At 68.0% G+C, this 114,355-nt stretch carries 107 protein-coding genes and 1 pseudogene; 61 read left to right on the top strand and 47 right to left on the bottom strand.

What is annotated here, in order from left to right; translation table 11 throughout:
• Window positions 1–120 precede the first annotated feature (120 nt).
• Complete coding sequence (locus tag ABGB08_RS20440; protein WP_347592542.1) at window positions 121–1,632, top strand: hypothetical protein; 1,512 nt, start codon at window positions 121–123, stop codon at window positions 1,630–1,632.
• Here the strand turns inward: ABGB08_RS20440 and ABGB08_RS20435 are convergent.
• From ABGB08_RS20435 to ABGB08_RS20415, 5 genes are read right to left on the bottom strand one after another with little or no spacing between them, the layout of a single operon-like run.
• On the bottom strand, window positions 1,629–2,789 hold the full coding sequence (locus tag ABGB08_RS20435; protein WP_347592540.1) for a lipid-transfer protein: 1,161 nt from the start codon (window positions 2,787–2,789) through the stop codon (window positions 1,629–1,631). The two genes, ABGB08_RS20440 and ABGB08_RS20435, sit on opposite strands and share 4 nt — an antisense overlap.
• A 14-nt stretch (window positions 2,790–2,803) precedes the next feature.
• Entirely contained in the window at window positions 2,804–3,196 is a 393-nt protein-coding gene (locus ABGB08_RS20430) for a MaoC family dehydratase (RefSeq protein WP_347592538.1), read from the bottom strand.
• Window position 3,197: 1 nt separating this feature from the next.
• Entirely contained in the window at window positions 3,198–4,100 is a 903-nt protein-coding gene (locus ABGB08_RS20425) for a bifunctional MaoC family dehydratase N-terminal/OB-fold nucleic acid binding domain-containing protein (protein WP_347592536.1), read from the bottom strand.
• On the bottom strand, window positions 4,097–5,251 hold the full coding sequence (locus tag ABGB08_RS20420; protein WP_347592534.1) for an acyl-CoA dehydrogenase family protein: 1,155 nt from the start codon (window positions 5,249–5,251) through the stop codon (window positions 4,097–4,099). The genes ABGB08_RS20425 and ABGB08_RS20420 overlap by 4 nt, the downstream gene beginning before the upstream one ends.
• Window positions 5,251–6,312: an acyl-CoA dehydrogenase family protein gene (locus ABGB08_RS20415; RefSeq protein WP_347592532.1), complete on the bottom strand. Its 1,062-nt coding sequence runs from the start codon at window positions 6,310–6,312 to the stop codon at window positions 5,251–5,253. The genes ABGB08_RS20420 and ABGB08_RS20415 overlap by 1 nt, the downstream gene beginning before the upstream one ends.
• Window positions 6,313–6,516: 204 nt before the next feature.
• Between ABGB08_RS20415 and ABGB08_RS20410 the strand changes: the two genes are divergently transcribed.
• Genes ABGB08_RS20410 through ABGB08_RS20400 form a run of 3 tightly spaced genes read left to right on the top strand, consistent with a single transcriptional unit; the run spans window position 6,517 to window position 8,521 of the window.
• The gene (locus ABGB08_RS20410) at window positions 6,517–7,179 is read left to right on the top strand and encodes a TetR family transcriptional regulator (protein WP_347592530.1); all 663 of its coding nucleotides are present in this window, start codon (window positions 6,517–6,519) and stop codon (window positions 7,177–7,179) included.
• Between the two features lie 60 nt (window positions 7,180–7,239).
• A complete protein-coding gene (locus ABGB08_RS20405; RefSeq protein WP_347592528.1) occupies window positions 7,240–8,367 on the top strand; it encodes a steroid 3-ketoacyl-CoA thiolase in 1,128 nt (375 codons plus the stop codon).
• A 22-nt stretch (window positions 8,368–8,389) separates the two neighbouring features.
• Window positions 8,390–8,521, top strand: coding sequence for a hypothetical protein (locus ABGB08_RS20400; RefSeq protein WP_347592526.1), 132 nt, complete (start codon window positions 8,390–8,392; stop codon window positions 8,519–8,521).
• Between the two features lie 36 nt (window positions 8,522–8,557).
• Here ABGB08_RS20400 and ABGB08_RS20395 read toward each other — a convergent pair whose 3' ends face one another.
• On the bottom strand, window positions 8,558–9,964 hold the full coding sequence (locus ABGB08_RS20395; RefSeq protein ID WP_347592524.1) for a DUF222 domain-containing protein: 1,407 nt from the start codon (window positions 9,962–9,964) through the stop codon (window positions 8,558–8,560).
• Between the two features lie 1,255 nt (window positions 9,965–11,219).
• Between ABGB08_RS20395 and ABGB08_RS20390 the strand changes: the two genes are divergently transcribed.
• From ABGB08_RS20390 to ABGB08_RS20380, 3 genes are read left to right on the top strand one after another with little or no spacing between them, the layout of a single operon-like run.
• Entirely contained in the window at window positions 11,220–11,627 is a 408-nt protein-coding gene (locus tag ABGB08_RS20390) for a hypothetical protein (RefSeq protein WP_347592522.1), read from the top strand.
• 9 nt (window positions 11,628–11,636) lie between these two features.
• Window positions 11,637–11,861 (top strand): helix-turn-helix transcriptional regulator, encoded by a 225-nt coding sequence (locus tag ABGB08_RS20385; RefSeq protein WP_347592520.1) that lies wholly within the window; start codon window positions 11,637–11,639, stop codon window positions 11,859–11,861.
• A gap of 37 nt (window positions 11,862–11,898) precedes the next feature.
• Window positions 11,899–12,078: a hypothetical protein gene (locus ABGB08_RS20380; protein ID WP_347592518.1), complete on the top strand. Its 180-nt coding sequence runs from the start codon at window positions 11,899–11,901 to the stop codon at window positions 12,076–12,078.
• A gap of 458 nt (window positions 12,079–12,536) precedes the next feature.
• On the opposite strand, the gene ABGB08_RS20375 is transcribed toward ABGB08_RS20380, so the two are convergent.
• Both ABGB08_RS20375 and ABGB08_RS20370 read right to left on the bottom strand, forming a co-directional pair.
• Window positions 12,537–12,749, bottom strand: a complete 213-nt coding sequence (locus tag ABGB08_RS20375; protein WP_347592516.1) for a DUF397 domain-containing protein — start codon at window positions 12,747–12,749, stop codon at window positions 12,537–12,539.
• Window positions 12,740–13,564 (bottom strand): helix-turn-helix transcriptional regulator, encoded by an 825-nt coding sequence (locus ABGB08_RS20370; RefSeq protein ID WP_347592514.1) that lies wholly within the window; start codon window positions 13,562–13,564, stop codon window positions 12,740–12,742. The genes ABGB08_RS20375 and ABGB08_RS20370 overlap by 10 nt, the downstream gene beginning before the upstream one ends.
• 316 nt (window positions 13,565–13,880) lie before the next feature.
• Between ABGB08_RS20370 and ABGB08_RS20365 the strand changes: the two genes are divergently transcribed.
• From ABGB08_RS20365 to ABGB08_RS20320, 10 genes are all read left to right on the top strand, one after another.
• Window positions 13,881–14,057: a hypothetical protein gene (locus ABGB08_RS20365; RefSeq protein ID WP_347592512.1), complete on the top strand. Its 177-nt coding sequence runs from the start codon at window positions 13,881–13,883 to the stop codon at window positions 14,055–14,057.
• Entirely contained in the window at window positions 14,054–14,389 is a 336-nt protein-coding gene (locus ABGB08_RS20360) for a hypothetical protein (protein WP_347592510.1), read from the top strand. Before ABGB08_RS20365 ends, ABGB08_RS20360 begins: the two co-directional genes overlap by 4 nt.
• Before the next feature lie 351 nt (window positions 14,390–14,740).
• Complete coding sequence (locus ABGB08_RS20355; RefSeq protein WP_347592508.1) at window positions 14,741–15,775, top strand: MBL fold metallo-hydrolase; 1,035 nt, start codon at window positions 14,741–14,743, stop codon at window positions 15,773–15,775.
• A gap of 7 nt (window positions 15,776–15,782) precedes the next feature.
• Window positions 15,783–16,478, top strand: coding sequence for a FadR/GntR family transcriptional regulator (locus ABGB08_RS20350; protein WP_344446957.1), 696 nt, complete (start codon window positions 15,783–15,785; stop codon window positions 16,476–16,478).
• 46 nt (window positions 16,479–16,524) lie between these two features.
• On the top strand, window positions 16,525–17,208 hold the full coding sequence (locus tag ABGB08_RS20345) for a response regulator transcription factor (protein WP_347592506.1): 684 nt from the start codon (window positions 16,525–16,527) through the stop codon (window positions 17,206–17,208).
• Window positions 17,205–18,596: an ATP-binding protein gene (locus ABGB08_RS20340; RefSeq protein ID WP_347592504.1), complete on the top strand. Its 1,392-nt coding sequence runs from the start codon at window positions 17,205–17,207 to the stop codon at window positions 18,594–18,596. Before ABGB08_RS20345 ends, ABGB08_RS20340 begins: the two co-directional genes overlap by 4 nt.
• A 45-nt stretch (window positions 18,597–18,641) precedes the next feature.
• Window positions 18,642–19,136, top strand: coding sequence for a hypothetical protein (locus ABGB08_RS20335; RefSeq protein WP_347592502.1), 495 nt, complete (start codon window positions 18,642–18,644; stop codon window positions 19,134–19,136).
• The gene (locus ABGB08_RS20330) at window positions 19,136–20,197 is read left to right on the top strand and encodes a peptidoglycan-binding domain-containing protein (RefSeq protein ID WP_347592500.1); all 1,062 of its coding nucleotides are present in this window, start codon (window positions 19,136–19,138) and stop codon (window positions 20,195–20,197) included. Before ABGB08_RS20335 ends, ABGB08_RS20330 begins: the two co-directional genes overlap by 1 nt.
• Entirely contained in the window at window positions 20,194–20,874 is a 681-nt protein-coding gene (locus tag ABGB08_RS20325) for an ABC transporter ATP-binding protein (RefSeq protein WP_347592498.1), read from the top strand. Before ABGB08_RS20330 ends, ABGB08_RS20325 begins: the two co-directional genes overlap by 4 nt.
• A gap of 17 nt (window positions 20,875–20,891) precedes the next feature.
• Window positions 20,892–22,064, top strand: coding sequence for an ABC transporter permease (locus ABGB08_RS20320; protein WP_347592617.1), 1,173 nt, complete (start codon window positions 20,892–20,894; stop codon window positions 22,062–22,064).
• A gap of 52 nt (window positions 22,065–22,116) precedes the next feature.
• On the opposite strand, the gene ABGB08_RS20315 is transcribed toward ABGB08_RS20320, so the two are convergent.
• Entirely contained in the window at window positions 22,117–22,860 is a 744-nt protein-coding gene (locus ABGB08_RS20315) for a class I SAM-dependent methyltransferase (protein ID WP_347592496.1), read from the bottom strand.
• A 285-nt stretch (window positions 22,861–23,145) separates the two neighbouring features.
• Window positions 23,146–23,607: a carboxymuconolactone decarboxylase family protein gene (locus ABGB08_RS20310; protein WP_347592494.1), complete on the bottom strand. Its 462-nt coding sequence runs from the start codon at window positions 23,605–23,607 to the stop codon at window positions 23,146–23,148.
• Window positions 23,608–23,681: 74 nt separating this feature from the next.
• Between ABGB08_RS20310 and ABGB08_RS20305 the strand changes: the two genes are divergently transcribed.
• The gene (locus ABGB08_RS20305; protein ID WP_347592492.1) at window positions 23,682–24,572 is read left to right on the top strand and encodes a sigma-70 family RNA polymerase sigma factor; all 891 of its coding nucleotides are present in this window, start codon (window positions 23,682–23,684) and stop codon (window positions 24,570–24,572) included.
• Between the two features lie 563 nt (window positions 24,573–25,135).
• Here ABGB08_RS20305 and ABGB08_RS20300 read toward each other — a convergent pair.
• The 7 genes from ABGB08_RS20300 to ABGB08_RS20270 all read right to left on the bottom strand — a co-directional run bounded on the left by ABGB08_RS20300 (window position 25,136) and on the right by ABGB08_RS20270 (window position 31,647).
• Window positions 25,136–26,317: an NlpC/P60 family protein gene (locus tag ABGB08_RS20300; RefSeq protein ID WP_347592490.1), complete on the bottom strand. Its 1,182-nt coding sequence runs from the start codon at window positions 26,315–26,317 to the stop codon at window positions 25,136–25,138.
• A gap of 305 nt (window positions 26,318–26,622) precedes the next feature.
• Window positions 26,623–27,405, bottom strand: coding sequence for an amidohydrolase family protein (locus ABGB08_RS20295; protein WP_347592488.1), 783 nt, complete (start codon window positions 27,403–27,405; stop codon window positions 26,623–26,625).
• A 46-nt stretch (window positions 27,406–27,451) separates the two neighbouring features.
• Entirely contained in the window at window positions 27,452–28,369 is a 918-nt protein-coding gene (locus ABGB08_RS20290) for an aldo/keto reductase (RefSeq protein ID WP_347592486.1), read from the bottom strand.
• 67 nt (window positions 28,370–28,436) lie between these two features.
• Entirely contained in the window at window positions 28,437–28,742 is a 306-nt protein-coding gene (locus ABGB08_RS20285) for an L-rhamnose mutarotase (protein WP_155345271.1), read from the bottom strand.
• A 3-nt stretch (window positions 28,743–28,745) separates the two neighbouring features.
• Window positions 28,746–29,492 (bottom strand): SDR family oxidoreductase, encoded by a 747-nt coding sequence (locus ABGB08_RS20280; RefSeq protein ID WP_347592483.1) that lies wholly within the window; start codon window positions 29,490–29,492, stop codon window positions 28,746–28,748.
• Window positions 29,489–30,799 carry an L-fuconate dehydratase gene (locus ABGB08_RS20275; protein WP_347592481.1) on the bottom strand — a complete coding sequence of 437 codons (1,311 nt, stop codon included), beginning with the start codon at window positions 30,797–30,799 and terminating at the stop codon, window positions 29,489–29,491. The genes ABGB08_RS20280 and ABGB08_RS20275 overlap by 4 nt, the downstream gene beginning before the upstream one ends.
• Window positions 30,796–31,647, bottom strand: coding sequence for a fumarylacetoacetate hydrolase family protein (locus tag ABGB08_RS20270; protein WP_347592479.1), 852 nt, complete (start codon window positions 31,645–31,647; stop codon window positions 30,796–30,798). Before ABGB08_RS20270 ends, ABGB08_RS20275 begins: the two co-directional genes overlap by 4 nt.
• Window positions 31,648–31,852: 205 nt before the next feature.
• On the opposite strand from ABGB08_RS20270, the gene ABGB08_RS20265 reads away from it, so the two are divergent.
• The gene (locus ABGB08_RS20265; RefSeq protein WP_347592477.1) at window positions 31,853–33,055 is read left to right on the top strand and encodes a cytochrome P450; all 1,203 of its coding nucleotides are present in this window, start codon (window positions 31,853–31,855) and stop codon (window positions 33,053–33,055) included.
• Between the two features lie 117 nt (window positions 33,056–33,172).
• On the opposite strand, the pseudogene ABGB08_RS20260 reads toward ABGB08_RS20265, so the two are convergent.
• Window positions 33,173–33,718: pseudogene (locus ABGB08_RS20260) on the bottom strand (RNA polymerase sigma factor); the annotation flags it as partial.
• Entirely contained in the window at window positions 33,681–34,682 is a 1,002-nt protein-coding gene (gmd, locus tag ABGB08_RS20255; RefSeq protein WP_347592615.1) for a GDP-mannose 4,6-dehydratase, read from the bottom strand. The pseudogene ABGB08_RS20260 and the gene gmd, both read right to left, overlap by 38 nt.
• Window positions 34,683–34,927: 245 nt before the next feature.
• On the opposite strand from gmd, the gene ABGB08_RS20250 reads away from it, so the two are divergent.
• The 3 genes from ABGB08_RS20250 to ABGB08_RS20240 are packed head-to-tail and all read left to right on the top strand — an operon-like array spanning window position 34,928 to window position 37,966.
• On the top strand, window positions 34,928–36,157 hold the full coding sequence (locus ABGB08_RS20250) for a glycosyltransferase family 4 protein (protein ID WP_347592475.1): 1,230 nt from the start codon (window positions 34,928–34,930) through the stop codon (window positions 36,155–36,157).
• A gap of 37 nt (window positions 36,158–36,194) precedes the next feature.
• The gene (locus ABGB08_RS20245) at window positions 36,195–36,908 is read left to right on the top strand and encodes a methyltransferase domain-containing protein (protein WP_347592473.1); all 714 of its coding nucleotides are present in this window, start codon (window positions 36,195–36,197) and stop codon (window positions 36,906–36,908) included.
• Window positions 36,905–37,966 (top strand): prenyltransferase, encoded by a 1,062-nt coding sequence (locus ABGB08_RS20240; RefSeq protein ID WP_347592471.1) that lies wholly within the window; start codon window positions 36,905–36,907, stop codon window positions 37,964–37,966. Before ABGB08_RS20245 ends, ABGB08_RS20240 begins: the two co-directional genes overlap by 4 nt.
• 2 nt (window positions 37,967–37,968) lie before the next feature.
• On the opposite strand, the gene ABGB08_RS20235 is transcribed toward ABGB08_RS20240, so the two are convergent.
• Window positions 37,969–38,346 (bottom strand): hypothetical protein, encoded by a 378-nt coding sequence (locus ABGB08_RS20235; RefSeq protein ID WP_347592469.1) that lies wholly within the window; start codon window positions 38,344–38,346, stop codon window positions 37,969–37,971.
• Window positions 38,347–38,511: 165 nt separating this feature from the next.
• On the opposite strand from ABGB08_RS20235, the gene ABGB08_RS20230 reads away from it, so the two are divergent.
• Window positions 38,512–39,648 (top strand): helix-turn-helix transcriptional regulator, encoded by a 1,137-nt coding sequence (locus ABGB08_RS20230; protein ID WP_347592467.1) that lies wholly within the window; start codon window positions 38,512–38,514, stop codon window positions 39,646–39,648.
• Window positions 39,649–39,657: 9 nt separating this feature from the next.
• Here the strand turns inward: ABGB08_RS20230 and ABGB08_RS20225 are convergent, their stop codons facing one another.
• Complete coding sequence (locus tag ABGB08_RS20225) at window positions 39,658–40,278, bottom strand: class I SAM-dependent methyltransferase (protein WP_347592613.1); 621 nt, start codon at window positions 40,276–40,278, stop codon at window positions 39,658–39,660.
• Between the two features lie 66 nt (window positions 40,279–40,344).
• Between ABGB08_RS20225 and ABGB08_RS20220 the strand changes: the two genes are divergently transcribed.
• The 5 genes from ABGB08_RS20220 to ABGB08_RS20200 all read left to right on the top strand — a co-directional run bounded on the left by ABGB08_RS20220 (window position 40,345) and on the right by ABGB08_RS20200 (window position 44,053).
• Window positions 40,345–40,797, top strand: coding sequence for a pyridoxamine 5'-phosphate oxidase family protein (locus ABGB08_RS20220; RefSeq protein ID WP_347592465.1), 453 nt, complete (start codon window positions 40,345–40,347; stop codon window positions 40,795–40,797).
• 10 nt (window positions 40,798–40,807) lie between these two features.
• The gene (locus tag ABGB08_RS20215) at window positions 40,808–41,002 is read left to right on the top strand and encodes a ferredoxin (protein WP_155345258.1); all 195 of its coding nucleotides are present in this window, start codon (window positions 40,808–40,810) and stop codon (window positions 41,000–41,002) included.
• A gap of 30 nt (window positions 41,003–41,032) precedes the next feature.
• Window positions 41,033–42,118 carry a Zn-dependent alcohol dehydrogenase gene (locus ABGB08_RS20210; RefSeq protein WP_347592462.1) on the top strand — a complete coding sequence of 362 codons (1,086 nt, stop codon included), beginning with the start codon at window positions 41,033–41,035 and terminating at the stop codon, window positions 42,116–42,118.
• 480 nt (window positions 42,119–42,598) lie between these two features.
• Window positions 42,599–43,243, top strand: a complete 645-nt coding sequence (locus ABGB08_RS20205) for a type IV toxin-antitoxin system AbiEi family antitoxin (RefSeq protein WP_347592460.1) — start codon at window positions 42,599–42,601, stop codon at window positions 43,241–43,243.
• A 9-nt stretch (window positions 43,244–43,252) separates the two neighbouring features.
• On the top strand, window positions 43,253–44,053 hold the full coding sequence (locus ABGB08_RS20200) for a nucleotidyl transferase AbiEii/AbiGii toxin family protein (protein WP_347592458.1): 801 nt from the start codon (window positions 43,253–43,255) through the stop codon (window positions 44,051–44,053).
• Window positions 44,054–44,167: 114 nt separating this feature from the next.
• On the opposite strand, the gene ABGB08_RS20195 is transcribed toward ABGB08_RS20200, so the two are convergent.
• The 6 genes from ABGB08_RS20195 to ABGB08_RS20170 all read right to left on the bottom strand — a co-directional run bounded on the left by ABGB08_RS20195 (window position 44,168) and on the right by ABGB08_RS20170 (window position 52,151).
• Window positions 44,168–45,865, bottom strand: a complete 1,698-nt coding sequence (locus tag ABGB08_RS20195) for a hypothetical protein (protein ID WP_347592456.1) — start codon at window positions 45,863–45,865, stop codon at window positions 44,168–44,170.
• Window positions 45,866–46,055: 190 nt separating this feature from the next.
• Window positions 46,056–47,060, bottom strand: coding sequence for a sugar phosphate isomerase/epimerase (locus ABGB08_RS20190; RefSeq protein ID WP_155345254.1), 1,005 nt, complete (start codon window positions 47,058–47,060; stop codon window positions 46,056–46,058).
• A 163-nt stretch (window positions 47,061–47,223) separates the two neighbouring features.
• A complete protein-coding gene (locus ABGB08_RS20185) occupies window positions 47,224–48,390 on the bottom strand; it encodes a Gfo/Idh/MocA family oxidoreductase (protein WP_347592454.1) in 1,167 nt (388 codons plus the stop codon).
• The gene (locus tag ABGB08_RS20180) at window positions 48,387–49,451 is read right to left on the bottom strand and encodes a substrate-binding domain-containing protein (RefSeq protein WP_347592452.1); all 1,065 of its coding nucleotides are present in this window, start codon (window positions 49,449–49,451) and stop codon (window positions 48,387–48,389) included. The genes ABGB08_RS20185 and ABGB08_RS20180 overlap by 4 nt, the downstream gene beginning before the upstream one ends.
• Window positions 49,452–49,532: 81 nt before the next feature.
• The gene (locus ABGB08_RS20175) at window positions 49,533–50,585 is read right to left on the bottom strand and encodes an ABC transporter permease (RefSeq protein WP_347592450.1); all 1,053 of its coding nucleotides are present in this window, start codon (window positions 50,583–50,585) and stop codon (window positions 49,533–49,535) included.
• Between the two features lie 33 nt (window positions 50,586–50,618).
• Window positions 50,619–52,151: a sugar ABC transporter ATP-binding protein gene (locus tag ABGB08_RS20170; protein ID WP_347592448.1), complete on the bottom strand. Its 1,533-nt coding sequence runs from the start codon at window positions 52,149–52,151 to the stop codon at window positions 50,619–50,621.
• Window positions 52,152–52,267: 116 nt separating this feature from the next.
• Between ABGB08_RS20170 and ABGB08_RS20165 the strand changes: the two genes are divergently transcribed.
• Together ABGB08_RS20165 and ABGB08_RS20160 are read left to right on the top strand one after the other, a co-directional pair.
• The gene (locus tag ABGB08_RS20165; RefSeq protein ID WP_347592611.1) at window positions 52,268–53,437 is read left to right on the top strand and encodes an ROK family protein; all 1,170 of its coding nucleotides are present in this window, start codon (window positions 52,268–52,270) and stop codon (window positions 53,435–53,437) included.
• Window positions 53,438–53,604: 167 nt separating this feature from the next.
• Entirely contained in the window at window positions 53,605–57,567 is a 3,963-nt protein-coding gene (locus ABGB08_RS20160) for a ThuA domain-containing protein (RefSeq protein WP_347592446.1), read from the top strand.
• A 219-nt stretch (window positions 57,568–57,786) separates the two neighbouring features.
• Here the strand turns inward: ABGB08_RS20160 and ABGB08_RS20155 are convergent, their stop codons facing one another.
• On the bottom strand, window positions 57,787–58,986 hold the full coding sequence (locus ABGB08_RS20155; protein WP_347592444.1) for a UDP-N-acetylglucosamine--N-acetylmuramyl-(pentapeptide) pyrophosphoryl-undecaprenol N-acetylglucosamine transferase: 1,200 nt from the start codon (window positions 58,984–58,986) through the stop codon (window positions 57,787–57,789).
• Between the two features lie 221 nt (window positions 58,987–59,207).
• Between ABGB08_RS20155 and ABGB08_RS20150 the strand changes: the two genes are divergently transcribed.
• From ABGB08_RS20150 to ABGB08_RS20120, 7 genes are all read left to right on the top strand, one after another.
• Window positions 59,208–60,392, top strand: coding sequence for a PP2C family protein-serine/threonine phosphatase (locus tag ABGB08_RS20150; protein ID WP_347592442.1), 1,185 nt, complete (start codon window positions 59,208–59,210; stop codon window positions 60,390–60,392).
• A 192-nt stretch (window positions 60,393–60,584) separates the two neighbouring features.
• Window positions 60,585–61,586, top strand: coding sequence for an ABC transporter substrate-binding protein (locus ABGB08_RS20145; protein ID WP_347592440.1), 1,002 nt, complete (start codon window positions 60,585–60,587; stop codon window positions 61,584–61,586).
• Entirely contained in the window at window positions 61,583–62,380 is a 798-nt protein-coding gene (locus ABGB08_RS20140) for an ABC transporter ATP-binding protein (RefSeq protein WP_347592438.1), read from the top strand. The genes ABGB08_RS20145 and ABGB08_RS20140 overlap by 4 nt, the downstream gene beginning before the upstream one ends.
• Complete coding sequence (locus ABGB08_RS20135) at window positions 62,373–63,305, top strand: ABC transporter permease (RefSeq protein ID WP_347592436.1); 933 nt, start codon at window positions 62,373–62,375, stop codon at window positions 63,303–63,305. The genes ABGB08_RS20140 and ABGB08_RS20135 overlap by 8 nt, the downstream gene beginning before the upstream one ends.
• On the top strand, window positions 63,302–64,624 hold the full coding sequence (locus ABGB08_RS20130; RefSeq protein ID WP_347592434.1) for an LLM class flavin-dependent oxidoreductase: 1,323 nt from the start codon (window positions 63,302–63,304) through the stop codon (window positions 64,622–64,624). Before ABGB08_RS20135 ends, ABGB08_RS20130 begins: the two co-directional genes overlap by 4 nt.
• A gap of 112 nt (window positions 64,625–64,736) precedes the next feature.
• Complete coding sequence (locus ABGB08_RS20125; RefSeq protein ID WP_347592432.1) at window positions 64,737–65,135, top strand: NAD(P)H-dependent oxidoreductase; 399 nt, start codon at window positions 64,737–64,739, stop codon at window positions 65,133–65,135.
• Window positions 65,132–65,770, top strand: coding sequence for a flavin reductase family protein (locus tag ABGB08_RS20120; protein WP_347592430.1), 639 nt, complete (start codon window positions 65,132–65,134; stop codon window positions 65,768–65,770). Before ABGB08_RS20125 ends, ABGB08_RS20120 begins: the two co-directional genes overlap by 4 nt.
• 172 nt (window positions 65,771–65,942) lie before the next feature.
• On the opposite strand, the gene ABGB08_RS20115 is transcribed toward ABGB08_RS20120, so the two are convergent.
• Complete coding sequence (locus ABGB08_RS20115; protein WP_347592428.1) at window positions 65,943–66,992, bottom strand: dihydrodipicolinate reductase; 1,050 nt, start codon at window positions 66,990–66,992, stop codon at window positions 65,943–65,945.
• Window positions 66,993–67,240: 248 nt separating this feature from the next.
• Here ABGB08_RS20115 and ABGB08_RS20110 point away from each other — a divergent pair, with 248 nt between their 5' ends.
• Window positions 67,241–68,137, top strand: a complete 897-nt coding sequence (locus tag ABGB08_RS20110) for an SDR family oxidoreductase (RefSeq protein ID WP_347592426.1) — start codon at window positions 67,241–67,243, stop codon at window positions 68,135–68,137.
• Window positions 68,138–68,347: 210 nt separating this feature from the next.
• Here ABGB08_RS20110 and ABGB08_RS20105 read toward each other — a convergent pair whose 3' ends face one another.
• The 6 genes from ABGB08_RS20105 to ABGB08_RS20080 form a co-directional block, all read right to left on the bottom strand.
• Entirely contained in the window at window positions 68,348–69,430 is a 1,083-nt protein-coding gene (locus ABGB08_RS20105) for a Fic family protein (protein WP_347592424.1), read from the bottom strand.
• Between the two features lie 124 nt (window positions 69,431–69,554).
• A complete protein-coding gene (locus tag ABGB08_RS20100; RefSeq protein WP_347592422.1) occupies window positions 69,555–69,725 on the bottom strand; it encodes a hypothetical protein in 171 nt (56 codons plus the stop codon).
• A 74-nt stretch (window positions 69,726–69,799) separates the two neighbouring features.
• Window positions 69,800–70,114, bottom strand: coding sequence for a type II toxin-antitoxin system Phd/YefM family antitoxin (locus ABGB08_RS20095; RefSeq protein WP_347592420.1), 315 nt, complete (start codon window positions 70,112–70,114; stop codon window positions 69,800–69,802).
• Window positions 70,115–70,173: 59 nt separating this feature from the next.
• A complete protein-coding gene (locus tag ABGB08_RS20090; RefSeq protein ID WP_347592418.1) occupies window positions 70,174–71,232 on the bottom strand; it encodes an MBL fold metallo-hydrolase in 1,059 nt (352 codons plus the stop codon).
• On the bottom strand, window positions 71,229–72,500 hold the full coding sequence (locus ABGB08_RS20085; protein WP_347592416.1) for an MFS transporter: 1,272 nt from the start codon (window positions 72,498–72,500) through the stop codon (window positions 71,229–71,231). Before ABGB08_RS20085 ends, ABGB08_RS20090 begins: the two co-directional genes overlap by 4 nt.
• A gap of 19 nt (window positions 72,501–72,519) precedes the next feature.
• Window positions 72,520–73,092, bottom strand: coding sequence for a helix-turn-helix domain-containing protein (locus ABGB08_RS20080; RefSeq protein ID WP_347592414.1), 573 nt, complete (start codon window positions 73,090–73,092; stop codon window positions 72,520–72,522).
• 205 nt (window positions 73,093–73,297) lie between these two features.
• Here ABGB08_RS20080 and ABGB08_RS20075 point away from each other — a divergent pair, with 205 nt between their 5' ends.
• The 4 genes from ABGB08_RS20075 (at window position 73,298) to ABGB08_RS20060 (ending at window position 80,682) form a co-directional block, all read left to right on the top strand.
• Window positions 73,298–75,865, top strand: a complete 2,568-nt coding sequence (locus ABGB08_RS20075) for a glycoside hydrolase family 9 protein (RefSeq protein WP_347592412.1) — start codon at window positions 73,298–73,300, stop codon at window positions 75,863–75,865.
• A gap of 46 nt (window positions 75,866–75,911) precedes the next feature.
• On the top strand, window positions 75,912–76,553 hold the full coding sequence (locus ABGB08_RS20070) for a phenylalanine--tRNA ligase beta subunit-related protein (RefSeq protein ID WP_347592410.1): 642 nt from the start codon (window positions 75,912–75,914) through the stop codon (window positions 76,551–76,553).
• A gap of 126 nt (window positions 76,554–76,679) precedes the next feature.
• The gene (locus ABGB08_RS20065) at window positions 76,680–80,351 is read left to right on the top strand and encodes a multifunctional oxoglutarate decarboxylase/oxoglutarate dehydrogenase thiamine pyrophosphate-binding subunit/dihydrolipoyllysine-residue succinyltransferase subunit (protein WP_347592408.1); all 3,672 of its coding nucleotides are present in this window, start codon (window positions 76,680–76,682) and stop codon (window positions 80,349–80,351) included.
• Window positions 80,352–80,505: 154 nt separating this feature from the next.
• Window positions 80,506–80,682: a DUF6104 family protein gene (locus ABGB08_RS20060; RefSeq protein WP_347592406.1), complete on the top strand. Its 177-nt coding sequence runs from the start codon at window positions 80,506–80,508 to the stop codon at window positions 80,680–80,682.
• Window positions 80,683–80,702: 20 nt separating this feature from the next.
• Here ABGB08_RS20060 and ABGB08_RS20055 read toward each other — a convergent pair whose 3' ends face one another.
• The 5 genes from ABGB08_RS20055 to ABGB08_RS20035 form a co-directional block, all read right to left on the bottom strand.
• The gene (locus ABGB08_RS20055) at window positions 80,703–81,464 is read right to left on the bottom strand and encodes an IclR family transcriptional regulator C-terminal domain-containing protein (RefSeq protein WP_347592404.1); all 762 of its coding nucleotides are present in this window, start codon (window positions 81,462–81,464) and stop codon (window positions 80,703–80,705) included.
• 11 nt (window positions 81,465–81,475) lie between these two features.
• Entirely contained in the window at window positions 81,476–82,567 is a 1,092-nt protein-coding gene (locus ABGB08_RS20050; RefSeq protein WP_347592402.1) for an ABC transporter ATP-binding protein, read from the bottom strand.
• Window positions 82,564–84,351, bottom strand: a complete 1,788-nt coding sequence (locus ABGB08_RS20045; RefSeq protein WP_347592400.1) for an ABC transporter permease subunit — start codon at window positions 84,349–84,351, stop codon at window positions 82,564–82,566. The genes ABGB08_RS20050 and ABGB08_RS20045 overlap by 4 nt, the downstream gene beginning before the upstream one ends.
• Entirely contained in the window at window positions 84,348–85,415 is a 1,068-nt protein-coding gene (locus ABGB08_RS20040) for an extracellular solute-binding protein (RefSeq protein WP_347592398.1), read from the bottom strand. The genes ABGB08_RS20045 and ABGB08_RS20040 overlap by 4 nt, the downstream gene beginning before the upstream one ends.
• A 118-nt stretch (window positions 85,416–85,533) precedes the next feature.
• The gene (locus ABGB08_RS20035; RefSeq protein ID WP_347592396.1) at window positions 85,534–86,646 is read right to left on the bottom strand and encodes a PLP-dependent cysteine synthase family protein; all 1,113 of its coding nucleotides are present in this window, start codon (window positions 86,644–86,646) and stop codon (window positions 85,534–85,536) included.
• A 132-nt stretch (window positions 86,647–86,778) separates the two neighbouring features.
• Between ABGB08_RS20035 and ABGB08_RS20030 the strand changes: the two genes are divergently transcribed.
• From ABGB08_RS20030 to ABGB08_RS20000, 7 genes are all read left to right on the top strand, one after another.
• Window positions 86,779–87,165 (top strand): nuclear transport factor 2 family protein, encoded by a 387-nt coding sequence (locus tag ABGB08_RS20030; RefSeq protein WP_347592394.1) that lies wholly within the window; start codon window positions 86,779–86,781, stop codon window positions 87,163–87,165.
• A 32-nt stretch (window positions 87,166–87,197) separates the two neighbouring features.
• Window positions 87,198–88,799, top strand: coding sequence for an NAD(P)/FAD-dependent oxidoreductase (locus ABGB08_RS20025; protein ID WP_347592392.1), 1,602 nt, complete (start codon window positions 87,198–87,200; stop codon window positions 88,797–88,799).
• A 27-nt stretch (window positions 88,800–88,826) separates the two neighbouring features.
• Window positions 88,827–89,225 (top strand): cupin domain-containing protein, encoded by a 399-nt coding sequence (locus tag ABGB08_RS20020; protein WP_347592390.1) that lies wholly within the window; start codon window positions 88,827–88,829, stop codon window positions 89,223–89,225.
• Window positions 89,222–90,700 (top strand): aldehyde dehydrogenase family protein, encoded by a 1,479-nt coding sequence (locus ABGB08_RS20015; protein WP_347592388.1) that lies wholly within the window; start codon window positions 89,222–89,224, stop codon window positions 90,698–90,700. The genes ABGB08_RS20020 and ABGB08_RS20015 overlap by 4 nt, the downstream gene beginning before the upstream one ends.
• Window positions 90,701–90,776: 76 nt before the next feature.
• Window positions 90,777–92,399 (top strand): amidohydrolase, encoded by a 1,623-nt coding sequence (locus ABGB08_RS20010; RefSeq protein WP_347592386.1) that lies wholly within the window; start codon window positions 90,777–90,779, stop codon window positions 92,397–92,399.
• A gap of 146 nt (window positions 92,400–92,545) precedes the next feature.
• Complete coding sequence (locus tag ABGB08_RS20005; protein WP_347592384.1) at window positions 92,546–93,346, top strand: DUF4097 family beta strand repeat-containing protein; 801 nt, start codon at window positions 92,546–92,548, stop codon at window positions 93,344–93,346.
• Window positions 93,343–94,146 (top strand): helix-turn-helix transcriptional regulator, encoded by an 804-nt coding sequence (locus tag ABGB08_RS20000; RefSeq protein ID WP_347592382.1) that lies wholly within the window; start codon window positions 93,343–93,345, stop codon window positions 94,144–94,146. Before ABGB08_RS20005 ends, ABGB08_RS20000 begins: the two co-directional genes overlap by 4 nt.
• A gap of 60 nt (window positions 94,147–94,206) precedes the next feature.
• On the opposite strand, the gene ABGB08_RS19995 is transcribed toward ABGB08_RS20000, so the two are convergent.
• Window positions 94,207–95,169, bottom strand: a complete 963-nt coding sequence (locus ABGB08_RS19995; protein WP_347592380.1) for a zinc-binding dehydrogenase — start codon at window positions 95,167–95,169, stop codon at window positions 94,207–94,209.
• A 9-nt stretch (window positions 95,170–95,178) separates the two neighbouring features.
• Entirely contained in the window at window positions 95,179–96,033 is an 855-nt protein-coding gene (locus ABGB08_RS19990) for a hypothetical protein (protein WP_347592378.1), read from the bottom strand.
• A 389-nt stretch (window positions 96,034–96,422) separates the two neighbouring features.
• On the opposite strand from ABGB08_RS19990, the gene ABGB08_RS19985 reads away from it, so the two are divergent.
• Window positions 96,423–97,520: a serine protease gene (locus ABGB08_RS19985; protein WP_347592376.1), complete on the top strand. Its 1,098-nt coding sequence runs from the start codon at window positions 96,423–96,425 to the stop codon at window positions 97,518–97,520.
• A gap of 55 nt (window positions 97,521–97,575) precedes the next feature.
• Here the strand turns inward: ABGB08_RS19985 and ABGB08_RS19980 are convergent, their stop codons facing one another.
• Entirely contained in the window at window positions 97,576–97,995 is a 420-nt protein-coding gene (locus tag ABGB08_RS19980) for an SSI family serine proteinase inhibitor (RefSeq protein WP_347592374.1), read from the bottom strand.
• Between the two features lie 190 nt (window positions 97,996–98,185).
• Between ABGB08_RS19980 and ABGB08_RS19975 the strand changes: the two genes are divergently transcribed.
• The 7 genes from ABGB08_RS19975 (at window position 98,186) to ABGB08_RS19945 (ending at window position 107,988) form a co-directional block, all read left to right on the top strand.
• Window positions 98,186–99,253, top strand: a complete 1,068-nt coding sequence (locus tag ABGB08_RS19975) for a trypsin-like serine protease (protein ID WP_347592372.1) — start codon at window positions 98,186–98,188, stop codon at window positions 99,251–99,253.
• A gap of 73 nt (window positions 99,254–99,326) precedes the next feature.
• Complete coding sequence (locus ABGB08_RS19970; RefSeq protein WP_347592370.1) at window positions 99,327–100,514, top strand: hypothetical protein; 1,188 nt, start codon at window positions 99,327–99,329, stop codon at window positions 100,512–100,514.
• A gap of 708 nt (window positions 100,515–101,222) precedes the next feature.
• Entirely contained in the window at window positions 101,223–102,467 is a 1,245-nt protein-coding gene (locus tag ABGB08_RS19965; protein ID WP_347592368.1) for a hypothetical protein, read from the top strand.
• A gap of 338 nt (window positions 102,468–102,805) precedes the next feature.
• Entirely contained in the window at window positions 102,806–103,510 is a 705-nt protein-coding gene (locus tag ABGB08_RS19960; RefSeq protein ID WP_347592366.1) for a hypothetical protein, read from the top strand.
• A gap of 419 nt (window positions 103,511–103,929) precedes the next feature.
• On the top strand, window positions 103,930–105,114 hold the full coding sequence (locus tag ABGB08_RS19955; protein ID WP_347592364.1) for a hypothetical protein: 1,185 nt from the start codon (window positions 103,930–103,932) through the stop codon (window positions 105,112–105,114).
• Window positions 105,115–105,514: 400 nt separating this feature from the next.
• A complete protein-coding gene (locus ABGB08_RS19950) occupies window positions 105,515–106,729 on the top strand; it encodes a hypothetical protein (protein WP_347592362.1) in 1,215 nt (404 codons plus the stop codon).
• A gap of 167 nt (window positions 106,730–106,896) precedes the next feature.
• Window positions 106,897–107,988, top strand: coding sequence for a trypsin-like peptidase domain-containing protein (locus ABGB08_RS19945; RefSeq protein ID WP_347592360.1), 1,092 nt, complete (start codon window positions 106,897–106,899; stop codon window positions 107,986–107,988).
• Here the strand turns inward: ABGB08_RS19945 and ABGB08_RS19940 are convergent.
• Together ABGB08_RS19940 and ABGB08_RS19935 are read right to left on the bottom strand one after the other, a co-directional pair.
• Complete coding sequence (locus ABGB08_RS19940; RefSeq protein ID WP_347592358.1) at window positions 107,981–109,348, bottom strand: hypothetical protein; 1,368 nt, start codon at window positions 109,346–109,348, stop codon at window positions 107,981–107,983. The two genes, ABGB08_RS19945 and ABGB08_RS19940, sit on opposite strands and share 8 nt — an antisense overlap.
• 61 nt (window positions 109,349–109,409) lie before the next feature.
• Window positions 109,410–110,585, bottom strand: a complete 1,176-nt coding sequence (locus tag ABGB08_RS19935; protein WP_347592356.1) for an NADP-dependent malic enzyme — start codon at window positions 110,583–110,585, stop codon at window positions 109,410–109,412.
• Between the two features lie 390 nt (window positions 110,586–110,975).
• Here ABGB08_RS19935 and ABGB08_RS19930 point away from each other — a divergent pair, with 390 nt between their 5' ends.
• Entirely contained in the window at window positions 110,976–111,503 is a 528-nt protein-coding gene (locus ABGB08_RS19930) for a CGNR zinc finger domain-containing protein (protein WP_347592354.1), read from the top strand.
• Here ABGB08_RS19930 and ABGB08_RS19925 read toward each other — a convergent pair.
• Entirely contained in the window at window positions 111,484–111,783 is a 300-nt protein-coding gene (locus ABGB08_RS19925; protein WP_347592352.1) for a S24 family peptidase, read from the bottom strand. The genes ABGB08_RS19930 and ABGB08_RS19925 overlap by 20 nt on opposite strands.
• Before the next feature lie 63 nt (window positions 111,784–111,846).
• On the opposite strand from ABGB08_RS19925, the gene sodN reads away from it, so the two are divergent.
• The 3 genes from sodN to ABGB08_RS19910 all read left to right on the top strand — a co-directional run bounded on the left by sodN (window position 111,847) and on the right by ABGB08_RS19910 (window position 113,731).
• Window positions 111,847–112,233 (top strand): superoxide dismutase, Ni, encoded by a 387-nt coding sequence (gene sodN, locus ABGB08_RS19920; protein WP_155361890.1) that lies wholly within the window; start codon window positions 111,847–111,849, stop codon window positions 112,231–112,233.
• A 278-nt stretch (window positions 112,234–112,511) separates the two neighbouring features.
• The gene (locus ABGB08_RS19915) at window positions 112,512–112,934 is read left to right on the top strand and encodes an anti-sigma factor (RefSeq protein WP_155340433.1); all 423 of its coding nucleotides are present in this window, start codon (window positions 112,512–112,514) and stop codon (window positions 112,932–112,934) included.
• A 17-nt stretch (window positions 112,935–112,951) separates the two neighbouring features.
• Window positions 112,952–113,731, top strand: a complete 780-nt coding sequence (locus tag ABGB08_RS19910; RefSeq protein ID WP_174889826.1) for an RNA polymerase sigma factor SigF — start codon at window positions 112,952–112,954, stop codon at window positions 113,729–113,731.
• Window positions 113,732–113,774: 43 nt separating this feature from the next.
• On the opposite strand, the gene ABGB08_RS19905 is transcribed toward ABGB08_RS19910, so the two are convergent.
• Window positions 113,775–114,143: a roadblock/LC7 domain-containing protein gene (locus ABGB08_RS19905; protein ID WP_347592349.1), complete on the bottom strand. Its 369-nt coding sequence runs from the start codon at window positions 114,141–114,143 to the stop codon at window positions 113,775–113,777.
• Window positions 114,144–114,355: the final 212 nt, after the last annotated feature.

Genomic DNA, 114,355 nt, shown 5'->3' with positions numbered 1-114,355 from the left:
TCTATCGATAAGCCGCACCAAATATCCAATCAAAAAGGCGGCTATATAGTGCGCCGGAGGGCGCGACCTTGGCATGATTGCTCTTACGATCCCTCCACAGGAACCCCAGAGGTACCGGCCGTGACACAACCGCTCACCGGTCATCGCTCCCGGAGCGATCTGATCGCCGAGCTCTACGAGCGTCACGCCGCCGGGCTGTTCGCGTACTGTCACGATCAGCTCGGTGAGACCGCCTCCGCCGCCGACGCCCTGGTGGCCGTGCTCACCAGCGTTCCCGGCAGCGAGCCGCAGCGTGCCGCCCTGTACGCGCTCGCCCGCCGCGAGATCTACCGTCGCGACGTCAGCTACGCCCTGCCCGCCGTCGATTCGGTGGCCGACCCGGCGACCGCGCTGATCGAGCGCGTGTTCCGGGACATCCGGCCGCACCAGCGCGAGGTGCTGCTGCTGTCCGCGGGCTGCGGGCTGAACGTCAACGAGCTCTCCTGGGTGCTCGACGTGGCCGTCGACACCGCCGCCGAGCTGACCACCAGCGCCAGGAACCGTTTCGGCCAGACCCTCGCGACCGCCGTGACCGCCGCCCGTGAGGCTCCGTTCGTTCCACCGGACGTGGCCGAGATCTACGACGCCATCGGCGTCGCCCCGATCGAGGACGTGCTGGCCCGGTTGCCGTGGCGGCAGCCCGCCCACGGTGTACGCCAGCGCGTGCTGTCGGCGCTCCCTTTTGAGGAGCCGTCGGCGGCGCAACCCCCTGGTCTGATCACCAAGAAGTTATGGCCGACCACGCCGGTGTGGCCGTTGCCGTTGAAGCCCCCGGACGAGGTCAGCAACGCCTGCCTGGTGCAGGCCGAGGGGCTCGCGGAGCCTGCCGAGCAGGCCAAGCCGCAGGGGCGGCGGCGGCACGAGGCGCTGACCGAGCCGATGCCGCGGATCCGCGGGTCGATTCTGCGGGTGCTGTCGGATACCTATCCCCGGCGGAAGCGGATCGCGCCGAAGGCTCCGCTGCGGCCGGTCGATCAGGTGGAGGCGCTGGTCGAGGAGGGTCTGGCGACCTTCGAGAAGATGGAGTCGTTCGACGCCTTCACGCCCGCGGAAGCGGAGGAAGCGGCGGCGGCTGGAAATCCGGCCGAGCCCGAAGCCGGAACCAGGGCCGAAGCTCAAGTCGATGCCGGGGCCGGTTCCAGACTCGATTCCAGACTCGATGCCCCGGCCGAATCCCGGGCCGAGGCGAGGGTCGACGTCAGGGCCGACGCCAAGGTCGAGACCGCGGTGGCGCCCACGGTGGAACCCGTGGCCAAGCCGGTGGTCGCCGAGGGTGCGGCTGCCGCCGAGGAAGCTCGGGTCGAAGATGCTCGGGAGGCTCGGGTCGAGGTTGCTGCCACGCTTCCGGTGCTGGATGACGATCTTCCTGGTGGCACGACCACGGTGGACGACACGCCCAGCGCGCTGGCGCGAGCCGCCATGGCCGGGCGCGAGAGTGAGCGGCCGAGGCAGCGCAAGCGGAAGCGGAAGGTCAAGCCGATCAAGGTGGGCGAGCACCACTATGACTGGCTGTGGGAGCTGATCGGGTTCGCCATCTGCCTGGCCATCGCGCTGCTGGTGTTCTTCTCGGTGCCGACGCTGGTGACGCCCTAACCTCGGGTCAGGATCAGGCCACTGGTGGGGACTCCGGTGCCGGCGGTGACCAGGACGTTCTCCAGGTCGGGGACCTGGTTGACCGAGGTGCCCCTGATTTGGCGTACGGCTTCGGCTATGCCGTTCATGCCGTGGATGTAGGCTTCGCCGAGCTGCCCGCCGTGGGGGTTGACGGGGAGGTGGCCGTCGATCTCGATGCCGCCGTCGCGGATGAAATCCTTGGCTTCGCCCCGGGCGCAGAACCCCAGTTCTTCCAGCTGAGTCAGGACAAACGGGGTGAAATGATCATAAAGAATGGCCGCCTGCATATCTGACGGCCTGAGTCCCGAAATTTCCCACAATTTGCGGCCGACTACGCCCATCTCGGCTAGGCCGGTCATGTCATCGCGGTAGTAGCTGGTCATCATCATCTGGCCGGCTCCCGCGCCCTGGGCCGCCGCCGCGATCAGCGCGGGGGTGCGCCGAAGATCGCGCGCCCGGTCGGCAGAGGTGACGACGAGGGCCACGGCGCCGTCGCTCTCCTGGCAGCAGTCGAGCAGGTGCAGCGGCTCCACGATCCACTTCGAAGCCTGATGGTCGGCCAGCGTGATCGGCCGCTCGTAGAACCAGGCCGCCGGATTGCCGGCCGCATGCCGCCGCATCGCCACCGCCACCCGCCCGAAATCTTCGGATTTAACGCCATATTCGTGCATATAACGCTGCGCGAACATGGCTACCCACGCGGCCGGAGTCATCAGCCCATAGGGCACATGCCAGCTCATCTCCAGCCCCAGCGACGACGGCTCGCCGCCGAGCCCCGCGTCGGGCTGCCCGAACCGGCGCCCGGACCGCTCGTTGAACGCCCGATAGCAGACGACCACCTCCGCAGCTCCGGTGGTCACGGCCATCGCGGCGTGCGCGATCGTGCCACAGGCCGCGCCGCCGCCGTAGTGCACCCTGGAGAAATAGGTCAGGTCGCCGATGCCGACCTCACGCGCGAGCGCGATCTCCTGGTTGCTGTCCTGCGTATAAGTAACGAGACCATCCACATCCGAGGGGGCGAGTCCGGCGTCGTCGAGGGCGGCGAAGACCGCTTCCGCGGCCAGCTGGAGTTCGGATCTGCCGGAGTTCTTGGAGAACTCGGTCGCGCCGATGCCCGCAAGCGCCGTACCAGCCATGGAGAACCTCTCGTTCAGAGGGAGAAGCGGACCGTGCCCGTGGCGTGGGCGCCCAGCGAGACCGTGCCGCGCACGTCGACGGTCCCGATGTCGCCGTCACGCTCCGCGACGGTGCCGGTGAAGGTGAGGGTATCCCCCGCGTACGCCGGGACACCGAGTTTGACGTTGATGCCGCGGATCAGAGCTTCCGGTCCGGCCCAGTCGGTGACAAAACGCTCCATCAGGCCCATCGTCGTCAGGATGTTGAGGAAGATGTCCTGGGAGCCTTGAGCGCGGGCGAGTTCGACGTCGTGGTGGACCGGGGTGAAGTCGCGGGTCGCGAGCGCGGTTGAGATGATCAGGGTCGGGGTGAGCGGGATCACCAGCTCGGGGAGCGTGGTGCCGACGGCCATCTCCAGCGTTCGCATGTCAGGACTCTCCCGGTGTCCACAAGGGCAGCGTCAGTTCGTCGTCCATCTCGCGGAAGGTGACCCGGACGGGCATGCCGATCTCCACCTCCGCTGGTGCGCAGTCCACGACGTTCCCCACGATCCGTACCCCTTCCGGCAGTTCCACAACAGCGACGACGAAAGGCGTCTCGCGTCCCGGAACCGGCGGGTTGTGGTGCACGACGTAGCTGTAGACCACACCGGTGCCCGCCGCCACCGCGTACGTGCGCTTGGCAGAGCGGCACGACGGGCAGACAGGGCCCGGGGGATGTCGCAGCTCACCGCAGTCGCCGCACTTCTGGATCCGGAGCTCTCCGCTCCTGGCACCTTCCCAGAAGAACTCCGTGTCCCGGTTCACCGCCGGTCGCAGGGGGTACGGCTTCCGCCCCTCGGAGGGGGATCTTTCCTCCCGGGGGCGGAACTTAAGCAACCTGAAGATCATTTCCGCGACCGGTTCGTCCTGCGCGTACCAGGTGACCTGCCAGGTCACGAAATATCCGTCACCGAGCGCAGTCTTCTTCAGGCCGGTCATATCGGTCGTCCGGGTGGCGGAGGTGAGTTCCTCGCCAGGGACGAGCGGGCGGTGGTAGGTGTGCTCGCAGTTGGTGGCCACGACGCCGGTGTATCCGGCCGCGTCGAGGGCGTCGAGCAGGTCGTCGAGAGGGGCGCGGGTCCGTGTCCTGCCGTTCAGGCCGTCCATGCTCCAGACCTGGATCATGGCGGGGGGCGCGATGGCGTCGGGGCCCTGGTAGCGCGGGTTGGTGTCGCCCATCGCCTCGGTCCAGTGCCGGATCATCGTGCGATCCACCGGGCTGGGTGTGGGCAGCCGCGGGCCCTCGCCTTCGGCGATGACCTTCGCGGCCAGGTCGTGGAGGTCGGTCATCGGGGCGGCCTCGGGAGCCCCAGGCCGAGCATGGCGATCAGCTCGCGCTGGACCTCGTTGACGCCGCCGCCGAAGGTGAGGACGAGGCCGCCCTTGACGCCGCGGTCCACCCGCTCGATCAGGTCGCGGGTCTGCTCGTCGGCGGGGTCGCCGAATCTGGCGAGGGTCTCGCCGACGATCCGGCCGACGTCCTGCATGCGCTCCGAGCCGTAGATCTTGGTGGCGGAGGCGTCGGGGGCGCCCAGCCAGCCGAGGTTCATGTTGGCGGCGACCTGCCAGTTGAGCAGCTCATTGGTCCGGAAATATGCGTATATCTGGGCTAGAGCTCGGCGGACGGCCGGGTGTTCGATCAGGCCGGTGTCGCGGGCCCAGCGCTCGAACCTGAGGTAGGTGTGGGCGATGTTGCCCGCCGGGCCCAGCGTCACCCGCTCGTGGTTGAGCTGGTTGACGATCAGATCCCAGCCCTTGTTCTCCTCGCCGACCACCATGCCCGCCGGTATCCGGACATCGGTGTAGTAGGTGGCGTTCGTGTGGTGGCGTCCGTCCATCGTGACGATCGGGGTCCAGGAGTAGCCGGGGTCGTCGGTGGCGGCGATCATCATCGTGATGCCCCGGTGTTTCTTCGCGTCCGGGTCGGTGCGGACGGCCAGCCAGATGTACTGCGCGTAGTGCGCGCCCGAGGTGAAGACCTTCTGGCCGTTGACGACGTAGTCGTCGCCGTCCCGGACCGCAGTGGTGCGCAGCGAGGCCAGGTCGGTGCCCGCGCCCGGTTCGCTGTAGCCGATGGCGAAATGGCACTCCCCGGCGAGGATGCGCGGCAGGAAGAACTCCTTCTGCTCCGCCGTGCCGTACTGCATCAGGGTCGGGCCGACCGTCTGCAGGGTGATGATCGGGTACGGCACCTCGGCGCGGGCGATCTCGTTGGCGAAGATCTGCTGCTCCAGGGGGCCGTAGCCGCGGCCGCCGTACTCGGTGGGCCAGCCCATGCCCAGCATGCCGGCGCTGCCGAGGCGGCGGCAGTGCGCCATGTACGCCTCGCCGAACGGGTCCTCGGCGATCTTCTTGCGCTCCTCGGCGGTGAGACAGGTGGTGAAATATTCGCGTAGTTCATCGCGGAGGGCCTGCTGCTGGGCGTTGAGTTCGATGAACATCAGACCAGAGCTCCGATCAGGTCCAGCTGGGCCTCCGCGCCGCCGAGCAGGTGGGCGGCGTGTTTGCCCCAGGCGAAGTAGCGGTGCAGCGGGTAGGAGACGTCCAGGCCGATGCCGCCGTGCAGGTGCTGGCAGGTGTAGAGGGCGCGGAGCGCGGAGTCGGCGGTGTGCAAGGCAGCGATCGCCAGGTCCTGCTCGGCGGGAAGTCCCTGGGCCAGCCGCCACGCGCCCGACCAGACGGCGACGTCGAGCGCTCGTCCGGCGATGTAGACGTCGGCGATCTGTACCGTTACGGCCTGGAATTCGGCGAGGGCGCGGTCGAACTGGCGGCGGGTCTTGATGTAGTCGGTGGTGAGGGTGAGGGCGCCGGAGAGCACGCCGGAGGCGGTGGCGGTGATCGCGGCGAGGGCGTTGAGCTTGAGCGCCTCGGCCGCGGTGGCGTCGCCGACGGGCTGGCCGGGGGTGTCCTGGAGGGTGATCACCGAGCCGGGTTCGCCGGTGGAGAGGGGGGCGTCGGTGATGGTGACGTCCGCCGGGTCGACGAGATAGAGCTGGGAGTGGGTGCCTGTGTCGGCGGTCAGCAGGATTCCGGCGGACTCAGTGGCGTACGAGACGAGGCTTTTGCGGCCGGTGAGGCGGTTGCCGGTGGCGGTGGTCTTGGGGGGATCCTGGAGGTCGGCGCCGGGTTCCCTGAGGGCGTAGGTCAGGGTGATCTCGCCTTCGGCCAGGGGGGCGAGGGCGTCTTTCTGGGCTTGTGTCCCGTGCTGGGCGATCGTCAGGCCGGCGACCAGGCTGGGAGCGAGCGGCACGGGGGCGACTCTCGCGCCCGCTTCGCGCAGGATCACTGCCAGTTCGACCGGGCCGTATCCGGCGCCGCCCGCTGATTCGGGGAGGCAAATGCCGATAAGTCCTGCTTTGGCGAGCGTTTGCCAGAGGTCCGCGTCGTAGGGCTTGCCGCTCTTGTCGTACGCCTCCAGCCGGGCCGGGGTGGCCTCCCGGGTGAGGAGGTCGGCCGCGAGGGTGCGGATCTCGGTCTGTGTTTCGTCCAGATTGAAGTCCACCGGCGCTCCAGGGTGTGCTCACAGGCGTACTGGATTCAGGCCAACCGAGAGGCAAAGTAGAACAGATTCTATTCTGTGTCCATAGCCGCGCCGGATTCCACGGGCGTTACATGTGGATAAATCGTGAAATACGTGCGTGTTGGTGGTGGCTTGTGACCGGTGAGTAACCAGTCGGGACGGAGGGAAATCAGATAACGTGTTCTTATGCGCTCTACACGGGTGATCACGGACGTGGCCGAGGTGGGCCCCGGCGTTGATCCTGTGCCCAGACAGGCCTCCGCCCCCGGCTCCGCTGCCCATGGTGTCCGTACCCGGAGCCAGCATCAGCGGCGCAGGCGGATCGTGCAGGCGGCCGCGGCGCTGGCGTCCCGTGGCGGGGTCGAGGCGATGCAGATGCGCACGGTGGCCGAACGCGCGGGCGTCGCACTTGGCACGCTCTATCGGTATTTCCCGTCCAAGATGGATCTGGTGGTCGCCGTCGTCGGCGAGGAGCTCGATCTGCTGGAGTCGAGCATCGAGCGGCGGCCTCCGCAGGCGGCGACCCCGGCGGGACGGGCGGTCGACGTGCTGATGCGCGCCACCCGGGGGCTGATGCGGGAGCCCGAACTGGCGGACGCACTGATCCGATCTCTGATCATGGCCGAGGTGGACACCCCGTTCGGCGATCGCATGACCGGGCTGCTGCTGCGGGTCGCGGCCGACGGGCTCACCCCCGAGCTCGCCACCGAGGAGCAGTTCGCGCTGGCCGGGTCGCTGTCCAGCGTCTGGGTGCACGAGCTGCTGGAGATGTTGCGCAGCCGCAGGACGTACGAGCAGATCCAGCGGCGCATCGAGATCGCGGCGGACCGGCTGCTGGCGGGCTTCTAGACTTTCGGTCCAAAGTAGAACGGGTTACATTCCCTCCAGAGTGATGTTCTGGAGGTCTGCATGGGCATGCCGGTGATCGTCGACGCGATCCGGACACCGATCGGCAAACGCAACGGCTGGCTGGCCGGGGTGAAACCGCAGGCCCTGCTCGCGGCGGCGCTCAACGGCCTGATCGAGAGGTCCGGGGTCGATCCGCTGTCGGTGGGGCAGGTGTTCGCCGGGTGCGTGACCCAGGCGGGTGAGCAGGGCGGGCATGTGGGGCGGCATGCGTGGCTTTATGCGGGGTTGCCGTACCAGACCGGGGTGACGACCGTCGACGCGCAGTGTGGCTCGTCGCAGCAGGCCGTGCACCTGGTGGCCGCGCTCATCCAGGCCGGGGTGATCGATGTGGGCATCGCCTGCGGCGTCGAGGTGATGAGCCGCCAGCCCCTCGGCAGCAACGTGCTCCCCGCCAACCCCCGCCCCGACGACTGGCGCGTCGACCTCCCCGACCAGTTCACCGCCGCCGAACGCATCGCCAGACGCCGCGGCATCACCCGCGACCGACTCGACGCCTTCGGCGTCCGCTCCCAGCAGTTGGCCGCCAAGGCCTGGGCCGACGGCCGCTTCGACCGCGAGATCCTCCCGATCACCACCGAGCACGGAACCATCACCAGAGACCAGGGCCTGCGCGAAACCACCGTCGACGGCCTCGCCCGCCTCAAGCCCATCCTCGGCGAGGAGGCCCTGCACACCGCCGGCACCTCCTCCCAGATCTCCGATGGCGCCTCCGCCGTCCTCCTCATGAGCGAGGAAGCCGCCGCCCGCCAGTCGCTGCGCCCCCGGGCCCGCATCCTCGCCCAGGCCCTCGTCGGCTCCGAGCCGTACTACCACCTCGACGGCCCCGTGGACGCCACCGCCAAGGTCCTCGCCCAGACCGGCATGGCCATCCCCGACCTGGACCTCATCGAGATCAACGAGGCCTTCGCCTCGGTCGTCCTCTCCTGGGCCACCGTGCACCGCCCCGACCTCGACCGCGTCAACCCCAACGGCGGCGCCATCGCCCTGGGCCACCCCGTCGGCGCCACCGGCACCCGCCTCATCACCACCGCCCTCCACTCCCTGGAACATTCCGACACCACCACCGCCCTCGTCACCATGTGCGCCGGCGGCGCCCTCTCAACCGCCACCATCCTCGAACGCCTCTGACGCACGAGAATCCATCCGGGCCATGATCGAACGCCACGGCGGCGGGCCGTATCCGGCCGAGGACCTGGCGGCCATCGCCGACGTGAACGTAGTGGAGGTTCGCCGGATACTGGAGCAGATGCCGCCACCCACGCCTACGGCCCGGTCTGTGTGAGCAGGACGATGAGTTGCAGCATGCGGTAGGCGTCCGTCATGGTGTCGTCCTCCAGGCGGGGGTGAGTCCGGGGTATGCGGCCGGAGTCGGGTGCGACGCCCGGGGCGACGCTGGGGTTGGGTGCGACGCCCGGGGCGGGGCAGGGGTTGGGTGCGACGCCCGGGGCGGGGCAGGGGTTGGGTGCGACGCCCGGGGCGGGGCAGGGGTTGGGTGCGACGCCCGGGGCGGGGCAGGGGTTGTGGTGGAGTTTGCGGTTGTTTGCTGCCGGGGCTGCCCGGGTTGTTGCCAGGGGCGGCGGCGGGGGTGGAGTTTGGGGTGGCGGTGGAAGCGCATCACCACGGTGCCGTTGCCCTGGTCGATGATCTCGACGCGGTCGGGGTGGCGGGATTTCCATTTGTTGTCGGGGGTGCAGAGGGGGGCGAGGTTGGCCAGGTCGGTGCGGCCGACCGGGTGCCACGGTTGGATGTGGTCGATTTCGCAGAGGTAGGCGGGGATGTCGCATCCTTGGCGGCTGCAGGTGGTGTATTGGGCGAGGATGGCTTCGCGTTGGTCGGTGGAGGCCAGCCGGCGGGCCCGGCCCAGATCCAGGACGGCGCCGTCGGCGTCGCGCAGGACGCGGCGTAGGTCGGCGGTGTAGGCCATGCGGCGGGCGTCGGCGGCCGGGATCGCGGTGCCGTCCTGCAAGTGGGCGGGGTCCTCGGATTGGCCGGTGAGGGTCTGCTCGGTGACCGCCACGTGCATCACCGTCCGCCGCCCACCCTCGGAGAGGCGGACGGCCAGGGCGTCGGCCATCCGCCGCCCGTGATCACGCGCGTCCTCGGCGCCGTTCTTGACCGCCAGCGGTTCGAGCCAGGTCTGGAACTGCAGCGTCAGTTCCGGGTCCAGCAGGCCGGTGACGCGGCCCATCCCGTCCAGGGTGGCGGCGATGTTGAGATGCTGGCGTTCGGTCTGAGCGGCGGCGCGGGCCAGCCGCCCGCCCGGGTCGATGGTCTCCAGGATCGCCTGACCGGCCTGGGCCACATCCTCCACCGTGGCCGCCGGATCGGTCGCCAAGTCCAGCAGGATCGGCTCGGCCAGCCGGGCATCGGCATCGTCTAGACGCCGGACCGCTGAGGCGATGGCCGCCGCCGCTCCGAACGGCACACTCCCCTCGGCCAGGTGCGCGGCCAGGTCGGGCAGGCGGGACAGTTGCCGGGCCAGGGTGAGGCGTTCCCCGGCCCGGGCGACCCTGGAGCCGGTGGCCGCGGCCAGCCACGCCCCGAGCGAACGCCGCCCGAACAGCTGGTGGCCTTTCCCGGCATCGGCCACCCCCAGCCGGACCGCGATCGCCGCCTCAGCCCGATCGATCACCCGCGACCACGCCACGATCTCGGCCATCGCCGTCTCGGCGTCGGAAGGCACCGGCGACCCGGCGGCGGTGAGCGCCTCGACCCGGCGCAGCAAGTCCCGTATCGCCGCGCCGGCCAAACCCGGATCAGGATGATCAGAACGGCCAGGATGATCAGGGCGGTCAGGGCGGTCAGGGCGGTCAGGGCGGTCAGGGCGGTCAGGGCGGTCAGGGTGATCCCCGCACCCCGCATCACCACCAGCACCAGCACCAGCACCAGCGGCGCTGGAGCGCGTCGTTGCGGGGTGTGGGGTGCCGGAACGCGAGGTGCCGTCGTTCCTGCCGGATCCGCTGCCGGATCCGCGGCCGGAGTCGGCTGCGATGATGTCGGTTCGGGAGGGATCCAACAGCAGGACCGCGCCACGGGAATCGCTGGGAATACGGTCGGTTGCCTGTGCCCTGGGTGTTCGGGGACGTCGCCGGGGAGGTGTTCGCGGGTGCGGGACCGGCACACCGCCGGAGCCGACAATGAGGGAAAGCCCGGCGGCGGGGTCGCGGCCGGGGTCGTGGCCGTCACGGTCGGCGGGAGCGCAGGAGTGCGGAGGTGGGAAGGAAGGGGCCCGGTGGTCGGGCAGCAGCACTGCCCCTGAGGTCATCATCGCGGGCCACCTCCTGTCGTGGATCGATCGGCCGACCTACGACCCAGGATATCGCTCACACGTTCGATTGGCAACTCTGTGTAGTTACTTATATGCGAATTGTCGCGAATGGGAAGGTGTGAGGGCGGCAGCGATGAAGTCAGCGATCTTCCATGGGCGTTCGCTTGGTGTTCCGCAACTCCTTCAACCCATCGTGAATCCATCGTGAGCTGCACGTTCGCCGGTGGGGCCAGGTGGGCGTGCGTGGTCGGTAGCAGCAGCGTGGCGGACGGGATGCCCTGTTCCTGCTTGGCGCCACCGGGTGACATCCACGGCGCGGGTGGGTGGCATGGGCCGCGCGTGCCGGGTACCAGATCTGGATCATAAGTTCACGGGCCGGGCGGGAATTCCTGCCGGGATCGACGCGTGCCCGGTCGACCAGGTGCAACCAGATCGTGCCCAGTGCCCAGGGGATGCGGACCGGTTGGTGCGGGCAGGGTAAGCGGCACCGGAGTCGGCGTGGGGTTGGCGGCGACCGGCGAATCCGCGGCGGGTCGCGACTGGGCGAATGCCGCAGTGGCCATCGGGACGGAAGCGATGGCTGACGCCACGGCGGTACCGAGCAGCGCTCGGCGGGAGTCGTCTTTCGTTCAACATCGCCAAAATGTAAGGTGTCCCTTCCATGAAGTCAAGGTTGCTTGACTTTATGGAAGGGATGCATTACATTCATCGCATGGCAAAGCAGGTACAGCAGGACCAGGTGACACGTGCGGCTCGCCGCGCTGTGCTCATCGACGGCATACCCGTGGTCACTTTGGGCGGGATCGCCCTGGCCCTGGGCAGCAACCCCGATCAGAGCACCGCCCAGAAGGCCTGGTGGATCGCGACCACCACCGTGTTCACCCTCGCGATGGCCTGGGTGCTACTGCGGGCATTCCGGCGCGCGGACGAATACCTGCGCAGGATTCAGTTGGAGAGCATGGCCATCGCGTTCGCCGCAGTCCTCGTAGGGCTGCAAGTGGCTACCCTGCTCGATGCCGCAGGCATCATCCAGCTCCATCAGCTCGCGCAGTTGATCCTCCTCGGTGGCGTGGCAATCTGGCTGCTGATTGCGGACCTGCGTACCCGCTTGCACCGGTGACGGCGCGCCATGAAGAACCGACTGCGCGAACTGCGTGCGGCTCGCCGGTGGAGCCAGGCCGACCTGGCCGACCGGTGCCAAGTCTCCCGGCAGGCCATCAACGCCATCGAAACCGAGCGGTACGACCCCAGCCTGCCCTTGGCGTTCACCATCGCCGACGTCTTCGGCCTGGCCATCGAGGAAATCTTCTGTCCTGACCCGCCGGAACCGACAGGCAACCGGCCTGACAAGTAAAGGCAAGCGCCTGCGCCGGGCAGCCGCCGCAGCGGAGGTGACCGAACGCAAGCTCACCGACGGATGGGCTAACGCACCAGACGTCCGGGTACGGCAGGCCACCCCGGCCGACCTGCCCGCCGTCGCCGAACTCGCCCCGCTGGCCGGGGCAGGACTAGATCCGAGAGGTTTCTTCACCCAGTCTCCGAGGGTACTTCGTCGCCTGCTCCCCTCCTGACCTGCGCATATATGTGAATGCTCCGGCCCGGCGGCCCTTTGTACGCCCTCGGCCGGGTGATGGAACGTCACGGAACCCCGTGGAACGCCTGCAGACGGAACCCGGAGAGACGCTTCGGCCGGGGGTCCGGGAACGGGTGGTCCGGCCGTGGCGACCGTATGAGAGGTGAAGTTCACATGGAAATCGACGTTCGCGCATTGGAGCTCCTGCCCACGGAGGCCCCGGGGCTGCGCCAGTGTCAGGTCATCACCTGTGTTTGGTTCACCATCGTGGTGCATGTCAAGAACACGAACGGTTAAAGGCCGGAGCGAATTCGAGGAGTGGGCCGTCGCAGCCCACTCCGCATTCCTGGTGGGACAAACGCAGGAACGGCCACTCATCGCTGTCCTTCGAACACGTCTGTCCTAAAAGAAAGCCCCTGGCGGTTCCGGCCAGGGGCTCACCGTTTCGATGCTCTGTCAGAAGTCGAATTCTCCGGCCTTCGCGCCGCTCACGAACGCGCTCCACACGCCCGCGGAGACGACGAAAGGCTCCTGCCCCGGAGCTTCGGTGTCACGCATGGCCACCCGACCACCGGACAGAGGAGCGATCTCGATGCAGTTTCCGCCATTGTCCGACGAGAACGACGCCTTACGCCAGGCGGCGTTTGCCAGTTCGTCTCTCAGGTCCATCTGTTCACCATTGTCTCTCTGATCAGCTCGATCGACACATGGGCGGGGAGCGCATAGGCACGCAAGGCTTCATACCTGTCGTTGACGGCTGCCACATCCGCCGCGTTATCGGTGACATATCCTTGTGCGGGCGAATCGACGTACACGGTATCAGGCTGGCTCGGTAGCTGAGCTATCACGAAAGCTCCAGCAAGCCCAGCCGTAGATCCGCTGGCCAGAGGGACTACCTGAATCGTGACGAACGGATGATTCGACATCTCGATCAGATGTTCAAGCTGGCGGCGCATCACCTCCTTGCCCCCGAGCGGACGCCAGAGCACCGTTTCGTCGATGACGGCCCAGAAGATGGGTGGGAGGGAACGATCGAAGATCGTTTGTCGATTCATGCGGGCGACGACGAGTTCCTCGAACTTCTCTCTCGTCAGTCCTGGCCTGCCACTGTAAGTCGTGCGGATGTACTCCTCCGTCTGCAGCAAGCCGGGGATGAGGTTGGGTTCCCAGGTGCGCAGCGTACGAGCCTCGGCCTCGATCTCCAGCCAGGGGCGGAACCAGCGTGGGCTTGATTCCAGGCTGATGCGGGGCCAGAGGCGGAGGAGTTCGCCGTCCAGGCCGGGCACCTCCTCGCAGCGTTCGATGAAGTCGCGCCGGGGAACGCGGTCGCCGCGTTCGATGAAACCGACCAGGGACGCGCTGAAGTTGATCTTTTCGGCTAGTTGTTCTTGGGACCATTTCGCGGCCAGCCGGAATTTTCGCAGTTCGAAGCCGAGGAGGGCGACTGGACCAGCATTTGGGTCCAGCTCTCGGGCGGCGGGCATTCTGCCTCCGTTCTGTGTCTTGGATGCCCGGACGTCGGTCGCACAATGATCGTACAAACCTGTCCGATTTACGTTGTGGCCGATGTTCTTCGCATCAAAGCTGATTAACGGCACGCTAAGCGCAGTTAGTCAAGAGCCACGAAGACACGTCCTACAACTCCTCACCCAAAATCGCACGACTAAAAGGGCGAACCGGAAATAGCAGCACTCGAACCACTCATCACCCACGCAGGACACCGCACGGCCGCCCGGGTGATCGGCCACGATCACGCCCGGCCAAAGCGTCGGCCCGGACTTCCTCCGCCTCGATCGCGTCGTGCCGGACTTCCTCGGCATCGATCGCGTCGGCCCGGACTTCCTCGGCCTCGGCCTCGCCGATGCGATCGAGGCGGGGCCTTCCCGGAATGGGAGTTCGGCGTCCAGTCGGCTCACCGAGACCACACGACCGCAGAACAACCGCGACCGCAGAAACAAGAAGGAGCAGCCACCATGACCATGCTGGACAGGTTCATCCCCGAGGGCACGATTTGGCATGACATCACGCCCCCCTACGTCCGGGACGACGAGTGCATCTACGTGGCGGCGATCCCAGGCGGTATAGCCATCCGCCGTTCCCCCGAACCGACCAGCCCCAAGACCATATTCAGGTTCGCCCCAGACCTATGCCGTCCCATAGGGGTCAAACCAGACCTCGACTCTGACGACCTAGACGAGCACGACCTGGACGACGACTACCTGGACGACCTGGACGATGATGACCTGGACGACCTGGACAAGGTAGACCGCGGATTCATGGATCTCGGGGAGACGCCGAGGACGAGCTGAAAATCAGCGCCCTCGTCGAGACCACCCCAACGCATACGCCGGGTCGCAGCTCTGGGCCAGGTCGTGGAGGATCAGCGAACCGCCCTCCGGATTGACTCCGGCAAGACCGCCGATCAGGAGGAAACGCCCGTTCCTGGAGAAGGTCAGCGCGGCGGCGCCCTGGACCCAAGCAGCGAGGTGAGCCAACCCGCTGGCGCCGAAAGCCTCGGGTTGGGCTCCGGGAACTCGAGGGCCATGATGGGGGAGTCGATTATCTGATCGGTAGACTTGGCGTACCAAGCGCTTGATTCGCTTGCGTAGGGCTTATTCGGGGGGCGGCTCGGCCGTGGACCCTGGGAGTGGATGGCTAGCGTGAGTGAGAGCGGCGTCAGGTCACGGCGGCGGGCGTACATCGAGCAGCGGCCGATGGATGTCGGTGGGGGCGTGTGGAGCGTGCCGGTGCCGATTCCGGGCAATCCGCTCGGATACACGCTGGTGTATGCGGTCGAGTCGCCGGGTGGGCCGGTGTTGATCGACGCGGGATGGAACCATCCGGATGCCTGGCTGGCTCTGACGGAAGGGCTGGCCAGTGTCGGGATGGATGTCGCAGATGTGCGCGGTGTGGTGGTGACGCATTACCACCCGGATCATTCAGGTTTGGCCGGTCAGGTCCGCGAAAGCTCCGGTGCCTGGATCGCGATGCACGAAGCCGATATCGCCTTAGTACGACTGTTCCGGGACGTCGTCAAGGATGGCAACCACAAGAACTTCCAGGCCGACATGCTGCGCCGTGCCGGAGCCGACAGCCACGAGGTGGCCGAGGGCGTCGCGAACCGCCCCGAACCTCCCGCGCTTCCCGACCTGTCGCTGGCCGACGGCGACCTGATCGACCTCCCCGGCCGCCGCCTGCGTACCATCTGGACGCCCGGCCACTCCCCCGGCCACATCTGCCTGCACCTCGAAGACACCGACCGCCTCTTCACCGGCGACCACGTCCTCCCCGACATCACCCCCCATATCGGCATCTACCCCTACGACCGCAACGACGTCGACCCCCTCGGCGACTTCATGACGTCGCTGCTGCGCGTCACCGAACTCGGCCCGATCGAAGCGCTCCCCGCCCACGAGATCCGATTCCCCGACGTCTCCGCCCGGGCCGCCGAGATCCACACCCACCACGAGGAGAAGCTCCAGCGCCTGCAGACCCTCCTGGCTGAAACCCCCGAACCCCTCACGATCTGGGAGGTCGCCGCCCGGATGACCTGGAACCGCCCCTGGGACCAGCTTCCGCCGATGCTGCGCGGCATGGCCGCCGGAGAAGCCGCCGCCCACCTGCGCACCCTCGAAGTCCGCGATGTGATCGAACGCACAGCAGATGAGCCGGTCCGGTTCGTCATACACTCATAGACATCGGATGTCTATGGGTGGGGTGCGTAGCGTGGCGGTTACCGACGCGGCGATCGACAGAATCAAAGATATGATCATCACGGGCGAGCTGGCTCCCGGAGACCGGCTCCCCAAGGAGGCCGACCTGGCCGAGCGGCTGGGCCTGTCCCGCAACTCCCTCCGCGAGGCCGTCCGCGCCCTCGCCCTGATCAACGTCCTGGATGTACGGCAAGGCGACGGCACCTATGTCACCAGCCTGGAACCCCGTCTCCTCCTCGACGCCCTCTCCTTCGTCGTCGACTTCCACCGCGACGACACGGTCCTGCAGTTCTTCCAGGTCCGCCGCATCCTCGAACCCGCCGCCACCGCCATGGCCGCCACCACGATGTCCGACACCGACATCGCGGAACTCCGCAAGATCCTCGACGCCCTCCCCGCCAACCCCAGCATCGAACAGCTGGTCGCCAACGACCTGGAGTTCCACCAGCGCATCGCCGAGGGCTCCGGCAACGCCGTCCTCTGCTCCCTCATCGAGAGCCTCTCCGGCCCCACCACCCGAGCCCGGGTCTGGCGCGGCCTGACCCAGGAGAACGCCCCCAGCAAGACCCTCGACCAGCACTACGCCATCTACGAGGCCATCGCCGCCCGCCAACCGGAGATAGCCCAGGCCTGGGCCACCGTCCACATCGCCGGCGTCGAAGAATGGCTCCGCCAAGCCCTCTGACCGGCTCCCAGCCGACGTTGAGCTTGCCGGGGTAGAAGCTGGGGATATGGACCCCACGAGCAAGGTTCTGATCGTCGACGACGAGCCGAACATCTGCGCGCTGCTCTCGCAGACCCTGCGGCTGACCGGTTTCGAGGTCTGCGCCGCAGGGACGGGCGGGGCGGCCCTGGTCTCGGCCGAGCGGTTCCGGCCCGACCTCATCGTGCTCGACGTCATGCTCCCCGACCTCGACGGGTTCGAGGTGGCGCGGCGGCTGACCGATCGGGTGCCGGTGCTGTTCCTCACCGCCCGCGACACGGTTGAGGACCGGGTCAAGGGGCTGCTGATCGGCGCGGACGACTACGTGACCAAGCCGTTCAGCCTGGAGGAGGTGGTGCTGCGGATCCGCGCGATCCTGCGGCGGGCGCGAGCCGTACCGGCTCGGGAGAATCAGGCGCTGCGCTACGCGGACCTGGAGCTGGATCCGGGCGCGCACGAGGTGCGGCGCGGCGGCGTGCCGGTCGATCTGTCGCCGACCGAGTTCAACCTGCTCGCATACCTGCTGACGAACGCGGGCCAGGTGCTGAGCAAGGCGCAGATCCTGGACAACGTGTGGCACTACGACTTCGACGGCGACGCGAGCATCGTGGAGTCCTACGTCTACTACCTGCGCAAGAAGATCGACCGGTGGGATCCCCCGCTGATCCACACGGTCCGCGGCGTCGGCTACACCCTGCGGCTCCCCCGATGAGAAAGTGGACGTTGCGCACCCGGCTGGTGGTGGCGATCCTCGCGCTGACCGCGGTCGGGCTGCTGCTGGCGAACGTCGTGGGCGCCGCGCTGCTCCGCGGCTACCTGGTGGACCGGCTGGACCAGCAGCTGATCTCGAACGCGACCGCCCTCGCGCGCGTGTCGACGGCGTTCGACTACACCAGCCTCCAACTGCCGACCGAGGTGATCGCCAAGCGGCTGGCCATCGACAATCGTTTCTACGTCTACGCGGCCGACGGTTCCCTGGCGTCCCTGATGAGTCCGGAGCCCGGCGATCCTCAGCTGCCGCCCTTCGCCGAGCTGGTGGCCCGCGGCGGCCAGGAGTTCGACGTTCCCTCGGCCACCGGGCCGTGGCGGGTGGCCGTCCAGGCCGTTCCGAACGGCGGTGTCGCGGTGGTCGCCGGCTCGCTCCGCCCGATCCTGGACACCGAGTCGAAGCTGAACGTCATCCAGGTTCTGGTCACCGCGGCGGTGCTGCTCCTGCTCGGCGCGGCCGCCGCCGCCGTGGTACGGCTCGGCCTGCGCCCGCTCACCCGCATGGAGCACTCGGCGGCGCGGATCGCGGGCGGCGACTTCGCCCACCGGGCGCCCGGGCCCGACCCGCACACCGAGCCGGGCCGCCTCGCCCTGGCGATGAACGTCATGCTCGACCGGGTCGAGCGGGAGATCGCCGCGCGCAGCGCGTCCGAGGTGCGGCTGCGCCAGTTCCTCGCGGACGCCTCGCACGAGCTGCGCACCCCGCTGACCTCGGTCCGCGGCTTCGCCGAGCTGTACCGGCACGGCGGCTCGCCGCCGGGTCCCGAGCTGGACGAGTCGATGCGCCGGATCGAGGAGGAGGCCACCCGGATGGGTGTGCTGGTCCAGGATCTGCTGACGCTGGCCGCGCTGGACCAGGAGCGCCCGCTGGACCGGCGGCCGGTCGACCTGCTAGAGATCGCGGCCGACACGATCAGGGACGCCCGGGTCAGGGTGCCGGCGCGCAAGATCCGGCTCATGCCGTACGGGGAGGGCCCGCTCCGGCCGGTGATCGTGCCCGGCGACGACGCCCGGCTCCGCCAGGTGCTGACCAACCTGGTGGGCAACGCCCTGACCCACACGCCGGCCGAGGCCGAGATCACGGTCCGGGTCGGGGTCTCCCCAGCGCAGGGAGTGGTCGAGGTCGCCGACACCGGCCCCGGGATCCCACCCGAGGACGCGCCGTACGTCTTCGAGCGGCTCTACCGGGCGAGCCGGAGCCGGTCGCGCGCGGACGGCGGCGCCGGGCTCGGCCTGGCGATCGTGGCCGCCATCGTCCGGGCGCACGGCGGCCGGGTGGAGCTCGGCAGCGAACCCGGCGGCGCGACGTTCCGGATCCTGCTGCCCCGTTGAGGTGGCTCCGAGCCCGCTCCGAGGCAGCCGCGCCAGCATCCGGGCATGAGAATTCATCGAACCGGCCTGGCCGTCGGCCTCCTGATCGGCCTGCTCGCCGGATGCGGCCAGTCGCCCGCGAACACCGGCGTCGCGTCCCTCAAGGACGGCGCCACCCCCGGCGCCAGCTCGTCCGCGTCGGCCTCGGCCGATCCTCGCGCGTTCGCGCAGTGCATGCGGGACAACGGCGTGGACATGCCCGATCCCGGCCCGGACGGCACCTTCGACGAGCTGCCCAAGAGCACCGGCAACGTCGAGAAGGCGGTGCAGGCCTGCCGATCGCTCGCGCCCGCGGGCGACATCGACCCGACGGACCCTGAAGTCCAGGAGGCGTTGCGCCAGTTCGCGCAGTGCATGCGCGCGAACGGCGTGGACATGCCCGACCCTGACCCGGCGTCTGGGCGAATCCCCATGGAAGGGCTCAACCGGAACGACCCCAAGGTGCTGAAGGCCTTCGACGCCTGTCGCGACAAGCTCTCCCCCCTGACCGGAGGAAAGTGATGATCGATCAGGAGGTCCCGGTCGAGGCTCCGGCTCGGCACCGGCGGCGCGGGCGGACCGCGCTCGCGGTCGGCGGCACCACCGCGGTGCTCGCCGCCGCCGTCGTGGCCGCCGTCGGGGTCGGCGGCGGGGACGAGCCCGCGCTCACCCGTACGCCCCCGGCCACCGCCAAGGTCGAGCGGACCACGCTCAACGCGACCGAGACCGTCGCCGGATCCCTCGGCTACGGCGACCCCACGACCGTCCGCGCCGCCGGGCAGGGCACGATCACCTGGCTGCCCGAGGAGGGCAAGACGATCAAGCGGGGCCGGGCGGTCTACAGCGTGGACAACGACAAGGTGCCGCTCCTGTACGGCACGCTGCCCCTCTACCGCACGCTGTCCAGCGGCGTGGTGGGCCGCGACGTCGAGGAGCTGGAGAAGAACCTCAAAGCCCTCGGGTATGACGGGTTCACCGTGGACCGGACGTTCACGTCGGCCACGACGGACGCGGTCGAGGCGTGGCAGGACGATCTCGGCGTTCCCGTCACCGGCCGGGTCAGCCCCGGCGACGTCGTGCTCGCGCGGGCCGCCATCCGGGTGGCCGACGTGACGGCCACGGCCGGCTCCCCCGCCGGCGGGCCCGTCCTCGCGTACACGGGGACCCGGCAGCAGGTCGACGTGGACCTGGACGTGGCCGACGCCGACCTGGTGAGGAAGGGCGTCGCGGCCACGGTCGAACTGCCCAGCGGTGCGACCGTCAAGGGGAAGGTGACCAGCGTCGGGAAGGTCGCCACGACGAGCACCGGCCAGAACCCGGTCACCACGATCCGCGTGGTGGTCCAACCGGCCAAGCGGCTGTCCGCGTACGACAAGGCGCCCGTGGACGTGACGATCGTGTCCAGGACCCGGGCGGACGTGCTCGCGGTCCCGGTGAACGCGCTGGTCGCGCTGGCCGAGGGCGGCTATGCCGTACAGGCGGTGGACGGCTCTTACCTGCCGGTCGAGACGGGCCTGTTCGCGGACGGGCAGGTCGAGGTCACCGGGGTCGCCGAGGGCGCCGCCGTGGTGGTGCCGCGATGATCGAGCTGGCGAACGTGAGCAAGCGCTACAACGGCCAGGTGACCGCGCTGCGCGGGGCGTCCCTGACGATCGGGGCGGGCGAGCTGGCCGCGATCGTGGGTCCTTCCGGCTCGGGCAAGTCGACGCTGCTCCACCTCATCGGCACGCTCGACCGCCCGTCCGGCGGGACCGTGCGGATCGCCGGGCACGACGTGGCCGCACTGACCGACCGCGAGCTGTCGGCGCTGCGGGCCCGCGCGATCGGGTTCGTCTTCCAGCAGTTCCACCTGGCGGCGGGTGTGCCGGTGCTGGACAACGTGGCGGACGGGCTGCTGTACGCGGGGGTGCCGCTGGGCGCGCGGCGACGGCGGGCCGAGCTCGCGCTGCGGCGGGTGGGCCTCGGGCACCGCCTCGACCACCGGCCGCACCAGCTGTCCGGCGGCGAGCGGCAGCGGGTGGCGATCGCCCGCGCCGTCGTCGGAAACCCGGCGGTCGTGCTGGCCGACGAGCCCACGGGCAACCTCGACTCCGCCTCAGGAGCCGCGGTGCTGGCCCTGCTCAGGGAGCTCAACGCGGGCGGCACCACGGTCCTGGTCATCACCCACGACCGCGACCTCGCCGCCGCGCTCCCCCGCCAGATCGAGCTCCTGGACGGCCGGGTCGTACGGGACTCCGCGCTGGAGGTGAGCACGTGGTGACCTATCGGCCCGCGCGGATGAGCCCGCGGGACGTGGTTCGGGTGGGCGGAGCGGGGCTGCGGTCGCGCCCGCTGCGCGTCTTCCTGTCGGCTTTGGGCATCGCCATCGGGATCGCGGCCATGCTTTCCGTGGTCGGCATCTCGGCGTCCAGTCAGGAAGACCTCAACCGCCGGCTGGCCGCCCTCGGCACCAACCTGCTGACGGTCGCACCCGGGCAGTCCCTGTTCGGCGACCACTCGCACCTGCCGGCCGACGCCGAGCGGATGATCGCCCGGATCGGGCCGGTGACGGCGGTGACCGCGATCGGGACCACACCCGCCAAGGTGTACCGGAACGACCGGATCCCGGTGGCGGAGAGCGGCAGCATCGCGGTCACCGCGGCCCGGCTGGACCTGCTCGGCAAGGTGAGCGCGACGGTCGCGGCCGGCGGGTGGCTGAACGCGGCGACCGAACGTTACCCCGCCGTGGTCCTCGGCGCGACGGCGGCCGACCGGCTCGGCGTCTACCAGCCCGGCCCCGCGCAGCGGGTGTGGCTGGGCGGGCAGTGGTTCACAGTCGTCGGGGTGCTGGCTCCCGCGCCGCTCGCGCCCGAGCTGGACACCGCCGCGCTGGTCGGCTGGCCCGTCGCCGAGGAACGGCTCGGCTTCGACGGATATCCCACCACGGTGTACACCCGGGCCGAGGAGTCCCAGGTCGTGGCCGTGCAAGGGGTGCTGGCGGGGACCGCCAACCCGGAGAACCCGCAGGAGGTCAAGGTCTCCCGGCCGTCGGACGCGCTGGCCGCCAAGCAGGCCACCGACGCGACGCTCAACGCGCTGCTGCTCGGCCTCGGCGGGGTGGCGCTGCTGGTCGGCGGGGTCGGGGTGGCCAACACCATGGTCATCTCGGTCCTGGAGCGGCGGGCGGAGATCGGCCTGCGCCGGTCGCTCGGGGCTACCCGGGGGCAGATCCGGCTGCAGTTCCTGGCCGAGTCGCTGCTGCTTTCGCTGCTCGGCGGCGTCGGCGGGGTGCTGCTCGGCATCGGGGTGACCGGGGCGTACGCCACCTACCAGAGCTGGCCCGCCATCGTGCCCGCCTGGGCGATGATCGGCGGCGTGGTGGCGACACTGGTCATCGGCGGGCTCGCCGGTTTCTACCCCGCCGTCCGGGCCGCCCGGATGCCTCCCACGGAGGCCCTCGCAGCTCCATAGGTGGTTTATGCCCCGCTCAGCTGGGTGCGGGCTTCGTCGACGTCCATGCCGGTCAGCCGTTTCGCTGGAGTAGGAGGGTGACGAAGCCGAGGACGCCCCGGTAGCCGTGGAGCCAGATGTCGCGGTGGGTGAGGGCCGCGGCGCGGGCGTCGGCGGCGTCCGGGCCGGGGTGTTCGTTGGCCCAGCGGAGGAGGGATCCCGTCCAGGACCACTCGTAGTCATCCCATTCGGACAGGTCGCTGGTGTACGCGTAGACCGTGTCGAAGCCGGCGGATTCGGCGGCGACGACGGTGCCGGGCAGGTCCAGGTACTCCGTCGGGTCGGCGCCCAGGCGGGTGAGCGCCTCCGGCGTCGGTTCGCGTTCCCAGAAGCCTTCGCCGACCAGCGCCAGCCCGTTCGGGCGCAGGTAGCGGCGGACGTGCTCGACGGTCGGGAGGAGGCCGCCGAACGCGTGCGTCGCGCCGACGCAGAGCACCAGGTCGTACTGCTCGGCCACCGGGAAGTCGGCGGCCGGCTTGTTGTGCAGGCGGATCCGCTCCCAGACGCCCTGCATTTCGGCCATACGCTCGGCTGCCTTGAGTCCCTCGGCGGAGATGTCCACGCCATCGGCGGTCGCGTCGTGATACATCGCCAGCGCCCGCAGCGCCCAGGCCCCCTCGCCGCAGCCGAGGTCGAGAATCCTCGCCCCTTCGGGCAACCGGGCCCGGCGGAGCAGCCGGGTCACCTGCGCGCCGGAGACCGGCGCGGCGATGGGATGGTCACGATGAGCGAGATGGCTGATGAGCTGGCGATCCATGAGGTCCAACTCTGTCCTATCTCCCGCAGCGCACACCAGCCGTTTAAGACCTACCGGTATCGCCAGGGCGATTTCGAAAAGATCCTCGACGCCCCTCCCCGCCAAGACCTTTGACCCGTCAGACGGGCGCGGTCGGTAGGACATGCATGGACCCGCGGAACTGGAACGGCGTCATGCACTGCACGCAGTGCGGGCGCGGTCAGTAGGACATGCATGGATCCTTCAGCCGCCTGCCTCTTTGACCCGTCAGACGGGCGCGGTCAGCGGTGCCCGCCTTGTTGTGGTTCATCCCCAGGTGGTGCCCGCCGGTTCCTTGATGGCGGTGTTGATGCGGTTGAAGAAGTTGGCGGTGGCGATCCAGAGGATCAGCGCCGCGCGCTGCGGCTCGTCGTAGTGGCCGCTTAGGCGCTCCCATAGCTCGTCCGGCACGGCCTCGCCGGTGCGGTCGCTGAGCCGGGTCATCGTCTCGGCCAGTTCGAGGGCCGTACGCTCCGCTTCCGAGAAGTACGGCGCCTCCCGCCAGGCCGCCACCGCCAACAGCCGCTCGTCGCTCATCCCCGCCTTCCTCGCGGTCTTCCCGCCCGCGTGCACGCAGGCGCTGCAGCCGTTGATCTGGCTGGCCCGCAGGTGCACCATCTCCAGAGTCTCCTCCGGCACTCCTCCCTTGGACTTGGCCTTGATGAGCCCCTGGATGGCCGTCATCACGCCAGGGAGGGCCATCGCCGGGTTGCTCATACGTGCTGCCATAATTCCTCCAGGGTCACACCGGGTTGTTTCGGTTCGTCATCGGTATGACGGGACTGAACTGGAGGATGTGACAGATGGACGAGAACGAGTTCCTGGCGGACCGATTCGAGGCTCACCGCGGGCGGCTCAAGGCGGTGGCCTACCGGATGCTCGGTTCGCTGAGCGAGGCCGACGACGCCGTACAGGAGGCCTGGCTCCGGCTCAGCCGTACCGACACCACCCAGGTGGAAAACCTGGCCGGCTGGCTGACCACGGTGACCGGGCGAGTCTGCCTGGACATGCTCCGATCTCGTGCCTCCCGTCGTGAGGATCCCCTGGAGGAGCACCTGCCGGACCCGGTCATCAGCCCCGCCGACGGGATCGAGCCCGAGCATGAGGCACTGCTGGCCGACTCGGTGGGTCTGGCCCTACTGGTCGTCCTGGAGTCCCTGGCACCCGCGGAACGACTGGCGTTCGTCCTGCACGACATGTTCGCGGTGCCCTTCGATGAGATCGCACCCATGGTGGGACGAACTCCCGCCGCCGCCCGACAACTCGCCAGTCGTGCCCGGCGGCGGGTGCAGCGTACAGCGCCCACCCCCGACCTCGACCTGACCCGCCAGCGCCAGGTCGTGGACGCCTTCCTGGCCGCCTCACGCGGCGGCGACTTCGACGCCCTCGTCGCCGTCCTGGACCCGGATGTGGTCCTGCGGGTCGACACGCCAGGCGGCCTGCGGATCGTCCGGGGCGCGACGGACGTGGCCAGCCAGTCGCTCCTCTTCAGCCGCTCCACCAGCACCGCACAATCCACCTTGGCCGCGCTACCCGCCCTGGTAAACGGCACCGCCGGAGTAATCGGCACCATCAACGGCCAACCCATTTCAGTCATGAGCTTCACCATCCTCGACGCCAGAATCGCGGGCATCGACATCCTCGCCGACCCCACTCGCGTGGCCAGCCTGGACCTGACCGCACTGGAAATCTGACACTGTCCCGTCATTTGAATGCCGCGCTTGAATGCCGCGACTGGGTGCCGCGACTGGGTGCCGCGACGTCCTCCTAGCAGCTCCGGGAAGTTCTCCACCGCTGGCGACTCCACGCGATCGCTGTATCCAACCCGGACTTCGACCGTGCTGAGCAGGACGTGCGCGACGGTCGGCGCGAGGGGTTCGTCTCCATGGACGACGCCTTCCCAGGCTGGGCCGCCCGCCAGCGAGCTACCGCGTGGAGTTCCATCCGGCAGCGCTAGAGCATATGAAGGGGCGCAAACTGCTACGCGGTTCGTCAGCGCTTATCAGTCCGTTTTCGGTTTCCTGGGTCTGGCGGGATGACCGGCTCGCCAGGTGTGGAGTCGGTCGGCGGGCCGCAGCAGGGCTGGGCCAGTTCCTGAGAAATTGGTTATCGGCGTCTGATCGATCTGTCCGTGGATTGCCCACGACCATAGCTCGGGGCCCATCTGATCCGGCCGGGGTGGCCGGATCAGATGAATCCAGTGCCCCATGGAGCGAGCGGATCGAGGCCGAGGCACTTCCTTAGCTACTGTCGCTGTTTACTTCTTGGGTGTGGGTGCTTTGGGGGTGGGACGAGTGGCGCCTTGGAAGGTGGACATGTAGTGCTTTGAGTTGAGGACGTTTACTTTGCGGACTACGTCGCCGGTTTTGGGGGCGTGGATCATCGTGCCTTGGCCGATGTACATGCCGACGTGGGTCGGGTCGGTGGGGGTGCCGCCGAAGAACATGAGGTCGCCTGGGCGGAGGTCTTTGATGGCGACGGGGTGGCCCTGGCGGATTTGAGTGCCCGTGTAGTGGGCCAGGTCTACTCCGGCTTTGGCCCAGGCGGCCAACACCAATCCAGAGCAGTCGAAGCCGACTCGGGCGGCTCCTCTGCCGATTCCCCGGCTGGGGCCCTTGTCGTTCCCGCCGCCCCAGGTATAGGGCGTGCCCAGCCAGCTTTTGACGGCCGCGACAGCGATCTCCCCGGGCTTCTGGTTGTGCGCAGGTTGGGGCTTGGCAGGCTTTGGGCTGTTCGCGGGTCTCGGGCCGGGTTCGGATTCTTTGGCAGTCCCGGGCCTTTCTCTGTTTCCCCGCTTCTCGCCGATCCCCAGATTTTCGCCACTCCCCCGGTTTTTCCCGGTCCCCTGATTTCTCCCGGTCTCCTGATTTTCCCCGGTCCACGGCTTTTTGCTGGTCCCCAGATTTTCGCCAGTCCCGGACTTTCCACCGATCTTGAGCTCTTCGCCAGTCTTAGGCCTTTCGCGAGGCTTGGGATTCCAACTGATCTTGGGATTCCAGGTAGTTATTGGTGCCTCGCTGGGCGTGGAGTTCCAACCGATTATTGGGTCCCCGCTGGGTGTGGAATTCTCCCTGGTGGGGTGGAGCGGGGGTTGGAAATGGTTTGGTGGGAAGGTTTCGTTGCGAGGTGGGCATGAGTGGCGGCGGGTGGGCAGGGGTGGTGGAGTGGGAGTATCTCGATCATCGGTGTGGGGTAGGAAGCGGGTAATGAATGTGTTCCACCAATATTCCTGTTGTGCTACCCAGTCTTCCCAGTGTTCTTGCCAGGTGGACAGATCTTCGAAGTGGTCGCGATCGTCTGTGAATACGTTTGGTGCGACCCAAGATCGATCGGGGTAAGGCCGGTCGATGGCGCAGGGGCGTCGGGGAATGTCGGCCAATGCGGGTCCGGCGAAGGCGACGCCGGTGATTGCGGATGCGGCGAGCAGCGCTGGTAGCACGGGCTCCTCCTGGGCTCTAGGGGAAATCGAGCCCAATGGTGGAGCGAGTAGGCACGGCCCAATTGACCGAGCGGGATTCTGTGGATAACGCCGGAAGGAGGATTCGGTCAATTGCCCGATGATGACGAGGTGGCCAGTTCAGCGCGTCTTAATAAGATCCAGAGCGCCGGATGACTTATCCACAGGTGAGTGACGCATCAACACCAAGAGGGTGTGGTACTCATCCACAGGGGGCATGGCGCATCGTGAGCCACGGGCGTGCGGCGCTTATCCACAAGGGGTGATGTGTTGTCGCGGCGGGGTGGTTACATGGGCCGGAGGCCGTACACGGATTCGGCGGTGGATTTGAAGACCTGGTTGTGGGCGGTGGGGGTGAGGGATTGGGCGAGGGTGGTGACTTGGGAGTAGGTGGCGGCTAGTTCGCAGACGGGCCAGTCGGAGCCGAACATGACGCGGGAAGGGCCGAAGGAATTCAGGATGTGGTCGGTGTAGGGGGTTAGGTCGGTGGGTTTCCAGTTTGTCCAGGAGGCTTCGGTGACCAGGCCGGAGAGTTTGCAGGTGATGTGGGGGAGTTTGGCCAGGGTGGCTATTGAGTCCGACCAGGGGGTTAGCTCGCCGGTGGCGATGGGGGGTTTGGCGGCGTGGTCGAGGACGAAGCGGAGGTCGGGGAGGGTGGCGGCGACCTCGTGGGCGATCGGGAGCTGGGGAGTGAGGACGAGGAGGTCGTAGACGAGGTCGGCGGCGGATACCGCGAGGAGGCCGCGGCGGACGTCGGGGCGGGCGAACCAGTGGGGGTCGGGTTCGTCCTGGATCTGGTGGCGGATGCCGACGAGGAGGTCGCCGCCGGGGAGGGTGCGGAGGCGGGCGAGTTGGTCGGAGACGTCGGGGGCGGTGAGGTCGACCCAGCCGACGACGCCGCGGATGAGGCCGTCGGAGGCGGCGGCGAGGGCGAGGAACTCCTCGGTCTCGGAGATGTCGCTGACCGTCTGGACCAGGACGGTTCCGGTTACTCCGGCTGCCGAAGTCTCTCGGCGCAAGTCGTCCAACCCGTACGGCCGGCGCAACGGCGCCAGTGCTTCACCCGCCATCCACCCATATGTCCGGCGAGACGGATCCCAAAGATGATGATGACTGTCAATCATGTTCAACCTCCGCCAAGTCATCCCAGAGAGCCTCGGGAATGGACGAAGCCGCCAAGGCCATGTTCTGCCGTACCTCATCCGCTGACCGCATGCCCAGGACGACCGAGGAGACCGCCGGATGCCGCAGGGGGAACGCGAGCGCTGCCTGAGGCAGCGTGACGCCGTGCTTCTCGCAGATGCGCGCGAGGCGGCGGACCCGGTCGAGCAGCTCGGGGGACGCGGGGACGTAGTTGTAGGTGCCCTTCAGGTCGTGCGTGGCGAGTATGCCGCTGTTGAACACGCCCGCGGCCACCACCGAAACGCCGCGCTCCAGGCAGAGCGGCAGCAACTCGGCCGCCGCCGACTGGTCGAGCAAGGTGTAGCGCCCGGCCAGCATGATCGTGTCCACGTCGGTCTCCCGGACGAAGTCGGCGAGCATCGGCCACTGGTTCATCCCGACACCAACGGATTTGATCACGCCTTGCGCGCGGAGTTCGGCCAGTGCCGGGAACGCCTCCCCGACGGCTTCCTTCCAGTGGTGATCGGGATCGTGGATGAGCGCGATGTCGATCGAATCCAGGCCGAGCCGTTCGAGCGACTCGGTCAGCGATCGCCGGACCCCGTCAGCGGAGAAATCCCACACGCGGGTGTGTGTGGCGGGAACGTCGAAACCTTGGTCGTCGCGCCCGGTCCCGTCCGTGGGCGCCAGCAGGCGGCCCACCTTCGTGGACAGCGTGAACTCGGAGCGGGGGCGATGCCGGAGCGCCTCGCCGAGACGGCGCTCCGACAGGCCGAGACCGTAGTGGGGCGCGGTGTCGTAGAGCCGGATCCCGGTCTCCCATGCCGCGTCCACCGCGGCGCGCGCCGTCTCGTCGGTCAGCGCGGTGAACAAGTTCCCGATCGGCGCGCAGCCCAAGCCGTACCGCGTCACGTCAAGCACCTACTCACGTCGAACCCCTATCACGATGATGGCTGGATCCCGCGGGTGCTCAAGGAGGTCATGACATCTCCCAGACCTTGCGGAGGCCGCCGTCGTCAGGGTCGAAGTCGCCGTCCAGGAGCCGGTTCATCTGGGCCTGCCACGCCTGATTGACCGTGCTGTCGCGGAGCTTCGCCTGGAGTATGGCGTAATCGTCCACCTCCACGTAGTGGAAAATCTCCCGTCCGCTCCGCCAGATCCGCCAGGAATGTACGCCGAAGGCACGCAGCTCGGCCTCAAGCTCGGGCGGAATGCTCGCGTGCTCCCGGTCGTAGATCTCCTCGCAGCCGGGCTTGAGCCGCGTGCGCAACGCGATTCTCTGCATCTTTCACTCCTTCGGACGGAGCCGGAGGCCCTGCATACCCCCGTCCACGGCGAGGGCCGTTCCCGTGGTCGCGGAGGCGAGTGGGCTGGCCAGGTAGGCGATGGCGTGGGCGACCTCGTCGGCGCTGACCAGCCGGCCCAGCGGCTGGCGGGCGTTGAGCGCGGCCCGCTCGGCGTCCGGGTCGACGGCGGCTTCAAGCAGTCGCCCGACCCAGGGGGTGTCCGCTGTGCCCGGATTGACGCAGTTGACCCGGATGCCTTCATGGACGTGGTCGGCGGCCATCGCCAGCGTGAGCGAGAGCACCGCCCCCTTGGTCGCGCTGTAGAGCGCCCGCTGCGGCAGCCCGGCCGTGGCCGCGATCGAGCAGGTGTTGACGATCGCCGCGTGCGCCGACTCCCGCAGGTACGGCAACGCCGCCCGAGCCACCCGCACCATCCCGACAACGTTCACATCCAGGACACGCAGCCACTCGTCATCGGGGTTGTCGGCGATCGTGCCGGCCGCCCCGATTCCGGCGTTGTTGATAACGATGTCCAGGCCGCCGAACTGCTCCGCGGCCGCGGCGACAGCCGTACGGACCGAAAAATCGTCGGTGACGTCGGCTTTGACCCCGAAGAACGGGTCGCCGGGCGGGTTGACGTCCAGGCAGGCGACCCGGGCGCCGCGGGCGGCCAGCAGGGTCGCCGTGGCCAGGCCGATGCCGGATCCGCCGCCGGTGACCAGCGCCTTGAGGCCGTCGAACTCACTCATGAGGATCTCCAAACCGGCCCGTCGGGATAGGAATAGGCCGCGATCGACTCCGGATGCATCGTTGAGCTGAATCCGGGCACCGTGGGGGCCCGGTACCTGCCGTGGTCGATGACCACCGGGTCGGCGAAGTGCTCGTGCAGGTGGTCGACGTATTCGATGACCCGATCCTGCATGGACCCGCTCACCGCGACGAAGTCGAAGAACGACAGGTGCTGCACGAGCTCGCAGAGGCCGACGCCGCCGGCGTGCGGGCAGACCGGAATGCCGAATTTGGCGGCCAGCAGCAGGATCGCGATGTTCTCGTTGACCCCGGCCACCCGGGCCGCGTCCAGCTGCAGGTAGGAGATCGCGCGCGCCTGGAGCAGCTGCTTGAAGACCACCCGGTTCTGCACGTGCTCGCCGGTGGCGACCGGAATCGGGGCGATGGCCCGCGCGATCGTGGCGTGCCCGAGCACATCGTCCGGACTTGTCGGCTCCTCCACCCACCACGGCTGGTACGGCGCGAGCGCGTCCACCCACCGCACCGCCGTCGTGGTGTCCCACCGCTGGTTGGCGTCGATGGCGATCGGGAATCCGTCGCCGCAGACCTCCCTGGCGATCCGCATGCGCCGGATGTCGTCGTCCAGATCCGCGCCGACTTTCAGCTTGATCTGCGAGAACCCATCCTGGATGGCCTGCTCGCAGAGCCGCCGCAACTTCTCGTCGTCATACCCGAGCCAGCCGGGAGACGTCGTATATGCCGGATACCCGCGCTCCAACGCCTGAGCGATCCGCTCCTGCCGCCCGGGCTCGGCCCGGCGCAGGATCTCCAGCGCCTCCTCCGGCGTGAGCTCGTCGGTGAGATAGCGGAAGTCGACAAGATCGACGATCTCCTCGGGCGACATTTCGGACAGCACCCGCCAGAGGGGTTTGCCCTCGCGCTTGGCCCGCAGATCCCAGAGCGCGTTGACGACCGCGGAGATCGCCATATGCATGACGCCCTTCTCCGGACCGAGCCACCGCAACTGCGAGTCGTGCGCCATTTCCCGATAAATCGCGCCAAGGTCGCTGACATCCCGCCCCAGCACGTACGGCTCAAGCGCCCGGATCGCAGCAGTCTGGATGTCGTTGCCCCGCCCGATGGTGAAGGCGAACCCATGACCTTCGTACTCGCCGTCGCCAAGGATCACGTACGCGGCCGAGTAGTCCGGATCGGGGTTCATCGCGTCAGAGCCATCGAGCTCCAACGAGGTGGGAAATCTGATGTCGTGCGTCTCGAATGTCTGGATGGTCAGAGTGGACGGCAGGAGTGGTGCGGGCTGGATCACGCCTGACCCACCGTCTGCCGCTGCCGCCCGAGTCCGTCGATCTCCAACTCCATGACATCGCCCTCACGCAGGTACGGAAATCCGCCGAGCCCCACGCCCGCCGGGGTGCCGGTGTTGATCACGTCACCGGGGTCGAGCACCATGAACCAGCTCAGATACCGCACGATCTCGGCCACCTCGAAGATCATGTTCTTGGTGTCACCGTCCTGCCGAGGCTGCCCGTTCACCCACAGCCGCAGGCCGAGCCGCTGCGGATCGGAGATCTCATCGGCGGTGACCAGCCAGGGCCCGAGCGGGTTGAACGTCTCGCAAGACTTGCCCTTGTCCCACTGCCCGCCGCGCTCAAGCTGGAACTCGCGCTCGGAGACATCGTTGGAGATCGCGTACCCGGCGATGCATTCCAGCGCCGCCTCGTGCGACTCCAGGTATCGCGCGGTCCGGCCGATGATGACGGCCAGTTCGACCTCCCAGTCGGTCTTCGTGCTGGCCCTGGGGATGAGAACCTCGTCAAAAGGTCCGACGACTGTGTTGCTGGCCTTCATGAAGACGACAGGCTCGTCGGGCGGCTGGGCGCCGGATTCCTCGGCGTGGTCCCGATAGTTGAGGCCGATACACACGACCTTTCCCGGCCGGGCGATCGGCGCTCCGATCCGCAGGCCACCCCCGTCGAGCTCAGGAAGGGCACCTTCGGCCACCGCCGTCCGAATTCGGCTGATCCCATCGGAAGCGAAGAAATCGCCGTCGAGATCACTTCCATCGAGAAGATCCCCCAGGTCGAGCAGGCGTCCGTCGTCCGCCAGCACGGCGGGTCTCTCCCCACCCCTGTCACCTACTCGAACCAGTCTCACAACGTCCCCTATACATCCGATGTTTTCACGAGAAAGACTGCCGGGCGACGGTCCGATGTGTCAATACGGTCCCAACATAAGACATCCGATGATCTTTTGGACGCTATGCTGGCCTGCCTTGACGTTGCCCTAAGCTCGTAATAGAACACGTTTCAGTAAACAGAAACCACGCGCTGGTCCTCTTCGGCAAACTCGGGTGATTCGCATGCACATCGACCTCGTCAATCAGGACCAGTACGCCCGCGACGGCGTCCCCCACGACCAGATGCGCTGGTTACGGGAGAACGCCCCGGTCTACTGGCACCAGGGCGACCCCGTACGCGACTGGCCCGGTTTCTGGGCCCTCACCAAACACGCCGACGTCGTGCACGTATCCCGCAACAGCAACCTGTTCTCCTCGTTCCGGCGGCTCGCGCTGTTCAACGAGACCCCGGACGAGACGCTGGAACTCCAGCGGATGATGATGCTCAACCAGGACCCGCCGGAGCACACCCGCCGCCGCTCCCTGGTCAACCGCGGCTTCACCCCGCGCGCCATCGCCAAGCTCGAAGAGCGCATCAGGGAGATCTGCCACCAGCTGCTGGACGAAGCCCACGGCAGGTCCGACGTCGACTTCGTCCGCGACATCTCGGCACCGCTGCCGCTGTACGTGATCTGCGAGCTGCTGGGCGCCCCCATCGAGGACCGCGACAAGATCTTCGAATGGTCCAACCGGATGATCGGTTCCGAGGACCCCGACTACGCCACCAGCCCGGAAGAGGGCCAGGCCGCCGCGTTCGAGCTCTACGCGTACGCCAACGAGCTCGCCGCCGCGCGGCGCGAGCAGCCCCAGGACGACATCGTCACCAAACTCCTCCAGCCCGACGACAGCGGCGAGACCCTGGCCGTGGACGAGTTCGACCTGTTCGTCCTCCTGCTCGTCGTGGCGGGCAACGAGACGACCCGCAACGCGGCCTCCGGCGGCATGCTCACCTTCTTCGAGCACCCGGACGAATGGCGCAAACTCCTCAAAGACCCGGCGCTGGCCCGCCCGGCCTCCGACGAGATCGTGCGCTGGGTCTCCCCCGTCAACCTATTCCGTCGTACGGCCACCACCGACATGGAACTGCGCGGCCAGCGGATCGCCGAGAACGACAAGGTCGTCGTCTTCTACTCGGCCGCCAACCGAGACCCCGAGATCTTCGCTGACCCGGAGACGTTCGACATCACCCGTGATCCCAACCCGCAGATCGGCTTCGGGGGCGGTGGCGCGCACTTCTGCCTGGGCAACCATCTGGCCAAGATGGAACTCCGGGTGCTCTTCGAGATCCTCGCCGACCGCGCGCCGAAGATCCAGCAGTCCGGCGAGGCCACCCGCCTGCGCAGCTACTTCATCAACGGCATCAAGACCCTGCCGGTCACCCTCTAACCGGCGGGGCAGCCTTCGTTCATCCGGAGTTCGGGCGACACCGGAAACGGCGTCGCCCCAACGAAGAGGTACGGTCTCCCCCCTCGAGTTATGGCGCCTTGGTGGACGTGAACAGCCGAGCACCGTCGCGATCTCCTGGGAGCCCAGCTCCTCCCAGGTGGCCAGGGAGAGGACCTCCCGATCGTCGGGATTCAGCCCCTTGAAGGCCGCGCGGACAGTGTCGAGATCGTCCACGCCGGATGGATCCACCGAGTCACCCCAGAGGGCGAGCTGCGCGCTGAGCCGTTCGACGAGCTCGCTGCGGCGGGATTCGGCCCGCCTGCCGTTGGCCAGGACGCGCCGGGCGACGCCGTACAACCAGAGGCGGGCTCGCGCCCCGCCCGGAATGTCCGCCACCCGGCGCCAGGCGGTGGCGAAGGTCTCCGCCAACGCGTCGGCCGCGTCGTCTGGAGATCCGGTACGCCGCCGGAGATAAGCAAGAATGTCCGGATAGTGCGCGGTGTAGATCTCCTCGAAGCGCTGCTTGAGGTCAGGGGAAGCCACGCCGCTCCCATTCGTTGGGGGACTCCTTCTCTCCGTACGTGTCGGAGAATGGCGCCCTGTTTCCCCCCAACCGGGGAAATTTCTACGGCCAGGAACTGTCCTGGTCGGGATCACCGCCATCGGAGAGCAGGCGGAGATCGGCTTCGACCATCATCGCGACGACCTCCTCGAACGGCACGGTCGGCTCCCACCCGAGCTGGGTGCGAGCCTTCTTGGGGTCGGCGCAGAGCAGGTCGACCTCGGCGGGCCGGTGCAGGGACTGGTCGGCGATGACGTAGTCCTGCCACGTGAGGCCTGCCGCCGTGAAAGCGGCTTCGATGAGCTCGCGCACGGAGTGGGTCCGGCCAGTGCCGATGACGTAGTCCTCGGGCTTGTCGGCGGTGAGCATCATGTGCATGGCCCGGACATAATCGCCCGCGTAACCCCAGTCCCGGCGGGCTTCCAGATTGCCCAGCCGGAGCTCGCCGGCCAGGCCGAGCTTGATGCGGGCCACCCCCAGCGAGACCTTGCGGGTCACGAATTCGGCACCCCGGCGAGGGGATTCGTGGTTGAACAGGATGCCGGACACGGCGAACATGCCGTACGACTCGCGGTAGTTCTGGGTGAGGAAGTGGCCATATGCCTTGGCCACGCCATAGGGCGAGCGCGGATGGAACGGCGTCCGCTCGGTCTGCGGGGTCTCCCGTACCTGCCCGAACATCTCGGAGGAGGAGGCCTGGTAGAAGCGGATGGACGAAGCTCCGCTGATGACGCGGATCGCCTCCAGCATGCGGAGCACGCCCATGCCGGTGACCTCAGCGGTCAATTCGGCCTGTTCCCAGGACATGGGGACGAAGGAGATCGCGCCCAGGTTGTAGACCTCGTCGGGCCGCACGCGTTCGACGGCGGAGATGAGGGAACCCTGGTCGAGCAGGTCGCCGCGGACGAGCTGGACGTCGCCGAGCCGGCGGCGCAGGCGGGAGACGCGCGGGTTGGCCTGGCCACGGACGAGACCCCAGACCTCGTATCCCTCCGACAGCAGGTATTCGGCGAGGTAGGACCCGTCCTGACCGGTAATTCCCGTGATCAGCGCACGCTTGGCCAACACGCCCTCCCTCTGCTGATGTTGTACCGAATGTACCGCCCTGCCCCTATCCGAGCGCCATCCCGGGGTAGAACGTGTTCCACCGAACCATGTTCGGCTAGGCTGTTTCCCGTCGTGACAGCGCAAATGTGACAGCGAGGGACGATAAAAGAGACAAGGTCTCCTTACCTGGCACCCTCTACCGCAAATGGGAGCTAAGGTCATCTTTGTGGTGCCCCGGACCGGGGCCGGAAAGGGGTGCTCCCTTGGCGGAGAGGCTGCGCGTCGCGCTGCTGTCCTATCGCAGCAAGCCCACCTGTGGCGGCCAGGGGGTCTATCTCCGGCACATCAGCCGTGAACTGATCGCCCTCGGTCACCATGTCGAGGTCTTCTCCGGCCAGCCCTATCCGGAACTGGACGAGGGCGTCATCCTCAACAAGATCCCCAGCCTGGATCTGTACAACGACGACGACCCCTTTCGCACCCCTCCGCTGAAGGAGTTCCGGGACTGGATCGACGTCCTGGAGGTCGCCACCATGTGGACCGCCGGATTCCCCGAGCCGCTCACCTTCAGCCTCCGCGCCCACCGCGAGCTCAAGAAGCGGGTCGGCGACTTCGACGTCGTCCAGGACAACCAGACGCTCGGCTACGGCGTGCTCGGCATCCAGAAGCTCTTCCCCGTGGTCGGCACCATCCACCACCCGATCAGCGTGGACCGCCGGATCGAGCTCAAGGCCGCGAAACGGTGGAAGAAGCTCTCCATGCGCCGCTGGTATGGCTTCGTCCGGATGCAGGCGTACGTCGCCCCCCGGCTGAGCCCGATCCTCACGGTGAGCGAGTCCTCCCTGGCCGACATCCACCGCGACTTCAACGTGCCGCAGGCGAACATGCGCCTGATCCCGCTCGGCGTGGACACCCGTTTCTTCCATCCGCGCCCGCACCTGCCCAAACGGCGCGGCTCGATCGTCGCCGTGGCCAGCGCGGACTCCCCCATGAAGGGAGTCGCCACGCTGCTGCGCGCCGTCGCCAAGCTGGCCACCGAGCGGGACGTGAACCTCACCGTGGTGAGCCGCCCCACGCCCGGCGGCTCGACCGAGAAGCTGGTCACCGAGCTGTCGTTGCAGGATCGGGTCCGGTTCGTGCACGGGATCTCCGACACCGAACTGGCCGAGCTGATCGCGACCTCCGAGATCTCGGTGGTGCCCTCCCTGTACGAAGGCTTCTCGTTGCCCGCCGTGGAGCACATGGCCTGCGGCACGCCCCTGGTGGCCTCCCGCACCGGCGCGCTGCCGGAAGTGGTCGGGGACGCCGCCGTACAGGTCGCGCCGGGCGACCCCGAGGAACTGGCGGCGGTGCTGCTGCGGCTGCACGACTCGCCCGAGGAGCGGGCGGCCGTCGGCCAGCGCGGCTACGACCGAGTGATGGAACGGTACGCCTGGCCGGTCGTCGCCCAGCGCACCGTCGAGGCCTACCGCGAGGCTATCTCCGCTCGTTGACACATCAATATGGAGGATTAGCGATGGGAGGATTCGCGTGCTGACCGTCGACTTCGACAAGCTGCCGGTGGGGCCGGGAGATCGTGTCCTGGACCTGGGCGCGGGCGGCGGCAGGCACGCCTTCGAAGTGCTGCGCCGGGGGGCCGACGTGGTGGCGTTCGACCAGGACGCGGGCGAGATGGAGAGCGTGGCCGCGATGTTCGCCGCCATGGACAAGGAAGGCGAGATCCCAGCCGGCGCTCGAGCGGAGACCGTGGTCGGGGACGCGCTGGACATGCCGTTTCCGGACGCGTACTTCGATCAGGTGATCGCCTCGGAGGTGCTGGAGCACATTCCGGATGACCTGGCGGCGATGCGGGAGATCGTCCGGGTGCTGAAGCCGGGCGGTCAGGTGGCGGTGACCGTGCCGAGCTTCCTGCCGGAGCGGGTGTGCTGGGCGCTGTCGGAGGACTACCACACCGCGCCCGGGGGACATATCCGGATTTATACGTTGGCTGAGGTGCGGGCGAAGTTGAAGTCGTCCGGGCTTGAGGTCGGGGGGCATCATCACGCGCACGGGCTGCACACGCCGTACTGGTGGCTCAAGTGCGCGGTCGGGGTGAACGATGATCAGCATCCGCTGGCGAAGGCGTACCACGAGTTGCTGGTGTGGGACATCATGAAACGGCCCGCGGTGACCCGGATCGCGGAGGCCGTGCTCAATCCGCTGATCGGTAAGAGTGTGGTGGTCTACGGCCGGAAACCCGCATGATCCCGGCCGTACCCGGCGTGATCAGCGCTGAGCAGGTGCGGCGGACGGCGGAGAGCATCGCGGCCGTCCAGGACGCCGACGGCGGCATCCCGTGGCCTGAAGGCCACGTGGACGCCTGGAATCACGTGGAATGCCTGATGGCGCTCACTGTCGCGGGCCTGCGGGCCCCGGCCAGGAATGGCTTCGACTGGCTGGTACGGCACCAGCGCCCGGACGGCTCCTGGCCGATGAAACTCCGGGACGGCGTCGCCCTGGAGGCGGGCGGCGAATCCAACCACGCCGCGTACGTGGCGGTCGGGGTCTGGCACGACTTGCTGGTGACCGGCGACGAGACGTTCGCGCGCGCGATGTGGCCGGTGGTCGCCGACGCGCTGGATTTCGTGGTCGGCTTACAGACCCGCCGCGGCGAAATCGTCTGGGAACGCGACATACACGGAAATCCTGCGCCATACGCGTTGCTGACCGGTTGTTCGTCGGTCTACCAGGGCCTGCGCTGCGGCGTCGCCCTGGCCGAACGGCTGGACGACCCGCGCCCCGAATGGGAGCTGGCCGCCGACCACCTCGGCCATGTCCTGCGCGAACACCCCGAAGCCTTCACCGACAAAAGCCGATTTTCCATGGACTGGTATTACCCCGTCCTCGGCGGCGCGGTCCGCGGCTCCGAGGCCCACCAGCGCATCGACGACGAATGGGACGTCTTCGTGGTGCCCGGCCTCGGCATCCGCTGCGTCTCCGACCAGCCGTGGGTGACCGGCGCGGAATCCTGCGAACTCGTGCTGGCTCTGGACGCCTTCGGCGACCGCGACCGAGCCCTGAAACTCTTCACCGACATGCAGCACTTACGCCACGACGACGGCTCCTACTGGACCGGCTGGCAATTCGTCAACGAGAAACATTTCCCTCACGAACGCTCCGCCTATACAGCCGCAGCCGTGATCCTCGCCGCCGACGCCCTATCTGACACGACCGGCGGCGCTTCCATTTTCCGGGAAGCCGGCGAACACGCCGCCGACCGAGCCCCCGTCGGCTGTGGCTGCCAACGGGTGACACAGCGCTAGCCTCAGGACGAGGAAACATTCGCCGGAAGGGTGTTCCTGCAGGTCCAGTAAAGTTCGCCAAGGAGCTTGCTACGCGTATCCGTATTCTCGAGCAGCACGGTCACGCGCGTGTGGTCGGCCGACACCACAGCCCAGCTGACGCCCCCACTGCCACTGAAGGCCGTGAACGTCCAGCTCGTAACATAACGGGCCCTGCTGTTGCATGTGAGGCCGGTCTGGACGGACTTCTTCGGGTCGATGTTGACCCTGCTCCGCACGTCACACCACCCTTCAGGCAGGTTGCAGGGCGCTTCCGCCGCGTTCGCGGCTCCCGGGGTCGCAAGAAGCGCGAACGTCATGGCGACGACCGCTGCGGCTCCCCGCTTGATCTTTCGCTCCATCGCCTGTCTCCTTCGTGTTGTACGCGCATCCGAACAGCGCGTGGCAGGGTCAACTGTCAGGCCGTACGGCGAGGACCGGCATCCCTTGGCTGCGGGCTCCTTGGCGGAGAACTCCCCCCAAATGAGGGGGGGTGCCGAAGAGGTCCCGGAATTACCATGTTTGACATGACCGGGACTGCTATCGCCCACCGCTTGGGGGCGTCGATCCAGCGTGCGGACGCGACCTGCGCGACCGCGGACGAGTTCCTGGCCGCGGTCAGCGATTCGGTGCGCAGGGCTATCCCGTTCGACGGCTGCCTGTGGTTCGGCGTCGACCCCGCGACGCTCCTGGCGTCCGCACCGGCGCGGATCGAACACCAGGACCTGTCGCTGTGCCGCCCGTTCTGGGACAACGAGTTCCACAACAACGACGTACTGCTCTTCCGCGATCTGGCGCGGCAGCCCGAGCCGACGGGATCACTGCGAATCGCCACCGACGACAAGCCGCTGCGCAGCCCGCGGTACCGGGAGATCATGCGCCCGCAGGGGTACGAGGACGAGGCGCGGATCACCTTCCGCACCGGGAAGACGACGTGGGGGGCCGCCGCCTTGTTCCGGGAGAAGGGACGCCCGTCCTTCGACGCGGACGAGCTGAAGATTCTGGGAGCCATCTCCCAGACCGTCGGTGTCGCGCTGCGTACGCGAAGTGTGCTGAACTTGCCCACTTCACGGGCGATCGAGACGCTACGGGCGCCCGGCGTACTGCTCTTCGACGCCAAAGGCGGGCTCATGTCGGCCAACCTCCACGCCAAGGCCTGGGTGCGCGAACTCTACGGCCTGGACCTCAATGCGGAGTCCTTGCTGTCGGAGTCCCCGGCGATGTTCCAGTTGCACACGATTGTGCTGGGGCTGGTATCGCAGGCGCGGGCGGTGGCGCTGGGTTACGAGGACGGGCCCGCGCGGCTTCGCTGCCGGGATCGTGAGGGTCGCTGGGTGGTGCTGCACGCCTCCTGCATGGACGAGAGCGATCCGGGCAGCCCGCTCGCCGTGGTGATCGAGCCGGCGCAGAGCGCGGAGGTCGCGCCGATCATCGTGGAGGCGTACGGGCTGACCGCCCGGGAGCGCGACGTGCTGCGGGGCATCGCCTGCGGCCTGTCGACGCCGGAGATCGCCGCCCAGCTCTATCTGTCCTCGCACACCGTGCGCGACTACATCAAGTCGGTGTTCGGGAAGGTGGGCGTGAGCAGCCGGGGCGAGCTGACCGCGAAGCTCTTCGCCGAGCACTACCTCGACGCCTTCCACTCCGCTTCTGTAATCGTCTAGAGGATTCGGCTACCGGACACGTTCGAGCGCGCGCAGCGAGCCCTCGGCCCGGACCTCGACGAAGTCGCCCGAGCTCAGGGCACGCTGGTAGACCCGGAAAGGTGCCTGCCCTCCGTCATTCGGGTTCGGATAGATGTCATGGAATATCAGGACACCGCCGGGCAGGACGTGCGGGGACCAGCCCTCGTAGTCGCGGGTGACCGGATCGTCCGAATGGCCGCCGTCGATGAACAGGAGGGCCAGCGGCGTGTTCCAGTATCGGGACACGGTCGCGGACGCCCCGACGACGGCGATCACCTGCTCCTCCAGCCCGGCGGCGGCGATCGTCTGGCGGAAGAAGGGAAGGGAGTCCATCTTCCCGACGCGCGGATCCATCAGCGCGGGATCATGGTGGGCCCACCCGGGCTGGATCTCCTCGGAACCCCGATGGTGATCGACGGTGAACAGCACAGAACCCGCCGACCGGGCCGCCGCGCCCAGGTAGATGGCCGACTTCCCGCAGTACGTACCGATCTCACAGAGCGGACCCAGAGGAGCGTAGGCACAGCCGATCTCGAACAGGGCCTGGCCTTCGGGGCGAGGCATGAAACCCTTGGCGCGTTCGGCCGCGAAGCGGAGGTCCGGGGGCATTACGGTCACCGGGGAACACTACCGGACCCCTTGTCGGCAGTTCTGGAACGTGTTCTACTTTGCTGCGTGAATCAGCGTGCTCGGATCGCGATGGGCGAGGAAGAGGTCGCGGCGCTGCTGCGGGACTCCCGGAAACTGCAACTCGCCACGATCAACCCGGACGGCACTCCGCACCTCGTCACCATGTTCTACGGCCTGACCGACGGGCGGCTGACCTTCTGGACCTACCACAAAGCCCAGAAGACGAAGAACATCGAGCGCGACGCGCGAGTCACCTGCCTGATCGAGACAGGCGATGACTACTCCGAGCTCCGCGGCGCCCTCGTCTACGGCAAGGCGGAACTCATCGACGATCCCCAGGAGGTCCTGGCCGTCGGCATGGACGTCACCCGCCGCATGACCGGCCTCACGGACGTGACCCAACTCCGGGAGTACGTCGAGCACACCGCCCGCAAACGGGTGGCATTCATCGTGGAACCAACCCGCGTAGTCTCCTGGGATCACCGCAAACTCGCTTGAGGGAGACGTCATGAAGGTAATCGTCGACTACGAGGTCTGCGAGGCGAACGCGATCTGCGCGGGCCTGGCCCCGGAGGTGTTCGACGTGGACGACGACGACAACCTGCACGTCCTGCTGCCGAACCCGCCCGCCGACGTCCTGGACCGAGTCCGGCACGCGGTGCGTTCGTGCCCCAAGGCAGCCCTCGCCCTGGACGAAGACTAATCCGGGGGACTAATCCACTCAGGAGGTTCCATGCGCGGCGCACTGCTGCACGCGGTCGGCGACGACAAGCTCGACATCCGCGACGATCTCGCGCCGGCGCCGGTCGGCCCCGCCGACGTGCGGGTCCGGATCCGGGCCACCGGGGTCTGCCATTCCGACCTGTCGGCGATGTCGGGCGTGCTCCCGATGCCGCTGCCGCTGATCCCCGGTCACGAGGGCGCGGGCGAGGTGCTGGAGGTCGGCGACCACGTCACCACGGTCGCCCCCGGCGACCACGTCATCATCAACTGGACCCCCGCCTGCGGCACCTGCCCCAGCTGCGTGCGCGGCCAGCCGTTCCTGTGCATGACGTACGTCCTGCGGAGTTTCTCCCACGCCGGATTCCGGTTCGACGGCGACAAGCAGGCCTTCGGCATGGCCGGCTGCGGCACCTGGGCCGAGGAGATCGTGGTCCCCTGGCAGGGCGCGATCAAGGTCGACCCGGAGGTTCCGTACGAGGCGGCGGCCCTGATCGGCTGCGGCATCACCACCGGCGTCGGCGCCGTCCTCAACACCGCCAAGGTCAGGCCCGGCTCGACGGTGGCCGTGGTCGGCTGCGGCGGCGTCGGCCTGTCGGTGATCCAGGGCGCCCGCCTCTCCGGCGCGACCACGATCCTGGCCATCGACCCCCTGGAGTCCAAGCACGACCTGGCCAAGAAGGTCGGCGCCACCCACGCCTGCACCCCCGACCAGCTGATGGACACGATCGCCACGCTCACCGGCGGCCAGGGCTTCGACTACGGCTTCGAGGTCGTCGGCAAGTCCCAGGCCATCATGACCGCCTGGCAGGCCACCCGCCGCGGCGGCGACGTGATCGTGGTCGGCGCCGGCGCGATGGACGACACGGTCCCCCTGACCGCCTTCAGCCTGCTCTTCGAGGGCAAGAACCTGCTCAGCTCGCTGTACGGCGGCTCCGACGTCCGCCGCGACTTCCCGTTCTTCGCGAGCCTCTACCAGGCGGGCAAACTCGACCTGGACAGCATGATCAGCTCCAGGATCCGCCTAACCGACCTCAACGACGCCGTAACCAACCTCAAGAGCGGCGAAGTCCTCCGCCAGATCGTCGTCATCGACTGACACTCTGGGGCTGCTCGATGAGCTGGGCCCGCACGGCTCGGGAGGACCTTGCGGGCCTGGCTGAATTACGGGCGAAGGCGCCCTGGAAGAAGGTTCCACTATCGCTAGAGACGAGGTCTGGCGCCAGCTACACGTCGCACTCCGTCAGTGCCGCTTCAGCGACCTTTGTCGAGCTGATGAGCGAATTGAGCAGTGGTGACGACATGCTTCCGGCCCTCAGACCAGAGGAGGCCACTAGAGCCGACAGTGCTTCGCGCTGCTTGTATGCCAGCCTCGTGAGCGCGCCGCGGTAGCCGTGCTCTCCTCCAGGAGCGCGCGTGCCGCCGCCTGGTACGCACGCAGGCAGGGGGCGATGATCGCGGCCTGTCTGCCCCTCCGCTATACCCGCACCCAAGGCACCTGGCAAGTCTCCGGACAGAGTTCTTCGCAGGGACATCGATTGATAATATCAACGTAGGGTCTTACCCTACGGAGGTCATCATGATCCGCACAGCAATCGGGGTTCCACCCGCGCTGGCGCGGCGCGCGAACCAGGTACTGCGCCCCCGCGACGCCCAGGACGTGTACGCCCACCCCCGCCCCGAGTTGGCCCGCCTCGCGCGGACCGGGGCGGCGATCCGTCTCGCGCCGGGATACCTGGCGCTGGTTCCCCGCGTCCGGCTGGGCGATCCAGACTGGCGCCCGGAGTTGGAGGCGGCCGCCCTGGGCATCGCCCAAACCGACTACGGTCGGGACGTGGTGGCGCTGATGGGCCTGTCGGCCGCCCGGTATCACGGTGCGATACCGCGCGCTCTGGCCATTGCGATCGTCGCCATCCCCAAACAACGGCCCTTGCTGAACACTGCGGTCGGTCGTGTCGTCTTCTCCCGGCGCGATTGTTCCCTGCTGGACGTGGAACGCGTCGATACCGAGCTGACCAGCGGCTGGGTCACCACGGTCGAGCAAACTCTCTTGGACCTGGCCACCCGTCCAGGACTCGGCGGTCTACCCGAGGAAGAGGTACGGCAGGCCATCCGCCAGCTTGCCGCCCGCGCCGACATCGCCTCGCTGACCGAACTCGCGGTCGCGCAGCGCCGTCCGGGAGCACTGCGCAGCCTCCAGCCGCTTTTGGACCAAACCTCATGAGGAGTGACCGTGCTCGAACCCGGTGAACTGGCCGCCGTCACAGCCGCGTTTGGCGTCGCTGAACCTCAGGTCCGCCGTGACCACCTGATCAGCCACGTCCTCGCTGCCCTCGCCCACCTCGACGGCCCATGCGACACACTCGTCTTCTTCGGTGGCACCGCCTTGGCCCGCACCCATCTGCCTAACCCCGCCGACGGTGGACGCCTGTCGGAGGACATCGACCTGTGGACCGACAACCGCGCCACCGTCGCCGCGTTCCTGGAAACCCAACTGCCCAGGGCACTGCGCCGCGAGTTTCCCCGTACGCGCTGGGAACCCGCCCTGACCGCCGTTCGCAGTGCGATCGACCCGGCGCAGCTGGTCACCGCCGACGGGCTCCGCCTGAGGATTCAGCTGCTCGACACCGGCAACGCGCACCGGGAGTGGACCCGCTGGCCCACCGAGCAGCGCGAGATCCACGTCCGGTACTCCGATGTGGGACCCACGCGGCTGCGAGTGCCCACCGTGGATGCCTTCACGGCGATGAAACTTGCCGCCTGGGCGGATCGGCGCGCTGCGCGAGATCTTTACGACCTAGCGGCTCTTGCCCGGGCCGAGAAGATCACGGAAGCCTCGTCGGCCCTGTTTCGCGACATGATCGGCTATTCGGTCAGCCCGGCTTTGTTCCAGTCCCGCCCTGCGGGGGACTGGGAGGCACAACTCGCTCACCAGACCGCTCACCTGCCCTCCCCTGCAGAATGCCTTGCCGACATCCGGGGCACCTACGCAGCCCTGCTGGGCTGGCCCTCATCACGGGATTCCTTCACCTGATGCCTCACCGAGGACCGTACGCCCCTGCGGCCTATTCGAAGTCCAGATCTCGGGGTCTGGAGGGGTTCCTCCTCATGTCTCACCTGAATCTGCCAAGGAGAGAACACGCGGCTGCTACAGCAACACGGATTCCCTCCGCACCTTGTCGGCTTCGCGGCGGAAGGCGACGTAGCGGCGATAGGTGTCGATCACACCGCCGAGGTAGACGCTCTCACCGTCGAGGATGATCCCGGTTTCGGTGAGTGCCGCGGCCAGGCGGGCGGCGTCGCCGTAGAGCGCTCTCTGCTTGCCGTTCAGGGTCGTGCGTATCCAGCGGTCGATGACGCCATGGGCGGTGCGCAGCCACGCGGTACGTTCAGGCGCGGTGCTGATCTGCTCGCGGAGTGCTCGTTCCAGCAGGTGGGAGAGCGTTTCGGCGTCGTCGGCGCGGTAATCGTCGCCATAGAAGACGCTGTGCCCGGCATCTGCGGTCGCGGCCAGCATCGCGTGCAGCACCGTGTTCTCCCAGTCGCGGTGCGCCACCGCGCCGCAGGAAGCGGCCAACACGTACGGCAGAACGGTCAAAGTGGTGTTCGCGGCACCGTTGGCCACCGCGTTGGCCGTGGGTAGGAGGCTCAGCGCGTCATCGACCCGACCTGCCAGCAGCAACGCTTGGGCGCGGAAGTTGGCCAGATGGTGATGGGCCAGCCCTGGAGCACCTGCGGCCAGACGGTCAGCCGCTTCCCCTGCCACTTGCCCGCCCGAGCCGGAGTGCTGCGCTTCGGCGGCCCGGTGGAGGGCGACCAGGCGCCGCGTGGAGGTGGCCAGCGTGAAGGCCTGGATGCGGAATTCAACGGCTTCCTTCCCGTAGGCGAGGTCGGCCGCTGTTTCGGCGAGCGGCGCCCACTGGTAGGCGGTCCACCCGCTGCGGTCCCCGCCGGACAGCAGACCGAGCCCTTCACGACAGATGTCCAACGCTGCCTCCTCATCGCCGTGATCACGCAAGGCGTCGACGAGGTCGAGATAGGCATGGGGCTGCCCGAGTCCCGGCTTCCGGGCGGCCTCGATCAGCGCGTTCACGTTTCCGGTTGCCGTTGCAACCTCGCGCAGGAGACGGCCACACAGCGGATCGTGACCGCCGGATCGCTCAACCAACTCCTGGCTCCAGCGTGGATAGAAGACCTCGAGATTCGCCGGTTCCGTAGGCAGTGTTTCTCGTACGGCCAGCAAGGAGCTCGGCCGCGCTCCGTGCGGCAAGAGCTCCAGCCAGGTCTCCGCCATGACCTCCGCAGCCTCGCCAGGGTCGGCGGCAAGCTCGTAGAGCGAGCGCAGCCAGCGGGCGCCGGCCTCCACCAGATCTGTCGTCAGCGACTCGGCGGGGGAGAATTCGTAGCTGAACACCGGTTCGTCACCGTCGAGGGCCAGCGCGCCGAACAGTAACCGGTGAGCTGCGGCGGAAAGGTCGTGCCGACTGTCGAGGAACGCGGTCGCCGCCCCGGTGAACAGAGTGTCCATTCGTGGGACCCAGGACTCGTCGCCGAATGCTCGTTCGTGGCGCAGTTCGGGATCCCAGCCCCAGCCGTCGTAGTACTTCCCAGACTCCACGGCGGCGATGAAGGACTCGATCTCGGCGATCAGGTCTGCATCCCGCTGCTGGGCGGGCGGGGCCGATGCGCACAAGCCGCGTAGATGGCCCAGGAACTCCGTCCGCGCGCTCGCTGGCAGGCCGCTGGCGTATCCGGTGAACACCGATCGAAGCTTCTTCTCGTCCAGCGGAGAGAGCAGGGAATCCAACTCGGCCAGGAACCGCTTCAGCGACAGTGCATCGGGCATGAGCGGGACGATACCGGAGCATAGGAGGAAATCTTGGCGCGACGATGCACCGCGGAGCACCCAGACTGGACTGCAGCAGAGCGTCTGAACATCCCCTGACGAGGCGGACATCCGGTTGAGCCTGGTAAGTACGGCCTGCGTCCCTGACCTGAGGCGCAGGCCGTACCCGTCTATGGGATCACAAAAGTGGTCACTCCGACGAGAAGGCGGCGTCGAAGGACGCCGTCGGCGGGGTGATCCGGTTGAGGCGGGTGATGTAGCCGAGGGCCTCGGGCGCGCCCTCCAGCCGGTCCATGCCCGCGTCCTCCCACTCGATCGAGATCGGGCCGTCGTAGCCGATCGCGTTGAGCGCGCGGAAGCAGTCCTCCCAGGGCACGTCGCCGTGGCCGGTCGAGACGAAGTCCCAGCCGCGGCGCAGGTCCGCCCAGGGCAGATGCGAGGCGAGGCGGCCGCGGCGGCCGTCGGGGGTGCGGACCTTGGCGTCCTTGCAGTCGACGTGGTAGATCCGGTCGGCGAAGTCGAGGATGAAGTTCGCCGGGTCCAGGCCCTGCCAGACCATGTGCGAGGGGTCCCAGTTGAGGCCGAACGACGCGCGGTGGCCGATGGCCTCCAGCGTCTTCACGGTCGTGTAGTAGTCGTAGGCGATCTCGCTGGGGTGCACCTCGTGCGCGAACCGCACGCCTTCGGCTTCGAAGACGTCCAGGATCGGGTTGAACCGGTCGGCGAAGTCCTGGTAGCCCGCCTCGATCATCGCCGCCGAGGCCGGCGGGAACATCGCGAGGGTGTGCCAGATCGACGAGCCGGTGAACCCGACCACGGTGGAGACGCCCAGCTTGGCCGCCGCGCGGGCGGTGTTCTTGAGCTCCTCGGCGGCGTTGCGGCGCACCGTCTCGGCGTCGTCGGACCACAGGCGCCCGGGCAGGATGCCCTTGTGCCGCTCGTCGATCGGGCTGTCGCAGACGGCCTGGCCGACGAGGTGGTTGGAGATGGTCCAGACCTTGAGGTTGTGCTTGTCCAGGGTCTCCAGCTTGCGGGTGACATAGTCGGGCTCGGCGAGCGCCCGGTCCACCTCGAAGTGGTCGCCCCAGCAGGCGATCTCCAGGCCGTCGTACCCCCACTCGGCGGCCAGCCGGCACACCTCGTCGAAGGGCAGATCGGCCCACTGGCCGGTGAACAGAGTGATCGGTCGCGTCATCCCACTTCTCCTTTGCAGTTAAGGGGGCAGTACAGCCGCCCCCGGCAAGCCGCCCGGTCAGGTCGGGTGGCACCCGCCCGTTTCCGCGCTTCGGCGCAGCGTGGAATCGGACGCCCTGACCAGGACGCGTTCCGGGCGGCTTGCCGGGGGCGCTCCCCCGAGCTCAAATGGCGGTCCATCTGCTCTCTTCTGCCGCGCTGCGCTCGACCGCCGCGAGCACGCGCTGCACCTGCAGGCCATCCTCGAAGGACGGCGTCGGGTCATATCCGCCCGCGATGGCCTCCAGGAAGTCCTTGATCTCGTTGGTGAAGGTGTTCTCGTAGCCGAGGCCGTGGCCGGGCGGCCAGTAGGCTCCCGCGTAGGGATGCCCGCCCTCGGTCACCAGGACACGCCGGAAGCCGCCTTCCTCGGGCGGGAGCGTGTGGTCGTAGAACCACAGCTCGTTCATCTCCTCGAAGTCGAAGGCGATGCTGCCGAGCGAACCGTTGACCTCGATGCGCAGCGCGTTCTTGCGGCCGGTGGCGAACCGGGTGGCCTCGAAGGAGGCCACCGCCCCGCCCGCGAACCTGCCGGTGAACAGCGCGGCGTCATCGACCGTGACCGGGCCGGTGGCCGCCCCGCTGCCCGCCGCGGAGAGCCCGGCCGAGGCGTCGGCCAGCGGGCGCTCCTTGATGAACGTCTCGGTGAGGGCCGAGACGCCGGTCAGCAGGTCGCCCAGGATGAACTGGGCGGTGTCCACGATGTGCGCGCCGATGTCGCCCAGCGCGCCGGACCCGGCCTTGTCCTTCTGCAGCCGCCAGACCAGCGGGAACTGCGGATCGACGATCCAGTCCTGCAGGTACTGGGCCCGGACGTGCCGGATCTGGCCGAGCCGCCCCTCGGCCACCAGCTGGCGGGCCAGCGCGATGGCCGGCACCCGGCGGTAGTTGAAGGCGACCATGCTACGCACGCCCCGGGCCGCGGCGGCCCGGGCCGCGGCGGCCATCGCCTCGGCCTCTTCCACGGTGTTGGCGAGGGGTTTCTCGCAGAGCACGTGCTTGCCGGCCTCCAGCGCGGCGATGGCGATCTCGGCGTGCGAGTCGCCCGGCGTGCAGATGTCGACCAGCTGCACGTCGTCGCGCTTGACCAGCTCCTTCCAGTCCGTCTCGACGGCGGCCCAGCCGAGGGACTCGGCCGCGTCCGCTGTCCGGCCGGCCGATCGGCCGGACAGCACCGCCATGGACGGCGAGAGGGGCAGGTCGAAGAAGGCTCCGACACTGCGCCAGGCCTGGGAGTGCACGCGTCCCATGAACGCGTACCCCACCATGCCGACCCCGATTGGCTGCTTCACGACTCGAAGCCCAGCGGCAGGTACTGGTCCACGTTCTCCTTGGTGATGGTCTCGGAGGCCAGCGTGATGGACTGCGGGACCTGGTTCTCCAGCAGGTCGCTCATGCCCTTGCCCTGGGCGATCAGGCGGGCCAGCTTGATCGCCGAGGAGGCCATCGTGGGGCTGTAGGTGACGGTGGCCTCAAGGACGCTGGAGCCGGCCTGGATGTCCCGCATGGCGTTGGCGGAACCGGCGCCGCCGACCATGAAGAACTCGCTGCGGTTGGCCTCCTTGATGGCGGCCAGCACGCCGATGCCCTGGTCGTCGTCGTGGTTCCAGATGGCGTCGATCTTGGCGTGCGCCTGCAGCAGGTTGCTCGCCACCTCGGTGCCGGACTCCACCGTGAACTGCGCGTCCTGCTTGGCGGTCACGCTGAAGCCGTAGGACTTGAGCGCGTCCTCGAAGCCCTTGCTGCGGTCCTGGGTGAGCGGCAGGGTGGCGATGCCCTGGATCTCCAGGATGACCGGGTTGCTGGTGCCGGCGTCCTTGAGCTTCTTGCCGATGTAGTGGCCGGCCGCCACGCCCATGCCGTAGTTGTCGCCGCCGATCCAGGTCCGGTAGGACAGCTTGTCGGGGAAGATGCGGTCCAGGTTGACGACCGGGATGCCGGCGTCGGTGGCCTGGCGGGCCACCTGGTTGAGCTGCTGGCCGTCGTTCGGCAGCATGACGATGACGTTGACCTTCTGCTGGATCAGCGACTCGACGGCGGAGATCTGCTGGTTGATGTCGTTGGTCGGCTCGACCGGCTTGAACTCGACATCGCTGTACTGCTTGGCCGCGGCCTCGGCGTTCTTGGCGATGGCCGCGATCCAGCCGTGGTCGGCGGCGGGGGCCGAGAAGCCGATGACGACCTTGGTGCCGGGGGCGTCGTTGCCGCCGGTGGGGGCGGGCGCGGCGGCCGTGGGGGCGGCGGCGCTGGCCGCCGGGGCCGGCTCGTTGCTGGTGCACGCCGCCGCGAGGGCGCCGACGCCGATGACCGCTCCGCCGACGAGGAATCCGCGGCGACCCGGGTTCTGGGCCATGGTGTTCTCCCTTTTGTTATTAATCAGGCAGTGAGGAACCGGGGCCACGGGTGGATCCCTAGGCCCGTCGATGGCGGGGTGCTAAGTGGCTGTCTGGAGGCTGCGTCGCTGCAGGAGCACGGCGACGATGATGATCAGGCCTTTCGCGATGAGCTGGTCACTGGTGTTGAGACCGTTCAGGATGAACAGGTTCGTGATCACGGTGAAGATCAGCAGGCCCAGGATGGAGCCGATGATCGTGCCGCGGCCGCCGGTCAGGAGCGTGCCGCCGATGATGACGGCGGCGATCGCGTCCAGCTCGTAGAGGTCGCCGTGGGTGGAGGAGCCGGTGGTCGTGCGGGCCATGATGATCACTGCCGCAATGCCGCAGCACAGGCCGGACAGGGCGTAGAGCAGCATCGTGTGGCGGCGGACGTCGATACCGGCCAGCCGGGCCGCCTCCGGGTTGCCGCCCACCGCGTACGTCCGGCGGCCGAAGGTGGTGCGGTTGAGGATGAGCCAGCCGATGATGACGACCACGGCGAAGATGTAGACCAGCAGCGGCAGGCCGAGCACCCGGGTGGTGGACAGTTCGACCAAGGCGCTGTTGTCCTGGCTGACCAGCTGGGTGCGCCGCTCGGACATGCGCTGGGCCAGGCCGCGGGCGGCCACCAGCATGGCCAGGGTGGCGATGAAGGGCACCATCCGGCCGTACGAGATGAGGAAGCCGTTCACGAGTCCGGCACCGGTGCCGACCAGGATGGCGCAGATGGCCATCACGACCGGGCCGTACTGCTGGGTGGCCAGCGTGGTCGCCCACACGGAGGCCAGCGCCATGATCGCGCCCACCGACAGGTCGATGCCGCCGCCGATGATCACGAAGGTGCTGCCGACGGTGATGACGCCGATGGTGGAGGCCAGGGCCAGCAGGCTGACCATGTTGGACGTGGTGGCGAACGTGTCCGGGGCGGTGATGAGGCCGACCGCGGCCAGCAGGGCCAGCGCGATCAAGAGGCCGAGATGGCGGGCTTCGCCGATCCTGCCCAGGGCCAGGCGCCCGTTCCCTGGCCCTGAAGGCGCGACGGCGGCCGCCTCCACCCGCGCCTGTTCATCGGCCTCCGGCGCGGAGACTTTCTGCGGATTCACCTCGGTCATCGGACGAACTCCTGAGGTCGGAAGTAAGCGATATCAGCCATGGGACGGGGTCGCGTCCATGACGAGGTCGAGGACGTGGTGCTCGTCGAGCTCGGTGGCGGGGGCCTCGTGGATGATCCGGCCGTCCCTGACGACCAGCACCCGGTCGGCCAGGCCGAGCACCTCGGGCACCTCGCTGGAGATGAGCAGGACCCCGACGCCTTCGTCGGCCAGCCTTCTGACCAGCGCGTAGAGCTCGGCGCGGGCGCCCACGTCGACGCCTCTGGTGGGCTCGTCCAGCAGCAGCAGCTTGCGCCCCTCGACCAGCCAGCGGCCGAGCACCGCCTTCTGCTGGTTGCCGCCGGAGAGCGTCTTGATCGGGCGGTTGGGGTCGGGCGGGCGGATGTCGAGCGCCTTGACCAGGCGTTCGGCCTCGTCGCTCTCCTGTTTGCGGTTGAGCCAGCCGAACCGCGAGTAGCGGCCCAGGCTGGCCAGCGTGATGTTGCGCGCCACACTCTGGTCCAGGAGCAGGCCCTGAGCTTTACGCTCTTCCGGGGCCAGGCCCATGCCGATGCGGACCGAGTTGGCGGTGTCGCCGAGTTTGACCTGCTTGCCGTTGAGCAGCACCGTGCCGGTGGCCCGGCGGGCGCCGTACACGGCTTCCATGATCTCCGAGCGTCCGGATCCGACCAGACCGGCCAGGCCGACGATCTCCCCGGCCCGTACGGTGAACGACACGCCCGACACCACGCCGGGAACCGTGAGGTTCTCGACCCGGAGCACCTCGTCCCCGAAGCCGCCGGTGGGGCGGGGCGGGAAGACGTACTCCACGTTGCGGCCGGTCATCAGGGAGACCACGGTGGCGGTCGGCGTGGTACGGGCGGGCAGGCCGACCGCCACGGTTCTGCCGTCCTTCAGCACGGTGACCCGGTCGCCGATCTCCCGGATCTCCTCGAGACGGTGCGAGATGTAGACCACCGCGACGCCCTGGCCGGTGAGCTCCCGGATGATCCGGAACAGGTTCATCACCTCGTCGTGGGCCAGCGCCGCCGACGGTTCGTCCATGACGATCAGGCGTGCCTCGTGGGAGAGGGCGCGCGCCATGCTGACGACCTGCTTGCCGGCGGGCGACAGGCGGCCCACTTCGGTGCTGGGACGGATCTCGCCATGGCCGAGCCTGGCGAGCAGTTCGCGGGTGGCGGCGAACATCTCGCCGCGCCGGGTGAAGCCGAAGGTGGCCTGCTCGTGGCCGAGGAAGATGTTCTCCGCGACGCTGAGGCCGTCGACCAGGTCGAGCTCCTGGTAGATGGTGGAGATGCCCTGTCGCATGGCGGCGGTGGGGTTGGCCAGCCGCACGGGCTGGCCGTCGAGGAGCACCTCGCCGCTGTCCGGCTGGTGCGCTCCGGCGAGGACCTTGATGAGGGTTGACTTGCCCGCGCCGTTCTGGCCGAGGAGGCAGTGCACCTCGCCGGCCCGGACGTCGAGGTCGACGCCGTCCAGGGCGCGAACTCCGGGGAACTGCTTGACGATCCCGCGCATCAGTAGCAGCGAGGGGTTATCCGTCTGTTCCCGGCTTATGTCTTCCATATTTCCGGATGCTAGAGAGGACTTATGCTGACGGTCAAGCAAAAGTCGATGGCATGATGTCATAATGAGATCTGGAATCATCGACTAGGCGAGAGGAGGCGAGGTTGACACAGGGGATGCTGAGCGAGCCGACCGGTTCTGTCACCGGCGCGGGAGCGTTGCTCTCGATCCTTCGGGACGGCCAGGCCCGGACCAGGGCCGAGCTCGTGCAGCTGACAGGGCTGGCCCGATCCACGGTCTCGCAGCGCCTGGACGCGCTGCTGACGCACCAGTGGATCGTGCCCGCGACGGACGCGATCTCCTCCGGGGGGCGGCCCGCGACCGCCTTCGCCTTCAACCAGGGGGCCCGGGTGGTGGCGGCGGCCGATCTGGGGGCCACCCACGCCCGCGTCGCGGTCACCGATCTCGCTTCCAACGTGCTGGTCGAGCGGACCGCCGACCTGCCGATCGACCGCGGCCCCGAGAAGACGCTCGGCTGGCTGGTCGACACGCTCAAGGACCTGCTGGCCGAGACCGGCGGGCAGCTGTGCGGGGTCGGCGTGGGGCTGCCGGGGCCGGTCGAGCACATCAGCGGGCGGCCGGTGAACCCGCCGATAATGCCGGGCTGGGATGGCTTCCCCGTGCCCGAGTGGCTGGGCTCACGGCTGGGCGCGCCGGTTCTGGTAGACAACGATGTCAACATCATGGCGCTGGGCGAGCACTGGGCCGCCCGGCCCGAGGTCGAGCATCTGGTCTTCGTGAAGATCGGCACCGGCATCGGCTGCGGGATCATCTCCGAGCGGCGGCTGCATCGCGGCGCGCAAGGGGCCGCGGGCGACATCGGGCACATCCGGGTCACCTCGGCCGCCGAGGTGATCTGCCGGTGCGGCAACGCCGGCTGCCTGGAGGCGGTCGCGGGCGGGGCCTCCATCGCCTCGCAGCTGCGCAACGCCGGGATCCACGCCGAGAACAGCCGGGACGTGGTGGGCCTGGTCCGGGCCGGGAACACCCAGGCCGTGCAGTTCATCCGGCAGGCCGGGCGGGAGATCGGCGACGTGCTGGCCTCCATCGTGAACTTCTTCAACCCGTCGGTGATAGTGATCGGCGGCGATATCGCGGAGGCGGGCGAGCACGTGCTGGCCGGGGTCCGCGAGGTCATCTACAGCCGATCGCTGCCGCTGGCCACCCAGCATCTGAGCATCAGGGCCACCGAGCTGGGCGACCGGGCGGGAGTGATCGGAGCGGCGGTCATGGTCATCGAGGCGGTGCTCGCGCCGGAGGCGGTGGATCTGGTCGTCAACAGCTGAGAGCGCTCTCTAAGCTGCGATAACAGGCCCTTGACGCATCGGCAACATAGTCGCAACAATGTGGGCGAACGCCCTCATCCTGGCTGCCGTGGCACGTTTGGCCAGGGTAAGAGAGCGCTCCCTCATTGGCGCGTTCGGCGCACGCGTCCGGTTCCGAAAGGATCGTCGTGCGCCCATTGCCCCGCCTGTTATCCCGCTTACTCCTGTCCCTGTCACTCATCGTGGCCGGGATCACCGTCGCCTCTCCCCCCGCCTTCGCCGCTCCCGACTTCACCGTCCTGGTCTTCTCCAAGACCGCCGGATTCCGGCACAGCTCCATCGGCCCGGGCATCACCGCGATCCAGCAGCTCGGCACCGCCAACAACTTCGCGGTCGAGGCCACCGAGGACGCGGCCCAGTTCACCGACGCCAACCTGGCCAGGTTCAAGGCCGTCATCTGGCTGTCCACCACCGGTGACGTGCTCCCCTCCACCCAGCAGGCCGCCTTCGAGCGCTACATCGAGGCCGGCGGCGGCTACGTCGGCATCCACGCCGCCTCCGACACCGAATACGACTGGCCCTGGTACGGCCAGCTCGTCGGCGCCTACTTCGCCTCCCACCCCGCCCCCCAGCAGGCCACGGTGAAGGTCGCCGACCGCTTCCACCCGTCCACCGCGCACCTGCCGCAGCGCTGGAGCCGGTTCGACGAGTGGTACAACTACCAGGCCAACCCGCGCGGCAAGGTGCACGTGCTGGCCACCCTGGACGAGACCACCTACACCGGCGGCGGCAACGGCTTCGACCACCCCATCGCCTGGTGCCACAACTACGACGGCGGGCGCTCCTGGTACACCGGCGGCGGCCACACCGACGAGTCCTACGCCGAGGCCAACTTCCGGCAGCACCTGCTCGGCGGCATCAGGACCGCCGCGGGATTCGTGGCCGGGGAGTGCGGCGGCACCGTCAACAGCAACTTCCAGCAGGTCGCGCTGGCCAAGGGCGTCGACGAGGTGGGCGAGCCGATGAGCCTGACCGTGCTGCCCGACGGCGCGGTCTTCCACACCGCGCGCAACGGCACGGTCCGCTACACCGACAACGCCGGCAACACCAAGGTCGCCGGGACCCTCGCCGTCTACAGCCACGACGAGGAGGGCCTGCAGGGCATCGCGGCCGACCCCGGCTACGCCACCAACCGGTGGATCTACCTGTTCTACGCCCCGCCGTTGAGCACGCCGGGCGGTGACGCGCCCAGCACCGGGACCGCCGCCGACTTCGCGCCGTTCAACGGGGTCAACCGCCTGTCCCGGTTCACCGTACGGGCCGACAACACGATCGACCCCGCCAGCGAGCGGACCGTGCTCGACGTGCCCACCAGCCGCGGCATGTGCTGCCACGTCGGCGGCGACATCGACTTCGACTCGGCGGGCAACCTCTACCTGTCCACCGGCGACGACACCAACCCGTTCGACTCGGCCGGATACGCGCCGATCGACGAGCGGGCCGGCCGCAACCCGGCCTACGACGCGCAGCGCTCCTCGGCCAACAGCAACGACCTGCGCGGCAAGGTGCTGCGGATCAAGCCGACCGCGTCCGGGAGCCCGGCCTACACGATCCCGCCGGGCAACATGTTCGCGCCGGGGACCGCGCAGACGCGGCCCGAGATCTACGCGATGGGCTTCCGCAACCCGTTCCGGATGAGCGTCGACAAGGGCACCGGGATCGTCTACCTGGGCGACTACGGGCCTGACGCGGGCACCGCCGATCCGAACCGGGGGCCGGCCGGGCAGGTGGAGTTCGCGCGGATCACCCAGCCGGGGTTCTATGGCTGGCCGTACTGCTCGAGCTTCAACGACGCGTACAACAAGTACACCTTCCCGTCCGGTCCTTCTGGCGCCAAGTACAACTGCGCGGGCGGGCCGACCAACAACTCACCCAACAACTCCGGCATCACCACGCTGCCGCCGTCGCAGCGCGGCTGGATCCCCTACACCGGCTCCACCCCGCCCGAGTTCGGCGGCGGCGGCCTGTCGCCGATGGGCGGCCCGGTCTACCGCTACGACCCGGCCTCGACCTCGCCGATCGCGTTCCCGCGCTACTACGACGGCACCTTCTTCGCCGGTGAGTTCGGCCGCCGGTGGATCAAGAACGTGGTCGTGGACAGCGCCGGGGCGCCGCTCGCGATCAACCCGTTCCCGTGGACGGGCACCCAGGTCATGGACATGGAGTTCGGCAAGAACGGCGCGCTCTACGTGCTGGACTACGGCACCGGGTGGTTCAACGGCGACGCCAACTCCGGCCTCTACCGGATCGAGTACGCCCGCAACGGCCAGGCCCCCGCGCCGGTCGTGACCGCCAACCGGACCTCCGGGCTCGCGCCGCTCGCGGTGACGTTCTCCTCGGCCGGCACGGTCGACCCCGACGGTGACCCGATCACCTACGCGTGGGACTTCGACGGCAACGGCTCCACCGATTCGACGGCGGCCAACCCGTCCTTCACGTACACCACGAACGGCACCTACAGCGCGACGCTGACCGCGCGGGACAGCACCGGGAAGACCGGCACGGCCAGCGTGGTCATCACGGTCGGCAACAACGCGCCGACGGTGACCATCCAGGCGCCGCTGGACGGCCGGGTGTTCTCCTTCGGCGACGCCATCCCGTTCCAGGTGACCGTGACCGACCCACAGGACGGCACGATCAACTGCGCCCGGGTGAAGGTCAGCTACATCCTCGGCCACGACTCGCACGGCCACCCGGTGACCAGCGCCAACGGCTGCACCGGCACCCTGCAGACCACCGCCGACGGCGAGCACGACACGGCGGCCAACATCTTCGGCGTGATCGACGCCGAATACACCGACAACGGCGGCGGCGGCCAGGGCGCGCTCACCACGCACGCGCAGGCCATCATCCAGCCCAAGATCCGGCAGGCCGAGCACTTCGGCGCGATGAGCGGCGTGCAGATCAGCGCGCCGGCCTCGGCCAACGGCGGCCGGGCGGTCGGGTTCATCGAGAACAACGACTGGATCTCGTTCAAGCCGTACAACCTGACCGGGGTGACCTCGTTCACCGCGCGGGTCGGCGCCCCGACGGCGGGCAACACGCTGGAGTTCCGGGTCGGCTCGCCGACCGGCCAGCTGGTCGGCTCGGCGACGGTTCCGGCCACCGGCGGGTACGCGGTCTTCCAGAACGTGACCGGCACGATCACCCCACCGGCGGGCACCCAGGAACTGTTCCTGGTCTTCAAGGGCACCGGCTCCGGCCTGTACGACATCGACGAGTTCACCTTCAACACCGGCCCCGTCGTGTCGCCCTCGCCCTCACCTTCGCCTTCCCCCTCCCCGTCGCCGTCTCCCCCGACCGGCACCAACCTGGCCCTGAACAAGCCGGTGACGGTCACCAGCACCGAGGCCGCCTACGTCGGCTCCAACGCGGTCGACGGCTCCGCCACCACCCGCTGGGCCAGCGCCTTCAGCGACCCGCAGTCGATCACGGTCGATCTCGGCCAGTCCTACAGCATCAACCGCGTCCGCCTGAACTGGGAGACCGCCTACGGCTCCGCCTACCAGATCCAGACCTCGGCCGACGGCACCACGTTCAGCACGATCAAGACGGTCACCGGCGAGAACGGCGGCATCGACGACCACACCGGCCTGACCGGAACGGCGAGATACGTCCGGATCCTCGGCACCACCCGCGCCACCGCGTGGGGCTACTCCCTCTGGGAGTTCGAGGTGTACGGCTCCGGCGGCCCGCCCGCTCCCACCAACGTGGCCCTGAACAAGCCCGCCGTCGCCTCCAGCGTCGAAAGCGCCGAGTTCCCGGCCGCCAACGCGGTGGACGCCTCGGCCACCACCCGCTGGTCCAGCGCCTTCTCGGACCCGCAGTGGATCCAGGTGGACCTGGGCCAGACCTACACCATCAGCAGGGTACGGCTGACCTGGGAGGCGGCCTACGGCTCGGCCTACCAGATCCAGACCTCCCCCAACGGCACGACCTGGTCGACGATCAAGACGGTCACCGGTGAGAACGGCGGCGTCGACGACCACACCGGCTTGTCGAACTCCGCGAGATACGTCCGCATCAACGGCACCGCCAGAGCCACGGCCTGGGGCTACTCCCTCTTCGCCTTCGAGGTCTATGGCAGCTGACCGATGACGCAAGAGCCCCGGTCACCCCCCACGGCCGGGGCTCTTTGCTTAGTGGCTGTCCTGGGGTGGTCTTCGAAGGCAACCACCTCAGGGATGGGGACGCGCCCGTGCAGCCAGTCCAGTCGCAGGTGCTCAGGCCTGGCGAGAGGGCCGTGCTTGACGTAGAAGACCTTCGATCCCGAGATGACCCGCAGGGCCGTACCACTGGCTCCTTCGTCGTTACCGGCCGGCGGCGGACAAGACGACGTCGGCGAGCCGCTCGGCCGCGTCCGGCCGGCCCTGGGCACGCGCGCGGTCGGCGATCTGCGCGCGTAGGGCGGGGTCGGCCAGCAGCGGGGCCACCGCCTCGCGCAGGGCGTCTGGGGTGGCCTCGTCAAGGAGCGCGACGGCCGCGCCGACGGCGGCGAGGTGGCGGGCGTTGTGTGCCTGCTCACCACCCGCGGAGTTGGCGAGGGGGATGAATACCGCGGCCTTGCCCAGCGCGGTCACCTCGGCGATCGTCCCGGCACCGCTGCGGGAGATCAGCACATCGGCCAACGCGAGCACGTCAGGAAGTTCGGCCCCGACGAAGGCGGTCAGGTGGTAGCGGGCAGCCAGCTCGGGCGGGAGAGTGGCGGCGCGCTGGCGGGTTTCGTCGAGGGTTGCCGTCCCGGCCTGGTGGATGACGTTGGCGTGGGCGAGCAGCCACGGCAGGACGGCTTGGACGAGGGTGTTGATCTGCTGAGATCCCTGGGCTCCGCCCGTGACGTACACCGTGGGCAGGGACAGGTCGAAGGCGTGCAGCCCCAGCGCCTCCAGCGCCCTGCTCGGCTGGCCGGTCAGTAGTTCGGGGCGGACGGGATTGCCGGTGACGACGACCGCTCCGCGGGCGGTCACCGACTCGGGGATCAGGTCCAGCGTCGACGGTGCGGAGACCGCCATGGTGGTGGCGGCCCGCGCCAGGATCCGGTTGGCCAGGCCAAGCCGTACGGTCTGCTCGTGCACGACCAGGGGGCGGCCGCACATCTTCGCGGCCAGGCCGACGGGGATGGCGACATAGCCGCCCGTGGCGAGCACGACGTCCGGGCCGAAGCCGGCGATGATACGGCGGGCCTGGGCGACCCCGAGTGGGACGCGTCCCATGTCCTTGATGTTCGATGGGGAGACGAGCTTGAGAGGGTTCGCGGAGCGGCGGATCTTGCCGGTGGCTACCGCGGCGAAGGGGATGCGCTGTTCGACGGCGACCCGGGCCTCCAGGCCACCGTGCGTGCCGACCCAGATCACCGTGAGCTCCTGCCCTTCGGCGGCAAGGCGGGCCTGCAGGGTCCGCACGACGGTCAGCGCGGGGTAGGTGTGGCCGCCGGTGCCGCCGCCTGTCACGATCAGGCGAAGCGGCCGGTCAGCGCGGGGCGGCGGACCGCTGAGGGCGTCGCGGGACATGGAGGGCGTCCTGTCTGATTGAAGCGAACCACGCCTAGGAACAGAGCGAGTTACGGACGATAGCAGGCACGTCGGGCTACCCGGCTTTCCTTGTACGCAGGATGGTCGAGCCGGTCGTGAGCGTCCGGGGGGCGGTGGGAGATGATGGAGGTCGGACGGGTGCGGTACTAGGCCGGGCGGGGGCTGAGGCCATGGCTGGGCTGGAACGTATGCTGACGGGGTTGCTGGATGCCAGCCATCTGATCTCGCTGGAGCGGCTGCCTGAGCTGGTGGCCGAATATGGGGCCCAGGCGGATCTTGGTGGGGCGCTGATCTATCTGGCCGACCTTCAGCAGGCCGTCCTGAGCCTGCTGGCGGCTTCCGGCACGCCCGCCCTCGCCGCGGAGGGGCAGAGCGCCGAGTTGCGGATCGATGCCACCCTGGCCGGGCGCGCGTTCCAGGAGGTCAGGGCGCTGCCGCAGAACGGCGGCGGGGAGCGGCAGCACTGGTGGGTGCCGCTGCTTGACGGGACGGAACGGCTAGGCGTGATGCGGGTGACCGCCGCCGGGGCGGAACTGCCGGATGCCGCCAGGTACCTGGCGGCGCTGGTGGCGCTGCTGCTGGTCAGCCAGCGCGCGCACAGCGACACCTATGCCCGGCTGGTGCGAACCCGGGCGATGAACGTGGCCGCCGAGATGCAGTGGCGGTTGGTTCCCCCGCTCACGTTCGCCACCCCGGAGGTGACGGTCAGCGGGGTCATCGAGCCGGCCTACGAGGTCGGCGGGGACGTCTTCGACTACGCCCTGTCCGGTGACACGATGCACCTGGCGGTCTTCGACGCGATGGGCCACGACGTCTCGGCGGGGCTGACCGCGAGTCTGGCCATGGCCGCCTGCCGGAACCATCGTCGCCAGGGTATGGACCCGGCCGCCAACAGCGAGGCGATCGAACGCACCCTGATCAGCGAGTTCGGGCCGGGCACCCGGTTCGTCACCGCGGTCATCGCCGAGCTCGACCTGCGCACCGGGCAGCTCACCTGGATCAGCCGTGGCCATCCGCCGCCGGTGCTGATCCGCAGCGGGCGGTGGAGCACCTCGCTGGACTGCTCGGCGGCCCATCCGCTCGGCCTGGACCTGGGCGTGCCCGTCACGGTGTGCACGGAGCAGCTGGAGCCCGGTGACCGGCTGCTGATCTACACCGACGGCATCGTCGAGGCGGGCGCCGCGCAGGGCCGCGAGTTCGGGCTGGCGCGTTTCGTGGACTTCATCATCAAGCACACCAGTGCCGGCCTGCCGGTGCCGGAGACCCTGCGCCGCCTGATCACCAGCATCCTCGCCTACCATGACGGCCAGCTGAACGACGATGCCACCGTGTTGCTGACCGAATGGCACGGGATCGCGGCCGAGCCGCTGGCTTCTCCCGTGTGATGGTATTTCCCTCATATCAGGTAGGAAATATTGACTTAGCGCAGGCCGCTGGTTAGCGTGCTGAGTATGAGCAAGGACCTGTACCTGACGCGGCGTGTGCACGTGGATCACGGGCACGTCGCCAGCGCCCAGTGTTGCCGCCGCGACTGATCGCTCCGACCCCCTTCAATCGCGTGCGTACAGGAAACCCAAATGAACAACTTCAGGAAAGTCCTTGTGTCCGGAGTCTTAGCCGTGGCCCTCGCGGGGTGCGGGAGTTCCGGCGGAGACGAGGTCACCGAGCTGCGGTATCAGGGCAGTGTCGGGGCCGTTACCCTTCCCGAGTTGGCCGAGGAGCTCGGCTATCTCGCTCCCATCAAGCTCAAGTGGATCGGCAACACGATCAGCGGGCCGCAGGATATTCAGTCGGCGGCGACCGGGGAAACGGATTTTGGCGGCGCGTTCAATGGGGCGGTCGTCAAGCTTCGGGCCAGTGGGGCGCCGATCAAGGCGGTCGTCAGTTATTACGGCAGTGACCAGGACACCTTCAGCGGGTTCTGGGTGACGGAGGACAGTCCGATCAAGGGTCCGCGGGATCTTCTCGGGAAGAAGATCGGCGTCAATACGCTCGGGGCGCATGCCGAGGCGGTGATCAAGGAGTATCTCAAGCGGGGTGGGCTCACGCCTGAGGAGGTCAAGCAGGTCGAGCTGGTGGTGGTGCCGCCGGTCAACACTGAGCAGGGGCTGCGTGGCGGGCAGATCGACGTGGGCGCGCTGACCGGCGTGCTGCGGGACAAGGCGCTGGAGCGGGGTGGCATCCGGCTGCTGTTCAGCGACACCGAACTGCTCGGGCCCTTCAACGCCGGGACGTACGTGCTGCGCGAGGACTTCATCGCGCAGAATCCGGTGGCGGCCAAGAAGTTCGGCGAAGGCGTCGCGAAGGCGATCGAGTGGACCCGCGAGCACAGCCGCGACGAAATTATCGCGAAATTTCGGGATATCGCGGCTAGGCGTGGGCGGAATGAGGACGTCTCGGCCATCGGGTACTGGAAGAGCTTCGGCGTCTCCTCCAAGGGCGGCCTGATCGCCGACCGGGAGTTCCAGACGTGGATCGACTGGCTGGAGCGTGAGGGTGAGCTCAAGCCGGGTCAGGTGAAGGTCGGCGATGTGTACACCAACCAGTTCAATCCGTACGCGACCGGGAGCGTCAAGTGAACAAGATCACGATCCGGGGTGTGGGGAAGGCCTTTCAGGTGCGCGGCGAGGGGCGGCCGTTCGCCGCGCTTGAGGGGATAGATCTGGATGTCCGGGCCGGGGAGTTCCTCACCCTGGTCGGGCCCAGCGGCTGCGGCAAGTCGACGCTGCTCGATCTGATCGCGGGGCTGACCACGCCGACGAGCGGGACGCTGCAGCTGGACGGCCGGCCGATCAACGGGCCCGGGCTCGATCGTGGCGTCGTCTTTCAGCAGTACGCGCTGTTTCCCTGGCGTACGGCGCAGGCCAACATCGAGTTCGGGTTGGAGGCGAAAGCCGTACCGGGGAAGGAGCGGGAGGAGCGGGCGCGGCACTTTCTCGATCTGGTCGGGTTGGGCGGGTTCGCAGATCGGTATCCGCATGAGCTTTCCGGGGGGATGCGGCAGCGGGTGGCCATCGCGCGCAGCCTCGCGTTCGATCCCGAGGTGCTGCTGATGGACGAGCCGTTCGCGGCGCTCGACGCGCAGACGCGGGAGTCGCTGCAGGAAGAGCTGCTGAGCATCTGGGAGAAGACCGGCAAGACCATCGTCTTCATCACGCACGGCATCGACGAGGCCGTGTACCTGGGGCAGCGGGTGGCGATCATGACCTCGCGGCCGGGGCGGATCAAGCAGATCATCGACGTCACGTTCGACTCCCGGGCCGGGGATCTGCGCGCTGATCCGCGATTCGGTGAATACCGCCATCACATCTGGACGCTGCTGCGCGACGAGGTCGCCGCGGCCCGCCGGGACGAGGTGCTCTCCGTTGGCTGACAACAAGGGCACCGCCCTCGCCACAGAATCCACCCCGAGTCCCGAAAAATCCGAGCAATTTCCCGGGGACGTGCACTGGTACGACCTGCCTGACGATGACGCGGATCCAGCGGAGGAGGCCGAGCCGGAAGGGACGCCGGTCTCTGGTGACACCCGCCTCAGGCGAGTGATCCGGAAGGTCAGCTCGCTGGGACGGCGGTCGGCCGCCGTGGCGCTGTTGCTGGTCGTCTGGGAGACGTTGCCGCGCCTGGGCGTCGTCGACCGGGTGTTCCTGCCGCCGCTGTCCGAGGTGGTGAGCGCCTGGTATGACCTGGCTCTCAAGGGCGAACTCGGCGAGCACGTGGGCGCCTCGCTCGGGCGGTCGCTGGCCGGATTCGTGCTGGCGATCGTCACCGTGATCCCGCTCGGGCTGCTGATCGGCTGGTACAAACCGGTCGCCGACTTCCTCACGCCTCTGCTCGAACTCTTCCGGAACACCAGCGCGGTCGCCCTGCTGCCGGTGTTCACGCTGATCCTCGGCCTGGGCGAGACCGCGAAAATCACCTTCGTCCTGTACGCCTGCGCCTGGCCGATCCTGCTCAACACGATCAGCGGTGTGAAGACCGTCGACGCGCTCCTGATCAAATCCGCGCGGTCGATGGGCCTGGGGCCGCTGCGGCTCTTCCAGAAAGTGATCCTTCCGGCCGCCGTTCCGACCATCTTCACGGGGGTTCGGCTGGCCGGGGCGTACTCGATTCTCGTGCTGCTCTTCGCCGAGATGGTCGGGGCGAAAGCGGGCCTCGGCTACCTGATCAACGCCGCTCAGTTCAACTTCCGCATCCCGGACATGTACGCCGGAATCATCACCATTTCCTTGCTCGGATTGTTGTTCAACCAGCTGCTCGTCACGTTGGAGCGGCGCTTCTCGACCTGGAGGACGACGTGAGCCCCCGCCGGCTTCATCTCAACGCGTTCCTGATGGGTGTGGGTCACCACGAGGCGGCCTGGCGGCATCCTCGGACCGAACCCGCGCTGGTCACCGATGTCAAACACTTCCAGAACCTGGCCAGGATCGCCGAGCGGGGGAAGCTCGATTCGGTCTTCCTGGCCGACGGGGTTGCCTTGTGGGGAAATGTCCGGCACAACGCGCTCGGCGGGCTGGAGCCGCTGACGCTGCTGTCGGCCATCGCCGCCGTCACCGAGCACGTCGGGCTGATCGCGACCGCGTCCACGACCTACAACGAGCCGTTCCATCTGGCGCGCAAGTTCGCGTCGCTGGATCACATCAGCAACGGGCGGGCCGGGTGGAACATCGTCACCTCGGCGAGCGAGGCCGAAGCCCACAATTTCGGGATCGAACGACCGGCGCATCGGGATCGATACGCGCGTGCCGATGAGTTCCTCGATGTGGTCACCAAATTGTGGGACAGCTGGGAGGACGATGCGGTCGTCAAGGATCGGGAGAGCGGCATCTACGCCGATACCGACAAGATTCACGCGGTCGAGCATTCCGGGCCGCATTTCGCCGTCAAGGGTCCGCTCAACACCCAGCGGCCGCCGCAGGGGCACCCGCTGATCGTGCAGGCGGGGTCCTCGCCGGACGGCAAGGATTTCGCCGCCCGGCATGCGGAGGCCGTCTTCACCGCGCAGCAGACCCTGGCCGAAGGGCAGGAGTTCTACGCGGACATCAAGGCTCGGGCGATCGCCGCCGGACGCAGGCCTGAGGACATCGTGATTCTTCCTGGTATTTCGCCCATCATCGGGAGCACCGAGCGGGAAGCACTTCGGTTGGAGCGCGAACTCGAGGAGCTGATCATTCCGGCGTACGGCGTGGCGCAGCTGTCCACCATTCTCGGGGTCGATCTGTCCGACCATCCGCTGGACGAACCGTTGCCGGAAATATCACCAGAAACCGAGGGGCAGCAGAGCCGGGTCAAGTTGGTGCTCGATCTGGCTTCGCGGGACAATCTCACTCTTCGGCAGCTGATCGCCCGATTGGCGGGTGGGCGCGGGCATCGTGTCCTGGCCGGGACCCCGGAGCTGATCGCCGATCAGATCCAGGAATGGTTCGAGCAGGGCGCGGCCGACGGCTTCAACATCATGCCGCCGGTGCTCCCCAGCGGGCTGGCCGACTTCGTCGATCATGTCGTGCCCGTGCTCCAGGCGCGTGGTCTGTTCCGGTACGAATACGAGGGCCGTACGCTCCGCGAGAACTACGGCCTGGCCCGTCCGGCGAACCGTTACGCGGAACTGGCGGTGGTCTGATGAGCATCGTGACCGTGGTCGGCAACCCGCGCAGCGGCTCCCGTACGCTGACCGTCGCCACCAAGCCGCCGAAACGGTCGCCAACCGGCTGGGGGTCGAGGCGGGCGACGTCGTGGACCTGTCAGGGCTGGCTCCTGCCCTGTTCTCCCCAGAACCTTCGCCGGGCGTTGAGGTCGCGCTGGAACTCCTTCTCGACGCGTCGATCCTCGTCGTGGCCAGCCCGACCTACAAAGGCACCTACACCGGGCTTCTCAAGTCCTTTCTCGACAAACTCCCCAGCCAAGCGCTCGCCGGGAAGGTCGCCCTGCCGCTCCTGGTCCTGGGCGATCCGAAACACTCCCTGGCCGTCGAAGTCCACTTCCGCCCGCTCCTGGTCGAGTTGGGCGCGGCCGTCCCCACTCCCGGCTTGGTCGTCCTGGAGTCACGCATCCCGGACCTGGACGAACTTCTCGCCGCCTGGGCGAACACGGTGATACCGCAACTGACTAGACCTACGGAGGTTCTCACATGACCGCCGCCCCCGACGAGCAACCTCCCGCCAGCCACCTTCGACTGGTGTCCGTTCCGCAGCAGGGTGGCCGCGGCAGGAAGTTCCGGCGTGTCGGTAAGGAAGAGGAACCCCACGTTCCGGTCGGATCCGAGGAAGTCCGGCCCGCCGGTGGGGAGGTTCCGATCGGGCCTGAGGAGTTCCGGCAGGCGCTGGCGGCCCACGCGGCGGGAGTCGTCGTGGTCACGGCGCAACCGGACGGCGAGCCGGTCGGGCTGACCGCGACCTCCTTCACCTCGGTCAGCCTTGCTCCGCCGCTGGTCTCCTTCTATGTCGATCAGGCTTCCACCACCTGGCCCGCCCTCAGCAAAGCCGAGTATTTCGCGGTGAACGTGCTCGCCAGCCATCAGGTGGAGCTGGCCGCGAGGTTCGCGCGTAAAGGCGTGGACCGGTTCGCCGCGCCGACCCGATGGTCACCCGGTCTGGCGGACGTTCCGTTACTCGAAGAGGTCTCCGGCCATCTCGTCTGCCGGGCCCACCACACCAGCGAGGTAGGCGACCACATCCTGGTGGTCGGTCTCGTGGTGGCCGCCGCCGGCGGCGATGGGCGCCCACTTCTTTACCACCAAGGCCGATTCGGAGATTTCCAACCGCGCTAGATGCCGTGGTTGTCCCACCCACCCAGCCCGTTTGATTCCACTCGGGCTCCGCCCGACCCCGCCATCGCCGTGGTTCCCGGGGACGAAACAACAGCCATGGGTGTCGTGGTTCTCCCACCCACCGCTCCTTGGGCTCCGCCCGCCCCGCCAAGGCCGTGTCGGAGAACCGGTATCAGGCCAGGCGGGCGGTGCCTCGGCCGATGGCTAGGGGGAGGTCGAGCATGGTGCGGATGCCTGGTGGTGCGGCGCAGACCGATGCGATCGAGTTGACCGCGTGGGCTGCGGCGCCCGCCAGGCCGTGGCTGACCTCGTCGATGGTGAGGGCGATGGTCGGGCGGCCTTCGATGTGGATGGCGAAGCCGGGGTCGGCCCAGCGGCGGACCTTGGTGGCGTCGGCCTTGTAGACGCATTCGACGGTCATGAAGGGGCGGCCGCGGATCAGGCCGCTGAAGGTCCAGCGGGAGGCGCAGACGGTGTCGGGGAGGACGGTTCCGGCGGCGATCTCGAACTCTTCGGTGGCCAGTTCGAACTCGTCGCTCTCCTCGATCTCGTCGAGTCGTACATTCAGGGCGGTGGTGACGAGCTGCACGCTTTCCGCGAAGAGGGCGCGCTGGAACGCCCGGAACGGGCGGACGGCGGCGGCGTAATCCTTGGCGGAGCGGGTGAAGCCGATCAGGTCGGTGACGATCTGGCGGGACGGGTGGCCGCGGTAGTCGGAGGATTCGCGGACGTAGATGTGGTCCAGGCGGGAGGAGAGGCCGGTCAGGGCCAGCGGGAGGAGGTCGCTGACGAAACCGGGGTTGATGCCGGTGCCGTGGAGCGTCGTGCCGCCTTCCGCGCAGGCGGCTTCGAGGCGTTCGACCACGCCGGGGCCGTACGCGGCGGGGTAGACGAAGCCGGTCGTGGTGATGACGTTCTTGCCCGAGGACAGCAGGGTGCAGATCGTCTCGACGTCGGTGGCGTGGTCGCCGCCGAAGTACGACGCGGGGAGCGGCATGTGCAGGACGCAGTCGGCGTCCAGGGACAGGATCTGTTCCACGTCGTCAGTGCAGGTCACGCCGACCGGATCCAGGCCGATCAGCGAGCCTGCGTCGACGCCCACCTTGTCCGGGTCGTAGACGAGCACGCCGACGAGCTCGAATTCCGGCCGGGTGATGACGCTGCGCAGAGCGTAGCCGCCTACTGCTCCGGTGGCCCATTGGACCACGCGCAGACGGGGCATGCAGAGCCTCCAGACTGGGTTATGGCCGCGCCTCCGGGCGCGACGGGCTTGGCCGCTGGGGAGCCAAGCCGGGCGGAGGGCATGCTGGGGAGGGGTGTCGCCGGTAGCCCCACGCCCTGGCGAAGCCGAAACTATAGCAGGAATTTACTCGTCCGATCACTATCCGCAACGACCCATTTGTGGGCCCCAGAGCTCTTGATAGGGTTCAGCCTGACTAGAATCTTGTTCTCTTCGCGGAGGGTGGGCGCATGTCCGAGCTCAGATTCGACGGGAAAGTCGCGGTCGTCACCGGTTCCGGGCACGGGCTCGGGCGGGCGCACGCGCTGCTGCTGGCCGAACGCGGGGCCGCGGTCGTCGTCAACGATCTGGGCGGCGCGCTGGACGGCTCAGGCGCGTCCGCGGGCCCCGCGGCCGAGGTCGTCGAGCTCATCACCAAGAACGGCGGCAAGGCGGTCGCGAACGCCGACAACGTGGCCACCCCCGAGGGCGCGGAGGCGATCGTGCGGGCCGCCGTCGACACGTTCGGGCGGTTGGACGTGGTCGTCAACAACGCCGGGATCCTGCGCGACAAGTCGCTGGGCAAGATGTCGGTCGAGGAGTTCGACAGCGTGCTCGCCGTACACGTCCGCGGTTCGTTCCTGGTCAGCCGGGCGGCCTTCCCGCACATGAAGGAGCAGGCCTACGGCCGGATCGTCAACACCTCCTCCCCCGCCGGCCTGTTCGGCAACTTCGGCCAGGCCAACTACTCCACGGCCAAGATGGGCCTGGTCGGCCTGACCAAGACCCTCGGCATCGAAGGCGCCCGCGCCAACATCAAGGCCAACGCGATCGCCCCCATCGCCTGGACCCGCATGACCGAGGCCCTCCTCCCCGCCGAATTCGAAGCCAAATTCACCGTCGACGCGATCAGCCCCCTGGTCGCGTTCCTCGCCCACGAATCCTGCGAAACCTCCGGCGAGGTCTTCAGCGTCGGCGGCGGCCGAGTCGCCCGCGTATTCGTCGCCGAGGGCCCCGGCTGGCGCACCGACGACCTCACGATGGAATCCATCCGCGACAACTGGGACACCATCATGACCGAACAGCCGTACCTCCAGCCGACGACTCTCGGCCAGCAGGCGACCGCCTCAATGCAGGCGATGCTTTAGCGAGCCAGGTTCGGACATGCGTCAAATCCACCGCATAACCAGCATCAGTGCGGAGGATTTGGTGCATGGGACAAGCACGCTGCGGATCTGGCTGCTCACCGCGGCACACCAGCAAGGCCGCCCTCTCGATCGCCGCACATGTATCAAATCCATCCCCTCGCCCGCCTCCATGGGTTGGATTTGATACGGATGAGCAGGGGGCGGCCCCTGTTAACGATCAGCCTGGTACGGATGCGTCAACGTCATGGGGGTGCGAGCTACCTCTAGGGCTTGTTCGGGGAAGTGCGGACCGGCTATGTACATGCGGGCACGGGTGCGTCCGACGGGAGTGAGGACCTCGGAGGTCACGAGGTCGCGCAGGTCACGCTGGGCCTGTTGCAAGCTCAGGCCTTCGGCGCTTTCGTAGCGGGAGCGGCGGACGCGGCCGAACATCGCGACGTCGTAGAGGGCGGAGACGATTCGTTCGTCGGTGGCGGTGGTTTCGGCGAAGTCGGAGAGGACTCCCCAGACGACGCGGGATCGGTCGACGCGGCCTTGAACCGTTTGGGCCTGCTGGTGGTAAGCGGTCAGGTTGAAGCGGATCCAGTCGGTCACGTCCTGGTCGGGGAGGTAGCGGGGACCGCGCAGGGCGAGTTCGCGGTAGTACTCCCAGGTGTTCCGTGGGCGCCCGAGCCAGGCTTCGATAGAGGAGAACTCCGGGGCCAGAACACCCTCACGCGCGATCACCAGGGTCTGCAAAGAGCGCGACATACGGCCGTTTCCGTCCGCCCAGGGGTGAATGGAAACCAGATGCAGGTGGGCCATCGCTGCTCGGACCAGGGCATGTGAGCCGTCGTCGGTGTTCAGCCAGTCGACCAGTTCGGCCATGAGGGCTGGAACTTCTTCCGCGTCTGGTCCCGTGTAGGCGGCGATGCCGGGATCGCGCGGGTCGGTGACGTAGACGGGGCTCCTGCGCCACTGTCCCGCCGGTTTGCGGATGCTGTGACGGTGGCCCTGCAGCATCCAGTGCAGCCCGTTTAGCAGCCCATTGCTGTAGAAGAAGTCCGTCGCGTCGTGGAATGTCTGGATGTAGGTCATCATCCGCTGGTACGCGAGAGTCTCTTCTCGATTCACCTCCGAGACCTCGACGTCGCGTTCCCCGTCCATGAGATCTTCCACATCCACCGTGGACACGTGGAAGCCCTCAATGGAGTTGGAGGCGGCGATGGCATCGGCGGTCAGGAATTGCCGGAGGCGTTGTGTCCATTTTGTGGGCTCACCGGTCAGTTTGTCGTGCCGGGCATTGATGTCCACGATTACCTGATGGTCCTCACGAGTGAGGACAGGCGTAGGGAAGAGCACATACGGATGATGTATTGACGCGATCGCCGCGGCAAAGCGATAAGCGCGGGCGGCGGCACGGGCGGTTCCCGCGCTTTCACGTATTCGGTCGTACGACCAGAATGTGAACCTCATCGTCATAGATCGTGAACTTCACGATCAGTTCCGACGTGTGGAACTCGTACGCTTCCGGAATGTAGGGATCGGGCACCGCGTCTCGTGGGGGGATGGGGCCCGTCGCCAGTTCCGCGACCAGAGTTCTCAGCATGCCCTTGAGCTCCTTGGGGAGCGCTTCGGCGTCTGCCCGCGTCGGAGGCGCCCAGATGACGGCGCGGATGATCACTAGTCGTTCAGCCCCAGGAACTCGTTCAGCTTGGCTTCAAGCTCTTCGCGGCTGTCGGCTGTGATCGTGACGCTGCCCTCAGGTTGCGCCTCGCCACGCCTCTTGCGTTCCACGGAGTCAGTGGTGATGCGGCGGTCTTCCTCGTCCTGGAGGCGCTTCAGCTCCTCCTTCATCCGCGCGTAGTCCTCTGCCGCGATCATGACGACTTCTGGCTTACCGTGGCGAGTGATGGTCACGGGCCGGTGCGCATGGTGCACCTGCGCGACCAGGACGCCCAACGTCTCGCGGGCCTCCTGCAGCGCGATCTTCTCCATGGCTCGATTGTAGCGAGCGAACCTTAAGGTTCTAGAGGTCCTTACGGTTTGGGCTCTGTTCAGCGGATGCGGTGCCAGAGGTCGGGTTCGCCTGGGGTGCGGCTCAGTTTGCCGTCGAGTTCTAGCCAGACCAGGTGGGCGAGGGTCTCGTTGTTGGCGGAGCGCTGCATGAATGGGGGGATCGTCTCCCAGGGGCGGGACCAGGTGAGTTGGGAGGCCAGGTCCCAGCAGGTCATGCCGTCGGACTCGCCGACGGTGGTGGCGACCTCGGCCAGGCGGTCCTCGTGGTGGCCGACGACGTAGTTGACGCGGTCGGCGAGGTCGGTGAAGCGGTATTCGTGGGCGGGGAGGACCTCGGCGATGTCGAGCTTGGCGATCGTGCGGAGGGCGTCGAGGTAGTCGGCTAGGGGGTTGGGGGCGGATTGGGGGTGTACGGCGACGATTGGGGTGATCTTGGAGAGGACGTGGTCGCCGGAGAAGAGGAGGCGGCGGGTGGGTTCCACGAAGCAGAGGTGGCCTGGGGAGTGGCCGGGGGTCCAGCGGGCCTGGAGGTTCCAGCCGGGGATGTCGAGGTGCTGGCCGTCTTCGATCAGGCGGTCGGGGACGGCCATGGTGACCAGGTGTCTGATCATCATGGAGGCGCCGGCGAGTTCCTGGGCGGTGAGGTCGGGGACGCCGCAGCGGCGCAGGAGCGCGCCCTCGCGGGCGACCAGGTCGTCGATGGCCGACTCGTCGTAGCGGTCGTGGACGAGGGCGGCGTCGGCGGGGTGGAGGCCGATCCAGGCGCCGGTGTTCTCACGGATGCGTCCGGCCAGGCCGTAGTGGTCGGGGTGGATGTGGGTGACCAGGACGGCCTGGATGTCGGTGATCTGGTATCCGGCGGTGGCCAGTCCGGCGGCCAGCGCGTCGTACGCCTCGTCGGTGTTCCAGCCGGCGTCGATGATCGTGACGCCGCCGGGGTGTTCGAGGGCGTAAACCAGGACGTAGCGGAGAGGGTTGATCGGGATCGGCACCGGGATCGACCAGAGGCCGGGGCGGACCTGCTCGACGTCGGGGAGTCGTTTGTCGAGCCAGGCATCCCGTTGGGAGGGGTTCGCGGGTTTCGCCAATTTGGTCACGCCGTCGATTGTGCCTCGTCGGCAGAACATCGTTCTATTCGGGGGGCGGGAAGGCGTACGTACAGGAGGGCCAGCAGGAGCATGACGGCGGCGCAGACGGCCCAGGCCCAGGCGACGCCGCTGGTGGCGGCGAGGGCGCCGAGGGCGACGGCGGAGAGGGTGCCGCCCGCTTGGAGCAGGAGCGAATTCACGGAGAGTACGGTCGCGCGCAGGCCGGAGACGACGCGGCGATGGAGGAGTTCCATGCGGATGACCTCGCTCAGAGCTAGGGCCGCGAAGATGAGGATGTATCCGGATCCGGCGCCGATCATGCCGGCGGCTCCGGCCAGGGCGACCGAAGCCGCGAGGCCGCCCACGGCCAGTGCGGTCGCGATCGTTCCGGCTATCGCGGCCCGTTCCGAGGTGGCGAAACGCCGTGCGAACCAGGGCGCCAGCGATCCGCCCGCGGCGTTCGCGGCGAAACCGACCGCGGCGACGAGCGCGTAGGCGGTGCTGCCGGTCTCCACTCCCCCGGTCAGTACGGCCAGCCGTCCCGGCGTCAACATCTCGATCGTGTTCAGCATCACCCCAAGACCGGCTGAAACCAGCAGCAACCGCCCGACCCCGCGATCCCGGACGGCCACCCCGAATCCGGACCGTATGGCCAGGGGAACGCCGTGCAACACCGTCCCCAGCGACGCCTTGGGTCCCCGCGCGGGTTCCCGCAGCACCACCAGGGCGACCACGAGCAGGACGACTCCCGCACCGGCCCCCGCCCAGATCGGCACCGCCAGCGACTCCCCCGGCACTATCAGCGGCAGCAATCCCCCGGCCAGCACGCCGCCACACAACGCGACCGAAGCCGCCACCGACCCTGCCGCCAGCCCCGGCTTGAGATCCGCCTCCGGCCCTTCGGCCTCGTGCAACGCGTCCACGAACCAGGCCTCGACCGGTCCGCTCGACAGCGCCCTGGCTATGCCCTTGAGCACCATCGCCACCACGAACATCGTCGTGGACGTCGCCAACGCGAGCACGCTCAGCCCTGCCACGGTGAACACCGCCGACGCCACGACGACCATCCGCCGCCCGATCACGTCGGCTAATCCCCCCGTGGGCAGTTCCAGCGCCATCACGGTCAGCCCGTAAACGGAGAACACCACTCCGATCTCCGCCAACTCCACCCCACGCGAGGTCATCAGCAGAACCTGCGGAGCCATCATCAGCCCAGCGGGCAACCAGGCCAGAAAGGACACGAGAACAAAACGCCTTCGAATCGAACGGGGGGACATCTGAATCACCTCTTGGGATTCACCGGGACGATTCCGGATGTCTGGGGTACGCGCCCATGTACACGTGGACCTGTTCCGCGTCGATCGCTGCCTCGTCGTGTTCCTCCATTTCGGCGATCAGCGCCGTCACGCGTTCGTACAGCGCCATGACGGATGCGGGTGTGAGGCGCGCCATGTGGTCGGACATTCCGGCGGCCTCGATCCAGGCGTTGCTCCACGTGTCGTGTTCGCGGTGGAACGTGTCGATAGAAGAGGTCATGACCTCCAGCTGGCGATGGCGCATGAACGCGGCCGCCTCGCGCCCCTCGGGCGTTGTGGAGAGTTCGGCGTTGCTCCAGGAGGTGTAGCGGTGGCGGGCACGCCAGCGGCGTTCGCGGCGGTCTCGGGGGGCGGGGTCCTCTTCTGTGAAGCCGAAGCGGGCGAGTTGGCGCAGGTGGTAGCTGGTGGCGCCGGAGCTCTCGCCCAACCGGGCGGCCAGCTCGGTGGCGGTTGCGGGGCCGTCGTTGCGGAGGGCGCCTAGGAGGCGGACGCGGAGGGGGTGGGCGACGGCTTTCAGGGTGCGCGGATCGCTGACGTGGTAGACCTCGTCCATATCGCAAAGATACCTTTGCAAATACTTCTTTGCAATCGTGAAACTTTCATGCCAGCCGACGGGATATCGCCCGGTCACCGTAGGTCGCGGCCCGGGACTCGTTGACTCGGGGGAAACGTGTTGGAAACATCAATGGACTCACAGTAATGGGAGCGCTCCCACATCCTCCTGGCACGTCGCCGACGCCCCGCAACCGAGGTGCACCTTGAAACCAGCCGAAGCGAAGAACCCAGCCCGCAGAAGACGCCTCGCCGCATTCGCCGCGATGGCACTCATCGTCGCCGGAATGACCCCCACCGCCGCACACGCCGAAGGCCCCGAACAGATCTCCAACGGCACCTTCGACACCACCACCGCCCCCTGGTGGAACACCGGCAACCTCACGGTCGGCATCACCAACGGGCAGCTGTGCACCGACGTCCCCGGCGGCACCACCAACCCCTGGGACGCGATCATCGGCCTCGACAACATCCCCCTGGTCGCCGGCGAGACCTACGCCTACACCTTCTTCGCCACCGCCACCCCCGCCAGAGTCGCCCGCGCCCTGATCCAACTCCCGGTGGACCCGTTCACCTCATACCTGACCGCCAACCCAGAGCTGAGCGTCTCCGGCAACACCTACACCTACACGTTCACCTCCCCCGTCGACCTCCCCACCGGCCAGGTCGCCTTCCAGCTCGGCGGCAGCGCCACCCCGTGGCGGTTCTGCCTGGACAACGTCTCCCTCACCGGCGGCGCCGAGCCCGAGGTGTACGTCCCCGACACCGGCCCCCGCGTCCGCGTCAACCAGGTCGCCTACCTCCCCAAGGGCCCCAAGAACGCCACCGTCGTCACCACCGCGACCACCGCGCTCCCCTGGCAGCTCAAGAACTCCGGCGGCACCGTGGTCGCCCACGGCCAGACCACCCCGCGCGGCGTGGACGCCTCCTCCGGCCAGAACGTGCACTCGATCAACTTCGGCTCGTACACCAAAGCGGGCACCGGCTACACCCTGACCGCCGACGGCGAGACCAGCCGCCCGTTCGACCTCTCGGCCACCGCCTACGACCAGCTCAAACTGGACGCGCTGAAGTTCTACTACACCCAGCGCAGCGGCATCGCGATCGACGACGCCCTCCGCCCGGGGTACGGCCGCCCCGCCGGTCACGTCGGCACGGCCCCCAACCAGGGCGACACCAACGTCCCCTGCCAGCCGGGCGTCTGCGACTACTCCCTGGACGTCTCCGGCGGCTGGTACGACGCGGGCGACCACGGCAAGTACGTCGTCAACGGCGGCATCTCCGCCTGGCAGGTGATGAGCACCTTCGAGCGCACCAAGAACGCCGCCACCGCCGAGACCATCGGCGGCCTGAACATCCCGGAGAGCGCCAACCAGGTCCCCGACGTGCTGGACGAGGCCCGCTGGGAGCAGGAGTTCCTGCTGAAGATGCAGCGCCCCGACGGCATGGTCCACCACAAGATCCACGACCAGAACTGGACCGGCCTGCCGCTGCTGCCGCACCTGGACCCGCAGCTGCGCGAACTGCACCCGGTCTCCACCGCCGCCACCCTCAACCTGGCCGCCACCGCCGCCCAGGCCGCCCGCCTGTTCGCCCCGTACGACGCGACATTCGCCGCGAAGAACCTCACAGCGGCGAAGAAGGCATGGACGGCCGCCAAGGCCAACCCCGCCGTGCTGGCCTCCCCCGCCGACGGCAACGGCGGCGGCGCCTACAACGACGACACCGTCACCGACGAGTTCTACTGGGCGGCCGCCGAGCTCTACATCAGCACTGGCGAGAAGGAATACAAGGACTACATCCTGGCCTCCCCGCTGCACTCCGCCGACGTCTGGCGCGAGCGCGGCTTCGACTGGGCCGCCACCGCCCAGCTGGGCCGCCTCGACCTGGCCACCGTCCCGAACGCGCTCCCCGGCCGCGCGGCCGTGCGCGCCTCGGTCCTGGCCGGCGCCGACAAGTACCTGGCCACCCTGAAGGCCCACCCGTACGGCCTGCCGTACGCCCCCGCCGACAACGTCTTCGACTGGGGTTCCAACAACCTCGTGCTCAACAACATGGCCGTCATGGCCGCCGCGTACGACATCAGCGGCCAGAAGAAGTACCTGGACGGCGTCCTGGAGGGCATCGACTACATCCTCGGCCGCAACGCCCTCAACCAGTCGTACGTGACCGGCTACGGCGAGGTCGCCTCCAAGAACCAGCACAGCCGCTGGTACTCCCGCCAGCTCAACCCCGACCTGCCCAACCCGCCGCGCGGCACCCTGTCCGGCGGCCCGAACTCCTCCATCCAGGACCCGGTCGCCCAGACCAAGCTGCAGGGCTGCAAGCCGCAGTTCTGCTACATCGACGACATCGAGTCCTGGTCCACCAACGAGCTGACCATCAACTGGAACTCGCCGCTCTCCCAGATCTCGACGTTCATCGCCGACCAGGGTGACGGCTCGGTCACCACCCCCGGCAAGTGCGACGTCGACTACAAGATCCTCGGCTCGGTCCCGCAGGGCTTCGCCGCCGAGGTGTCGATCAAGAACACCGGTTCCAGCACGATCAACGGCTGGTCGCTCACGTGGTCCTTCCTCGGCGGCCAGAAAGTCCTCGCCGCCATCGGGGCCGACCACAGCCAAAGCGGCGCGACCGTGACCGCCAAGAACATCTCCCTCAACAAACAGATCAAGCCGGGCAAGACAGTGAAGTTGGGCTTCGTCGCCAAGAGCGCCCCCGGCGCGAACCCGGTTCCCGACCTGATCACGCTGAACGGAGCCGCTTGTAAGTAAAAGGGCCAGGGCCCGCGGCGGCGCCGCGGGCCCTACCCTGGTCGGTGTGATCGAGGACATCTGGGTGGACGACCACGTCCGCGAACTACGACCCGACTTCGCCGTACTGGTCATCGGCGCGTACGGCCTGCGCAACGGCCCTTCCGACGAACGTTCCCGAGCCTGGCTGGCCGACGCCGCGGCGCAAGCCGTACCCCTCGATCACGAGAAGATCGAGGCGTGGCGCGCCGCCTACCGCGCCTTCGGCGCGAAACCCCAGCGCACCCGCCCCTCGGTGGACGCCCTGATCCGGCGCATGCCGCTCCCCGAGATCAACCTCGTGGTCGACGCGTACAACGCCGTGTCGGTACGGCACGCGCTGCCCATCGGCGGCGAGGACGCCGGACATTACGCGGGCCCGGCCCGCCTGGTACGCGCGAGCGGCGACGAGCCCTCCGACGAGGCCCTGGGCGAGCCGGAGATCGGCGAGGTGGTCTGGCGGGACGACGTGGGCGTCACCTGCCGCCGCTGGAACTGGCGGCAGTGCGTCAGGACGCGCATCACCGAGCAGACCGGGGACGCGGTGTTCCTACTGGAGCGCCTGGAGCCCCTGTCCATTGACGAACTGACCGCGGCAGGCGGGGAATTGGCGAACCTGCTGGGCGAGATCTCCCCTAATGTCCGGACCGAAACCCGCCTCCTGGCCTGATGCGGTTGTGACGCTCCAACGGTGAAGCCATAGGGTAGGAGAGGGCGCGCCTCACTGTTCCGGGCGAGTAGCCTTGGACAGGTTCTTAACATCAACGCCGATCTGCGGAAGAGGGCGATTTCCGCCGTGTCGTCAGAGTCGTCGCGGTCTAACCCGCTGGCAAGCTTCGGGCAAAACGAGTGGCTTGTCGACGAGCTGTACCAGAAGTATCTCCAGGATCCGGAGTCGGTGGACAAGGCCTGGTGGCACTTCTTCGCTGATTACAACGGGACGGGGAAGACAGCCCCGCCCCCGGGGGCCCCCAACGGCGCCACCCCTGCCGCCGCTCCCGCAACCCAGACCCCCCCGGCGACGAAAGCAGCCCCGCCAAAGGCCGTCCCCCAGGCTCCTGCCCCGCAGAAGCCGAAGGCGGCGACCCCCGTTCCGGCGGGCGCGCAAGAGGAGAAGCTGCGCGGCGCCGCCGCCAGGACCGCCCTCAACATGGAGGCGTCCCTCGCGGTGCCGACCGCGACGAGCGTGCGCGCGGTCCCGGCCAAACTGCTGATCGACAACCGGATCGTCATCAACAACCACCTGTCCCGCGGGCGCGGCGGCAAGATCTCCTTCACCCACCTGATCGGTTACGCGATCGTCCAGGCGCTGAAGAGCATGCCGGAGATGAACCACGCCTACACCGAGGTGGACGGCAAGCCGACCCTGCTCAAGCCCGAGCACGTGGGCCTGGGCCTGGCCATCGACGTGCAGAAGAGCGACGGCACCCGGCAGCTGCTGGTCCCGTCCATCAAGAACGCCGAGACCCTCGACTTCCTGCACTTCTGGATGGCGTATGAGGACATCGTGCGCAAGGCCAGGTCCGGCAAGCTGGGCGTGGACGACTTCCAGGGCACCACGATCTCGCTGACCAACCCGGGCACGATCGGCACCGTGCACTCGGTGCCGCGGCTGATGCCCGGCCAGGGCACGATCATCGGTGTCGGCGCGATGGAATACCCGGCCGAATACCAGGGCGCCTCCGGCGACACCCTGTCCCGGCTGGCGATCAGCAAGGTCATGACGCTCACCTCGACGTATGACCACCGGATCATCCAGGGCGCCCAGTCGGGCGACTTCCTGCGCCGGATCCACCAGCTGCTGCTGGGGGCCGACGACTTCTACGACGACATCTTCGAGTCGCTGCGCATTCCGTACGAGCCGGTCCGGTGGACCCAGGACGTGTCGGCCACGCACGACGACGACGTGGCCAAGTCGGCGCGGGTGATCGAGCTGATCCACGCCTACCGGGTGCGCGGCCACCTGATGGCCGACACCGACCCGCTGGAATACCGCCAGCGCAAGCACCCCGACCTGGACATCACCAAGCACAGCCTGACCCTGTGGGACCTGGAGCGCGAGTTCCCCACCGGCGGTTTCGGCGGTCGCCCGCTGATGACGCTGCGCGAGGTGCTGGGCGTGCTGCGCGACTCGTACTGCCGCACGGTCGGCATCGAGTACATGCACATCCAGGGCCCCGAGGAGCGGGCCTGGATCCAGGCCCGGGTGGAGAAGCCGCACGCCCGGCTGGACCGCGAAGAGCAGCTGCACGTGCTCAGCCGCCTCAACACCGCCGAGGCGTTCGAGACGTTCCTGCAGACCAAGTATGTCGGCCAGAAGCGGTTCTCACTGGAGGGCGGCGAGTCGCTGATCCCGCTGCTGGACTCGGTGATCTGCGCGGCCGCGGCCGAGGAACTGGACGAGGTCGTCATCGGCATGGCCCACCGGGGCCGCCTGAACGTGCTGGCCAACATCGTCGGCAAGTCGTACGCGCAGGTGTTCGGCGAGTTCGAGGGCAACCTGGACCCGCGCTCCGCGCACGGCTCGGGCGACGTGAAATACCACCTCGGCGCGACCGGTGACTTCGTCTCGCCGAACGGCTGCAAGATCACCGCCTCGGTGGTGGCCAACCCGTCGCACCTGGAGGCCGTCGACCCCGTGCTCGAGGGCGTCGTCCGGGCCAAGCAGGACCTGCTGGAGCGCGGCGAGGAAGGCTTCACCGTGCTGCCCGTGCTGGTGCACGGCGACGCGGCCTTCGCCGGCCAGGGCGTGGTGGCCGAGACGCTGCACCTGTCGCAGCTGCGCGGCTACCGCACCGGCGGCACCGTGCACATCGTGGTCAACAACCAGGTCGGTTTCACCACCGCGCCCGCCTCGTCCCGCTCCTCGGTGTACGCGACGGACGTGGCCCAGATGATCCAGGCCCCGATCTTCCACGTGAACGGCGACGACCCCGAGGCGGTCGTGCGGGTCGGCAAGCTGGCCTTCGAATACCGCCAGGCGTTCCGCAAGGACGTCGTGATCGACATGATCTGCTACCGGCGGCGCGGCCACAACGAGGCCGACAACCCGAGCTTCACCCAGCCGCTCATGTATGACCTGATCGACGCCAAGCGCTCCACCCGCAAGCTCTACACCGAGGCCCTGATCGGCCGCGGCGACATCTCGGTCGAGGAGGCCGAGCAGGCGCTGCGCGACTACCAGGAGCAGCTGGAGCGGGCCTTCACCGAGACCCGCGAGGCGGCCAGGAAGCCGCTGGAGCCGGGCGCGGTGGTCAAGCCGCCCGCCGACGAGGTCATCCCCTGGTCGCACGACGACGTCAAGTCGGCGATCTCCCAGGAGACGGTCAAGCGGGTCATCGACACCCAGCTCAACCTGCCCGAGGGCTTCACCCCGCACCCGCGCCTGTGGCCGGTGATCCAGAAGCGCGGCTCGATGATCGAAGAGGACGCGATCGACTGGGCCACCGGCGAGACCATCGCCTTCGGCTCGCTGCTGCTGGACGGCCATCCCGTCCGCCTGGTCGGCCAGGACTCGCGCCGGGGCACCTTCGGCCAGCGGCACGCGGTGCTGGTGGACCGGGTGACCGGCGAGGACCACACCCCGCTGAAGGCCTTCAACGAGGGCACCACGAAGTTCTACGTCTACGACTCGCTGCTCAGCGAGTTCGCGGCGCTCGGCTTCGAATACGGCTACAGCGTGGTGCGCCCCGAGGCGCTGGTGCTCTGGGAGGCGCAGTTCGGCGACTTCGTCAACGGCGCCCAGTCGATCATCGACGAGTTCATCTCGGCCGGCGAGCAGAAGTGGGGCCAGCGGTCCTCGGTGGTGCTGCTGCTGCCGCACGGCTACGAGGGCCAGGGCCCGGACCACTCCTCCGCCAGGATCGAGCGGTTCCTGCAGATGTGCGCGCTGGACAACATGACGGTGGCGCAGCCGAGCACCCCGGCGAACTACTTCCACCTGCTGCGCTGGCAGGCGCTGTCGGACCGGCGCAAGCCGCTGATCGTGTTCACGCCCAAGTCGATGCTGCGCGCCAAGGCGGCCGCCTCGGCCACGGCGGACTTCACCTCGGGCGCGTTCCGGCCGGTGCTCGGCGACGAGACGGTGGATCCGGCGAACGTCACGAAGGTGGTGCTCTGCTCGGGCAAGATCCACTACGACCTGGCCGCCGCCCGCGACAAGTCGGGCCGCCAGGATGTGGCGCTCGTCCGGCTTGAGCGGCTCTTCCCGTTCCCGGAGAACCCGCTCAAGACGGAGCTGGCCAGGTATGCGGACAACGTCGAGCTGGTGTGGGCGCAGGACGAACCGGTCAACATGGGGCCGTGGCCGTACCTGGCGCTCAAGATGACCGAGCGGCCGGACGCGCTCGCGGGCCGTCGCCTGGGGCGGGTCTCGCGGACGCCGAACTCCTCGCCGGCGGCCGGGTCGCACGCCGCGCACGACGCCGAGCTCGCCGCGATCGTGGACGAGATCTTCGGGTTTAATTAGAAAGTCGTGATCTGGACAGCTGCGGCGGTGAATCGCCTGGTCGGCGGCTATGCGGCTGTCTATGGGACGGGTTTCTGATTAACAGGCATGGAAGACGAGAAGTCCCCCGCGGCCCGGGCCGCGGGGGACTTCTCCATATTGGGGAGGCACCACCGTGTATTTCACCGACCGGGGCATCGAGGAGCTGGTCGAGCGTCGAGGCGAGGAGGAGGTGGCGATGCTGTGGCTGGCCGAGCGCCTGCGCGAGTTCGTCGATCTCAACCCCGAGTTCGAGACCCCGATCGAGCGCCTGGCGACCTGGCTGGCGCGTCTCGACGACGAGGACGATTGACGACTCGATCAGTGGGGCGCTCAGCGGCTGTGGGCCGCCGCCGCTCGCCGCAGAGCCGCCTGGATCGTCGCGACGTATTGCTCGTCCGACCGGGTCATCGGGACGACCACGGCCAGCACGCCGAGAAGGAGGTCACCCCGGAAGACAGGCGCTGCGACCGCCCACGATTCCTCGGTCGACTCGCGACCGCTGTAGCCCATGCCACGTTCTCGGATGACGGCGCATTCGGCCCGCAGATCGGCCAAGGTACGCACGGCCCCGGACTCTGTCTTGAACTCGTCGGTGCCCGGCGGCAGACCGAGGTAGCCGTGCTCGGCGTTGCTGAAGGCGATAAGGGCCTTACCTGCGGCGCCCAGGTACACCGGCCCGCGCTCACCGGGGTGGCAGACCCTCCGCACGAGCCTGCCGGACTCGGCCGACTCGATGCAGACACGGTCATTCCCGGAGCGGACGAAGAACGCCACGGTCTCGTCGAGCTCGTCGCGGAGCCTGGCGGCGGCTTCTCCCGCGAGCTTGCGGATTCCCGACCACTGGTCGCTGGCGTAGAGGAGCGCGGTCAGCTCGGGACCGGGGACGAACTGACCATCCCCGTCCTGTTCCAGGAAGTCAGCCATCTTCAGGGTTGCCAGGAGCCGCGATGCGGTGCTCAGGCTGACACCGGCCTCGCCGGCGAGCTCGGTGAGTGTCCGGCTCCCGCGAGCGACCGCGGAGAGCAGGTTGAGCGCACGGATCACCGACCTGACGCCGCGCTGCTCGGTGGGCTCGTCTGACAGCTCGGTCACCGGATCCTCCTTCATCCTTCGGCCGGCGAGCCGAAGACGTTCACATCGCGTGTCCGCCAGATCATCCCCACTGTCTCGCCGGTGCGGTAGGGGTGCTCGCCGTCATCATGCTGCATCTGCACCCGCACCGGGCCGAATGTCTCGGAGTGGACGGTGTACATCGTGTGCGAGCCAAGGTACAGACGGTGCGTGATCTTCCCGGTGCAACGGCTGAACCCAGAAGGTGGGGCAGCTGCGATGTCCGTCAGCGCGATCCGCTCCGGACGCACCGCGGCCACAGACGCGTCGGCGGGCACGCCCCTGCCGTCGTCGACTGACAGCAGGCCGCCGTTCTGGACGCTCAGCCGCCCCGGGGCCTCGGGATGGACCGCGAACATGTTGTTGGTGCCGAGGAAGTCCGCGACAAAGGCAGACCGGGGATGCTCGTAGAGCTCCCGTGGTGTCCCCATCTGCTCGATCCGGCCGTGGTTCATCAAGGCGATGCGATCAGACATCGACATCGCCTCCTCCTGGTCGTGGGTGACGTAGATCATTGTCACCTTCAGCGCCTGCTGGAGCTGCCGGAGCTCGACCTGGAGACGCTGTCGCAACTTTCGGTCGAGGGCGCCCAGTGGCTCGTCCATGAGCAGGAACGCCGGGTCGAACACGATTGCCCGCGCCACCGCGATCCGCTGTTTCTGGCCGCCGGAGAGCTGGTCGGGCAGCCGGTCGGCCGCGGCGGCCATGTCGACGAGCTCGAGCGCCCGGTCTACCCGCTCGGCGATGACCTCGCGTGGCTCCTTGCGCATCTCCAGTGGGAACGCGAGGTTGTCGCGGACGGACATGTGGGGGAAGAGCGCGTAGTCCTGGAATACGACACCGATGTTGCGCTTGTCGCTCGGCACGTGCGCGATGTCGATGCCATCGACGCGGATGGTCCCCGACGTCGGGTCCGTGAAACCGGCAAGCATCATCAGGGTCGTGGTCTTCCCCGATCCTGACGGGCCGAGCACGGTGAAGAACTCACCAGGCTCGATCGTGAGGGTGAGGTCGTCGACGGCGACCTGGTCGGCATACTCCTTGCGCACGTTGTCGAAGTGGATCGCGCCGTGGCCGGAGGTCATGAGTTGCTCCTCGAGATCTGGGTGAGACGGCGGAACAGCGCATAGCCGAGCCAGATGACGGCGGCGCATGCCATGACGAAGACGGAGATCACCGCCACGGTCGGGTTGGTCTCCAGTGAGAGCGCTTCGAAGATCCGCTTGGGGAGCGTCTTGACGTGAACGCCGGAGAGGAAGATCGCGACCGTCGATTCGTCGAACGAGGTCAGGAACGCGAAGAGGCCGGCGGTCAGGATGGACGGGGCGATCAGCGGCAGCACGATCCGGCGCAGCTGGACCGTCCGGCTCGCACCCAGGCTGGAGGCGGCTCGCTCGTAGACCGGGTTGAGCGAGCGGAGCCCCGCGCTGACCACGCTGAACACGAACGGCAGAGCCAGCGTCACGTGGGCCAGGACGATCCCCAGCTCGGTGTCGACGAGCCCGATCCGCTCGAACTCCATGGAGAAGCCGGCAGCGGCGACCACCGTGGGGAACAGCAGCGGCAGCATCATCAGGGTCGAGGTCGACGCTCCCCACCCGCGGACCGCTCCCCGGACGACGCCCATCGCGGCAAGCGTCCCGAGCACTCCGGCGATGACGGTCACGAAGAGCGCGATCCGGACGCTGACCGCGAGCGGATCGAGCCAGCTCGCGGTGAAGAATTCCGAGTACCACTGGGTCGAGTAGCCGACCGGCGGGAAGATCAGCGCCTGGGTGGAGGCGAACGAGATCGGGATGACGATGAACTGCGGCGCCAGCACGAGGGCGCCGAGGGTGGCGGCCAGGACCTTCGGCAGTCTGCGGCTGCGGGTGACGCCGAGGCGGTCGAGACGGCCGGCCGCGCGTCCCGCGAGCCTGAGGGCGCGTCCGCCGCCACGCTTGGCGTGGGGGGAGCGGGTGGCCCTTGCGCCGGACCGCCCGGCGAGCTCGGTCGTCGACATCCCGGTCAGCCGCTGGAAGACGAGGACGATGACCAGGACCAGGGCGCCGAGCACGAGAGCAGCGGCCGAGGCAAGGCCGTAGTCGCCGCTCTGCTTGATCGCACTGTGGATCAGCGAGCCGAGCATGCTGCCCTTGGAGCCGCCGAGGAGCGCGGGGATCACGAACGCGCCGATGCCGTAGACGAAGCACAGGACCGATCCCGCTTGGATGCCAGGCTTGGTCAAGGGTAGATAGATCCGGACGAACGCCTGGGCCGGCCCGGCGCCCAAACTGGTCGCGGCGCGCACCCGCGAGTCGTCCACCGAGCGCATCGTGGCGGCCAGCGGCAGGATCATCAGCGGTAGCAGGTAGTGGGAGAGGCTGACGACGACCGCGATCGGCGTGAAGACCATCCCGATCGGCTCCAGGCCGAACTGCTCGATCAGCTTGTTGACCGGGCCCTGGCGCCCGAGGATCACCAGCCAGGAGAACGACCGCAGCAGGATCGAGGTCAGGTACGGCGCCATGATCGCCACCGTCAGGAAGGTGCGCAGCCAGGTGCCGCCGTGCACCATCTGGTACGCGATTGGGTAGCCGAAGACCAGCGCCACGAATGTCGAGGCCGCGGAGATCAGGATCGTCCGCACGATGTTGTCGACATAACCGGAGTGCCCGAGGAGCCGGGTGAAGTTCTCCAGGCCGAAGGTCGGTTCCGTGACGCTGCGCAGGCAGAGGATCGCGACGGGAAGCACGAAGACCAGGGTCACGACCAAGACCGCGGGAACCCCGCCCAGGTCCCAGCCGCGCCGGCGGCGGCGCCGGCCTCCCGCACTGCGGGAGGCCGGCCCCGAAAGCTCCGCGTCTGGGGATGTCGGCGGGGTGGTCACGCGTTCTGCCAGTCCTGCCAGCGCTTGAGCACGTCCGCGCCGTTCTTGGCCCACCAGTCCACGTCGATGCGGAAGGTCTCGTCACTGGCGGTTTCCTCGGTGCCGGGAAGGTCGGCGCGAGTCTTGGCGTCGAGGCCGTCGAGCAACGACTTCAGCGACGGCGTGTAACCGAGCTTGTCCATGATCGCCTTCTGGACCTCGGGCTTCAACGAGTACGTGATCGCGTTGAGGGCGTCCGGCTCGTCCGGCGCCCCCTTGGGAATGACGAGCTGCTGGACGGAGAGGACGGCGCCCTCCCAGGTGTAGTCCAGCGGCACCGCGCCGCTCTTGGCGATGCTCTTGATCCGCGCGAGGTTCCCGTAGCCCAGCGCGATTTCGCCCTGTGAGATGGCGTTCTGCAGGTCACCGTTGGACGTGAAGAAGACGGTGTCGTCGCGGATGGTGTCGAGTTTGGCGAAGGCGCGGTTCAGGTCGAGCGGGTAGAGCTGGTCGACCTTGACGCCGTCGGCGATCAGGGCGCCCTCGATGATTCCCCAGGGCAGCGCCACCATGCCGCGCTTGCCTTGGATGCGCTTCGTGTCGAAGAGGTTGGCCCAGGAAGCGAGGCCACCGGGTACCTTGTCCTTGTTCCAGAACAGGTTGCGCGAGAACGTGTACCACGGCACCGAGTATTCGGTGACCGCGCTCGGGTCGGCGAATCCGTTGAGGCTCTTGGTGTCGATCGGCTGCAGCACGCCGGCGGCCATGAACTGGGCGAGCGAGGAGTCCTCGGCGTCGATCAGGTCGAGGGTCATCGAGTTGGACTTGGACATCTGCACCAGCTTGGCGACGTCGGAGCCGCTGCTGTCGTAGAGGACCTTGACGCCGGTGTCCTTCGAGTACGGGTCGAAGAGCGCCGCCTTGACGGCCTCCTGGTAGGTGCCGCCGAACCCGGCGTACGTGATCGACCCCTTCTCGTCTCCGCCGCCCGAGCAGGCCGCGAGGCTGCCCAGGGCCACGACAACCGCGGCCAGCACGGCGCCGACGCGGCGCCGACCCCTGGTGGCGTCGAGATATGTTCGCATTAGGGTTCCTTCTTGGTCAGGGCGGCCGGTGGGGTGAGTGAACCACCTCGGGTTGCGCTTCCACAGAATGAAAGTGCGACTTCCATTGCAGAGATGCTGTGGCCCGGGCGGCGGCCTGTCAAGAGCTGCAGCCGGGCTTTCCTGACGCCGCAAGCGATCCCGAACGTTCGTATTCGTCCAGTAAGGCGACGTATGGCGCCACGTCGATGCCCTGGTCCGCGCGCCAGGATGCGTCGTAGTACGTCGAGGCGTAGCGTTCGCCGCCGTCGCTGATCAGGCTCACCACGCTGCCTCGCTCGCCGTTGCGCTCCAGTCCGGCGATGAGCTGGAGGGTCGCCCACATGCTCGTCCCGGTCGAGGGTCCGACCCGGCGGCCCAGGCGGCGCGAGGTCCACAGCATCGTCGCGACCGACGCCGCGTCCGGCACGCGGACCATCTCGTCGATCACCTCAGGAATGAAAGACGGCTCGACCCGTGGGCGGCCGATCCCCTCGATCCGGGAGCCTTCGGCCGACTGCAGTCCGCGATTGCCGAGGCGCCAGGCGTCGAGGAAGACCGAGTGCTCGGGATCCGGCACCAGCAGCCGGGTAGGGTGCCGCCGGTAGCGAAGGTAGCGCCCGATGGTCGCCGCCGTTCCGCCGGTCCCGGCGCCGGCGACGATCCAGGCCGGCACCGGTTGCGCCTCGCCGGACATCTGCTCGAAGATCGACTCGGCGATGTTGTTGTTGCCGCGCCAGTCGGTGGCCCGCTCGGCGTAGGTGAACTGGTCGAGGTAGTGGCCACCGAGTTCGGCAGCGAGACGCCGCGCCTCGTCGTACACCTGTCCTGGATGATCCACCACCTGGCAGCGCCCGCCGTGCCACTCGATGAGCTTGAGCTTGGCCGGGCTGGTCGAGGCCGGGACGACGGCGATGAACGGCAGGTCCAGCAGACGGGCGAAGTAGGCCTCGGAGACCGCGGTCGAGCCGCTGGAGGCCTCGACCACCGTCGTGGCCGGGCCGATCCAGCCGTTGCACAGCGCGTACAGGAAGAGCGAGCGGGCGAGCCGGTGCTTGAGGCTCCCGGTCGGGTGCGAGGACTCGTCCTTCAGGTAGAGGTCGATGCCGTGCCGACCGGGCAGGTCGAAGGTCAGCAGGTGGGTGTCGGAACTGCGGGTGGCATCGGCCTCGACGCGACGGATCGCCTCGTCGACCCAGGTCCGGTCGGCACGGGTCTGCTTGCACATCGTCATTCGAGGTCTCCTTCGGGGGTCTTCCGACCGCTCTCGCGGATGCCGGGGTGGCGCTTGACCGGGTTCGGATTCGAAGGCATCCTATGGTGCGGAAGTTTGACTTCCACTGTATGGAACTTTTGAAGGAGTCCAGTGATCAACCAACCCGTGCACCCGGCCGACGCCCGAGCGATCGAGGAAGTCCTCAACCGGGCCGCCTACATCCTCGACGCCCACGAGTACGACCGGCTCGGAGAGGTCTTCGCGCCCGAGATCTCCTTCGACAACCCGGGCCGTCTCACGGCCAACGGGCTCGATGACGTGATCGCGGCCTTCCAGGCGATCGCGACGCCCGCGGTCAGTCACCACATTACGAATGTGGTGGTGGGCGGCGTCGACGACGACACCGCGGAATGCGCCAGCAAGGCGCTCGCGCTGCGGGCGGGAGGGGAGGTCACCGCCGCGATCTATCGCGACACCGTGACCCGCACCGACGCGGGCTGGCGCGTCTCGGCTCGACGTATCAGTCCGCTGGGCTGACCCTGGAACGGCGACGGAACGAGAGGAAGCGGATGGAGCAGGCGTACGACGTGATCGTCGTCGGGACCGGGCACAGCGGTCTGGTGGCCACCGGGTACCTGGCTCGGGCGGGGTTGAAGGTGCTTGCCCTAGAGCGGCGCGACGTCGTCGGTGGCACCTGCGTCACCGAAGAGATCTTCCCGGGCTACCGCGGGAGCAGCGTGGCCAATGCGAGCCACAGCCTCGATCCGCGTATCGCTGCGGAGCTCGAACTGGCGAAGCACGGGCTCCGCTTCGCCCACCCGCCGCTCGGATCCCTGACCCTCTTCGCGGACGGCCGGGCCCTGCCGGCCTGGCCGGATCGGGCCAAGCGCCGGGCGGTCATGGAGCAGTTCGCGCACGGGGACGCGGACCTCGATGGCTACGCCTCGGTCATCGGGCTGTACGCCTCGGTGGCCCGGCAGATGAAGGTCTCCTTCTACGACCCGCCGCCGTCGTTCGCCGAGGTGGCCGCCCGCTTCACCACCCCGCGCCAGCGCCGCGACTTCGAGTCGATCATGTTCGGTCCGGTCGCGGACATCCTCGAGGAGCGGCTCTCGTCGCCGCAGCTGCAGGCGTTCTTCGCCGGCACCGCGGTCGCGACCAACTTCGTCGGCCCGCGCACACCGGGCAGCGGCTACCTGCTGCTTCAGCGGCCGCTGTGGGAAGAATCACTCCGCAGCGTCGGCAGCCACGACGACAACGAGCTGATGATGCGGAACGCGGCGCCGCTGGGCGGCATCGGCGCCGTGACCGGCGCGATGGCAGCGTCCGCCCGCGCCCAGGGAGCCACGATCCTCACCGGCGCGCAGGTCGAGCGCATCCTCTGCGAGGATCAGCGGGTCATCGGTGTCGCCCTCAGCGACGGTCGCGAGTTCCGCGCACCCCGGGTCGTCTCCAACGCGAACCCGAAGCTGACCCTGACCGAGCTGGTCGGACCCGAGGACATCGGGGAGGACATGTACGACCTCGCCAAGGCTGTCCGCATGAAGGGCACCTCCGCCAAGGTCCACCTCGCGCTCGACGGCACGCCACGGTTCGCCGCCGCGCAGGACGAGGAGGAGAACCGTCTCTTCCTCGGCACCAACTTCCGGGTCGCGGCCAGCATCGACGTGCTCCAGAACGCCTACAACGAAGCGGTGCTCGGGCGCTGGACCAAGCGCCCCACCGTCACGGCGATGATCGACTCGGCGCACGACCCCTCGCTGACCCCACCGGGATGCCACTTCATGAGCATCAGCGTCCGAGGAGTTCCGTATCACCTGGCCGAGGGCACCTGGGACGAGCAGCGCGACGACCTGGGCAAGGCCGTGGTCGGAGCGTTGGAGGAGCACATCCCGAACCTGTCCGAGGTCCTGGCCGGCGTACACGTCTACTCGCCGCTGGACCTCGAGCGCGAATTCGCCCTCGTCGAGGGCAACGGCGCCCACGGCGACATCGTGCCCGGGCACATCTTCGACTCGCGCCCGATCCCTGGCTGCGCCGACTACCGGACCCCGGTCGAGGGGCTCTACCTGACCGGCGTCGGCAACTGGCCGGCCAACTTCATGAGCGGCGTCACCGGCTACAACGCGAGCAACCGCGTGCTGACCGACATCCGCCGTACCACCGACTGACGCGACCCCACGAACCAGAGGAGCACGATGATCATCGGACGAGGCATTCCGGCGGACCGGGTGTCGGCCATGCGGTCGGAGACCACGACCGGACAGGTCTGGTCGGACATCGTCCTGGCCGGCGGCGGGACCCGCGCCCTCAACATGTTCTTCGCGCCCGGGTCGCGCACGCACTGGCACCGGCACCCGGGCGGCCAGATGCTCTACACCGTCTCCGGCGAGGGCTGGATCCAGGAGCGCGGCGGCGAGGTGGTGGTGATGCGTCCGGGCGACGTCGTCTGGACCGAGCCCGGGATCGAGCACTGGCACGGCGCCACCGCGTCCGCCCAGCTGATCCAGCTGGCGCTCCACTTCGGTGACGTCGAGTGGACGGGAGAGGTCGGCGAGGCCGAGTACGCCGCCTGCGGCGCCGAGGGCGCGCGATGAGCAGCCGGGCGGCCGATCTGGTCGCACGGCTCGTGGGCGACAGTCCGGGCTCGTGGATCGACGGCACCTGGGTGACCTCCCCGGACACGTTCGAGGTCCACGACCCGGCCACCGGGGCCACGATCTGCGCGGTTGGCGACGCCGACGCCGACCAGGCCGCCGCGGCGGTCGCTTCGGCGGCGGCCGCCCTCGACGGGTGGTCGGCGGCGACCGGCTGGCAGCGCTTCGAGATCCTCAGCCGTGCGACCGACCTGCTGGGGGAGCGGGTCGAGGCTATCGGTGAGCTCATCAGCGCGGAGACCGGCAAGCCGCTGGCCGAGGCGGTCGGCGAGGCCCGCAACACGGTCCGCTTCTTCGAGTGGTTCAGCCACGAGACGCTGCGTCTCCCCGGTGAGGCCTGGGCCGACGTCGCGCCCGGACGCGACGCCCTCGTGCTGCACGAGCCGATCGGGGTGGTCCTGGCGATCACGCCGTGGAACTTCCCGGCGTTCATGGTGGCCTGCAAGGTCGGCGCCGCGCTCGCGGCCGGCTGCACGGTCGTGCTGAAGCCGGCCCCGCAGACGCCGCTCACCGCGCTGGCCATCGCCCGCTGCTTCGAGGAGGCGGGTCTCCCGTCCGGTGTCCTGAACGTCGTCGTCGCCGACGATCCGCAGCGGGTCAGCGACGTCTTGCTGGACGCCCCCGAGGTTGCGTGCATCAGCCTCACCGGGTCGCGCAAGGTGGGCGAGCTCGTCATGCGCAAGGCCGCGTCGTCGATCAAGCGGGTCCTGCTCGAACTGGGCGGCAACGCGGCCGCGGTGGTGCTTCCCGACGCGGACGTCGTCCAGACCGCGCGTGACCTGGTCCGGGCCCGGTTCCTCAACTCCGGGCAGGCGTGCATGGCCGCCAACCGGGTGTACGTCGTCGAGTCGAAGGCCGGCGATCTGGTCGCCGAGCTCACCGCGGCGGTCGACCAGATCGTCCTCGGCGACCCGCACGACCCGGCGACCACGATGGGCCCGCTCATCGACCACGCGGCCGTGGGACGGATCGAGGCGCAGTTGGCCGAGGCCGTGGCGGGCGGTGCGACCGTCGTCGCGGGCGGTGCCAGGACTGCCGAGAACGAGGTGAGCGCGTTCCTGGCGCCGACGCTGCTGACGGCCGAGGGAAAGAGCCAGCCCGCCGTACTCGGCGAGGAGTTCTTCGGTCCGGTGCTCAGCGTCATCCGCTGCGCCGACGTCGACGAGGCTGTCCGATTGGCCAATGCGACCGAGTACGGCCTTGCGGCGTACGTGTTCGGCGGTGACCGAGCCGCCGCGACCGCGATCGCCCGCAAGCTCAAGGCGGGCTCGGTCGGTGTCAACACTTCGCTGGTCAGCGAGCCGGCCCTGCCGTTCGGTGGCATGCGCGGCAGTGGTCTCGGACGGGAGCGGGGACGGCTCGGCGTCGAGGAGTACCTGGAGACCAAGACCGTGCAAATGCCTGCCGTCCGCTGAAGCACCTCCTGACCCGCCGCCGTCGGCCGCACCCGCGACGGCGGCTTCACAACCATGCCCAGAAAGAGGTAGAGCAGTGCCAACAGAGACCGTGTGCTTCGTCGGTGGCCGGGTCCGCACGATGGACCGGGCCGGAACCGTCGCGGAGGCGTTTCGCGCCGAGGACGGCCGGATCGCGGCGATCGGGACGACGGAGGAGATTCTCGCGGGGGCCGGAGAGACGCGCGTCGTCGACCTGGCCGGTGCGGCGGTGCTCCCCGGGCTGGTTGACTGCCACTCCCACCTGGAGCTGCTCGCCTATGCCTGGGAGCTCGCCATCGACTGCCGCTCGTCCCGGGTATCGAGCATCGAGGAGCTTGTCGCCGTGCTCGCGGAGCGCGCCGGCGCCACGACCGCCGGCGAGTGGATCCTCGGTCAGGGGGAGCACTACCAGAATCTCAAGCTCGCCGAGGGGCGCTATCCCGATCGGCACGATCTGGACCGGGTCAGCACCACCCACCCGGTGATGTATCGGGCGAGCTACCACCTCAACGTCTTCAACTCGCTGGGCCTGGAGCTGCTGGGTGTCGACGACGACACTCCGAACGCGCCCGGCGGCCGGATCGAGCGCGACCCGGCCACCGGCGTCGCCACCGGCCGCACCTACGACATGTTCGAGCCTCTCGGCGGCCCGCAGCCGTCGGTCCCGGATCTCGCGGCGGCGATCAAGCGAGTGCAGGACCGGTACCTCGCCGTCGGCGTCACCACGGTCGGCGACATCCCGCTGCACCGCGCGGGGCTGGAAGCGATCGCTTCCGTTGCTGTCGACGGTGACCTGGTGCTGCGCGCCGCGCTGTACCCGAAGCTGGAGGCCGTGGTGTCGGCCGGGGACGTGCGCACCGGCCGTACCAAGGACCGTATCGACGCCCTCGACCCGGACCATCTCGCGATGGTCGGTTTCAAGGTCTTCCTCGACGGCGGGCTCACCGCAGGGGCGTCCGCCCTCCACGAGGACTACCCCGACCAGCCCGGCTACCGCGGTGAACTGGCGTTCACCGACGAGGAGGTCGCCGCCCTGGTCGCCACCGCCGATGATGCGGGACTGCAGATCGCCATACACGCGATCGGCGACCGTGCCCTGGACCAGGCTCTCGACGGCGCGTTGGCACTGCCGGCCGGGCGGCACGGCGTCGCCAGGCACCGCATCGAGCACGCGGGCAACATGTTCATGACCGACGAGCGGATCAAGCGGCTGGTAGCCTCCGGAGTCGTCCCCGTTCCGCAGCCGGCCTTCATCCTGACCACTGCGGCCGGATACGTCGCGCACCTGGGCAGCGACCGGATCGGGACCGTGATGCCGTTCCGTAGGCTGATTGACCACGGCTTGCCGATCCCGGGCAACTCCGACGCGATCGGCATCACCGAGGACCAGCACGACCCGTTCCCCGCGATGCAGGCCGCGGTCACCCGGCGTACCAACGACGGCGACGTGCTGGATGCCCAGGAGGCGGTCACGGTCGAGGAGGCGCTGCGGATGTACACCGAGTGGTCGGCGTTCTCGATCGGCTGGGAGGACCGGGTCGGCTCGCTCGAGGTGGGCAAGTTCGCCGACTTCGTCATCCTGGCCGCGGACCCGTTGGAAACCGAGCCGACGGATCTGGCCGCCCTGACCGTCCTGCAGACCTGGATCGGCGGAACGCTGGTCTTTGAGCGAGGCTGAGTGTGGACGAGCAGACCGGTGCGGTGCTGCCGCCGACGCGAGCGTAGGAGGCCTTCTGCGGCTTCCCAGTAACGCGATACATCTTGACTTTCGCCTTACGCGACATATCGTGTTTATAGCGATGTTCGCGTGAAAGGCGCTGCGTCATGTCCCGTTGGACCATAGAGAAACCCGAGCAGCTGACGTTCGGCCCGGTCACCGGGCTGTCGGTGCGGATCGTCGGGGGTCACCTGGCGGTGCTCGCCAGCGAAGGACCGCCCACCCTGGAGGTCAGCGAGATCCGCGGCGCGCCGCTGGTGGTGGAGCACGACGAGGAGGGCTGGCTGACCGTCAGCTACGGCGACCTCACCTGGGACGGGGTGCTCGGCTGGCTGCGGTCCGGAGACCGGCGCTGCGTGCTGACCCTGACCGTGCCGAAGGAGTGCCCGGTGCAGGCGGGGGTGATCACGGCGGGCGCGGTGCTGGCCGGGTTCGAGGGCCGCACCCGGGTGAAGAGCGTGTCAGGAAATATCGTGCTGGACGGGGTGAGCGGCGACATCGCCGCCGACACCGTGGCCGGCACGGTGGAGAGCCGGGCGCTGGCCGGAGATCTCACCTTCAGCAGCGTCTCCGGCGAGCTGACCGTGGCCGACGGCGTGCCGCACCGGCTCCGCGCGAAGACGGTGACCGGCCGGATCACCGCCGACCTGGAGCTGACCCCGACCGGCAACGTCACGTTCTCCAGCATCTCGGGCGCGGTGTTCGTCCGCCTTCCGCGTACGGTTCACACCGACGTGTCCCTCAAATCCACCTCCGGCACGCTGGAGAGCGAGTTCCCCGGGCTCATGAACGGCGGCGGGCCGGGCCAGCGGTCGTTGTCGGGCCGGCTGGGCGGCGGCATGGCCTCGCTGCGGGCCACCACCGTCTCGGGAGAGATCACCCTGCTAAGTAAGGACACCCAGGCATGAGTCCCGTTTTCGGGCATGGACGGCTTCGGCTCTACCTGCTGAAGCTGCTGGAGGAGAGCCCACGGCACGGTTACGAGGTGATCCGGTTGCTCCAGGACCGGTTCCTCGGCGTCTACTCCCCCTCACCCGGCACGATCTATCCCCGGCTGGCGCGGCTGGAGGAGGAGGGCCTGGTCACCCACGAGGTGGTCGAGGGCAAGAAGGTGTTCACCCTGACCGATCAGGGCCGGGCCGAGCTGGCCGACCGGATGGACGAGCTGGCCGACCTGGAGCGCGAGATCACCGCCTCGGTGCAGGACATCGCGCGCGAGGTCAAGGAGGACGTGCGGCAGACCGTGCGCTCGCTGCGCCAGGAGCTCACCCAGATGGCCAGGAACATCAACCAGGAACACGGCAGGGACTCCAGGGACGCCTGGCGCGGCCAGAAGGACGAATGGAGACGCCAGCGAGAAGAGCAGAAGGACGAGTGGCGACGCCAGCGGGAGGAACAGAAGGAGGAGTGGCGGCGGCAGAAGCGGCAGTGGAAGGACGAGACCGACCGCTGGAAGAGCGAGTGGCGGCGGATCTGGACCGAAACCTGGTCCATGACCGGCTTCCCGTTCGGCCCGGAACGCGGCGGTGACGTCTCCGCCGAGCAGGCGACGGCCAATGACGCCGCCCTCGGCCAGTCACTGGCGGACTTCGTCTCCGACATCCGCTCCGGCGCGGCCGAGACCCGCCTGTCCGACGCCGATCTGGCCGCCTGCCGGGCGATCTTGGAGGATGCCGCGGCCCAAATCAAGTCCCGCTTCGACTCCTGACCCGAACCAGGGCTCCCGCGATCAACCGGCGGTCGCCCATGCCCTCCCCCAGCAGCCCGCCTATACGGTGAACACCACTTTGCCGAAGAGGTCTCCCGCGTGCATCGCGGCGAAGCCCTCCCCGGCTCGCTCCAGCGGCAGCACCCGGTCGATCACCGGGCGGAGGCCCGTCTGGTCCAGGAAGACGGCGAGCCGGGCCAGCTGCTCCCGGGTTCCCATCGTCGAGCCGATGATCGACTTCTGCTGGAAGAACACCTGGGCCAGCTTGGTAGGGGCCACCAAGCCGCTGGTGGCCCCGCTGATCACGACCCGCCCGCCCGGCCGCACCGCGCTGAGCGAGTGGTCCCAGGTGGCCAGGCCGACGGTCTCCATGACCGCGTCCACCCGTTCCGGCAGCCGGGCCCCGGTCTCGAAGACCTGGTCCGCGCCCAGGTCGAGCGCGCGCTCGCGCTTGTCCGCCGACCGGCTGGTGGCCCACATGCGCAGGCCCCCGGCCCGGCCCAGCGCGATCAGCGCGGTCGCCACGCCACCGCCCACCCCCTGCACCAGCACGGTCTCCCCCGGCCGCGCCGCCGCCTTCTCGAACAACATCCGGTAGGCGGTCAGCCAGGCGGTCGGCAGGCAGGCGGCGTCCTCGAAGGACAGCCCGGCCGGTTTCGGCACCAGGTTCCCGCGCGGCACCGCGACCTTCTCCGCGAACGTGCCGTCGTGGACCTCCGACAGCAGGGACCGTTTCGGATCCAGCGTCTCGTCCCCGTGCACCGGCGTGCCGATGACCGCGTGCACGATGACCTCCCGCCCGTCCTCGTCCACCCCGGCGGCGTCGCAGCCGAGCACGATGGGCAGGCGGTCCTGGCTGATGCCGACGCCCTTGAGCGTCCACAGGTCGTGGTGGTTGAGCGCGGCGGCCCGGACGCGGACCGTGGTCCAGCCGTCGGGGACCGCCGGGTCAGGGCGCTCGCCGAGCGTCAGGCCGTTGAGCGGGTCGTCGGGATCGGTCTTCGATGCGGTGACAGCGAACATGCCAGAACATTACTCTGGCCGGATCTTGATGGTTTCAATGGCCCGCTCCACGAAGTCGCGCCGCCCCGACGCCGACACCTGGTAGCCGTTCCGGCAGGCCGCGCCGAAGGCCCCGGAGCGGCGGGTGATGGCGGGCGCGATCCGGGAGTCGGCGCCGCAGTCCGGCAGTGGCGTGAGCACCACCAGCGGCCCGACCCCGCCGCCGATCCACAGCTGCGGGCCGACCGGCTGCCCGGCCAGGATGCGCCCCGGCTTCATCAGCTCGACCGGCGGATCGGTACGGAAGGTGAGGAAACCATCCGAGGTCACCTCGCCGTGCACGCTCTCGGCCAGCGTGATCCGGTCCTCGAAGGTGAGCGGCATCGGCTGGTCCCGCAGCGTGATCTGCCAGGCGTCGAAGCCGTACAGCAGGATCTGGCCGCCGCCGCCCACCTGGCGGGGCCAGAGCGACACCTGCGGGGTCAGCCTCCTGATCATGGGCCCGCCCGCGGCCACCTCGGCGGCGCCCTGGTAGGGCGCGATCAGCTCGCGGAAGGCCGTGCCCATCAGCACCGTCGCGTACGGCCGCACGCCCAGATCGGCCAGGCGCAGATCCGCCGGATAGCTGACCCGCGCCCGGCTGCCGTCCGGGAAGGCGACCTTGATCGTCCGGACCTCGTCCCCGGTCTCCACGGGATGCACCATGTTCGCGGCGGCGGGTAACGCGGACACCTCCGGACGCGGGGTCGGCTCCGGCTCGGGCGCGCGGGTGTCCCGGCTGAACAGCACGCCCCCGATCGGGACCGCCACCGCCAGCGCGAGCACCACTCCCGCGATCCAGCGCCGCCGCGACGGCCGCTGTTCGATCACGTCGAACCCTGCCACACCGAAATCATCAGCCCCCGGCGTCCGGCTGGCAACCTGACACTTTTGATGCGCCTGTTACAGGCGAGATGGAAATCGATGGAGACCGGCCGCGAATAACTTGTCAACCGATTCCTCATATGCCCGATGACCTGCGCAGACAATTCATAACCGGCGGTTATGGATAACGGAAGGGCCACCACGCCGAGCCTTCTCGTTATAGCTGCGCCGCACGCGGCGAACGGTCATTAACGTTCTATGCGTTTCCTCTGAATTGGGACGTTCCCTCAAATTCGTCCCAACCGTTTAACGAGAAAAGCGTGAAGTGGATCGCCGCGACAGTAGGCAGCCCCGGTGGGCACCTGCGCGGCCCGTCCAAGCGCGCCGGACTCGTTAAGAAAGGAGTCACATTGATCTCCCGAGCACGGCGCATCTCCATCCCCGTCGCCGGCGCGCTGGTCGCGTTCGGCGTCGTCGGCGCCAGCACCTCCGCGTCGGCCACCGACCCCCAGGACGTCACCGCCAAGGCGGCCGTCACCACCGCGGACGCGGCCACCGCGTTCTGGACGCCCGAGCGGCTTCGGGCGGCCAAGGACCGCACCGAGGATCTGGGCAACTCCGTCAAGGGTTCGGGCAAGCCCAGCGCGGCCGAGCCGGACGGCAAGGCCGGCGTGGTCCCGCCCATCGGCGGCGAAGCGAAGGTGACCACCAAGAGCAAGCAGGTCAACCTGCCCAACACGGTCGGCCGGGTGTTCTTCACCCTGCCGGGCAAGAACCCCTTCGACCCCAAGAGCTGGAAGTACTGCTCGGGTACGTCGCTGCAGGGCAAGTACCGCAACGTCGTCGCCACCGCGGGACACTGCGTGTACGACCCCGACAGCAACCGGTTCTACGACAACTGGATCTTCATCCCGTCGTACTGGGATGGGAACCAGGCGTGGGAGGGCAAGACCCCGTACGGGATCTACCCCGCCAAGTGGTACCAGGCGCACGACGACTTCGTCGTGAAGGAGGACTACGACTACGACTACGCGTTCGTCAACGTCTCCTCCGGGTTCAAGGTCACCTGGGACAAGGGGAAGTTCACCAAGACGCCGGTCGGGCGACTCGGTGACAACGTGGGCGGCCAGGGCTTCACCTGGAACCGCAGCACCAAGGTCACCGTGTTCTCCTTCGGCTACCCCGCGGGCCCGCACCCCGACGGCGACCGCCCGTTCACCGGGCGGACGATGAAGTGGTGCTACGGCAAGACCGCTCCGATGCCTGCCGCCGCGAAGTACAACCTGCAGGAGCACATCGGCCTCAAGTGCGGCATGACCGCGGGCGCCAGCGGCGGCCCGCTGCTCCTGAACTACAAGAGCAAGAGCCGCACCGGCCTCCTCAACGGTGTCAACAGCGTCGCCTGGGACACCGACGGAAACGACCGGTACGACCGTCTGTCCTCGCCGTACTTCAACAGCGAGACCTACGACGTCTACAAGGTCGCGGCCAACCGGTGGACCCAGTGATCCATCGATAGACGAAAGGCCCGGCTCCCCCTAGGGGGGCCGGGCCCAACGCGTGTTAGAAGTCGAACAGCGGGCCCATCATCGAGCGCATCTCACAGGCATTGCCGTAGGTACGCTCGAACCAGCTGAACCTGCCGTCCCAGACGCCGTTGGCGGTGATGGTGACCGGCATGAATTCCTTCGTGCACATGGCGTCCTGGTCGGGTTCCAGCGCGGTGAGGTCGCCGCCGACCTTGGCCAGCGTGGCGCACGCCGCGGCGGCCTTCGGGTGGGTGCCACGCGGCGGCGAGCACCCGAGCAGCACGAAGCGTTTGTTCGTTGTCCCGTCGTGGCCGATGCTGAGCACGAACTCCCTGTTTTTCCCCGGTTGCGGGAGATCGGGCTGGACCGGTGGCGGCGGCGTGGCCGCCGAGCAGGTCACGAGGGCAGTAGCGGCGAGAAGGGCGGCCAGGCGGCCCCCGGACGGCATGCGCATGAGCGCAACGATCTCCGCGGGCCGGCAGGACGATCAAGTGCCCACTCCGCGCCATGGGGAAATCTGACGCACTCCAGGCGCGTTCGGTTCCACCTGTTTCATAACGAGACAGCCAAGAAGGTGTGCCGAATCACAGTGGATCTGGAAAAATCACCCTTCAGAATCGATATCACCAGCGGAAAGGCCCCCGATGTCCAGGCGAACCCCCCTCACCGCCCTAGGCGTGAGCGTGGCCGCCGTGCTCGTGGCCTCGGGACCGGCACTGGCACAGGCTCCCACGCAGACCCTGCTGCCGAACGATGTGGTGACCTACTCGCTCGGCTCGAGCGCCACCGAGATGCAGCGAATCGCCGCCTACTGGACACCGGAACGCCTCAGGCAGGCCAGCACCTACGTGCCGAGCAGCAAACCGTCCCGCGGCGCGAAGGCCACCCCGTCCGTCGCGGAGGTCGCGCCGGCGAGCGCGAAGGCCGTCCCCGACAAGAAGAAGGCGGCCAAGAAGGACCCGAACCAGCCGCCCATGGTCGGCAAGGTGTTCTTCAAGCTCGGAACCAAGGAGTACTGGTGCTCCGGCTCGGTGGTGCACTCCAAGAACCGCAACCTGGTGGCGACCGCCGGCCACTGCGGCTACTCGCTCGCCCAGAACCGCACGGTGGAGAACTGGATCTTCATCCCGTCGTACGCCAACGGGAGCACCGACGCCGGGATCTACGTCGGGCACACGCTCTTCCTGCACCTGGACTACCCGGGCAAGGGCGACTTCGACCGGGACTACGCGTTCGTGACCGTGAACCGCGGCTTCACCTGGAAGACCACCTCGGGCGGTTACCAGCGCACCGACGTGGGACGCCTGGAAGACAAGGTTGGCGCGTTCCGATTCACCGCGACGAAGGGCACCTCGCTGGCGGTCAACGCGTTCGGCTACCCGGCGGGGGCGCATCCGGACGGGAGCAGGCCGTACAACGGGCAGACGGTGCGCCCGTGCAGCGGGGTGACCGACCGGAAGTACGTGACCGCCCCGACCTACCTGCTCAGCCACGGCGTGCTGCTGCGGTCCTGCGGGTTCACCGCCGGGGCCAGCGGCGGCCCCTGGGTGCTCAACTACAACCAGGCCAGGCAGACCGGGTTCATCAACGGCGTGACCAGCCTGACCTGGAACGTCAACGGCGACGGCAAGCTGGACGCGATCTCGACGCCGTACTTCAACGCCGTCACCCAGCGCGTGTACGCCGAGGCGGCCAAGCAAGCCACGGGCTAAGTGGTCTGCAAGCCACTTGAAAGCACATGTCTTTACCTTCATCCCAGCACACCCTCTGGCTTGAAGGAGTCCCATGCACACCCGTGCGAAGAACCTCGTCCTCCTCACCGCGTCCGCCGGCTTACTGAGCGCCGCCCTGGTCTCCCCCGCCGCGGCCGCCGACGACGTGGCCGCCGACCCGCTGGCCGGCACCGGCGTCGCCGCCTGGAACGTCGTCGCCTTCTGGTACGCCCAGAACAAGGCCAACCTCATCGCGGCCACGCCGTACGACGTGGAGACGCAGGTCGTCGCCAAGCACCTGTCCAAGGGCGGCCCGGCCGCCGACGGCAAGGCCGGCAAGGTCGAGCCCATCGGCGGCGCCGGATCGACCAAGTCCAAGAACGTCAACCTGCCCAAGACCACCGGCAAGGTCTTCTTCCTCGACGACGACAAGAAGCCGCACTGGTGCACGGCCACCTCGCTGCAGTCCAAGTACCGCAACCTGGTCGCCACCGCGGGCCACTGCGTCTACGACGTCGAGTCCAACGCGGCCACGCTGAAGTACTGGGTGTTCGTGCCCGGCTACTACCAGGGCAAGACCCCGTGGGGCATCTACGTGGGCAAGCAGGCCTTCACCCACTACGACTTCGACGTCTACGAGGACTTCGACCGGGACTACGCCTTCGTCACCGTCTACAACGGCCTGAAGGCCCCGCACAGCGGCGGCCCGCTCGAAGGCGACTGGAAGCAGGTCAGCAAGCAGGAGTACGACAAGTACCGCAGCTACGGCAGCTACCCGTGGGTCGTCAACAACTACACCAAGAAGTCGGGTGGCAAGTATTACATCTGGAAGTTCGTCGACGCCGGTCGCCTCGGCGACAACGTGGGCGGGCAGGGCATCGCCTGGAACCAGAAGCGCGTCGTCACCGACTACGTGTTCGGCTACCCGAGCGGGTCGCACCCGGACGGCAACTACGCCTACTCCGGCAAGACCCTCAAGTGGTGCTACGGCAAGACCTTCGGCGCCTCGGCGGCGGCCATCAAGGCGGAGGAGCTGCTGGGCATCAAGTGCAGCTTCACCGGTGAGGGCTCCTCGGGTTCGGCCTGGATGTACAAGTACAGCAACAGCACCCGCAAGGGCTTCCTGAACGGCGTCACGGCCGCGGTCTCCGACACCGACGGCAACGACCGGATCGACACCAGCCTCTCGCCGTACTTCGACGGCGAGACCTACGACATCTACAAGCACGCGGCGAACCTGTGGTCGGGTTCTATCGCGTAATCACCCCATAGACCGAAGGGCCTGGCTGCGGCGCACACCATCAGCCAGGCCCTTCGCCATGTCCGGGGTTCGTTAAACGATGCTTTTCATGTGACTTACCTCACACCCTACTTCGGAGCCCGGAGTGGGAACATCAGAATATGGCCGGACATGCGATGACTGTTGATTAATGACGCGCCGCATTTAACCCGTTAAATACATCGTCTTTTGTCGCGACAGCTCCGTGAGTAAAGTCCTTTTCGTCGTTTCTGATGAATGGGGTGCGAGGCAGGCCCCACCCGGACAGAGAGCCAGGAGCCGCCCTTCCGACGAAGCGCCCGCCCTTCGGTGGCGCGATCGCCGCGCGAACCACGCCAGGTGACCGAGCTCGATCCTGACTCGGGCCCCTTGAACGCCTCTGCAATCTCGCGCGGGAGTGTGATCTGCGTCACACTCCGGTTGGACCGCGACAAAAGCCGTCACACGCCCCTCTGACCTCCCAAGACAACCACAAGGCCCTTTAGCTGCTCGAACATCGTCCGCAACAGGTTTACTGCCGGATTGACTCGTAGCCAACCCGATAACGGAGTGATGTCGACCACTTACCGTAACGACGTGATTTCTTGATCCGTCTTTATGGGCGCAAGATCAGCGCTGTATGGTGCGGGCTATCCCTTTCCTGACGCATGGGACGCAAGAGGCGTTCCACGACAGACCAAGGAGTTCCCCATGAAGCGCACACTCGCCTTTGGTGGCATTGTTGCCACTGCTGGCCTCCTGGCCGCGGGCCTCGCCGCCCCGGCTCAGGCCGCCGGTGACGTGGTCGGCACCCCGCTGGCCAACACCGGTCTCGCTGCCTACGAGATCACCAACTTCTGGCTCGCCGAGAACGCGGCCAACCTGATCGCCGCCACGCCTTACGACGTGGAGACGAAGGTTGTCGCCAAGCACATCTCGACGGGTGGCCCGGCTGCGGACAGCAAGCCCGGCGTCGTCCCCGCGATCGGCGACGAGAAGAAGTCGACCTCGAAGTCGAAGAACGTCAACCTGCCCAAGACCTCGGGCAAGGTGTTCTTCAGCGACGGGTACGAGTACGTCGAGGTCACCAACAAGTACGGCTGGAAGTACAAGGTCAAGAAGGCCAAGAACCCGCACTGGTGCACCGCTACGTCGATCCAGTCGGCGTACAAGAACCTGGTTGCCACCGCTGGTAGCTGTGTCTACGACACCGTCGGCAACAAGGCCACGATGGAAAACTGGGTGTTCGTCCCGGGTTACTACCAGGGCAAGACCCCGTGGGGCATCTACGTGGGCAAGCAGGCCTTCACGCACTACGACTTCGACGTCTACGAGGACGGCGACCGCGACTACGCGTTCGTCACCGTCTACAACGGCGTCAAGGGTCTGCACGACGGCAGCGGCGTGTACGGCGGCTGGAAGGAGGTCTCTGCTGAGGTCTTCTTCAAGTTCCCCAAGGCCTGGCGGGACATCAACTTCCTGTGCCACCGCTGGGACGGCAAGTTCTACGTCTGGGCCTTCGAGGACGCTGGTCGCCTCGGTGACAACGTGGGCGGGCAGGGTCTGGCCTACAACCAGAAGGTCGGCAAGCCGGTCTTCGTGTTCGGCTACCCGAGCGGCTCGCACCCGGACGGCAACTACGCCTACTCCGGCAAGACCCTCAAGTGGAGCTACGGCAAGACCTTCGCGGCGAGCGCTTCGGCCATCAAGGCCGAGGAGCTCATCGGGGTCAAGTCGTCCTTCACCGGTGAGGGCGCGCTGGGTTCGTCGTGGCTGGTCGGGTACAAGAACACCCGCCGTCTCGGCTACCTGAACGGTGTGACCATCGGCGTCTCCGACACCGACAGCAACAACCGCTACGACACCTCGGTCTCCCCGTACTTCGACGGTGAGCTCTACGGCGTCTACAGCGCGGCCAAGAACCTGTGGTCGGGCTCGATCGCGGTCCCGTACTAATTGGTTCAAGGCGAAGCCGGGGTTCTGAACCCTGACTGAACCGTGAAGGGCCCGGCCTTATGGCCGGGCCCTTCGTCATTTCCAGCAAAATCGCTTGTGATCTGTGTCACATACCCATGCGGACAGTCACGGAATGGCGCGTCCGCACGGGCCGACTTATATATCGACCGGAAATTTATTCAGCAGGACGTCACACGTTCTTATGCAACGGACTTTTCCGGTCGCCTATTAAGTAACGGAATTATCTACGTCACCCAGCGCAACAATTCAGCCATTCGGTTTGGCTTTATCGCTTCATGATCTCCGCTGTATGGTCCGGGCTATCCCTTTCCTGACGCATGGGACGCAAGCACGACGGAGTGGTGAAGCCGTTCGACCAGAACCCCGGCGCGTACAAGGAAGTTTCGTGGAACGTCTTCAAGGAGTTCCCGCGCGGCTTCCGTGACCGCGAGCGCTGGTGCTACGCCAAGCCGCTCGAGGCGAGCACCGCTCCGATCACCGCCGAGACCAACGTGGCGACGTTCACCGAGGACCAGAAGAAGAAGTACAAGTACTACGTCTGGGCCTTCGAGGACGCTGGCGCGCTCGGCAACAACGTGGGCGGGCAGGGTCTGGCCTACAACCAGAAGGTCGGCAAGCCGGTCTTCGTGTTCGGCTACCCGAGCGGCTCGCACCCGGACGGCAACTACGCCTACACCGGGATCACCCAGAAGTGGTCGTACGGCAAGACCTTCAAGGCGCAGGCCCTCGCCATCAAGGCCGAGGAACTGATCGGGGTCAAGTCCTCCTTCACCGGCGCCGGCTCCGCCGGTTCCGCGTGGCTGATGACCTACAAGAACTCCCGCCGCCTCGGCTACCTCAACGGTGTGACGAGCAAGGTGTCCGACACCGACGGCAACAACCGGATCGACGTCTCGGTCTCCCCGTACTTCGACGGCGAGCTCTACGGCGTCTACAAGGCGGTCGCCAACAAGTGGAGCGGCAGCATCGCCGTTCCTTACGAGGTTCCCTCCGGCTGGAAGCGCCCGATCTTCTGGGACTAACGGTCAGGGGTCATCTAGTCAGGTCGAGGTGATCACCTCATAGCAAGGGCTCGGCCGCACGGCCGGGCCCTTGTTCGTTTCTGGGGGGCGCGCCGTTAGACGCGTCCAATCTCATCTCCGTGCCATCGGTTCGATGTGATTTACGTCACACACCCGTTGCCTCGCGGACCCCTTTTGCCACAGGATCATCCTGGACTCCAAGGTCATCACCCAGTCAATCAGCTGGCCAAATGTCACTTCCTGGCCCGGATTGACAAGAAATCTGACATGTCACGGAAAGATAACGCACACACAGAGTCGTTACACGGTATGCCGAAACGACTTCCTCCTATCAAGATCTGCGCTGTAAGTTCCGGGCTATCCCTTTCCTGACGCATGGGACGCATGAGGCGTTCCACGACAGACCAAGGAGTTCCCCCATGAAGCGCACTCTCGCCTTTGGTGGCATTGTCGCCGCCGCTGGCCTCCTGGCCGCTGGCCTCGCCGCCCCGGCTCAGGCCGCCGGTGACGTGGCTGCCGATCCGCTGGCCAACACCGGCATCGCAGCCCGGAACGTTGCCGGGTTCTGGCTGGCCGAGAACGCGGCCAACCTGGTTGGTGCCACGCCTTACGACGTGGAGACGAAGGTCGTCGCCAAGCACATCTCGACGGGTGGCCCGGCTGCGGACAGCAAGCCCGGCGTCGTCCCGGCGATCGGCGACGAGAAGAAGTCGACCGCGAAGTCGAAGAACGTCAACCTGCCCAAGACCTCGGGCAAGGTGTTCTTCATCGGCGCGGACAAGAGCAAGCACTGGTGCACCGCTACGTCGATCCAGTCGGCGTACAAGAACCTGGTCGCCACCGCTGGTAGCTGTGTCTACGACACGGTTTCCAACAAGGCCACGCTCGACAAGTGGGTGTTCGTCCCGGGTTACTACCAGGGCAAGACCCCGTGGGGCGTGTACGTGGGCAAGCAGGCGTTCACCCACTACGACTTCGACGTCTACGAGGACGGCGACCGCGACTACGCGTTCGTCACCGTCTACAACGGCGTGAAGTTCCCGCCCGGTGGCTGGGGCGACGTCAACAAGCCTTCGGACCTTGGTAGCTTCGTCGAGGTCAGCGAGGCGACGTGGAAGCAGTACGAGTCCTGGATGAAGTTCAAGAGCCAGTCCGGCAAGTACTACATCTTCAAGTTCATCGACGCCGGTCGCCTGGGCGACAACGTCGGTGGCCAGGGCTTGGCGTACAACCAGAAGGTCGGCAAGCCGGTCTTCGTGTTCGGTTACCCGAGCGGCTCGCACCCGGACGGCAACTACGCGTACTCCGGCAAGACCCTCAAGTGGAGCTACGGCAAGACCTTCGCCGCCAGCGCCGCGGCCATCAAGGCCGAGGAGCTCGTCGGGGTCAAGTCCAGCTTCACCGGTGAAGGCGCGCTGGGCTCGTCGTGGCTGGTCGGGTACAAGAACACCCGCCGTCTCGGCTACCTGAACGGTGTGACCATCGGCGTCTCCGACACCGACAGCAACAACCGCTACGACACCTCGGTCTCCCCGTACTTCGACGGTGAGCTCTACGGCGTCTACAGCGCGGCCAAGAACCTGTGGTCGGGCTCGATCGCGTAGCGATCGCCAAGCGGTAAGGAAGGGCCCGGCCTATCGGCCGGGCCTTTTCTGTTGTGGAGCTCCTTGATCGGACCCATTAGACGTAACAGCCGCCAGATCGGTGCCGTCAGCACGATGTGATTTACATCACACACATACGATCGCCCAGGTCACTCTTGTCACAAGATTATCTCGGACGTCAGAGTCATCATCCAGTCAACCATCTGGCCAAACATCGCCGAAGCATCACGACTTGACTGCAAATCCTGACAAGTCACGAAAAGGTAACGCGCCTGAGGGTGGCGCACGGGCATGTCTGAATGGCTCCTCTTCTCAAGATCCGGGCTGTAGGTTCCCGGATATCCCTTTCCTGACGTATGGGACGCATGAGCCGTCCCACGACAGACCAAGGAGCACACCCTTGAAGCGCACCCTCGCTCTGGGTGGCGTCGCGGCCGGCCTTCTCGCCACCGCGCTCGTCAGCCAGCCCGCCTCGGCCGTGTCCGACGTCGCCAGCGACCCGCTGGCGACCTCCGGTATCGCGGCCTACAACGTTGCCGCCTTCTGGCTGGGCAACCAGGCGGAGAACCTCATCGGCGCCACGCCGTACAACGTGGAGACCAAAGTCGCGGCCAAGCACGTTTCGACGGGCGGCCCGGCGGCGGACAGCAAACCAGGCGTCGTCCCGGCCATTGGCGACGAGAAGAAGTCCACCTCCACCTCGAAGAACGTCAACCTGCCCAAGACCACGGGCAAGGTGTTCTTCACCGTCCCCGACGGCTCCGACGAGGGCTCCAAGCCCGACCCGCGCTGGTGCACCGCCACCTCGTTGCAGTCGACTTACCGCAACCTCGTCGCGACCGCGGGACACTGTGTCTACGACACGGAGACCAACAGCGCCACGCTCGACCAGTGGGTCTTCGTCCCCGGCTACTACCAGGGCAAGCTTCCCTGGGGTCTGTACGTGGGCAAGCAGGCCTTCACCCACTACGACTACGACGTCTACGAGGACGGCGACCGCGACTACGCGTTCGTCACCGTCTACAACGGCCTCAAGTACGTCCCGCGGCCGGGCGAGACCGGCACGCCGTACGTGCCGTCCGTGACCCCGACCGACTGGAAGGAAGTCACCCCGGAGATCTACAACAGCACGAACATCTGGCAGGGGTTCAAGAAGAAGGACGGCGACAAGTACTACTTCCGCAAGTTCACCGACGCCGGTCGCCTCGGCGACAACGTCGGCGGCCAGGGTCTGGCCTACAACCAGAAGCTGGGCAAGAACGTCTTCGTCTTCGGCTACCCGAGCGGGTCGCACCCGGACGGCAACTACGCCTTCTCCGGCAAGACCCTGAAGTGGTCGTACGGCAAGACCTTCGCCGCCACGGCCGCCGCCCGCAAGGCCGAGGAGCTCCAGGGCGTCAAGTCCAGCTTCACCGGTCAGGGCTCGCTGGGTTCCGCCTGGCTGCTGCAGTACAAGAACACCCGCCGCCTCGGCTACCTGAACGGCGTCACCAGCGCCGTCTCCGACACCGACGGCAACCTGCGGATCGACACCTCGGTCTCGCCGTACTTCGACGGTGAGCTCTACGGCATCTACAGCGCGGCCAAGAACATGTGGTCGGGCTCGATCGCCTAAACGTTTGGCCATGGGAAAGGGCCCGGCCGGTTGGCCGGGCCCTTTTCGCATTTCCCATGATCTCCGCTTATGTCACGATCACTTGTGAGGTAAGTTCCTTTCCATCCCTTTACTGACGCATGGGGCCCATGTGGCGCCCCACGTACAGCGCGAGGAGCGAACCCCTCTTGAAGCTTCTTCCCTTAGGCGGCTGCCTGGCCGCCGGTGGCCTGCTGGCCGCCTCGTTCGCGGGCATCGCGACGGCGGCGCCGAAGGTCACCACCTCCGCGAAGTTGAACACGCCCGCCAACGCCGGGGCGACCCTGGAATTCTGGACCGCCGACGGCGGCGCCAACTTCAAGGCCGCCGACCCCTTCGGCCTTGAGCACAAGCGCGTGCCCAAGCACGTCTCCACCGGCGGGCCCGCCGCCGACGGCAAGCCGGGCATCGTGCCGGCCACCGCCGACATCCCGGCCGCCGCGGCCAGGACCAAGAACGTCAACCTGCCCAAGACGGCGGGCCGGGTGTTCTTCGTGCTCGACGAGGATCTCTACTCCTGCTCGGCGTCCTCGGTGCAGTCGACGTACAAGAACCTGGTCGCCACGGCCGGGCACTGCGTCTACGACCCGGTGGGCAACCAGAGCGTGGCCGACAAGTGGGTCTTCGTGCCCGGCTACTACCAGGGCAAGGCACCCTGGGGCGTGTACGTCGGCAAGCAGGCGTTCACCCACTACGACTGGGACGTCTACGAGGACGCCGACCGCGACTACGCCTTCGTCACCGTCTACAACGGCATCGCCAGGTCCAACGGCCGCTGGATCGACGTCGGGCCGCTGGGCGCCAAGGTGGGCGGTCAAGGCCTGGCCTACAACCAGAAGGTCGGCAAGGCCACCTACGTGTTCGGCTACCCGACCGCCGCGCACGAGGACGGCGACTACGCCTACACCGGTCACACGCTCAAGTTCTGCTACGGCAAGCCCACCTACCCGCAGGTGGAGTCGAGCGTGAAGGTGGAGGAGCACCTGGCGCTGCGGTGCTCGATGACCGGTGGCGCCTCCGGCGGCCCGTGGATCATCGGCTACAGCTCCAACCGCCGCCTCGGCTACCTCAACGGCGTCACCAGCCTCGGCGGCGACACCGACGGCAACCTGCGCAGCGACCTGATCACCTCGCCCTACTTCGACAGCGAGACCTACAGCGTCTACAAGGCCGCGGCCCCGCTGTGGTCGGGCTCGATCGTGAAGAAGGACGGCACGCTCGGCCTCACCGAAGTCAAGTAGCTGCCCGGGGCCCGGTCCAGGCCGGGCCCCGGTCCAGCACCGCCGCCACCGCGGGCTCCCGCTCGTACGGCTCCAGCCGCCGGCACAGGTCCGCGAACGAGGACCGGGTCCTGGCCGATTCCAGGCCCTCCCCCAGCGACATCGCCTCCGCGGCCACCACACAGGCCTGCTCCACCTCCCCCTCCAGCACGTGCGCCGAGGCCAGCAGGGTCAGGTTGAACATCCGGCCGCGCACGTAGCGCCCGTCCATCTCCAGCGATCGGGTCGCGTGCCGGACCGCGTGCGGGCCCTCGCCGAGATCGCGGAAACACTGGGCGAACTTGGCCGCCAGATAGGCCTCGTCGAAGTAGCCGATCCACTCCGGCTCGCTCCCGCCGACCCGCCGGTCGAAGGCCAGCTCGGCCGCGTGCAGGGCGGTCGCGCACGCGGCGGGCTCGGCCAGCAGCGCGTGCGCGTGGGCCTCCAGGGTGTGCGCCTCGGCCAGCAACGAGGGCACGCCGGAGTCGCGGGCGGCCACCAGGGCGGCCCTGGCCAGGTCGAGGCCGTGCCGGGGCTGGCCGACGTAGAGGGCCTGGTGGCTCATGCCCGCCAGGATCTCGCCGCCCAGGCCGTGGTCCCCGGCCCGGCGGGCTAACCGGAGCGCCTGGATCAGGTAGCGCTGGGCCAGGCCGTGCTGCTCCAGGTCGTAGGCCATCCAGCCGGCCAGGCGGGTGAGCTCGGCGGCGGCTCCGGCCAGGGCCTTGCCGGTGGCTTCGCCGTACGAGCCGGACAGCAGCGGCGCGACCCCCGTGTCCAGATATTTCACGACAGCGGCGCGGACCCGGCCGCCGCCGAAACGGTTGTCCAGCTCGCCGAACGAGCGGGTGACCTCCCGGATCGCGGCGACGTCGGAGGCGCCCACCCGGCGGGCGCCGCTCGCGGCGGGCCGCTCGTCTTCCGGGAAGGTCAGCCAGCGCACGATCCCCGCGGAACCCGCGCCGATCGCGAACGTGGAGTCGATCAGGAACCGGCGTCTTTCCACGTCGGCCCGCCAGAGTGCAGTCACGATCCGCACGCCCTCCTGCCACGAGTGGGAGAATTCCTGTCCGAGGTCGAGGGGGATCGCCGTGCGGGGCATCCCGATGTCCTCGGCGGAGACCGGGCGGCCCAGGCGCAGCGAGAAGATCTCGGCAAGGAGCCCGGGCACCGGGTCGCGCGGCCGCTGGCCGCTGATCCAGCGCAGCACCGAACTGTGGTCATACCGGAGCCCGAGCAGGCCGCGGGCCTGCCCGAGGTCGTTCAACCGGCGGGCCAGCCCCTTGTGGGACAGGCCCGCCTCGGCGATGTGCCGGTGCAGTAACGGATTGGGCTCGCGTCGCATCGCTCTCCCCCGGTGACGGAGAGCTTTTGTTATAGCACCTTCCGTTAAAGGAATCTCAAATTTACTTGCGCGCGACCCCGTCGATCCTGGCCTGACGCGCCACCGCGGCGGTCACCGCGGGAGCCACCCGGATGTCGAACGGCGAGGGGATGATGTAGTCGGCGGCCACCTCGTCGCCGACCACGTCGGCCAGCGCGGTGGCGGCGGCCACCTTCATGTTCTCGGTGATCGTGCTGGCCCGCACGTCGAGCGCGCCGCGGAAGACGCCGGGGAAGGCCAGCACGTTGTTGATCTGGTTCGGGAAGTCGGACCGGCCGGTGGCGACCACGGTGGCATACTTCGCGGCGATCTCCGGGTGCACTTCCGGGGTCGGGTTGGACAGCGCGAACACGATCGAACCGGCCGCCATGCCCGCGATGGCCGTCTCGGAGACGGTCGCCCCGGACAGGCCCACGAACACGTCAGCCCCGGCCAGCGCCTGCTCGGTGGAACCCTTCAGCCCGAGCCGGTTGGTGTCCCTGGCCAGCGCGTCCTTGACCGGGTTCATGCCCTCCCGGCCCTCGAAGATCAGGCCCTTGCTGTCGGCCACCGCGATGTCGCCGATCCCGGCGTTGACCAGGATCCGGGTGACCGCGACCCCGGACGCGCCCGCGCCGGCCACCACCGCGCGCAGCTCCGACAGCGGTCGGCCGGTCAGCCGGGCGGCGCTGCGCAGCGCGGCCAGCACCACGATGGCGGTGCCGTGCTGGTCGTCGTGGAAGACCGGGATGCTCAGCAGGTCGCGCAGCCGCTCCTCGATCTCGAAGCAGCGCGGCGCGCTGATGTCCTCCAGGTTGATCCCGCCGAAGGAGGGCGCCAGCCGCGCGACCGTCTCGACGATCTCGTCCACGCCGGTGCAGGCCAGGCAGATCGGCACCGAGTCGACCCCGCCGAACTCCTTGAACAGCAGCGCCTTGCCCTCCATGACGGGCATGGCCGCGGCGGGCCCGATGTCGCCGAGACCGAGCACGGCGGTGCCGTCGGAGACCACGGCGACCACGTTGGACGCCCAGGTGTAGTCGTTGGCCAGTTCCGGATTGTCGGCGATGGCGCTGCAGACCCGCGCGACCCCCGGCGTGTACGCCAGGGCCAGGTCGTCCGCGTTGCGCACGGGAATGGTGGAGCGGACTTCCAGCTTGCCGCCCCGATGCAGGGCGAACGCCGGATCCAGATCAAGCGCGTCGAGGGAAGCAGTCATTGATGACCCCAGTTTGTCTAGAAAGCACGTTAGACAGCGCAAGAGAACGAGGGCCCAGGCATGGGTTATGCCCCTCGGCCGTCGCCGTTGACGGTGTCTCCTGACGGGGTACGGGGGTCACCCGCGTGCGCTCGATTGTGCCACATGCTGAGATGACCAGTTGATGCCGGGTATCCATGCGCTCCACGGCAATCAAATGGCTTGGCCGCGCCTGTGTCTGGACTGAGGAACGCAGGTCGCGGAGCGGCCGGAGTGACGAGGGAAGACGCAGGCGCGGCCAAGCCCGCCCTGCCGGAGGCGCGGCCAATATCACAGCCTCGTAAGACCTATGGAACTTTCTCGAACCATGTAATACTCAAAGTCCGGAGTCACTTCTTACAAGGTCTCACGGTGGATCTGACGTCTTATGCAGAACTCGCCGTCCTTCTGGTCAACAGAAAGTACGAGCTGAGGAGCCTCGAAGCGCTTCGCGATCTTCTTGTGGAAACGGGGCGGACCGAGGCGGCCGCGCGGGCGACACGGCGCGATCTGGACGCTATTTGCGAGCTCAGGGAAGAGCTCACCGGAGTGTTCGAGTCGGCCTCGCAAGGGGATGAGGCCGACGTGGTCGAGCGTCTCAACGGCCTTCTGGTACGCCACCCGGTTCATCCGCAAATTTCCGGTCATGACGGGCAGTCTTGGCACATGCACCTGACCGAGGGCGGCCGGGTGGCCGACACCGTGGCGGTCGGGTCGGTGATGGGGCTGGCCAGCGTGGTGACCGGGCTGGGAGCGGATCGGCTGGGGATCTGCCAGGCGCCGCCATGCCGGAACGCGTATCTGGACACGTCGTCCAACAAGTCCCGGCGGTATTGCTCGGAGCGGTGTGCGAGCAGGGCCAATGTCGCCGCGTACCGGGCTAGGAAGCGGAACGCCTGAGCGGCCAGTAGCGGAACAGGACACGGCCGAGGATGTCCTGGTCGGGGATCGCGCCGAAGTCCCAGCTGTCCTGGCGGCCGGGCGCGCTCTGGTTGTCGCTCTCCAGCCACCAGCCCTCCTCCGTCCGGCGGAAGGCGCGCTTCACGATCAGGCCGTGCGGGCGGCGGGCGATGACCAGATCCCCCTCCCGGATCGGGGCTCCGGGCCGTACGAGCAGGCAGTCACCTGGGCGGAGAACCGGCAACATCGAGTCCCCGGTCACTCGGACGGTGGTGAACATGATCAGCCTCGGCGAGGGGAGTAGGGTCGGATGTTGTAGCCAGTCCGAGGAAAGGAAACCCCGATGCTTGCCATGCATGTGGCATCGGCCCATTGTGACCTGCCGTGCGGGGTCTACGACCCCGCGCAGGCCCGTATCGAGGCCGAGTCGGTCAAGGCCATCATGGCCAAGTACGCCGACAATGAGGACCCGGTGTTCCGCGCGCGTGCTCTCAACATCAAGGAGGAGCGGGCCGAGCTCGTCAAGCACCACCTGTGGGTGCTGTGGACGGACTACTTCAAGCCGCCGCACCTGGAGACCTATCCGCAGCTCCACCAGCTGTTCTGGGACGCGACCAAGCTGGCCGGCGCGGCCGGCGCGAAAGGCACAGTAGACGTCGGCAAGGCCGACGACCTGCTCGCCAAGATCGACGAGATCTCCAAGATCTTCTGGGAGACCAAGGCAGCGTAGGGCATATACCGCCTTTTTGCCGGCTTGGCCGCGCCTGTGTCTGGACTGAGGAACGCAGGTCGCGGAGCGGCCGGAGTGACGAGGGAAGACACAGGCTGAAGGCGGCCAAGCCCGCCGCGCCGAAGGCGGGGCAATAAGCAGAGACCCCGCACGAAATGGTGCGGGGTCCTCGCATTTCGGGCATCGGCGCGTCCAAGCCGAGCAATCCGGTGCTGATGGCGGTAGGTTGCAGGGAAGCGGCCCCCCACAGAACTCGGGCCGGCAGGGCGAGGAGGAACGTGACCGACGCAACTGATGTCACAGGGGATCTGGCCGGGATCAGGGACGCGGTGAGCGTCCGGCTGCCCGCGGCCAGCGCCTATCTGTCCGTGCTGAGAACGGCTACGGCCGGCCTCGCGGCGCGGCTCGATTTCACGCTCGACGAGATCGAGGACCTGCGGATCGCGGTGGACGAGGCGTGCGCCATGCTGCTCAGGCAGGCGGTGCCCGGCACCGATCTCACGGCTGAATTCGAGCTGACCGGGCAGGAGATGTCGATCCGGGTCGAGGTCAGCACGGTCGGGATCGCCGAGCCCAAACGCGATGACTTCGCCTGGATGGTGCTCACCGCACTCGCCGACGACGTCGACGCCGTGTCCGACTCCCCCGATCACATGGCGATCGTGCTGCGCAAGCGGCGAGGCGCGGCGAGGCCGGCGTGACGGAAAGGACCCGTGCCATGGCCTCCAGCGACTCCGGCGTGCCGGATCGGGTGCGCGCGCGCACGCTCTTCGGAGAGCTGGCGGAGCTGCCGACCGACGACCCGCGCCGCCAGCGTATCCGCGACGAGCTCGTCGAGCTTCACCTGCCGCTGGTGGAGTATCTGGCCCGCAGGTTCCGCAACCGCGGCGAGTGGCTCGACGACCTGACCCAGGTGGCCACGATCGGCCTGATCAAGTCGATCGACCGGTTCGACCTGGCCCGGGGCGTGGAGTTCTCGACGTACGCGACACCGACCATCGTCGGCGAGATCAAGCGGCACTTCCGGGACAAGGGCTGGGCGGTCCGGGTGCCGCGCCGCCTGCAGGAGCTCAAGCTGTCGCTGACCAAGGCGATCAGCGAGCTCTCCCAGCGGGAAGGCCGCGCGCCCACCGTGGCCGAACTGGCCGCGCACCTGCAGATGACCGAGGAAGAGGTCCTGGAGGGCCTGGAGTCGGCGAACGCCTACTCCACGGTCTCCCTGGACGCGCCCGACTCGGGCGACGACGACGCGCCCGCCGTGTCCGACTCGCTGGGCATCGTGGATGAGTCGCTGGAGGGCGTCGAATACCGCGAGTCGCTGAAACCCCTGCTCGAACGGCTACCGCCGCGCGAGAAGCGCATCCTGCTGCTCCGGTTCTTCGGCAACATGACCCAGTCCCAGATCGCCACTGAACTGGGCATCTCGCAGATGCACGTCTCGCGGTTGCTGGCCCGCACACTCACCCAGCTCCGCGAGGGCCTCACGGCCGAGGACTGAGACCGCGCGCACGCGAGGTGCGCGCGGTTGACCCTGTCCCCCTTCAGTTCGCGCTGTGCTCCTTGGTCAGCAGGGCGCCAAGACGTTCCACGGCGGGGCGGGACTCGATGTGCAAGCGGGTGACGTCGAGGCCCTCGTCGGCCAGCACCGCGAGCAACGCGACCTGTCCCACCGCGTAGACGACGATGTACCCGCCGCGACAGCGGATCATCACCTCGCGCAGCTCGCCCATGCCGACCTCGTGCCCCGTGCGCTTGCCCAGGCCCAGCGTGGCGGCGGCGAGCGCGGACACCACCTCCGGCTGGGCCCCATCGGTGTCGGCGACGACCAGCAGCCCGTCGACGGTGGCGACAGCGGACTCCATCACCCCGGTGACCTGGTCGCGCAGCGAATGCAACTCGGAAATTGACATCCTCCCCGGCGTGAACGCCGGGGACTCCCCCACGTCGCCGTGGAGTTCTTACTGCTTCCGCTACGCCGCGTGAGCGTCGTAGGTTGCGGGCGGTGCCAGGGTCGGAATTGCCTCACCTGGTCTTACCTGCCCTCGACAGTCGTTTCGCGTGTCCGCCAGCCCGGCGGCCACCATCTCCTTGTCCTGCTCTCCCCCGGTCGGGGTCACCTCCG

This window comes from Acrocarpospora sp. B8E8, assembly GCF_039871605.1.
In the GTDB taxonomy this organism is placed as follows: Bacteria; Actinomycetota; Actinomycetes; order Streptosporangiales; family Streptosporangiaceae; genus Acrocarpospora; species Acrocarpospora macrocephala.
Note: the sequence above shows the minus strand (reverse complement) of the source record. Positions and strands in the feature narration are given on the sequence as shown.

Bases quoted from the DNA above. Each gene is read 5' to 3' on its own strand.
- ABGB08_RS20385 (WP_347592520.1), top strand. From the start codon at position 11,637: ATGAAGAACCGACTGCGCGAACTGCGTGCGGCTCGCCGGTGGAGCCAG.
- sodN (WP_155361890.1), top strand. From the start codon at position 111,847: ATGCTTGCCATGCATGTGGCATCGGCCCATTGTGACCTGCCGTGCGGG.
- ABGB08_RS20350 (WP_344446957.1), top strand. From the start codon at position 15,783: ATGTCTATGGGTGGGGTGCGTAGCGTGGCGGTTACCGACGCGGCGATC.
- ABGB08_RS20280 (WP_347592483.1), bottom strand. From the start codon at position 29,492: ATGAGTGAGTTCGACGGCCTCAAGGCGCTGGTCACCGGCGGCGGATCC.
- ABGB08_RS20095 (WP_347592420.1), bottom strand. From the start codon at position 70,114: ATGGAGAAGATCGCGCTGCAGGAGGCCCGCGAGACGTTGGGCGTCCTG.
- ABGB08_RS20180 (WP_347592452.1), bottom strand. From the start codon at position 49,451: ATGGCCCAGAACCCGGGTCGCCGCGGATTCCTCGTCGGCGGAGCGGTC.
- ABGB08_RS20100 (WP_347592422.1), bottom strand. From the start codon at position 69,725: ATGCTGAGAACTCTGGTCGCGGAACTGGCGACGGGCCCCATCCCCCCA.
- ABGB08_RS20155 (WP_347592444.1), bottom strand. From the start codon at position 58,986: ATGTCCCGCGACGCCCTCAGCGGTCCGCCGCCCCGCGCTGACCGGCCG.
- ABGB08_RS20000 (WP_347592382.1), top strand. From the start codon at position 93,343: ATGAGTCCCGTTTTCGGGCATGGACGGCTTCGGCTCTACCTGCTGAAG.
- ABGB08_RS20425 (WP_347592536.1), bottom strand. From the start codon at position 4,100: ATGACCGACCTCCACGACCTGGCCGCGAAGGTCATCGCCGAAGGCGAG.
- ABGB08_RS19965 (WP_347592368.1), top strand. From the start codon at position 101,223: ATGAAGCGCACACTCGCCTTTGGTGGCATTGTTGCCACTGCTGGCCTC.
- ABGB08_RS19905 (WP_347592349.1), bottom strand. From the start codon at position 114,143: ATGTCAATTTCCGAGTTGCATTCGCTGCGCGACCAGGTCACCGGGGTG.
- ABGB08_RS20170 (WP_347592448.1), bottom strand. From the start codon at position 52,151: ATGGAAGACATAAGCCGGGAACAGACGGATAACCCCTCGCTGCTACTG.
- ABGB08_RS20015 (WP_347592388.1), top strand. From the start codon at position 89,222: ATGAGCAGCCGGGCGGCCGATCTGGTCGCACGGCTCGTGGGCGACAGT.
- ABGB08_RS20215 (WP_155345258.1), top strand. From the start codon at position 40,808: ATGAAGGTAATCGTCGACTACGAGGTCTGCGAGGCGAACGCGATCTGC.
- ABGB08_RS20315 (WP_347592496.1), bottom strand. From the start codon at position 22,860: ATGGATCGCCAGCTCATCAGCCATCTCGCTCATCGTGACCATCCCATC.
- ABGB08_RS20320 (WP_347592617.1), top strand. From the start codon at position 20,892: ATGAGCCCGCGGGACGTGGTTCGGGTGGGCGGAGCGGGGCTGCGGTCG.
- ABGB08_RS20305 (WP_347592492.1), top strand. From the start codon at position 23,682: ATGGACGAGAACGAGTTCCTGGCGGACCGATTCGAGGCTCACCGCGGG.
- ABGB08_RS20085 (WP_347592416.1), bottom strand. From the start codon at position 72,500: ATGTCCCCCCGTTCGATTCGAAGGCGTTTTGTTCTCGTGTCCTTTCTG.
- ABGB08_RS20390 (WP_347592522.1), top strand. From the start codon at position 11,220: ATGGCAAAGCAGGTACAGCAGGACCAGGTGACACGTGCGGCTCGCCGC.
- ABGB08_RS20190 (WP_155345254.1), bottom strand. From the start codon at position 47,060: ATGACGCGACCGATCACTCTGTTCACCGGCCAGTGGGCCGATCTGCCC.
- ABGB08_RS20335 (WP_347592502.1), top strand. From the start codon at position 18,642: ATGAGAATTCATCGAACCGGCCTGGCCGTCGGCCTCCTGATCGGCCTG.
- ABGB08_RS20310 (WP_347592494.1), bottom strand. From the start codon at position 23,607: ATGGCAGCACGTATGAGCAACCCGGCGATGGCCCTCCCTGGCGTGATG.
- ABGB08_RS20205 (WP_347592460.1), top strand. From the start codon at position 42,599: ATGATCCGCACAGCAATCGGGGTTCCACCCGCGCTGGCGCGGCGCGCG.
- ABGB08_RS20035 (WP_347592396.1), bottom strand. From the start codon at position 86,646: ATGACGATGTGCAAGCAGACCCGTGCCGACCGGACCTGGGTCGACGAG.
- ABGB08_RS20225 (WP_347592613.1), bottom strand. From the start codon at position 40,278: ATGCCCCCGGACCTCCGCTTCGCGGCCGAACGCGCCAAGGGTTTCATG.
- ABGB08_RS20405 (WP_347592528.1), top strand. From the start codon at position 7,240: ATGGGCATGCCGGTGATCGTCGACGCGATCCGGACACCGATCGGCAAA.
- ABGB08_RS20020 (WP_347592390.1), top strand. From the start codon at position 88,827: ATGATCATCGGACGAGGCATTCCGGCGGACCGGGTGTCGGCCATGCGG.
- ABGB08_RS20005 (WP_347592384.1), top strand. From the start codon at position 92,546: ATGTCCCGTTGGACCATAGAGAAACCCGAGCAGCTGACGTTCGGCCCG.
- ABGB08_RS19955 (WP_347592364.1), top strand. From the start codon at position 103,930: ATGAAGCGCACTCTCGCCTTTGGTGGCATTGTCGCCGCCGCTGGCCTC.
- ABGB08_RS20025 (WP_347592392.1), top strand. From the start codon at position 87,198: ATGGAGCAGGCGTACGACGTGATCGTCGTCGGGACCGGGCACAGCGGT.
- ABGB08_RS20175 (WP_347592450.1), bottom strand. From the start codon at position 50,585: ATGACCGAGGTGAATCCGCAGAAAGTCTCCGCGCCGGAGGCCGATGAA.
- ABGB08_RS19935 (WP_347592356.1), bottom strand. From the start codon at position 110,585: ATGACTGCTTCCCTCGACGCGCTTGATCTGGATCCGGCGTTCGCCCTG.
- ABGB08_RS20265 (WP_347592477.1), top strand. From the start codon at position 31,853: ATGCACATCGACCTCGTCAATCAGGACCAGTACGCCCGCGACGGCGTC.
- ABGB08_RS19910 (WP_174889826.1), top strand. From the start codon at position 112,952: ATGGCCTCCAGCGACTCCGGCGTGCCGGATCGGGTGCGCGCGCGCACG.
- ABGB08_RS19980 (WP_347592374.1), bottom strand. From the start codon at position 97,995: ATGCGCATGCCGTCCGGGGGCCGCCTGGCCGCCCTTCTCGCCGCTACT.
- ABGB08_RS20325 (WP_347592498.1), top strand. From the start codon at position 20,194: ATGATCGAGCTGGCGAACGTGAGCAAGCGCTACAACGGCCAGGTGACC.
- ABGB08_RS20340 (WP_347592504.1), top strand. From the start codon at position 17,205: ATGAGAAAGTGGACGTTGCGCACCCGGCTGGTGGTGGCGATCCTCGCG.
- ABGB08_RS20120 (WP_347592430.1), top strand. From the start codon at position 65,132: ATGACCGCCGCCCCCGACGAGCAACCTCCCGCCAGCCACCTTCGACTG.
- ABGB08_RS20110 (WP_347592426.1), top strand. From the start codon at position 67,241: ATGTCCGAGCTCAGATTCGACGGGAAAGTCGCGGTCGTCACCGGTTCC.
- ABGB08_RS20115 (WP_347592428.1), bottom strand. From the start codon at position 66,992: ATGCCCCGTCTGCGCGTGGTCCAATGGGCCACCGGAGCAGTAGGCGGC.
- ABGB08_RS20295 (WP_347592488.1), bottom strand. From the start codon at position 27,405: ATGGCGGGTGAAGCACTGGCGCCGTTGCGCCGGCCGTACGGGTTGGAC.
- ABGB08_RS20195 (WP_347592456.1), bottom strand. From the start codon at position 45,865: ATGCCCGATGCACTGTCGCTGAAGCGGTTCCTGGCCGAGTTGGATTCC.
- ABGB08_RS20210 (WP_347592462.1), top strand. From the start codon at position 41,033: ATGCGCGGCGCACTGCTGCACGCGGTCGGCGACGACAAGCTCGACATC.
- ABGB08_RS20040 (WP_347592398.1), bottom strand. From the start codon at position 85,415: ATGCGAACATATCTCGACGCCACCAGGGGTCGGCGCCGCGTCGGCGCC.
- ABGB08_RS20230 (WP_347592467.1), top strand. From the start codon at position 38,512: ATGACCGGGACTGCTATCGCCCACCGCTTGGGGGCGTCGATCCAGCGT.
- ABGB08_RS20285 (WP_155345271.1), bottom strand. From the start codon at position 28,742: ATGCAGAGAATCGCGTTGCGCACGCGGCTCAAGCCCGGCTGCGAGGAG.
- ABGB08_RS20400 (WP_347592526.1), top strand. From the start codon at position 8,390: ATGATCGAACGCCACGGCGGCGGGCCGTATCCGGCCGAGGACCTGGCG.
- ABGB08_RS20050 (WP_347592402.1), bottom strand. From the start codon at position 82,567: ATGACCTCCGGCCACGGCGCGATCCACTTCGACAACGTGCGCAAGGAG.
- ABGB08_RS20360 (WP_347592510.1), top strand. From the start codon at position 14,054: ATGACCATGCTGGACAGGTTCATCCCCGAGGGCACGATTTGGCATGAC.
- ABGB08_RS19970 (WP_347592370.1), top strand. From the start codon at position 99,327: ATGCACACCCGTGCGAAGAACCTCGTCCTCCTCACCGCGTCCGCCGGC.
- ABGB08_RS20370 (WP_347592514.1), bottom strand. From the start codon at position 13,564: ATGCCCGCCGCCCGAGAGCTGGACCCAAATGCTGGTCCAGTCGCCCTC.
- ABGB08_RS20420 (WP_347592534.1), bottom strand. From the start codon at position 5,251: ATGTTCATCGAACTCAACGCCCAGCAGCAGGCCCTCCGCGATGAACTA.
- ABGB08_RS19925 (WP_347592352.1), bottom strand. From the start codon at position 111,783: ATGTTCACCACCGTCCGAGTGACCGGGGACTCGATGTTGCCGGTTCTC.
- ABGB08_RS20240 (WP_347592471.1), top strand. From the start codon at position 36,905: ATGATCCCGGCCGTACCCGGCGTGATCAGCGCTGAGCAGGTGCGGCGG.
- ABGB08_RS20080 (WP_347592414.1), bottom strand. From the start codon at position 73,092: ATGGACGAGGTCTACCACGTCAGCGATCCGCGCACCCTGAAAGCCGTC.
- ABGB08_RS20435 (WP_347592540.1), bottom strand. From the start codon at position 2,789: ATGGCTGGTACGGCGCTTGCGGGCATCGGCGCGACCGAGTTCTCCAAG.
- ABGB08_RS20410 (WP_347592530.1), top strand. From the start codon at position 6,517: ATGCGCTCTACACGGGTGATCACGGACGTGGCCGAGGTGGGCCCCGGC.
- ABGB08_RS20165 (WP_347592611.1), top strand. From the start codon at position 52,268: ATGCTGAGCGAGCCGACCGGTTCTGTCACCGGCGCGGGAGCGTTGCTC.
- ABGB08_RS19995 (WP_347592380.1), bottom strand. From the start codon at position 95,169: ATGTTCGCTGTCACCGCATCGAAGACCGATCCCGACGACCCGCTCAAC.
- ABGB08_RS20145 (WP_347592440.1), top strand. From the start codon at position 60,585: ATGAACAACTTCAGGAAAGTCCTTGTGTCCGGAGTCTTAGCCGTGGCC.
- ABGB08_RS20375 (WP_347592516.1), bottom strand. From the start codon at position 12,749: ATGGACCTGAGAGACGAACTGGCAAACGCCGCCTGGCGTAAGGCGTCG.
- ABGB08_RS20330 (WP_347592500.1), top strand. From the start codon at position 19,136: ATGATCGATCAGGAGGTCCCGGTCGAGGCTCCGGCTCGGCACCGGCGG.
- ABGB08_RS19960 (WP_347592366.1), top strand. From the start codon at position 102,806: ATGGGACGCAAGCACGACGGAGTGGTGAAGCCGTTCGACCAGAACCCC.
- ABGB08_RS19975 (WP_347592372.1), top strand. From the start codon at position 98,186: ATGTCCAGGCGAACCCCCCTCACCGCCCTAGGCGTGAGCGTGGCCGCC.
- ABGB08_RS20235 (WP_347592469.1), bottom strand. From the start codon at position 38,346: ATGGAGCGAAAGATCAAGCGGGGAGCCGCAGCGGTCGTCGCCATGACG.
- ABGB08_RS19940 (WP_347592358.1), bottom strand. From the start codon at position 109,348: ATGCGACGCGAGCCCAATCCGTTACTGCACCGGCACATCGCCGAGGCG.
- ABGB08_RS20430 (WP_347592538.1), bottom strand. From the start codon at position 3,196: ATGCGAACGCTGGAGATGGCCGTCGGCACCACGCTCCCCGAGCTGGTG.
- ABGB08_RS20345 (WP_347592506.1), top strand. From the start codon at position 16,525: ATGGACCCCACGAGCAAGGTTCTGATCGTCGACGACGAGCCGAACATC.